Source organism: Gemmatirosa kalamazoonensis (assembly GCF_000522985.1).
GTDB lineage: Bacteria > Gemmatimonadota > Gemmatimonadetes > Gemmatimonadales > Gemmatimonadaceae > Gemmatirosa > Gemmatirosa kalamazoonensis.
This window is the reverse complement of the sequence record NZ_CP007128.1, coordinates 1,430,273-1,545,615: the sequence shown is the minus strand read 5'-3', so window position 1 is coordinate 1,545,615 and position 115,343 is coordinate 1,430,273. Positions and strand designations below refer to the sequence as shown.

Genomic DNA, 115,343 nt, shown 5'->3' with positions numbered 1-115,343 from the left:
CGCGAAGTCGTGCAGCGGCCTCCGGCGGAGCCAGTTCGGTCGGTTCGGGTCCATGCCGTGCGCGAACAGCAGCTCGGCCATCGCGCGCGGCCGCGACACCGTGACACGCGTCGCGAGGTCGGGACGATGGCCCAACAGCAGCCGCACGAACGCCTCGTGCGCGTGCGATGCGGCCTCCCTCAGTGCATCGGGGTCGTCGGCGAGCGACGGGTCGCGGTCGATGAGCGCCGCCGCCGCATCGACGTCGTCGTACATCGCGAGCACCGACATCGAGCGGCGGATGCCGGTGGCGACGATCTGCTCGTACGTCAGCGTGCGATGCTCGCGCACCTCGAACGGGATCTCCCACGTCGCGCCGTGCGACGCGAGCAGCTCCAGCATCCGGAGATCGCCGGCGCGGATGGCGATCCACACCGCGTCGGCCGAGCTCTCGACCGGGGCGTCGGGGTTCGCGCCGTGCTCCAGCAGCAGCGTCGCGATCTCGTGGTGGCCGTTGAACACGGCGGCGTACAACGCGTGCCCGTTGGGCGCGATCCCTTCCTCGGGGAGATTCGGATCCGCGCCGTGCGCGAGGAGCAGCTTCACGATCTCCAGATGCCCACCGGCCGCCGCGTTCGTGAGCGGCGCGCCCGCGCCGGAGTAGCCGGACCAGTACGCGTCCACGCGGCTCACGATCTTCGGGTCGGCGTCGACGAGCGCACGAACGCGTGCGAGATCGCCCTTCGCCGCGGCCATGCCGATGTCGACCGTCGCGCCGCGGGCGACGAGATGGCGATAGACGTCGTCGGGCGTCGTGGTGACGTGATCCGGCACGTCGCGCCACCCACGATGGAAGTAGTCGCCGTTCGTGAGCTGGATCGGCCGCGCGTGGTCCGTGCGTGCCGCGTCGACGTCGGCGCCGCGCGCGAGCAGCTCGTCGATCAGGTCGAGCTGGCGCGTCATCACCGCCCAGTGGATCGGCTGGTTGCCGCGTCCATCACCGGCGTGCAGCAGCTCCGGCGACGCGTCGAGGAGCCGTCGCACCTCCGCCCGGTCGTACGCCCGGATCGCGGCCGCGACGGCCTCGCCCCTCGCATCGGCGCCGTGCCGCGCCAGATCGCGCTCGAGCAGCGCGGCCATCTCCGTGTAGCCGCGGTCGCGCGCCATCTCCAGCGCGTCGCCGAGCAGGATCTGATTCGCACCGTGGTCGAGGAGATACGCCGCGACCTCGAGGCGGTTCTCGCGCACGGCGAACGACAGCGGCGTGCGGTACTCGTAGTGCGCGCGGACGAGCGACGGGTCCCTCGCGACCAGCGCGCGTACGGCGTCGAGATCGCCGCGCATGCAGGCGACGAACATCGCCCACACGTCGACGCCCGCGCCGGGCGACCAGGGCCACGGCTCCGGCCCCTTCAGCGCGTCGGGCTGGATGAGCGTCGTCATCGGCGGCTCCACTCGGTGAGGCCGGAGAACTTACACCGCGGCCCGGGCCGCTCGCGACGATCGCCCGCGGGCCCCATAATGGAGCGCCCTCCACACGGACCGGTTGCCATGCCGCGCCTGTTCCCCGCGCTGCTCGCGCTCGCGCTCCTCCGCCCCGCCGCGCCGACCGAGCGCGCGACGCCGAACGACAACCGCGCGAGCGCGGGCACGCTGCGCTCGGGCGTGCTGACGGTCAACCTGGAGGCGCGCGCGATCGAGTGGCGCCCCGACGGCGACGACGCGCCGGGGATCGCCGTGCGGGTGTTCGCCGAGGCGGGAAAGCCGGCCAGCGTGCCGGGACCGCTGCTGCGCGTGCCGGAGGGGACGGAGATCCGCGCGCTCGTGCACAACGCGCTCGACGCGGCCATCGTCGTGCACGGCCTGTCGACGCGCGGCGTGCCGTTAGGCCCGGCGGACACGATGCGGGTCGGCCCCGGCGAGACGCGCGAGGCGCGGTTCGTCGCGGGCGCACCGGGGACGTATCGCTACTGGGCCGCGACGAGCTCGCCCACGATCGGCGGCCGATCGGGCGCCGACTCGCAGCTCGGCGGCGCGTTCGTCGTCGACCCGCGCGGGACCGCGCCGGCGGCCGACCGCGTGCTCGTCATCACGCTGTGGCAGCAGGACGCGGACGCGGCGGGCATCACCGGACGGTCCGACGTGCTGCGCTTCGCGATCAACGGCCGGTCGTGGCCGAACACCGAGCGGCTCGCGTACACCGAGGGCGACACGGTGCGCTTCCGGCTCGTGAACCTGTCCGCCGCGGTGCATCCGATGCACCTCCACGGCTTCTACTTCGACGTCGAGAGCCGCGGCGACGGCACGCGCGACAGCACCTACGACGCCGCGGGCTCGCCGCACCTCGCCGTGACCGAGCGGCTGCCGCCCGGGCGCACGTTCACCATGCGCTGGGTGCCGGAGCGCGCGGGGAACTGGCTGTTCCACTGCCACGACAACTTCCACGTGCTGCGCAACCGGCCGCTCGACGGCACGCCGCTGCCGCCGGAGCAGGCGGTGCACACGCACGACCACACGCGCGACATGATGGGCGGGCTGGTGATGGGGATCGCGGTCCGCCCGCGGCCCGTCGTCGCGGTGGCGGCATCGGCCGAGGCGTCGCCGCGGCGACGGCTGCGGCTCGTGGCGCGCACCGACTCCGGCGGCACGGACGCGGAGCCGGCATACGGCTACGTGCTGGAGGAGGGTGCGCGCACGGTGCCTAACGGCGGTCCGCTGCTGCCCGGCCCGACGATCCTGTTGAAGCGTGGCGAGCCGGTGAGCATCACGGTCGTGAACCGGCTCCGCGAGCCGACGGCGGTGCACTGGCACGGCATCGAGCTGGAGAGCTACTACGACGGCGTGGCCGACTTCTCCGGCACGCCGGGGCACATCGCGGCGGCGATCGCGCCGAGCGACTCGTTCGAGGCGCGCTTCACGCCGCCGCGCGCGGGGACGTTCATGTATCACCCGCACGCCGACGAGGTGCGGCAGCAGCAGGCCGGCCTCTCCGGTGCGCTGCTCGTCGTCGACGATCCGGCGGCCTACGACGCCGCGCACGACGTGATGGTGCTCATCACCGTGCCGCGCCGCGACGCGGACCGCGACCGGGTGCTGCTGAACGGCAGCCTCGCGCCCTCCGCGCGAGAGCTGCGCGTCGGCGAACGCTACCGGGTGCGCGTCATCAACATCCACCCGTACCGGCCGAGCATGATCGCGCGAGTGCTGCGCGACACCGCAGCAGTGACGTGGCGCGCGGTGGCGAAGGACGGGCGCGACCTGCCGCCGGACCAGGCCACGGTGCGTCCCGCCGTACAGCAGATCGGGAACGGCGAGTCGTACGACTTCGAGCTGGTGCCTAACGAGCCGGGCGACCTGCGCGTCCTCGTCACGACGGGGACCGGCGTGCCGCTCGCGTCGATGCCGATCCACGTGCGTTGATCGAAGGAAAGGACCATGCCCATCGTCGGACACCGCATCCTCGCGCTGACGGCACTCGTCTCGCTCGCCACCGCGTGCCGCGACGCGGCCGCGCCACGGACGCCCTCGGAAGGCGTCGCGCCGACGGTGCCAGCGCCACCGCCCGCCGCGACGACGGCCGATGCGGCGATCTATCTCGCGAGCGCGGACGGCGGAGCGCCCACGCTGCTCACGCGCGGCTACGACCCGGCGTGGGCGCCGGACGGCCGCCGGCTCGCGTTCCACCGCGGCGCAGGCGCCTACGGCTCGGTCTACGTCATCGATGCCGACGGCGGCGGCGAGCGCCGACTCGGCGACGGCTATCAGCCCTCGTGGTCGCCCGACGGCAGCCGCATCGCGGTGACCGGCCCCGAGGGCATCACCGTGCTGCGCGCCGACGGCTCGAGCGTCACGACGATCGTCCGCCACGGGTTCGCGGCGGAGCGGTACCGCGCCGTGAGCACGGCCGTCGGTACGCCGGTGTGGTCGCCCGACGGCCAGCGGATCGCGGTCATGCTGTTCGACGTGGACCACGGGTCGTCGCTCGAGATCCTCGTCGTGAACGCCGACGGATCGGACCTGCGCGTCGCCGTCGTCGCGCGCGCCGAGACGGGCGGCCCGAGCAAGCCCGCGTGGTCGCCGGACGGGACGCGTCTCGCCTACTCGAACTGGGAAGGCGGGGCGGGCCTCACCGTGCACGACCTGCGGGGCGGCGCGGCCGACGTCCGGTTCGCCGATCCCGCCGGCGTCGGATACGTCGACGCCCCCGCCTGGTCCCCCGACGGCGCCACGCTCGCGTTCACCATCCCCGTGCCGTCCGGGGGCCACGAGATCTGGAGCATGCCGGCGGCGGGGGGCAGCGCGCGGCTGCTCATCCGGGATGGCTCGAGCCCCGCGTGGTCGCCGGACGGGGCCCGCATCGCGTTCGTTCGTTAGGCGAGCTCGCGCCCCTGCGTCTCCGGGATCCACACCCACGCGACCGCGCCGAGCAGGAACGCCGCCCCGGCGACGGCGAACGCCGTGCCGAAGCCGCGCGACGCGGCGAGCGTGCCGACGGTGAACGGCGCCGCCGCGCTCGCGACGCGCCCGAGGTTGTACGTGAACCCCTGCGCCGTGGCGCGGATCGCGGTCGGGTAGATCTCCGCCGTGACGGCGCCGAAGCCGCTGTAGTAGCCCGTGCCGAAGAACGCGACGAGCGGGCCTAACAACAGGAGCGCCGGCGGGCTCGCGACGGCGCCGTAGAGCGGCAGCAGCACGCTCGCCGCGAGCAGGTAGGTGACGTAGACGCGCTTGCGCCCGACGGCGTCGGAGACGTAGCCGAACGACACGTAGCCGAGCCACATGCCGACCTGCATGGCGACGACGAACCACGACATGGTGCGCGTGCCGAGCCCCACGCCGCCCTGCGCCGTCGGGAGCGACAGGTAGGCGGGGATCCACGAGTTGAGCCCCCACCAGCCGAACAGCGCGCACGCGTTCATGAACGTGACCGCGGCCGTCAGGCGGCGCATGGGGCCGCGGAACATGTCGGCGAAGCGCGGCCGCACGGCGCCGACGGGCGCGTCGCGCCGCGCGCGCCACACCGCGGGCTCCTCGACGTTGCGCCGCACCCAGAGCGTGAGCAGCGCGGGCGCGACGCCGACGAAGTACACCGTGCGCCACCCCCACCGCGGCAGCACGAGCCCCACGACGACCGCCGCGGCGGCGAAGCCGATGGCCCACGAGCTCTGCATCATGCCTAACGCGCGACCGCGGTGCCGCGCCGGCCACGTCTCGGCGACGAGCGCCGCGCCGCTCGCCCACTCGCCGCCCATGCCGAGTCCCAGCAGCACGCGAAAGAGCGCGAACTGCCAGAGCGTGGTGGAGAGGCCGCACGCCGCGGTGAACACGGAGTAGAGCAGCACGCTCGCCATGAGCGCGCGGGTGCGCCCCCAGCGGTCGGCGACGTGGCCGAAGACGAGGCCCCCGGCCGCGCCGCCGAGCAGCGTGATGGAGCCCAACGCGCCGGCCTGCGCCTTCGTGAGCCCGAGCTCCGCGATGACCGCGGCGAGCGTGAGCGAGAACAGCATGACGTCGAACGCGTCGAGCGCCCAGCCCAACGACGCCGCGACGAGCGCCCGGCGCGCGGCGCGGTCGCCGGCGCGCCACCAGCCGAGCGCGCCCGCGTCGACGACGGGTGCCGGCGCGGCGACGGCTACTTCGGCCATCCGGTCTGCGGCAGCCGACGCGTGATGCGCAGCGCGTTCGCGAAGTAGACCTTCCTCAGCACGGCGTCGGGGAGGTCGATGCCGTAGAGCTTCCAGAACGCGTGGTACGGCCGGTAGTAGTCGAAGTAGTCGTCGCGGGTCTCGAAGACGCGCCAGTAGTACGGGTACTCCTCCGGCTGGAACGAGTCCTTGCCGAACAGGATGCGGTCCTGGTACTTGACGAAGAAGTCGTGCGCGGCGCGCGGCTGGCGGCCGATGTCGTACAGCACGGCGCCGACCTCGGTGTAGACGTTAGGCATCGCGTCGAGCATCTTCGCGAGCCGCGGCAGGTCGTTCGCGTGCCAGCCCATGTGCGCGGCGACGAACGTCGTCTTCGGGTGGCGACGGAACAGGTTGTCGCGCTCCGTCATGAGCTGCTCGAAGCTCGGGAAGCGGTCCTGCGGGTAGCGTCGCTCCGGGAACAGCGACAGCTCGAGCCACCGCTCGTTCGTGTAGTCGATCGGCTGGAAGAACTCCTCCGGATCGGCCGTGTGGATGAAGACGGGGAGGCCGAGCCGCGCGCACGCGTCCCAGATCGGGTCGAGCTCGGGGTCGTCGATCTTGAGACGCGATCCGTCGGGCTTGCGGATGGAGAGGCCGAACGACTTCGAGATCTCGCCGACGCCGACCGCGCCGGCGGCGACGTCGGCCTCGAGCTGCTTGATCGCCCGGTCCGCCCACCCCGGTCCGACGTTGCGGAAGTCGATGCCGGCGAGCACGCGCACGCGATCCTTGTGCGGCGACGCGGCGATCGCGGCGAGCGCGCGCGTGAGCCGATCGCCGCTCATGTTGTCGGCGGCGACCATCATGCGCACGTTCAGGCTGTCGAGCGAGGCCACGAGCTGCGCGACGCCGTCCGCGCTGCCTAACAGTCCCTGCGGGTGGCCGTGGAAGTCGATCGCCGGATACTTCGCGCGCGGCACCAGGTGCGCCGCGGTGACGAGCGTGGAGCGCGGCCGGTAGTCGAGGATGCTCGGCGGCGCGGCCTCGGGGGCCATGCAGTTGTTCGGCCGGATCTCGGTCGTCCCGGGCGGGCACTGCTCGCCGGGCTTGATCGGCGTGCCGCGCCGACCGCCGGGGCCGCGATTGCCGGCAGGCGGTTGGCCAGCCGGCGGTTGGCCGGCAGGCGGCTGCGCGGACGCGGACGTGGCGAGCGTGAGAGCGAGCAGACCGACGATCGAACGGCGCATCGAGGCTCCGGAGGGTGACGGGTGGGATGCGGCAATATGGGGGTGGTACCGGGGACGGGCATCCCTGCCGTGCTTGCCTCGTCAACTGCTTTCTTATCACAGAGGACACGGAGGACACAGAGAAAACCAACTTCTCTTGAAGGGTTCTCCTCCGTGTCCTCTGTGTCCTCTGTGGTTCAAAAAGAAGAGGCAGTCCTCTGCGGCGCTGTGCGTCCTCTGCGGTTCACACACCGCGGAACTCAGCGCACCGGCACCAGCCCGCTCGCGTGCATCGCCCCGCTCGCGTCGGGCGGGCCGTCGATGTCGATCTCGGTGGGATAGTCGAACGTCGGATCGAAGCGCACCGCGCGCAGCGTGCCGGCGCTCGCGGACCGCGCGGCGTCGTCGAACAGCTGGTCCACGGTCGGCCACTGCGTCAGCGGCGCGTCGAGCGGCTGCCCGGTCGACGCGTCGGTCGCGGCCTGCACCACGCCGTCGCGCACCTGGACGCGCACCGGGATGCCGGCGTACCTGATGAAGAACCCCGTCAGCTCGTAGTCGTACCGGTACGACGTGACGGCGTGCGCGGTCCATCGGGCGCGGTGCAGCGCGATCTCGTCGCGCGGGCTCGTGGCGTCGCGGCAGCCGAGGAGCGCCGTGGCGACGAGGGGAAGGCATGCTCGCATCGTTCCGCTCCCGGGTGACGGAGTCGTTCCGGGCATTACCTGCTCCACCGGTGCGGCAGTCACCGCGCGGCGTACAATCCCTCGGGACCGGCGCGCTGTCCATTCCTCGTCCGACAACCGCGAGGGAACATGCTCGACTCGATCCAGGCGCTGTGGCAGGACCTGCGGCACGCCGCGCGCGCGCTGCGGCGCGCCCCGGGGTTCACCACGGCCGTCGCGCTCACGCTCGGACTCGGCGTCGGGGCGAACGCGGCGATGTTCGGCGTCGTCGATCGGCTCATGTTCCGGCCGTTCCCGTACCTGCGCGACGCCGGCACGGTGCACCGCGTGTACCTGCAGACGACCGTCGACGGCCGCACGGTGACGAAGCGCGAGGTGCCGTACACGCGCTGGCTCGACCTGCGCCGCTGGACGACGTCGTTCGCGCAGACGGCCGCCGTCGCGCAGCGGCCGCTCGCGTTAGGCACCGGCGAGGACGCGCGCGAGCGCGAGGTGGCCGGGGTGAGCGCGTCGCTGTTCGCGATGTTCGACGCGCGGCCCGTGCTCGGCCGGTTCTTCGGCGCGTCGGAGGACACCGTGCCGCGCGGCGCGGCGGTCGTCGTGCTGTCGTATCGCTACTGGCGCGAGGCGTTCGGCGGCGCGGACGTGATCGGCCGACCGCTGCAGGTGGGCACCGTGCGCGCGACGATCGTCGGCGTGGCGCCGCCGCGGTTCGTGGGCGTCGCGTCGGAGCGCGCGCCGGCGGCGTTCATCCCCATCACCACGTTCCCGCTCGCCGCCGGCGAGAACAAGGTCGACAGCTACTGGCGCCTCTACAACTGGGACTGGACGAGCATCGTCGTGCGGCGGAAGCCGGGCGTGTCGGTCGCCGCGGCGTCGGCGGACCTGAGCGCGGCGCACGTGCGGAGCCGCGTCGCGCAGCGCGAGCTCGACCCCGGCACGGCGCCGCCGTCGCTGTCGCGGCCGCGCGCGGTGGCGGGTGCGCTGCGCATCGCCGCCGGCCCCGATGCGGGGCTCGAGGCGCGCACGCTGCTGTGGGTGAGCGGCGTCGCGCTCGTCGTGCTGCTGATCGCCGCGGCGAACGTGACGAACCTGCTGCTCGCCCGCGCGCTCCGTCGCGGCCGCGAGACGGCGGTGCGCCTCGCGCTCGGGGTGAGCCGGCGGCGGCTCGCATCGCAGGCGCTGGCCGAGGCGCTGCTGCTCGCCGCGCTCGGCGCGGTGGTCGGCGTGCTCGTCGCGCAATCGGCGGCGGGCGCGCTCCGGCTGCTCGTGCCCGGCGACGAGCCGCTCGACGCGGCCACCGACGTGCGCACGCTCGCCGCAGCGGCCGCGTGCGCGCTCGCCGCCGCGCTGCTCGCCGCGGTGGGGCCCGCGCTGTTAGGCACCCGCGGCGACCTCGCGCATCGCCTGCGCGGGCGCGCGGGCGCGGCGCGCCGGTCGCGCGCTCGGGACGGGCTGCTCGTGGCGCAGGGCGCCCTGTCGGCAGCGCTGCTCGTCGGGGCCGCGCTGTTCGTGCGCAGCCTCGACGCCGTTCGCGCGCTGCCGCTCGGCTACGACGCGGATCGCGTCCTCATGGTGCTGCCCGACTACCGCGGGACGAAGCTCGACAGCGCGGCGCGCGTCGCGTTCCGCCGCCGGCTGCTCGCCACGGCGCAGACGATCCCCGGCGTGCGGTACGCCGCGCGCGTGAACAGCGCTCCGTTCGGCGCGAACGCGCAGCCGCTGTTCGTTCCCGGCGTCGACTCGGTGGCGCGACTCGGGCGGTTCGACTTCCAGCTCGCGACGCCGGACTTCTTCGCGGCGATGGGCACGCGCGTCGTGCGCGGCCGCGCGTTCACCGACGCCGACCGCGAGGGCGCGCCGCCGGTGGCCATCGTGAGCCGCTCGATGGCGCGCGCGCTGTGGCCCGGCCGCGATCCGTTAGGCCGCTGCCTGCGCGTCGGCGCCGACACCGTGCCGTGCGCGACGGTCGTCGGCGTCGCCGAGGACGCCGCGGAGCGCGACCTCACGAGCGCGGAGCGGTTCGTCTACTACCTGCCGCTCGACCAGCGCGACCCGGCGGGCGGCAACCGCATGGTCGTGCGCGTCGCCGGTGCGCACGCCGCCGCGATGGCCGAGGACGTGCGCCGAGCGCTCACGCGCGCGATGCCCGGGCAGGGATATGTCACCGTGGAGCCGCTCGCCGATCTCGTGAGCGCGCAGCGCCGCTCGTGGGAGCTCGGCGCGACGATGTTCGCCGCGTTCGGGCTGCTCGCGCTCGCCGTCGCGGCGGTGGGGCTGTACGGCGTCGTCGCGTACGACGTCGCGCAGCGGTCGCACGAGCTGAGCGTGCGAGTCGCGCTCGGCGCGAGCGCGCGCGCCGTCGCGCGGCTCGTCGTCGGCGAGGGCGTCGCGTTCGCGCTCGCGGGCGCGGGGCTCGGGTCCATCGCGGCGCTCGTCGCCGCGCCGTGGATCCAGCCGCTGCTCTTTCGCACCTCGGCCACCGACCCGCGCGCATATCTCGGGGTCGGCGCCACACTCGTCGCGGTCGCGGCGCTCGCGAGCGCGCTCCCGGCGCGCCGCGCCGCGCGGGCGGACCCGAACGCGGCGCTGCGCGCGGAGTGAGGTCGCTCGTCCGACCGCGCGGCGTCCGCGGCGTGTCGGACGCTGCGTGGATCTCACGCGGAGCCGCGGAGGACGCGGAGAACACCACTGCCTTGGGGTTTCTCCGCGTCCTCCGCGGCTCCGCGTGACATGCCGTCAGCCGCCGCGATTGACCCGGAGGGCGGGCGATTCCTCCGGCGGCAGGTCGTTGACGATCCGACGCAGCCCTTCCTTCATGGTGCCCGCGCCGAAGTTGAGCAGGAGGCCGACCGGCAGGTGCATGAGCCGCAGGTAGGTGAGCACCTGCTTGCCGTGCACGGTCGTCAGGCGCTCCCGTGTCGCGTGAGAGCCCGCCCGAGGATCGCCTCGTACACCGACTCGAGGAGGCCCGGCCCGACGTCGCGGTGGATCCGGAGAGACGTGCCGATGATGGTGGCAGTGACTTCGTCGAGCAGGCGCATGGCGGCCGTGGTGGATGCTCTCACGCGGAGCCGCGGAGAACGCGGAGGAAACCAACAACAGGTGGTGTTCTCCGCGTCCTCCGCGGCTCCGCGTGAGATGTCGTCCCCCCGTCACGCCGCCGTCATCATGCTCCCGGGTCATCCGACCCAGGCCGGCGCGACTGAGCGCCGCGAGCTTCCGGACGAATCCCGACCGGAGCTCCACCCATGTCTGCCTCGACCGCCCGCACCATCGCACGCTGGACGCTGCGCGTGCTCGCCGTCGTCGTCGTGCTCGTGCTCACCGGCGTGGGCGTCGTCTACGGGTTGAGCGAGCGGCGGCTCCGCGCGCGCTTCGCGACGCCCGACCACGCGTTCGCCGCGCGCGACGACGCCGCGGCCGTCGCGCGCGGGAAGCATCTCGTGACGACGCGCGGGTGCATGGACTGCCACGGCGAGAACCTCGCCGGGCGCACCATCATCGACGACCCGATGATCGGGCGGCTCACCGGCGCGAACCTCACGCGCGGCGGGCGCGGTGCGGCGTTAGGCGATCGCGACTGGGAGCTCGCCGTGCGGCACGGGCTGCGCGCCGACGGGTCCGCCTTGCTCGTCATGCCGTCGCAGGAGATGACGGGCATGTCCGACGAGGACCTCGCCGCGATCGTCGCGTATGCGCGGAGCGTCCCGGCGGTCGGCACCGAGCGCACGCCACCGCGCGCCGGGCCGCTCATCCGCGCGCTGTACCTCGGCGGGCAGGTGAAGCTGCTCGCGGCCGAGCAGATCGACCACGCGGCGTCGCACGTGCCGCACGTCGACGTCGCGCCGACCGCCGAGTACGGACGCTACGTCGCGGCGATGTGCACCGGGTGCCATGGGCCCGGCTACTCCGGCGGCAAGATCCCCGGTGCGCCCCCCGACTGGGGGCCGGCGGCGAACATCACGCCCGCCGGCAATCCCGGCCGGTGGTCGGAGGCGGAGTTCGTGCACGCGCTCACCACGGGTACCCGCCCCGACGGGTCGCGCATCGACGGCAAGCTGATGCCGCTGAAGATCATCGCGCAGATGGACACGGTGGAGCTGCGCGCCGTCTACCAGTTCCTGCGCACGCTGCCGCCGCGGCCGTACGGCAACCGTTAGGCGATGCCGAGCATCTCCAGCACCTGCCGCGCGTTCGCCTCGCGCGCCGGCCCCTCGCGCACGCGATAGTCGAACACGAGCGCGAGCCCGCCGCCCGCATCGCGCCGGACGCTCCCCGCGAAGTGCAGCTGCCGCGGCGCGTTCAGCTCTGCCCCCGCGCCGTCGCCCACCTCGCCGACCGCGGGGTCGTGCGTCGTCACCACGCCGGCGGCGCCGGCGCGCGCGAGGCGGCGCAGCACCACGCGCGTGGCGGCGAGACGGTCCGCGGCGTTCGTGCCGTGCAGGATCTCGTCGAACAGGAACAGCACCGGCGCGCCGCCGTCCTCCGCGTCGCGGATCACGTCGCGCAAGCGCGTCGCCTCGGCGAGGAACAGCGACGCGCCGCGACCGAGGTCGTCGTCGACGCGCACGCTCGAGCGTACGCGCGACCGCCGCACCACCATGTCGTCCGCGCACACCGGGCCGCCCGCCTGCGCGAGCAGCACGTTGAGCCCGATCGCGCGCAGGAACGTCGTCTTGCCGGCCATGTTCGCGCCGCTCACGACCGCCACGTCGCCTGGCGCGGCGAGGGCCGCGTCGTTAGGCACCGCGACGTCGGCGGCGAGCAGCGGGTGCGCGAGGCCGCGTGCGTCGAGCGGCGGCGCGGGCTCGTTGCGCACCGCGGGCATCGTCCAGCGCGGGTTCTCGAACGCGAGCGTCGCGAGCGCGACGAGCGCCTCGGCGTCCGCGGCGAGATCGAGCCACGCCGCCGCGCGCGGGCCGGCGTCGCGCCGCCAGCGGGAGAACGCGTGCGCGAGATGCACGTCGAAGCCGCCGGCCGCGTTCAGCGCCCAGTGCGCCATCGGCGAGCGGCGCGTCTCGTTCCACGCCAGCAGCCGCGCGAGCGCGGCGAGCGACGACACCGCGTGCTCCGCGCGCAGCCGGCGCTGGATCCCGCCGAGGCGTCCCGCGACGTCCGTGGCGCGATGGAGCGAGGCGAGCACGCGCACCACGCCCGCGATCTGCGGCAGCGCCGCGTCGACGCGTGGCAGCTCGCGCTGCAGTCGGCGTCGCGCCGCGGCGGCCAGCGCGAGCTGCACGACGAGCAGCGGCGCCGCGACGCGCTCGACCGCGCTCGCGCCGCCGAGCACGAACGCGACGACCGCCGCGAGCACGCAGGCGACGGAGAGCGCGCGGGGCAGCCACGCCACGCGCGACTCGCCCGCCTCGCACCACGCGCGCACCGCGGCGAGCCCGCCCGCCGTCGCCGGCGCGTCGCCGTGGCGCGCGTCGGCCACGATCTCCACGAGCAGCGCCGGGCGCTCGCGCAGCGCGGCGACCGACGCCTGCCGGTCGCGGATCGTCTCCACCGCCGGCGGGTCGCCGAGCAGCCAGTCGAGCAGGCGGCGTCCTCCGACCGCGGGGTGGACGACGTCGACGAGCCGCGTTAGGCACCGACCCGAGGTGACGTCGAGGTCGCGCGCGAGCGCGGCCGGCCACCCGTCGGCGGGGGCGACGGCGCGCACGGCCGGCATCTCCGCCCAGTGCCGCGCGGCGCGCGCGCGCCCGCCCCGCGCCGCGGCCGCACGCCGGCGCGCCACGTCGGCGCGCTCCACGGTGCGCCGGTGCCACCACGCGACGGCGACGAAGCCCGCCGCGGCGACGAGCCCGGGCCACGGAGCCCCGCGCAGTAGCGCCCCGACGGTGGCGGCGGCGAGCGCGAGGCGCAGCCACGACGCGACGCGGGCCGCGCGGTCGGCGCGCGCGGCCTCGGCCCCGCGCGCGCGGGCGACCTCCTCGTAGTACGCGATCGGTTCGACGTTAGGCACGGGCGGGCGTGGTCGACACCATGGATAGTATCGCGCGACACGCTCGCGCCACCGCTACGCGTAGCGTGGCCTCAGAACGCGACGCCCGCCGCGAGGCTCAGCGCGTACCCCCACGTGGGGATCGACGCCGGGACGAAGTTGAGCAGCCGGTCCGGGGTCATGGCCGGCGCGAACCGCACGCGCCCACCGAGCTCCCCATACAGGTGCGTCCCCACGCCGAACGTGTACGCCGCCTGCCCGGCGACGCCGAGCGTACCACCCGTCGTGCGCACGTCGGCGCGCTTCCATGCCGACGCGCCGACGCTGTCCTCCATCGACCGGGTGCGGACCCGCGTGTACGCGAGCCCCGCGCCGACGCGCGCCCCGCCTGCGTGCAGGTTGACGAACGCGTCGTGGTCGGAGAGCGCCACGGTCTGCGAGACGACCGTCTGCGTGCGCGGGTTGAGCGAGCGGTAGCAGCGCGTCACCTCGGTCGGCACCGACACGAGCTCCGCGCCTAACAGCGTGCCGAACCGCCGGTGCAGCGAGAGCTGCAAGCGCACCTGATCGGCGATCGGCGACCACGGTGCGCTCCCCTCGGCGCACGGTGGCGCCGCCGTCTGGCCGTTCTTCGCCGGCGTGCCCCACCCGGCGCGCGCGGCCGCGCGATCGAGCGTGCCCGCCGCGGGCCAGTTCGAGTAGACCGACGCGATGGCGATGCCGGTGCGGCTCGCCCGTCGCTCGACCGCCGCCGCGTCCATGCACGCCACGCCGCGCGGCGCGTGCTCGAACTCCCGCACGTCGCGGACGACGAGGGCGCGTACGGCGGCGCGGCCGTCACGCACCTGCCACGCGATCGCGTAGCCGCCGGACGTCGCGGTCCGCGCGCCCGTCGGGTCGGCCTGGTACCGCGTGTAGACACCGGTCTCGTAGCCGGCGCCGATGCAGTGCTCGGTCTGCCGCGGCAGCAGGACGACGTCGCCGGGTCCGGCGAACGCGGCGAGCCGCGCGAGCAGCGCCTCGCGGCCGCGCGCGATCACCGTGGCCTCGCCGGCGCGCCCGTCGACGCGCATCTCGACCGAGTCGGCGAGCAGCGACGCCGCGGCGGCGCGATCGGCGTCCGCCAGCACGGTGTCGAGTCGCGACCGAGCCGCGGCGATCGCTCGGCGGCTCGCGGCCAGCGCGGGGCGAAGATCGTTCGTCGGCTCGCCCGCGCGCCATCGCCCGCCGCACGCGGCGCTCCCCGCGACCACCACGGCGAGGATCGAGGTCGCGGCGCGCCGCCGCGTGGAGCGCCGGCGCGTCACGGTGTCCACGTGACCCTCGTCGGCGGCGCGCCCGCACGGATCGGGGTGAGCTCGAGCTGGTACGTCCGCCCCGACGCGAGCGGCGCCGGCGGATACACGCCGGTCACGCCGCGCGGCACGACGCCATACTCGATGCCGGGAACGATGAGCCGCGAGTTCGCACTGATCTGCCACTGCGCCGGCGGCGTCGACGGGCTCGGGGCGGCATCCACGATGGTGAGGTCCTTGAAGCCGCATGCCGGCGCCCAGGAGATCCGCTGCGGTGATCCGGGGACGACGGTGACCTGGACGGGCGCGTCGCAGGGGATCGCATCGTCGTGGGTCGTGGTCGACCAGCTGCAGCCGCCTAACGACAGCAGCATCGCCGCGCCGATCGGCGCGTGACGCATTGGCATGGCTCGGGAGGGAGGGAAACGCGGGGCGCGCCGGCGGCCGCATCGCCGCGCATGTCCGCGCCCTGCATCAACTATACTGTCGAGTCCGGTATTGGGGAAAGCGGCGTGCGTCGGCGAAGTCCGGACCCAACGCACCGCCGCGCGCGCTCGTAGTCAGTGCGCGGCCGGACCGCCGCGACCCTTCTCTCATCCCGCCGTCTCGCTCATGCGGATTCCCCTGCTGCTCGCCGTCCTGCTCCTCCCCGCCACGGTTCGGGCCCAGGCCCGCCCGTGCACCACGCCCACCACGCCGTGCGAGCGCTGGATCACCTACGGCGGCGGCCCCGCGCGGTCGATGGTGTACGCGACGTACCCGTTGACCGCGCGCAACACGGCCATCACCCGCGCGCTGATCATGGTCCACGGCGCGGGACGCAACGCCGATCACTACTTCGAGACGTCGACCGCCGCGGGGTTCCTCGCCGGCGCGCTGGAGAACACGATCATCATCGCGCCGCACTTCATCGCGGGGACCGACAAGGCGCAGGCGAACGAGGTCATGTGGCCGGAGCGCGGCGAGAACTGGCGGTCGGGCGGCATGTCGCCGACGAACCCCGCGATCTCCTCGTTCGACTTCCTCGACGAGATCGTCCGCACGCTCGCCGACAAGAAGACGTTCCCGAACCTGCGGCGGATCGTCGTCGCCGGGCACTCGGCGGGCGGCCAGGTGGCGACGCGCTACGAGATGACGAACAAGGTGCATGGCACCCCCGGCGTCTCCATCAGCTACGTCGTCGCGAACCCGTCGAGCTACGCGTGGCCGGCGGCGGTGCGGCCGCTGGCGAGCGGCGACGCCGATCCGGAGAACGCCGCGGGAGCGAAGGAAGCGTTAGGCCCGGAGGGCGAGAAGGTGCACGCGAGCTTCACGTTCGGCCCGTTCGACGCGGCGAAGGCGCCGAACTTCAACCGGTGGCCGTCGGGGCTCGAGAACCGCACGGGCTACGCGGCGGGCATGAGCGACGCGCAGCTCGTGAAGCAGCTCGTCGAGCGCCCCACGACCTATCTGCTGGGCCAGGTCGACGTCCTCCCGTTAGGCGGCTTCGATTCGTCGCCGAACGCGATGGCGCAGGGGCCGACCCGGCGCGCGCGCGGCGAGGCGTTCTACAAGTACGTGACCGAGACGCTCGGCGCGAAGCACCAGGCGATCATCGTGCCGGAGTGCGGGCACAACGACCGATGCATCTTCACGACGAACGTGGTGTTCCCGGTCATCTTCCCGCAGTAGTCGCGCGCGCTAGGCTCCACGTACGAGTTCGTGGGGGACTGAAGCAGGACTGAAGGAGGACTGAAGAAGGACCAACAACACTTTTTTTGTGGTTGGTCCTTCTTCAGTCTCTCTTCAGTCCTGCTTCAGTCCTTCAGAGACTCGTACGTGGAGTCCTGCGAGGCATCGCCGGACCTCACGGCCGCTTCGTGTACGCGCGCCCGTTGTCGCGGAACAGGTACCGTACCCGTCCCGCCGCGTCGCGCACGATGACGTACGGGTGCAGCGCGGAGTCCGTGGGCGCGGGCAGCACCAGCCGCGCGCCGTCGCGCGTGAGCCGGCCGAGGCCCGTCTCGCCGTTCGGCAGCCGCACGACGAGCGCGCCGCCGCTGTCCGCGATCACGATCGGCTGGCGGCCGATGCCGTAGGTGCCCGCCAGCTCCGCGCGCTCGGCCGGCGTGGCGTCGCGCTCGCCACGGTAGACGATCGTCGGCGGCTCGGAGATGCCGGCGATGAGGCGCGCGGCGAGCGGCGTCGCGTGCATCGGCAGGTCGGTCGCGCGGTTCGTCAGGACCACGATCGCGAGCTGCTCGCGCGGCCACATCGTGACCAGCGCGCGGAATCCCGCCACGGTGCCGCTCTTCCGCCACACCGCGCGCCCGCCGACGGTGTCGACGTCCAGGCCGTAGCCGTGCGCCTCGGCGCGCTCGCCGGGGATCGGCACGTACGCGGTCGTCATGGCGCGCACCGCGTCGGCGGCGAGCACGCGCTGCCCGTCGAGCATGCCGCCGCCCATGAGCGCCGCGGCGAGCCGCGACAGCTCCGGCGCGCTCGCGTACAGGAACCCGCTCGGCGCGTCCGCGGCGTTCGCGGGCATGGGGCGCTGCACGCGCGGCGGATCCGCGGGTGCGCCCGCGTGGCCGAGCGCGAAGTCGTAGGTCATCGCCAGCGTCGGCCGCACCGTCGCGCGGCGCATGCCTAACGGCCGCAGCACCGCGCTGTCGACGAGATCCGCGTACCGCCGCCCGGTGGCGCGCTCGGCCACGTAGCCGGCCATCGAGAAGCAGGGGTTGCAGTACGACGCCACCCGTCCCGGGTCGGTCGCCACGATCGTGTCACCGACGGCGCGGAACACGTCGCCTAACGCCGTCTCGTCGAGGCGGCCGAACGGGGTGCCGGCGTCGCTCCAGCCGGACGAGTGCGTGAGGAGGTGGTGCGTGGTCACCGCCCCGGTGCGCCGCCCCGCCAGCTCCGGGACGTAGCGCGACACCGGCGCGTGCAGGTCGACGACGCCCGACGCCGCGAGCTGCGCGAGCAGCGTCGCGGTGACGAGCTTCGTCACCGAGCCGGTGAGGAACAGCGTGCGATCGGTGACGGGCCGCCCCGTCTCGACGTCGGCGACGCCGTAGCCCTTCGCGTACGCGAGGCGTCCGCGCTCCACGACGGCGATCTGCGCCCCCGGCGCGCGCGCGCGGGCGAGCTCGCCCGCCATGAGGGAGTCGATCGCCGCCGCCCACGGCGGCGTCTGCGCGATGACGGCTTTCTGGGCGTCCGCCAGAAGGGCGCGGAACGCGGGCGATCCGGTGTTCGGCTTCGCAGGGCCGCCGCACCACGGCATGCGCTCGACCGGCGCGCAGAGCGGCATCCCCCTCGCGCCGTAGTGCGCCGCCGTACGCGCGTGCATGTGCATGTCGATCACGGGCGCGGTGCGCGCGGCGTGTGCGGTGCGCGCGGTCTGCGCGGCCAGCGGCGACGCGACGAGCGCCGCGGCGGCGATGGCCGCTCGAAGACGGGCGCGCGGCACGCCGGTGCTCACGTCGCTGCTCACGTCGCTGCTCACGTCGCTGCTCACGCCGACGGCACCGGCTCCACGCGCCGCGGCTCGGCCGCGCGCACCGCGCGCACCGTGTCGTGTCCGGGGAGCGCGTCGCGCGCGCGCCAGAAGATCCACGACGTCGCCACCACCGCGAGCGCGAGCGCCGCCCCGAACTCCGTCGTGAGCCACCGCGTGTGTCCGGTGTCCACCGTCACGCGGTCGAAGAAGCCCTGCACGAACAGGTTGTGCGACGCGTGCAGGATCGCCGCCGGCCACACGCTCCCCGAGCGCAGCCGCAGCCACGCGAACGGCACGCCGAGCGACACGACCATCACCGCGAACCAGAGCGCCGAGTACCACGTGGGCGTGCCGCCGTTGTAGTCGGCGAAGAAGATGAGCGGCATGTGCCACGCCGCCCAGATCGCGCCGCTCACGACCGCCGTGCGCCCGAACGTCTGCGTGCGCGCGAGCGTCGGCACCAGGAACCCGCGCCACCCGAGCTCCTCGCCCGTGGCCGAGAGGAGGCTCTGCAGCGAGCCGACGACGACGAACAGCACGACCGGGGTCTTGAACCGCGTGAGGTCGACCGCGCCCTGCCCCGTGAGCCACACGAGGCCGTACGCGACGCCCGCGTACGCCAGCGGCAGCAGGTACGCCAGCACGTTCCACCGCGTGCCGCCCCATCCCCAGCCCTCGCCGCGCACGTCGCGCTGGAACGCGAGCCGCGTGACGAGCGCGCTCACGCCCGGGCACCACATGAGCGCGAGGACGTACAGCCCGCCCTGGGCGCCTAACGATCCGGCGGCGATGATGAGCCACCAGAAGACGGCGCTGAGGCCGAACGTGAGGGCGAGGTACGTGGCCAGCGGCGCGCGCGTGTCGCGGGGCGGCTTCTCCATGGCAATCGCTCCGGTCGTCGGTCGGCTCATCGCTCGATCTTCCCCGTGGCGAGCAGGTTCACCATCTCCGCGATGCGCGCGGAGCGCGTCTCGGGACGCTTCGCGCTCGTGATCCACCGCACGAAGTTCTTGCGGTAGAACGGCGCGATGGAGCGGAACAGCGACCCCGCCTTCGGCGCCGCGTCGAGCGCCGTCGCGATGTCGGCGTCGAGCGATTCCACGAGCGGCCCCTCCGGCACGAGCTCGACGTCGATCGTCGCGCCGGGCACGATGCCGTTGTCGCGGCGCCACGCCGGGCCTAACGGCAGCACGAAGCCGAGCGCGGTGCGATCGAGCACGCCGCGGAAGCGACGGCCGCCGACGTGGCCGGCGACGTAGTGCCGGTCCTTCGGGCCCCACGCGTCGTCGGGGTCGAACGGGAGCTCGACGAACGCGCGGCTGCCGGACTCGGTGAGCGTGCCGGTGAACCGGCGGGGTGCGTTGGTCACCGGGATATCTTGTCGTCGCGGCGCGTGTCGAACCAGAGTCCGCTCGTTCGTCGTGTGGACGGAGGGGAGCCCCGACGACGCACGACCATCACCGGAGAGACCGCATGCGCAAGCTCATCGTGTCGGAGTTCGTGTCGCTGGACGGCGTGATGCAGGCGCCAGGCGGGAAGGACGAGGATCGCGACGGCGGGTTCGAGCACGGCGGCTGGACGTGGCCGTACTGGCACGACGACATCGGCCGGAGCTTCGGCGCGCTCATGGCCGACTGCGACGCCCTGCTGCTCGGCCGCCGCACGTACGAGACGCACGCCGCCGCGTTCGAGCCGATGCCCGCCGGCGACCCGTTCGGCGACATGATGAACGCGCCGCGGAAGTACGTCGTGTCGCGCACGCTGCAGCAGCCGACGTGGCGCAACACGACGATCATCCGCGACGACCCGATGGACGCGGTGCGCGCGTTGAAGGCGGAGCCGGGAAAGAACATCCTCACCGACGGGAGCAGTCAGCTCGTCCACGCGCTGCTCGCGCACGATCTCGTCGACGAGCTGCACCTGCTCCTGTACCCGCTCATGCTCGGCGGCGGCAAGCGTCTGCTGCCGGAGGGCGTGCACGCGACGTTCGGGCTGGTGTCGGCGAGGCCGTATCCGAGCGGGGTCGTGGGACTGCACTACACGCGGCAGCGAGGGTGAGGTCTGCCCGCGCGGCTACCGCCCGATGGCCACCTTGAGCGAGATGGTCCGCACCGTCGCCGCGTTGTACTCCGCCGCGATCCGCGCCTTCGACAGCTGCAGCACCGCGCCCGCCATCGCCTGGCCGCCGCCCACGTGCTCGTCCGACAGCGCCACGACCGCCGACTTCTCGTGCGACGTCGACACGTAGCCGGAGACGCCGACGTACGGCGAGACCGCGACCCATCGCGTCAGCGTGAGCTTCCGGCTCGCGACCAGGTCCATCCCGTACACCGTGAGGTTCGCGTCGGCCGGCCCGTACAGCGACACGAAGCTCCCCCGCGCGGAGGCGGCCCAGCGCCGGTCGGCCCCTCCGAGGAGGCGGCGCTGCACCTGAGCGCCGTAGAAGCCGTAGTTCGCGTTCGGGTTCTTCGTGAAGTACACGCCGACGTCCGTGTTCGCCGACACCCCGACGCGGCCCATGAGGCCGGGGAACTTCAGCCCTTTCCCCTCGGTGAGGTAGTGCGTCGAGTCCGGGTGCACGAACGTGTCGTTCCAGGCGTCGTCCGCGTCGTCGATCCCGGTGTCCCACTGCACCGCCGAGACCTCGAACCGTCCCCTGCCGAGTGGCTCGGCGTCGGCGAGCGGCCGGAAGTAGGCGACCAGCCCGGCTTCCTTCGTGAACTGGCGCCACGCGCCCTGGGTGAGCGACGGGTCCAGCTGGATCGAGCACTCCTTCCACCTCCCGTTGCCGTGCAGGTGGGGCCGGCCGTCGTCGTGGCCGCTGCCGTGGAGCTGCTCCTGCGCGGCGGCCGGGGTGTGGACGACGGCGAACGCGATGGAGATGACCGCCGCGCGTGCGATGAGGTGATGGCGCTTCATATGGGTAACCCCCGTGGGTGAGTCGAGTGACTGCGACGGGGGTGAAGCTCGGCCCGCGGGCCGTCCGGGTCGTCCGGGCCGATCGGATCGGACCACTTCGCCGCGCTGGGGGTGACGGTCAGCCCGAGCGGAGCGAAGGACGCGCCTCCAGCACCTTGCGGTAGGCGGACGGCGTCTGCCCGGTGAGCTTCTTGAACGCCTGGTTGAACGTCGACTTGGACGCGAACCCGGCGTCGAGGCCGAGGGCGAGGATGTTCAGGTGCTTCGTGGCGGGGTCGGCGAGCCGCGCGCGGACCTCGTCGACCCGGTAGGCGTTCACGAAGTCGTAGAACGTCTGCGAGATCTCGCGGTTCAGCACCTCGGACAGCTTGTGCGGCGTGGACTTCAGCCGCTCGGCCAGCGCGGGGAGGGTGAGCTCCGGGTCGCGGTACGGGTGCTCCGTGTCCATCAGCGACAGGAGCGCCGCCTTCAGTCGCCGCGTCTCGAACTCGCCGAGGCCCGAGCGCTCGTAGCGGGCGTCGGTGCGGTCGGCGGGCTGGGCGACGCTCGCGGCCGGCTCGGTCGGCGGCACGGGCGGCGCGTCGGGCGGCGCGTCGGGGACCGGCGCTGGCGCTGGCTCCGGCCGGTCGTACCGGAAGACCTCCGGCTGGCGGAGTCCCTTGTAGCCGATCGCGTAGACGAACGCGGCGACGGCGAGGGAGACGAGGTTGTCGCTGGAGCGCTCGATCGACGGCGGGACCAGGCCGGCGTTCGCCGAGACGACCGCGAGCAGCCAGATGGCCGCGGCGACGGCCGCCAGCGACTGCAGCCACCGGAGGTTGACCCGCTCGGTGTTCGAGTAGCTGTCCTGCACCCGGCGGCGGTGCGCGCGCAGGTACATCACCGTCGCCGCGGAGTACGCGATTCCCGACACGTACTTGGTCGGGTCGAGGAGCCTCAGGACCGTCGGCACGTCGCCGGCCGTCATCCGGTCGAACAGCGCGATCTTCTCGGGTCCGCTCTTCAGATAGATGGGGAGCGTGAGGAGCACGACGCCGACGGCCGGCGCGAGGTGCAGCGCGCCGCGCGCCCCGAAGCGCCACCGCCGGTCGCTCGCCGCCACCGCGTACAGGTACACCAGCGGCCCGAACGTCCACGGCAGCGGATAGGAGATGCCGAAGAAGTGCGGCGCGCTCCGGACCAACCCGGCCGCGTAGTACACCTCCGAGAGCAGCGACACCGTGAACGCCGCCATGAGCGCCGCGAGCAGGCGGTTCGCCGTGCGGTTGGTGCGGTGGGCGGCGAGCGCCACGGCCAGCAGGAGGCCCTGCACGGCGCCCGCGAGCTCGGCGAGGTGGATCCAGTCGATCGTGACTTGCACGGACGGCGCGGGTGGGGCGGACGGGGCAAGGTGCGGCGTCCGCGAGCGGGCGGCCAGGGGGTCGGCGACGAGGCGGCCCCGGCACTCGGTCGTTAGGCGCTGCGCCGCGGCCTAACGCCTCGTCACGCCGGCCCGTACACGATCGCGTACTTCCCGATGCTCCGCGCCTGCTTCCATCGCGACTCGAGATCCGACCGGTGGCACGCCGGCGACTTCGTGTACGTGCACTCGTAGATCTCGCCGTCCAGCAGCAGCGTGTCGTGCGTGATGAAGCCGGTCTTGTCGCAGAACGCGAAGTGGTACAGCTGCCCCGGCTTCGTGTCCGCCTGGATCTCCTCCACCGTCGTGTACAGCCCCGCGCGCGTCGACACGCCGGCCGGCCGCTTCGGCGAGCCCTTGAGCGCCGCGTAGCCGTAGCGGCGGCCGAGCACCTTCGCGTCGTCGGCGCCGCCCGAGGCCTGGCTCGCGTCGTACTGCGCGTTGTGCAGGTTGCCCGCGTGCCAGATGGAGAGCAGCACGTTCGCGAGCGACGTGCAGTTGCTCGACACCGGCACCTTCATGTCGAACAGCGCCGTCATCGACCCGCCGGGCTTCGTGCAGATCGCCCAGCTCACGTCGCCGTTCAGCGCGAGGCCCCACGTCAGCATGGAGCCGTTGCCGTGGTCGGACCAGCCGTACGGGAGCTTCGTCGACTGCGCGGTATCGAAGAACGCGCGCACGCCCGACGCGCCGTTGGCGCCGCCCGGGAGCGGCACGAGCACGCCCGCCGCTTCGGCGAGCGGGAGCAGCTTGCCTTCGGGGTCGTGGCCCTGCACGAACGGGCGCGTCGGGAAGAAGCCGTAGTCCGCCTGATACTGCTGCCACGCCTCGGTGGTCTTCTTTCCCCACCCACCGTCGGGGATGACGCCCTTGTAGCCGGCGAGGTAGAGCAGCTGCTGCACGCGCTTCACCTCGGTGCCGTGCTTCACGCCGCCCTCTCCGGTCTTCTTGGTGACGATGGTGAACGTGCCGGGCATCGTATGACTCCGGTGCTGGGATGACGGTGGCTCGGTTCGCGCGGGCAGACTACGGGAGCTCCGTCGTCACGGCATGGGTCAAAATGCGGATGGGCGATGAGGCACGAGGCGAGGGCAACTGCCACCGGGGATGAACGGATCGCGAAGATCCGTTCGATCCTTTCATCCCCATTGGTCGTTGCCCTCGCGTGAACGCGCCGTTCGCCGACAACGCCCGGCAGGCCGGCCGCGTAAGCGCCGTAGCAGCACGCCACCCGAACCATCGCCCCTCGGATGCCGCTCAACCGCCGCGAGTTCCTCCAGGGCACCGCCGCCGCCGCCGCCGCGCTCTCGGCCCTCGCCCCGCAGCGCGCGCTCGCCGCGCAGGCCTACGCCGCGCCCGCGTTCCCGCCTCCCGACGACGCCGTCGCGCTGGCCCAGCGCGCCGTCGAGGCGGCGAAGGCCGCCGGCGCCAGCTACGCCGACTGCCGCGTCAGCCGCAACCAGACGCAGAACGTGTTCACGCGCGAGCGACGCGTGCAGGGCGCGGTCGACAACGAGACGTCGGGCTTCGGCGTGCGCGTGCTCGTCGACGGCGCGTGGGGCTTCGCCGCGAGCCGCGACGTCACCGCCGACGAGGTCGTGCGCGTTGCGCGACAGGCGATCGCGCAGGCGCGGGCGAACCGCGCGTCGCAGCTGCGTCCCGTCACGCTCGCGCCGAAGGATCCGACGCCGGGCGGCACGTGGAAGAGCCCCATCCGGGTCGACCCGTTCACGGTGCCCATCGAGGAGAAGGTCGCGCTGCTGCTCGCCGCGAACGAGGCCGCGTTGAAGGTCCAGGGCGCGCGCTTCGTTCAGTCGAGCATGTTCTTCCTGCGCGAGGACAAGACGTTCGCGTCGAGCGACGGCACCGTCACGCAGCAGACGATCTACCGCGCGCAGCCGAGCATGACGGTGACGGCGGTGTCGAGCGACTTCAAGGACTTCCAGACGCGCGAGTCCACCGACGTCATGCCGCGCGGGCTCGGCTACGAGCACGTGCTCGACGCGAAGCTCGTCGAGAACGCGCCGCGGTGGGCGCAGGAGGCGGTGGAGAAGCTCTCCGCGAAGCCCGTCGAGGTGGGACGCTACGACCTCGTGCTGCATCCGACGAATCTCTGGCTCACCATCCACGAGACCATCGCGCACCCCACGGAGCTCGATCGCGCGATGGGCTACGAGGCGAACTACGCCGGCACGAGCTTCGTCATGCCGCCGGAGAAGGTGCTCGGCACGCTGCGCTACGGCTCCGACCTGCTGAACATCCAGGGCGACCGCTCGCAGGTCGGGTCGCTCAGCGCGTGCGGCTGGGACGACGAGGGCGTCGTGCCCGACACGTTCATGATCATCCGCAACGGCATCGTCGTCGACTACCACGCCACCACGCGCGACCAGGCGCCGTACCTCGACTGGTGGTACAAGAAGCAGGGCAAGCCGGTGCGCTCGCACGGCTGCTCGTACGCGCAGAGCTGGGGCGACGTGCAGTTCTCGCGCATGCCGAACGTGTCGCTGCTCCCCGGCGCGAAGGAGCAGAGCTTCGAGGATCTCATCGCGGCGACCGACCGCGGCATCGCGATCAAGGGCGACGGCTCGTTCTCCATCGACCAGCAGCGCTACAACGGGCAGTTCGGCGGGCAGCTGTTCTACGAGATCAAGGGCGGCAAGATCGTCGGCATGCTGAAGGACGTCGTGTACCAGTTCCGCACGCCGGAGTTCTGGAAGTCGATGGACATGATCGGCGGCAAGTCGAGCTACTTCCTCGGCGGCGCGTTCGGCGACGCGAAGGGGCAGCCGGTGCAGGCGAACGCGGTGACGCACGGATGCGTGCCGGCGCGGTTCCGCAACGTGAACATCATCAACACCGGGAGGACCGCGTGACGGGCCCGCGTTCGTTGTTCGACCAGCCTAACGCTCCGCGCTATCTCTCCCGCGCCGACGCCGAGGCGCTCGCGAGGAAGGTGCTCGGCTTCGCGACTGCGGACGAGACGCGCGTCGTCATCCAGAGCGGCGCGCGCATGGGCACCCGCTTCGCGAACAACCAGATCACGACGAGCGGCGACCGCTACGACGTCACCGTGCAGGTGCGGAGCGCCGTCGGCAAGCGCAGCGCGACCGCCACGTCGAACGGTCTCGACGACGACTCGCTCCGCCGCGCCGTGGGGAGCGCCGAGCGCCTCGCGCGCCTCATGCCCGAGGACCCCGAGGCGATGCCGGAGCTCGGCCCGCAGCAGTTCGCCGAGTCGCGCGGGTGGAGCGACGCGACGGCGAGCATGGAGCCCGCGGCGCGCGCCACGACGATCGACCGCGTCACCGGCCCCGCGAAGGCGGCGGGGCTCATGAGCACCGGCTACCTCGAGGGGCAGGCGGGCTCGGTGGCCGTCGCGAACTCGAAAGGGCTGTTCGCCTACGCGCGGCAGACGGAGAGCGTGCTGACGACGACGGTGCGCACCGCGGACGGCACCGGCTCCGGCTGGGGCGGCGGCGCGCACTGGGACGTGTCGAAGCTCGACGCCGCCGCGATGGGGCGCACCGCGATGCAGAAGTGCCGCGCGTCGGTGAACCCGGTCGCCATCGAGCCCGGTCGCTACACGACGATCCTCGAGCCGACCGCGGTCGGCAACCTCGTGCAGCTCCTGTTGGGTGCGGCGAACGCGCGCAGCGCCGACGAGGGCCGCTCCTTCTTCACGAAGCCCGGCGGCGGCAACAAGATCGGCATGAAGGTCATGGACGAGCGCGTGACGATCGTCTCCGACCCGATGGACGACGACACCGCGACCGCGCCGTTCACGCTCGAGGGACTCCCCGGCAAGCGCGTCGTGTGGATCGAGAACGGCGTCGTGAAGAACCTCGCCTACGACCGCTACTGGGCGCAGAAGACGGGGCACGAGCCCAACGCCAGCGGCGGCGGTGGCGGGTTCGGCGGGGGCGGCGGCGGTGGTTTCGGCGGCGGCGTCCCCGGTGGCCTGAAGATGTCGGGCGCCGACAAGTCGCTCGAGGATCTCATCGCCGAGACGCAGCGCGGGCTGCTCGTCACGCGCTTCTGGTACATCCGCGCCGTGGACCCGCGCACGGTGCTCTACACCGGCCTCACGCGCGACGGCACGTTCCTCATCGAGAACGGCAAGATCACGAAGGCGGTGAAGAACCTGCGCTTCAACGAGTCGCCGGTGTTCATGCTGAACAACCTCGAGGCGTTAGGCCGGCCGATCCGCGTGAGCGCGAGCGAGGGCGGCGGCCCCGGGCTCGCCGTCGTCATGCCGCCGATCCGCGTGCGCGACTTCAACTTCTCGAGCATCTCCGACGCCGTGTGAGAGCGAGGGCAGGAGGGCAGGAGGGCGCGCGCGAAACGCGCGAGGGCAGGATAGCCACAAGGTCTCCTGCCCTCCCGCCCTCCTGCCCTCCTGCCCTCCTGCCCTCCTGCCCTCCTGCCCTCCTGCCCTCTCCCGTCAGCGCGCCCCGTCGCCCCGCGCGAACGTCACCACGTCCGCGCCGACGTTCATCCCGTGCACCTTGCCGTTGTCGATGTCGCTCCGGTAGTGGATGCCGCCGTACAACCGCGAGATCCCTGCCTCGTCGGCCATCTGCAGGAAGCTCGACGCGCCCTCCGGGAACACGTAGCCCAGCACCGTCGCCGCCGCGGCGGAGAACGTGGAGTGGCCCGACGGGTACGCGGGGAAGTTCGGCAGCCCGATCACCGTCTTGATCGCCGGGTCCATCTGCGTCGGGCGCGGGTTGAAGTAGCGGTACTTCGTCTGCCAGCACGCGACGCCCGCGTCGTGCATCGCGACGTTCAGCAGCGCGAACGTGCGCGCCGCGCGCACCTCGCTCATGTTCGCCTTCGCCACGTACGACGTCGCGATCGCGTTCCAGTGCCCGGGCGGCGTGTAGGTGCCGGCGCCGTCGTTCCACTTCTGCGCGATCGCGAGCTGCGCGCTCGTCAGGTGCGTCACGACGTCCTTCACCTCGGCGAGGTCCGCCTTGAACTTCGCCGACGACGTCGACGGCGGCGGCGCGATCGCCGCGAGCACGGCGGGGCTCGCGACCCACGTGCGGACCTGCCCGAAGTTCGGCAGCATCGGCGGACGCGCCGGCGCTTCCTGGCTCACCCACGCGACCTCGCCCTTGGCCGTCGTCGAGTCGAACAGCGCCTTCCACTGCGCGGGCGTGCCCACGGCGTTGCGCGTGCCGTCGGCGCCCGCACGCGCGACCACGAGCGCGGCGATCGCCTTGCCTAACGCGAGCCCCGCCGCGACGTCGCTCGCCGTGGCGCGTCCCGCGTCGATCGCCGCCTCGCGCTCCTCGGCCGCCTTCTTCGTGATCTCCTCGAGCGCGGCCGGGAAGAGCAGCTTGAGCATCTCCGCCGTCACGCCGGAGAGCACCGCGTCCTCCGAGGGATACGCGGGCAGGTCCGTCGCCGGCAGCAGTGCCCGAACGCTCGCGTCGGCCTTGGCCGGCGACGGGCGGTTGTAGCGGTACTTCCAGTACCACGCGGCCTTCAGCGCCTCGTACTGCGCCACCGCCACGTAGCTGTAGGCGCGCGCGGCGTACGGCGGGTTCGCGAACGGGAACGCCGGGTCGCCGAACGGGTTCTCCGCGTCGGGCGCCGGATACGTGCCGTCGTCGCGCGGCGCGGGCGGCAGGTTGTAGCGGGCCACGAGCTCGCGCTGGATCTGGTTCCACCGCAGCACGCCGCCGCCGGCCCAGTAGTCGATCCCCGCGCGCTGCGCCGCGGTGAGGTGCGACTGGGCCGCCTTCACCGCCTCGACCTCCGTGCGGTACGCGTCGCTCGTCGCGGCGGCGGGCGCGGCGACGGCCACCTGGTCGGGGCCGTTCAGCACGAGCATGCGCCACGTGCCCGCGTCGGCATCGACGTTCGCCGGCCGCAGCGTCGGCAGCACCTCGGTGAGCGTCACCGTGCGGTCGCAGCTCAGCGCGAGCCACACGGTGCCTAACAGGATCGCCGCCGCCGCGCGGCGGCGCGTCTCAGCGCCCGAACGCATACGTCACCCCGCCCATGAGCATCGTGGACTGGCCGACGTTGCGGCCGTCGAGCACGCGCGCGGCACCGATGCCCAACGTGACGGCGGACGGCGCCGGCAGCGTGTACATCGCCTCGGCGTGCACCTTCGTGAAGTTCATGCGGTTCGACACGAACGGCATGTCCTGCCGGCGGATGTCGCCGCCGCCGAGCGTGCGCTGCACCGCGAGCCCGACCGGCACGCACCAGCGCCCGCGCTGGTAGCCCGTCTCCGCGCCGTAGTCGGCGACGTCGGGCATCGCCACCTCGTCGCTGAGGACGAGCTGTCCGTCGGTGTAGTACGCGGGCCGGTTCAGGTGCACCGTGGAGCGCCACACATGGCCTGACGACGCGTTCGCGAACCAGCCCGCGCGGTCGTGCACCTGCACCACGCCGCGCACGAACGCGGCCCGGCTCCCGAGCCCGATCGACAGCGGCAGGAAGTCGGGCGTGTAGTCGCTCGTCGGCACGCTCCCGCCGGCGATCGCGGAGGCGATCAGCGTCGCGCGGCCGGCGAGCGTCGCGCGCAGCAGCCGCACCTTCGCCGCCGCGGTGAGGTCCTGGAACCCGTGCATCGGGCTCAGCACCCCCTCGCTCGCCGTCGTGTGCACGTACGGCAGCGACGCGAACACGCTCAGTCGGCGGCTCACGCCGTACGCGGCGCTCCAGCCGACGCGCTGCGTCGTGAGCGTGCCGATGTTCTCGTTGTCGCGCTTGAGGGATCCCTCCCAGTACCGATCCCACCGGTCGGTGGCGTAGTCCACGCCGAGCCGCAGCTCGCGCGGCTGCACGAAGAACCCGTCGGTGAGCGACTGCGCGTGGGCGTGGACGGCGGGGAGGATCGCGAGGGCGGCGATCGCGAGCGACGGCATGCGCGGCGTCCAGCGGGCACGCGCGTGGGCGGGCGGGACCATGCGGCAGGCTGCGGGGGGAGGTACTCGGGGACGGGCCCGTGGGCCCGGAACGCCAAGGTACGATCCGCCGGTCGGACCGCGCCAGAGCCGGCGCGCCCCGTGTACCTTTCGAGCCACCCCTCACGTCACACTTTCGTATGGCTACCGACGTCGTCGCCCGCAACAACGTGAAGGTGTTCGGACGTGGTACGCAGCCGATGCTGTTCGCGCACGGCTTCGGCTGCGACCAGAACATGTGGCGGTTCGTCACGCCCGCGTTCGAGAATGACTACCGCATCGTCCTGTTCGACTACGTCGGCTCGGGCAAGTCGGACCTCTCGGCCTACGACGCGCGGCGGTATGCGTCGCTCGACGGCTACGCCGACGACGTGCTCGACGTCGTGCACGCGCTCGATCTGCGCGACGTCATCTTCGTCGGCCACTCGGTGAGCGCGATGGTCGGCGTGCTCGCCGCGAACCGCGAGCCGGACCGCTTCGCGCGTCTCGTGCTCATCGGCCCGTCGCCGCGCTACATCGACGACGCGTCGGCCGACTACGTCGGCGGCTTCGAGCGCTCCGACATCGAGGGGCTGCTCGAGACGATGGACAAGAACTACATCGGCTGGGCGAACTTCCTCGCGCCGGCGATCATGAAGAACCCCGATCAACCGGAGCTCGGCCAGGAGCTCACCGAGAGCTTCTGCTCCACCGACCCGGTGATCGCGCGCCGCTTCGCCGAGGCGACGTTCTTCGCCGACAACCGCGCCGACCTCGCGCGCGTGCGCGTGCCGTCGCTCGTCCTCCAGTGCTCCGACGACATCATCGCGCCGCTCGCCGTGGGCGAGTACCTGCGGCGCGAGCTGCCGGGCAGCACGGTGCGCGTGATGCACGCCACCGGGCACTGCCCGCACATGAGCGCGCCCGACGAGACGATCGCGCTCATCGAGGAGTACCTCGCGGCCGAACCGGCGGCGGTGCGTTAGGCACGGCTCGTGGACCCGCTGCTCGACACCCTCCCGTGCGGCTTCGTGTCGTTCGCCGACGACGGCACGGTCCGCGAGACGAACGCGACGCTCCGCGCGCTGCTCGGCTACGCGGAGGGCGAGGTCGAGGGGCGCCACGTGGAGACCCTGCTCACCGTCGCGGGGCGGATCTTCTTCCAGACGCACCTCTTCCCGCTGCTCCGCCTGCACGGCGCGGCGCAGGAGATCTTCCTGCTGCTGCGGCGCAAGGACGGCGGCGAGGTGGGCGCGCTCGTGAACGCCGCGCGCCGCGAGCGTGGCGAGGCCGGCTCCGCCGGCGGGCCGGGCGCGGTGGTGTGCGACTGCGTGCTGCTCGAGGTGCGCGAGCGCCGGAAGTACGAGGACGAGCTGCTGCGCGCGCGCCGCGCCGCGGAGGCCGCGAACGCGCTGCTCGAGGAGCAGGCGGTGGAGCTCGAGCTGCAGCATCAGCAGCTCCAGGAGCAGGCGGCGGAGCTGGAGCAGGCGCGCGACGACGCGGAGCAGGCGAACCGCGCGAAGAGCCAGTTCCTCGCGACGATGAGCCACGAGCTGCGCACGCCGCTGAACGCGATCGGCGGCTACTGTCAGATCCTGGAGCTCGGCATCCACGGCGCCCTCACCGACGCGCAACGCGACGCGCTCGGCCGCATCGCCCGCGCGCAGCAGCACCTGCTGCGGCTCATCAACGAGGTGCTGAACCTCGCGCGCGTCGAGTCGGGACGCGTCGAGTACACGATCGAGCCGATGTCCGTCGCCGACGTCGTCGCGAGCGTGACGCCGCTACTCGAGCCGCAGATCGCCGCGAAGACGCAGACGTTCGCGGTCTCGACGCCCCCTGACCTGCGCGCGCGCGCGGCGACCGCGACAAGGTGCAGCAGATCCTCATCAACCTGCTCACGAACGCGGTGAAGTTCACACCCGCCGGCGGCCGCGTGGCGATCGAGGCGGAGCGCGACGGCGCGGGACGGGTGCTCGTGCGCGTGACGGACACCGGCATCGGCATCGGCGCGAGCGAGCGCGAGCGCATCTTCGAGCCGTTCGTGCAGGCCGAATCGGGCGAGCGCCGTCAGGTGGAAGGGACGGGGCTCGGCCTCGCGATCAGCCGCTCGTGGGCGCGCGGCATGGGCGGCGACCTCACGGTCCAGAGCGCGCTGGGCGGCGGCTCCACGTTCACGCTGGCACTGCCTAACGCCGTCTGATTTTGAACCGCAGAGGGCCGCAGAGAACATCAACAGCAAATACCTGGGGGATGAAAGGATCCCAGGATCCTGAGGATCCTTTCATCCCCAGATCTCTTGCTGTCGAAGAGGCAGTCCTCTGCGGTTCGATGTGGTTCACCGCATCACGCGTCGCGGGTCACGCGCACCCCCGCCAACGCGAACCGGATCGCCCCGTCCACGTACCGCTGCTGATCGATGCGGCGGTCGAGGCGGTCGGCGATGATCGTCGACACCACGCCGTGCAGCGTCGCCCACAGCGCCGTCGCGGCGATGCGCGCGTCGTCGGGGGCCGCGACGCTCTCGGGCACGTACGCGGTCACGAGATCCGCGATGAGATCGAAGTTGCGCCGCGCTCGGCGGAACAGCTCCTTCGGGTACCGCGCCATGCGGTCCGAGTGGAACATGTACATGATCTCGTAGAACTCGCGGTTCGCGAGCCCGAACTCCACGTAGGCGCGGCAGATCGCCTCGAGCTTGTCGCGCGGCGTGCCGTCGGCGTCGGCGATGTCGGTCATGCGCCGGTACCACCGCTCGAAGCCCTCGTCCATGAGCGTGTGGACCAGCTCGTCCTTGCCCGCGAAGTAGAGGTAGATGCTGCTCACCGAGCACCCGACCGCGTTCGCGACGTCGCGCATGCTGAGGTCGCGGTAGCCCTCGCGAACGAGGAGCTGGCGCGCGGCATCGAGGACGGCGGTGCGGAGGTCGGTCTCGCGGCGGACGTGCATCACGCTCGCATCACGCTCGGGTGAACGGTGTTCGGGACGCCCCGAAGGGGATAGTGCCCGGCCCCGGACCGCGCAAGTGACGAGGCGCGGCGTCGCGGTGACGGGCACGAGGCGACGACGCTGTCGGCCGCGCCGCCGACGCTCGCATCTTGGCGCCATGCATCGGTCCTCCACGTGCACCCGCCGCGACTTCGTGCGATTCGGCGCCCTCGGCGCGGCGTCGCTCGCCGGCACGTCGCTCGGCGCGTGCCGACTGTTCGAGCCGAAGACGTCGAGCGGCGACTCGCCCGCCGCGCACCTCGTCTCGCGCCCCGGCGCCGCCACCGGCGCACGCGGGCCGCTCACGCCCGGCCTCGAGCCGCTCGACGTCGACACCTCGCAGGAGGTGCTGCTCTACGTCCCGACCGGCTACACGCCGGACCGACCAGCGCCGCTCGCCGTCGCGCTGCATGGCGCGGGACAGAGCGCGCGCACCGGCATCACGCCGCTCATGGCGCAGGCCGACGCGGTCGGGCTCATCGTCGTCGCGCCGCAGTCGGTGGGGTCGACGTGGGACTTCATCCGGGGCACGTATGGCCCCGACGTCGCGAACATGGACAAGGCGCTCGCGCGCGTCTTCCGCGACGCGAACGTCGACCCGGCGCGCATCGCGCTCACCGGCTTCTCCGACGGCGCGAGCTACGCGCTGTCGTTAGGCCTCACGAACGGCGACCTGTTCACCCGGCTGGTCGCGTTCTCGCCGTGCATCCTTTCGCCGGCCGCCCGCCGCGGCAAGCCGTCGATCTTCGTGTCGCACGGCACGCGCGACGGGGTGCTCCCGATCGACTCGTGCAGCCGCCGCTTCGTGCCGTCGCTGCGCGCCGACGGCTACGCGGTCACCTACCGCGAGTTCGACGGGCCGCACATGGTGCCGTCCGCGATCGCCGCGGAGGCAGCGGCGTTCATCATGCGCGCCTGACGGGACTCCACGTACGCGTTTCAGTAGGACTGAAGTGAGGACTGAAGGAGGACTGAAGAAGGACAACAACAAAGACGTTGTGTTGGTCCTTCTTCAGTCCTCCTTCAGTCCTTCTTCAGTCCAACGAACACTCGTACGTGGAGTCATGCCGCGACCGCGAGACCCTCCACCTCCACGAGAAGCGAACGGTGCATGCAGACCGTGTGCGATCGCCCCGTCTTCTCCGGGTACAGCGACCGATCGGCGCGATCGTACCCGACCGCCTCGAAGAACTCCGAGCTCACGGTGTGCGCGAACAGGCTCGCGTGCCCGCGCGCGAGCGCGAGCCGCTCCACGGCCGCCACCACGAGCCGGCCGAGCCCGCGGCCGTGCGCGTCGCGCGCCACGGCGAGCGACACCAGCTCGGCCAGCGACGGCGAGTACTCCCGCAGCGCGCCGCACGCGAGCACGCGGCCGCGCGCGTCCACCGCGACCACGTAGTCGTCCACCGCGCGCGCCACGTCGGCCGCGGTGCGCGGAAGCAGGATCTCCTCTTCCGCCCACTCCGCGACGAGCGCGGCGATCCCCGGCACGTCGTTAGGCACGGCCCGCCGCACGGCGACGGCACCCGTGAGGACATCGCGCGACGGCGTCACTTCGGCGGCGCTCCGGACGTCAGCACGCCCTCGAGGACGGAGAGGCCGCGCGCGAGATCCTCGCGCGAGATGACGAGCGGCGGCAGGATGCGCAGCGTGTACTCGCCCGCCGTCAGCACGAGCAGCCCGGCCTGGCGCGCGCGCTCCACGATCGCGCCCGCGCTCTCGTGCGTGTCGACGCCCCACATGAGCCCCGCGCCGCGCACCGCGCGGATCTTCCCCGTGCGCTCGCCGAGCGCGCGCAGCTGCTCGCCGAACCAGGCGCCCGTCTCGCGCACGTGCGCGAGCAGCGCCGGGTCGCCGAGGCGCGAGAGCACGTAGTTCGCCACGTGCGCCACGAGCGGCCCGCCGCCGAACGTCGTGCCGTGGTCGCCCGGCTTGATCGCGGCCGCGATCTCCGCGTTCACGAGGATCGCGCCCATCGGCAATCCGCCGGCGAGCGGCTTCGCGAGCGTCACCATGTCCGGCTCCACGCCGGTCGTCTCGTACGCGAACAGCGTCCCGAGCCGACCGAGGCCGCACTGGATCTCGTCGAACACGAGCGCGATGCGGCGCTCCGTCGTCATCGCCCGCAGCTCCTTCAGGAGCCCCGGAGCGACGACGCGCACGCCGCCCTCGCCCTGGATCGGCTCCACGATCACGGCCGCCACGCGCTCGCCGTCGAGCACCACGTCGAGCTCACGGATGTCGCGCTCGGCGATCGTCACGCCGCCGGCGAGCGGGCGGAACGGGGCGCGGTACGCGGGACGGTCGGTGGCCGCGAGCACGCCCAGCGTGCGCCCGTGGAACGCGCCGCGCAGGCTCACGATCTCGTGCTTCGCGCACGCGCCGAACACGCCCAGCTCGTCGCCCGGCGGCGCGGCGATCGCGCGCGCCCACCGGCGCGCGAACTTGAACGCGCCCTCGTTCGCCTCCGCGCCCGAGTTGCAGAAGAACGCCTTGCTCGCGAACGAGCGCTCCACGAGCCACGCCGCGAGCTGCTCGCCGGGCGCGGTGCGGAACAGGTTCGACGCGTGCACGATCCCCGACGCCGCGCCCTCCTGGATGGCGCGCACGAGCCCCGCGTCGCCGTAGCCCAGCGCGTTCACGGCGATGCCGCTCGTGAAGTCGAGGTACGCGTTCCCCTCGGCGTCCCACAGCGTGACGCCCTCGCCGCGCACGAGCTCCATCGGCGCGCGCTTGTACGTGCCTAACAGCGCGTCGGCGGATCCGGCGGCGGTCGTGGGGGAGACGAGAGTGGCCATGGGAGAGACTCGTGTCGCTGTGTGGAATGGGGCCGTTCGTATCTCGCGCGGAGACGCGGAGGACTTCCTTGGCTGTGTGAATGGACCGCAGAGGCCGCAGAGGGCCGCAGAGGACTGCCTCTTTGAATTGAACCACAGAGGACACGGAGGACACGGAGGAGAGCCACTCTTGTTTGGTTTCCTCTGTGTCCTCCGTGTCCGCTGTGGTAAGAAAAGCAGTTGCCGTTCTCTGCGGCTCTCTGCGACCCTCTGCGGTTCAATTCGAAAAGCGTCCTCCGCGTCCCCGCGCGAGAAATCGCCGAGCGTCAGGCCGACGATGTGGCTCGCGTGCCTGCCCGGACGATCGTCGTGCCGGCCGACGCGTCGCCTAACGCGGCGAGGTCGCCGATGCGGACGTGGTCGACGCCGGCGAGCAGCGCGTGGCGCGCGGCCTCGAGCTTCGCCGCCATTCCGCCCGCCGCGGTGCCGTCGGCGACGAGCGACGCGGCGGCGGCGAGGTCCAGCTCGCGCACCAGTGCGCCGTCGCGCAGCACGCCCGGCACGTCGGCCATGAAGAACAGCTCCGCCGCGCCGAGCGCGATCGCGATCGCCGCCGCGGCGTCGTCGCCGTTCACGTTGAGCGCGACACCCGCGCGCTCCGTGCTCGCCGAGACGGGGCTGATCACCGGGCAGTGGCCCGCGCCGAGCAGCAGCTCGAGCAGCGCCGCGTCCACGCGCGCCGGCTCGCCCACGAGGCCCAGCGCCGGGTTCGACGTCGGCGCCGCCTGCAGCAGCGCGCCGTCCTCGCCCGACAGGCCGAGCGCGGGCACGCCGGCCGCGCGGAAGTCGGACACGAGCTGCTTGTTCGCGAGGCCGGAGAGGCCCATGCGAATGATCTGGATGTCCGCCTCGCTCGTGACTCGACGGCCGCCGACGAACACCGGCGCGAGGCCGCGCGCGCGCTGCAGCTCGCTCACGACGTCGCCGCCGCCGTGCACGACCACGAGCCGACCGCCCGTCGCGCGCCACACCGCGGCGACGGCATCGGGCAGCTCGACCGCGCCCTGCGTGCGGCCGCCCAGCTTGACGACGATGGTCGCGTTAGGCGCGCTCACCGCGGCAGCCCCGCGGCCTCGTCGAGGCCGAGCATGAGGTTCGCGTTCTGCAGCGCCTGTCCCGCGGCGCCCTTCACGAGATTGTCGATCGCCGAGAGCACGAGCAGCGTCGGACGCCGCATCCCCTGGAGCGGCATCGCGGCGATGCGCACGACGTTGCGCCGCGTCACGTCGCGCAGCGCCGGCGACACGTTCCCGTCGACGATCTCCACGAACGGCTCGCCCGCGTAGCGCTCGCGCCAGAGCCCGGCCACGTCGTCAGGCAGCTCCGTCACGGGCACGGTCATCGTCGCCAGGATGCCGCGGTGCACGGGGAGCAGGTGCGGCGTGAACACGAGGTCCACGTCGGCGCCGAGCCGCTCCATCGTCGCGCGCATCTCGGGCAGGTGGCGATGCACGTTGCCGGCGCCGTACGCGCGGAAATCCTCCGTCACCTCGCCGAACAGCATGTCGGCCTTCGGCGAGTTGCCGGCCCCCGACACGCCGCTCGCCGCGGCGACGCTCACGACCGCGCCCTCCGGCAGCAGCCCACGCTCGGCCAGCGGCGCGAGACCGAGGAGGACCGACGTCGGATAACAGCCCGGGTTCGCGACCACGTCGGCGCCCCTGACATCGTCGCGGAACAGCTCCGGCAACCCGTAGGGTACCTCCACGCTCTCCGTTCCACGCTCCACGCTCGCTCCGCCGCCCGACATGGCGAGCGTGGAGCGTGGAGCGTGGAGCGCGGAGAGAACCTCCGGCTTGATGTGCCCGGGCCGCAGATCCGACGACAGATCGACCACCTTCGCGCCGGCGGCGCGGGCGCGGGCCGACCAGGTGGCCGACGCGCCGTGCGGCAGCGCGCTGAAGACGAGCGCCGCCTCGTCCAGGCGGGCGTCGTCGGGGGCGACGAACGTGACGTCGATCGGCGCGCCGGTGCCCGCGGCGCGCACGCGCGCGGTCTCGCCACGCCGGGAGTCGGCGCTCGCGAACCGGAGCGAGAGCTGCGGATGGCCGGCCACGAGGCCGCAGAGCTCACGCCCCGCGTAGCCACTCGCGCCCAACACGCCGACCGGGATCTTATGCATGGTGAATGCATAATCTTGCAGCCACCCCGCGTCAACCGCTTGGGCGCCCGATGTTTACCTCGCCCCGCGCCGGAGTCAGTCCGCGCGCAGCGCCTCGGTCGGGTTCACGCGCGTCGCTCGACGCGCCGGCACCAGGCTCGCCGCCGCCGCCACGCCGAGCAGCGAGACGGCCACCGCCGCGATCACCGTGGGCTCGCGTGGCGACGTGTCGAACAACAGGTCGGCCACCCAGCGGGCGCCGACGAGCGCGAGGACGAGCCCCATGCCCACGCCGACGGCCGCGATGCGAAGCCCGTCCCCGACGACGAGCCGCGCCACGGCCGGACGCGCCGCGCCGAGCGCGATGCGCACCCCGATCTCGCGCGTGCGCTGCGCCACCGCGTACGCCACCGCCGCGTACAGCCCGAGCGCGGCGAGCAGCGCGGCGAGCGCGCCGAACGCCGTGAACACCGCCGCCCCGATCCGCCACGGCCGGATCTGTGGGTCGAGCGCGTCGCCCAGCCGGTGCACGTCCACGTACGGCAGCCCCGGGTCGAGCTCCCGCAGCACCCGCTCGACGGTGCGCTCCATCCCGCGCGCCCCCGGCGCGGCGCGCACGAGCAGCACGCGGTCGCCCACGTCGGTCGGGTCGAGCGGCACATAGAGCCACAGCCGCTGGTCCTCGCGGATCTGGAACGTGTGGGCGTTCCGCACCACGCCGACCACCCGGGCGCACGCGTCCGGCGCCCACGTCGGATACACGCACTCCCCGAGCGGCGAGCGCCCCGGCCACGCCACGCGCGCGAGCGCTTCGTTCACCACCACCACCGGCGCCCCGCCGCGATCGGCCGGCAGGAACCCTCGGCCGCTCGCGATGCGCATCCCGCTCGCGTCGAAGAAGCCGTCCGAGACGTAGTTGACGAACGGCACCCCCTTCGACGTGCTCAGCACCTCGCCGGCGGGCTGCAGACGGAAGCTCCCTCCCTGCGCCGTGCGGAGCGGCGCGCTGACCGACACGCTCGCGCTCCGCACGCCGGGCACCGCGCGCAGCCGCTCCAGCGCCCGCTCGTGGAACGCCATCACGTCCGGTCCCGGCCGGCCGGTTCCGGTGAAGTCGATCCGGACGACGAACGAGTGGTCCGGATCGAGCCCGAGGTCCATCGTCGTCACGCGGTGCAGGCTGCGCACGAACAGCCCGGCGCCCACCAGCAGCACGGCGGAGAGCGCGCTCTGCGACACCAGCAGCCCCCGGTACAGTGACGATCGCCGCGTCGCCCCGTGCTGCGCGCCGTCGCGCAGTCCCGCCGCCACGTCGCGCCGGGTCTGCAGCACGGGAACGAGACCGGTCAGCACGGCCGCCGCGACCACCGTCCCCGCGAACAGCGCGACCGTATGCCAGTCCACCCCCGCGCTCTCCGCGATCATCCCGGGCAGCAGCACGCGACGCACCCACGCGCCGCCGACCGCGATCACCATCGCCGCAGCGACGCCGCCCGACAGGGCCAGCGCAGCGCTCTCCACGAACAGGAGCGCGGCGAGTCGGCGCCGGCTCATGCCGAGCGCGAGCCGCACCGCGATCTCGCGGCGACGGCGCAGGGCGCGCAGCAGAAGCAGGCTGGCCACGTTCGCGCACGCGATCGCCAGCAGCACCCCCGCCACGCCGACGAGCCACGCGGCCACGGTCGCCTCCGGGATGCGGCGCCCGTCGAAGCCGGCGGCACCGGTGAGCGGGCCGAGCGACACGTGCGTCCGGAAGTGGCTGCGGTACTGCGACGGGAACGTCCGATCCTCCTCTTCCACGAGGAGTTTTTGGAGGCGCGACAGCTCCGCGGCCACGCGCGCCGGCGGGACGTCGGGGCGCGGACGCACGACGAACTTCAGGTTCGACGAGCTCGCGAACGTGTGCCACGTCGCCGGCCGCCCCTGCCCGTCCGCCTCGGTGAACAGCGGGAGCCACACGTCCGTGTCGGTGAGATCCACGCCACGGAACCCGCGCGGCGCGACGCCGACGACGCGATACGGGAGTCCCTTCACGTGGAGCGTGGTGCCGACCACCGCCGGATCACCGCCGAAGCGCCGCTGCCAGAACGCGTGGCCCAGCACGACCACGCGTGCGCCGGTCGCCGGGTGCGCCTCGTCGTCGGCGATGAAGCGGCCGAGCGCGGGGCGGGTGCCGAGCGTTCGCCAGAACCCGGCCGAGACGAACGTCGCGTGGACCATCCGGGCGTCCGCTCCGACGCCCACCGTGAGCGAGTTCCCCGGCGAGTACGCGGCGACGCCGGCGAGCGTGCGCGCCTCCGTTCGCACACGCTCGTAGAACGGGTAGGAGAGCTGGTCGAACGTGCGGGCGGAGTCGCCCGCGCGCTCGTAGTGGAAGTAGGGTCGCGCCACGCGATCCGCTGCCGCGACGTGCGGCGGCGGCTCGAGCAGCAGCCGGCGCATCGTGCCGTACATCGACGCCGCCGCGCCGATGCCGATGGCGAGCGTGAGCACCACGCCGGCGGTGAACGTCGGCGTGCGGCGCAGGCCGCGCAGCACGTAGCGCAGGTCGGCCAGCAGCTGCCGCCACCACCGCATCCGCTCGCGCCGCCGCTCCACGCGCTCGCCGATCTCGCGCAGCCCTCGGCGGGTCGCCGCCTCGTCGCCGAACTCCTCGTGAGCGATCCGCGTCGCGTCCTGTGCGGAGTGGCCCCGCGCGCGCAGATCCTCGATGCGCTGCTCGAAGTGAAAGCGCAGCTCGTCGTCGATGTCGGCATCGACGTCGGCGCGCCAGAAGCGCAGGAAGTGGCGCCACTTCGGAACGTCGGGCATGGCGATCTCGCGGTCAGGCGGGACGCGGCGCGGTGGTCAGCACGCCGGTCATGCCGGCGGCGTAGCGCTCCCACTGTTCGGCCTGGACGCGCAGCTCGCGCCGGCCGGCGGTCGTGAGCCGATAGAACTTCGCCCGCTTCCCCTGCTCGGTGTGCCCCCACTCGGCCTCGATCGCGCCGCGCTCCTCGAGGCGGTGGAGCGCGGTGTACAGCGCGCCGTCGAGGATGCGGAACGTGTTGCCCGAGGACTCGCGGATCCACCGCGCGATCCCGTAGCCGTGGCTCGGCCCCCACGAGAGGGTCTTCAGCACGAGCACGTCGAGCGTGCCGAGCAGGATGTCGATCGCCGCGTCGTCGGTCATGGCGGCATCATACCCTCAGGCGTTGATACCATCAAGGGTTGAGGGAATCGGCGGGGTTGGCGGGATGCGTTATCGTTGAGCCCATGAACAAGCGCGACCGCCACCGGACCATCCGCGAGATCGTCGCCGCGACCGTCGTCGGCTCGCAGGAGGAGCTGCGGCAACGCCTCGCCGAGCGAGGATGGGACGTCACTCAGTCGACACTGTCGCGCGACCTGCACGAGCTCCGGCTCGCCCGCGTCCCGACCGCCGACGGCATGCGGTACGTCGCGTCGACCGACGCCGAGGCGAGCGAGCGGGGGCGCGTGGCGCTGGAGGCGCTGCTGCCGCAGCTGTTCGCCCGCATCGACGGCGTCGGGGAGCTGATCGTGCTCCACACCGTCCCCGGCGGCGCCCAGCCGATCGCCGCCGCGTTCGACGCCGCGCGATGGCCCGACGTCCTCGGCACCATCGCCGGCGACGACACGATCCTCATCGTCTGCCGGTCGGCACAGGCGCGCGAGCAGCTCATCCGGAAGATCCGGAAGGTGGCCGAGGAGACCTAGGGCAGGAGGGCAGGAGGGCAGGAGGGCGGGAGGGCAGGAGCTTTCGCCTCTCGTGCCCTCCTGCCCTCCTGCCCTCCTGCCCTCGCATTTTTGTCACCTCGTGCGTTCGCGCGGTACGGTCGCGTGACGCGGGGCGGGCATCCTGGGCGCACACCCTTCAGGAGCCCGACCATGCCCGCCCGCGCCACCCGTCCGACCCGCCGCACCGCCCCGTCGACCCCCACGCCCACCCCCGCGGTCGTCGCGGAGCCCGTCCCGACGGCCGTCGAGCCGCCGCCGGCGCCGCCGTTCGCGGGCTACCGCGGCCTCAAGGTCTGGCAGCGCGCCATGGACCTCGGCGCCGCGGTCTACCACGTCTCGCACGTCATGGCGGACGACGTGCTGGCCGAGGAGCTGTGGCGCACCGCGCTGTCGATCCCGGCGCACATCGCCGCGGGGAACTCGCTCTACGTCCGTGCCGAGTACGTGGCGCAGCTGTCCGCGGCGCACGGGCAGGTGGCGCGCCTCGAGTGCCTCCTGCACCTCGCCGACCGGCTGACCGCGCTCTCCGGCACCGACAGCGCGCCGCTCCTCGCGAGCGCCGCCGACATCGGCCGGATGCTGCGCGGGCTCGCGCGGGCGCTGCAGCCGAAGGGCGAGACAGCGGAGGCGGCGGCCTGAGTCGTCTCACGCGGAGACGCGGAGCACGCGGAGAACTGCCTTTGCTTTTGATGTGCTCCGCGTGCTCCGCGTCTCCGCGTGAGAGCCAAAGCCGTTGCCGGGCATTGACTTCGGCGCCGAAATCCGGTTAATTATGCAGCATCGTTGCATATTCAACCGGAGCCGCCATGACCCCGAAGAACCGTCCCGCCCCCAAGACGATCGCGCTCGCCTACTCCGGTGGGCTCGACACGTCGATCATCGTGCCCTGGCTCAAGGAGCACTATCCCGGCGCGCGCGTGGTCTGCGTGGCGGCCGAGATCGGGCAGGGGGACGAGCTCGAGGGGATCAAGCAGAAGGCGATCGCTTCCGGTGCCGACGAGTGCTACGTCGAGGACCTCCGCGAGGAGTTCGTCCGCGACTTCATCTTCCCGACGCTCCGCGCCGGCGCGATCTACAACCGGAAGTACCTCCTCGGCACCTCCATGGCCCGGCCGCTCATCGCGAAGCGGCAGGTGGAGATCGCGCGCATGGTGGGCGCCGACGCGCTCGCCCATGGGTGCACCGGCAAGGGGAACGACCAGGTGCGCTTCGAGCTCACCTACATGACGTTCGCGCCCGACCTCCCGGTCATCGCGCCGTGGCGCGAGTGGGACATCCGCAGCCGCGAGGACGCGCTCGAGTACGCGGCGAAGAAGGGCGTGCCGGTCGCCGCGACGATCACGAAGATCTACTCGCGCGACCGCAACATCTGGCACCTGTCGCACGAGGGGGGCGTGCTCGAGAGCCCGGCGAACGCGCCGCTCGAGGACATGTTCCAGCTCACGACCGATCCGACGACCGCGCCTAACGCGGCCGAGGACGTCGTCATCACGTTCGAGAAGGGCACGCCGGTCGCGATCAACGGCGAGACGCTCGGCCCGGTCGAGCTGCTCACGAAGATCAACGCGCTCGGCGCGAAGCACGGCGTCGGCCGCAGCGACATCGTCGAGGACCGCATGATCGGCATGAAGTCGCGCGGCGTGTACGAGACGCCGGGCGGCACGATCCTCTACGCCGCGCACTCGGAGCTCGAGCAGATGGTGCTCGACCGCCGCACGCTCGCCGCGAAGGACGTCATCGCGCCGCGCTACGCGGACCTCGTGTACGAGGGCCGCTGGTGGACGACGGAGCGCGAGGCGTACGACGCGTTCGTGAACGTCACGCAGGAGCGCATCACGGGCACGGTCACGATGCGCCTGTTCAAGGGGTCGGCGAACGTCGTCGGGCGCGAGTCGATCCACGCGCTGTACGACGAGCGGTTCGTCACGTTCGGCGAGGATGACGTGTACGAGCAGAGCGACGCCGCGGGCTACATCCGCCTGTACGGGCTGTCGCAGCGCGTGCGCGCGATCAAGGACCAGGAGCTCGCCGCCGAGGCGGAGGCGGCGGCCGTCGCCAAGGCGAACGCGCCGGTGCGCGCGTGAACCCGCTGAAGCCGCGCGTCGTCCGCGACGACGACACGGGCGCTCTCATCTCCGAGGGCGCCGGCGAGGCGGCCGGTGCGCCGCACAAGCTCTGGGGGGGCCGCTTCGCCGGCGGCCCCTCGCCCATTCTCGAGGCGATCAACCGCTCCATCGGCGTCGACTTCCGCCTGTGGCCGTTCGACGTCCAGCTGTCGAAGGCCTGGGCCGTCGCGCTGTGGAACGCGGGCGTGCTCACGCTCGAGGAGAGCCGTGAGATCGAGCGCGGCCTCGACGTCGTCGCCGAGCGGCTGAAGGGCGGCACGCAGCCCACGGCCGCCGACGAGGACATCCACACCATGATCGACCGCCTGCTGCACGAGGCGGTCGGCACGGTCGCGTCCAAGCTGCACACGGGGCGAAGCCGCAACGATCAGGTGGCGACCGCCACGCGCCTGTGGACGATGGACGCGTGCGTGCGCCTCGATGCCGCCGTGCGCGAGCTGCAGGGCGTGATCATCGCGCAGGCGGAGCGCGCCCAGGACGTGCTGATGCCCGCGTACACGCACATGCAGCGCGCGCAGCCGGTGTCCGCCGCGCACTGGCTGCTGTCGCACTTCTGGCCGCTGGACCGCGACCGCGCGCGCATCGCCGCCGCGGCGCGCGGCGCGAACGAGCTGCCGTTAGGCAGCGGCGCCGTCGCCGGCTCGGCGTTCCCGGTGTCGCGCGTGCTGCTGAAGGAGTCGCTCGGCTTCCAGGGCGTCATCCGCAACAGCATGGACGCGGTGGGCGACCGCGACTTCATCGCCGAGCTGCTGTTCGCGATCTCGCTCATGGGCGCGCATCTGTCGCGGCTCGCCGAGGATCTCATCCTGTACGGGTCGAGCGAGTTCGGGTTCGTGAAGTTCGGCGACGGCTTCACGACCGGCTCCAGCATGATGCCGCAGAAGCGCAACCCGGACGCGCTGGAGCTCGCGCGCGGGTCGGCGGCGCGCTTCCTCGGCGATCTGGTGTCGCTGTTAGGCGCGCTGAAGGGGCTGCCGAGCGGCTACAACAAGGACCTGCAGGACGACAAGCGCGCGCTGTTCGACGCCGTGGACGCGGCGCTGCTCGTGCTGCCCGCGGTGGCCGGCACGCTGGCCGAGCTCACGCTGCAGGAGAAGCGCATGCAGGCGGCGCTGTCGAGCACGATGATGGCGACCGACCTCGCCGACTACCTCGTGCGCAAGGGCGCCACGTTCCGCGAGTCGCACGGCGCGGTGGGGTCGCTCGTGCGGCAGGCCGAGGAGCGCGGCATCGAGATGACGGAGCTGCCGCTCGACGCGTACAAGGCGGCGCACCCGCTGTTCGGCGACGACGTGATGGACGCGCTGTCGCCGGTCAGCTCGGTGCAGCACCGCGAGGCGGTCGGCGGCACCGGCCCCGAGGCGGTGCGCGCCCAGCTCGAGGCGGCCCGCCAGGCGCTGCACCCCGCGCACGAGCAGCCGCAGCCCACCGCGAGCGCGAACGAGCTGTCGGAGAACGTGGTCCTCAACGTCTGATACTGCGGCGCTGAACGGGCGGCGCTGGGACGGCGGTGCCGGAACCGCAGCGCTGATACGGCGTCGACGGTGCGAGGGAGGCCAGGTATCTTCCGACTGGCCGACGCCGCCGTTCCAGCGCCGCCCGTTCAGAGCCGCCTCACCAGCGCCGCCCCACCAGCGCCGCATCACCAGCCTCATTTCATGGCGAAGATCACCGCGACCGACTGGATCTGGCGCGACGGGGAGTTCATTCCCTGGAACGACGCGCAGGTCCATCTGCTCTCCCACTCGATGCAGTTCGGCTCCTCGGTATTCGAGGGGATCCGCTGCTACAGCACGCCGCGCGGGCCGGCCATCTTCCGGCTGGAGGACCATCTCAAGCGGATGGTCAACTCGTGCAAGATCTACCGGATGGAGGTGAAGTACACGGTCGACGACCTCGTCGCCGCGTGCTGCGAGCTGGTGGAGAAGAACGGCCTCGACGCGTGCTACCTGCGGCCGATGGTGCTGCGCGGCTACGGCGCGACGGGCATGGTGCCGTTCGACAGCCCGGTGGAGGTCTACCTCCCCTGCTGGCCGTGGGGCGCGTACCTCGGCGAGGGCGCGCTGGAGAACGGCGTGGACGCGTGCGTCTCGACGTGGAACCGCGTGGCACCGAACACCATCCCGTCGATGGCGAAGGTGGCGGGGAACTACCTCAGCGGTCAGCTCATCAAGATGGAGGCGCTGACGAACGGCTTCCACGAGGCGATCGCGCTCACGACCGAGGGGATGATCAGCGAGGGCTCGGGGCAGAACGTGTTCCTCGTGAGCGGCGGCACGCTGTACACGGCGCCGATCGACGGCACGCTGCTGCACGGCATCACGCGCGACAGCATCATCACGATCGCGCGCGACCTCGGCCTGCCGGTGCGCGAGCAGCACGTGCCGCGCGAGGCGCTGTACACGGCCGACGAGGTGTTCCTCACCGGCACGGCGAGCGAGGTGACGCCGGTGCGCTCGGTGGACCGCATCGCGGTCGGCGCGGGCAAGCCGGGCCCCATCACCCAGCAGATCCAGCGCCGCTTCCTCGACATCGTGAAGGGCGCGGGCGAGGACACGCACAACTGGCTCACGTACGTCCGCGCGGAGCGAACGGCGAGCGTCTAGTAGATCTCAACCGCAGAGGACGCAGAGGGCGCAGAGGAGCCGTTAGGCAGTCCTCTGCGCCCTCTGCGTCCTCTGCGGTTCAATGCTTCAGGGCTCGGCCGTGAGCGGCTTGTTCGCCGCGAAGTCGTACAGCGTCAATCGCCGCAGCCGGTAGTACCCCAGCCAGTACGAGCGCATCGCCTGCACGAGCGACTGCCGCGCGGCGTCCTTCTCGCTCTGGGCGATGTACAGGTTGTCGATGCCGATCTTGCCGATCACGTAGCGGTTCTTCGCGATCTCGAACCGCTTCGCGCCGACCGAGTCGGCCTTGATCGCGAGGTCGAGCTGCCGGCGGTCGAGCGGGATCTCGAGCGCGGCGAAGCGGGCGTCCTGCTCCAGCGTCGCGCGCTGGTTCTTCGCCACGAACTCGGTGCGCTCGCGATCGGCACGCGCCGCCTCCACCTCGGCGTGGCCGGCGCGCCACTGCACGATCGGCATCTGCACGTTCACGCTCACCCGCTGCTGGTCGAGCAGCGAGTTGTACGCCGTGCCGAACGACGGCGCGGTCTGGTTGAGCCCCGCGGTCGCCGTCACCGTCGCGCCGAAGCGGTTGTTCAGCTGCGCCTCGCGCACCCGGCGGCTCGCCTGCACGTCCTGCAGCTCGAGGTCCACCATCGAGCTCCGGTTGCGCAGCGCCTCGGCCGCCGCCTTGTCCGGGTCGGCGGTGAACTCGGGGAACTGCGCCGGCGGCGCGATGGGGCCTAACGCGTCGGGCGCGATGCCCAGCGTCACGGCGAGCGCCGCCCGCGCGCGCTGGGTCGCGAGCTTCGCCGCGTCGAGCGAGGCGCGGGCGCGGAGCAGCGCGAGCTCGCTCTGCAGCAGGTCGTTCTCGCCGATCTTGCCGACCTCGAGGCGGCCCTTCGACAGCGTGTACAGCGAGTCGTTCACGGCCACGTTCGTCGCCGCGTTCTCCTCGGTGACCTGCGCCGAGTAGACGTCGAAGAACGCGGCCACCGCCTGCGTCGAGACGTCCTCGCGCGCCTCGAGCCAGCGGCGCTCGGCGGCGTCGCTGTTGAGCGACTGCTCGCGCGAGTCCCACGCCAGCCGGTTCGGCCGGAAGATCCCCTGCGTGATGCCGATGATGACGGGCGACGACTGGTACAGCCGCGTCGCGCCCTTGTCGCCGTAGACGTCGAGCCGGCTGAGCCCCGTCGACACGAACAGCGAGCCGCCGGAGAACGGCAGCGGCTGACGCGCCGTGACCGAGAAGCTCGACTCCATCTGCCGCTGCGCGAGGTAGAGCGTCTTCCCGTCCGGCTGCACGACGGGGACGATCGCGCGGTTGAGGTTCGGCGCCACGGCGTCGAGGCTGAGCTGCGGCATGAGCCGCGCGTCGAACGCCTTGTCGCGCCAGCGCGCGGCACGCACCGCCTGCAGCGCGGCGCGCCCGGCGGGGCCGTTCTCGGCGGCGCGCTGCACGGCCTGCTCGAGCGTGAGCGGCGCGCCGTTAGGCGCCGGCTGCGCGAGCGCCGGCGAGGCGCCTAACGCGAGGAGGACGAGGGACTTCGCGGGGTGCATCATTCGTAGCGGAGGCAGACGACGGGGTCCTGGCGCGCGGCACGCCAGGCGGGGACGATGCCGAAGCCGAGTCCCACGGCGAGCGAGACGCCGAAGGCCACGGTCACGGACACCGCCGAGACGATCGTGCGGATGTCGGCGACGTGCTCGATCGCGACGCTGAGCCCCACGCCGACGAGGATGCCGGCGACGCCGCCCGCGGTGCTGATGAGCACCGCCTCGGCGAGGAACTGCGCGAGCACGTCGCGGCGCGTGGCGCCCATCGCGCGGCGCACCCCGATCTCGCGGATGCGCTCGAGCACCGACGCGAGCATGATGTTCATGATCCCGATGCCGCCGACGAGCAGCGAGATCGACGCGATGGCGCCGAGCACGATGTTGAAGATCGCCTTCGTGCGCTGCTCCTGCTTCAGCAGCAGCTCGGGGACGGTCACCTCGTAGTCGACCACCGCGTTGTGTCGCCGCGCCATGAGCCGCCGCACGACGTCGGCCACCTGCGCCACGTAGCGGGCGTCCTCGACGCGGATCACGAGTCGGTCGAGCTGGTTCGGGTTGAGCCGCTCGGCGCGCCGCTGCGGGTCCTCGGCGTCGGCCTGGTTGTTGTTGTCGTCGCTGAACTCCTGCGCCGCCTTCTCCACGTCGCGCGACGTGATCTGCGCGCGGTTGCGGTAGCGCACGAGCGCGGTGGAGAGGGGCACGTAGACGTCCATGTTCGCGTCGCGGATGCCGAGCTTCTCCGCCGTCGACTGGGACGACGGACGCGGCGCGAGCACGCCGACCACGGTGAGCCACACGTCGCCGACCTTGATGCGGCGGCCGATCGGCGGCTCGCTCGTGAAGAACCGCGCCCGGAGCGCGCTGCCGATGATCGCCACCGGCAGCCCGCGCGTGACGTGCAGCGTGCCGAAGCGCGTGCCCTCGGCGATCTGCAGGTTGAACGCGTCGAAGTACGTCGTGTCCACGCCGACGAGCTTCACCGAGCGGCGGTGCCCCTCGCGCGTGGCCATCGAGTTCAGCGCGAGCTCCGCGCTCACCGACTGCACGTGCGGGATGACCGCCGCGATCGCGCGCGCGCGTCGAGCTCCGTGAGCCCGGGCGAGAAGCGCTTCGTCTCCTTCTCCATCTTGTCCTCGGCCTTCTCCTGCTTCTGCTCCACGATCGGCGTGACGAGCACGTTGTTGGAGCCGAGGAGCTTCATCTGCGCGAGCACCTCCTGCTCCGCCCCCTTGCCGATGGCGAGCATCGCGATGACGGACGCGACGCCGAACAGGATGCCCAACGAGGTGAGCGCGGCGCGCAGCGTGTTGTGGCCCACGGCTTCGACCGCGGCCCGCAAGCCGAACACGGCGAGGCGCAGCATCGCCGCGCGCGACGCGCGGTTGCCCATGCCGGGCGGCGCGTACGGGGGCCGTCCGCCCGCCGGCGGTGCGTACGTCGCGCCGACGGGGCTGCTGAGGGTCGCCACGGGCGCCTCAGCGCTTGGCGTTAGGCACCGCGGGCACCGTCGCGTGCGCGGCGGTGTCGCCCGGCTTCCCGGGCGCCGGCGTCTTCGCGCCGCCGGGGAGCGCGACCACGGCGAGCGTCGCGGCGTCGGCGGGCGCCGCGAGCAGCACCTCCTCGTTCGCCCCGAGGCCGCGCGTCACGATCACCTCGTTGTCGTTCATGAGGCCCGTCTCGATCTCCTGCTTCACGACGCGGCTGCCGTCGCGCTTGTACACGAACGTGCGGCCGCCCTCCGCGACGAGCGCCTCGAGCGGGATGAAGCGCGCGTTCTTCACGACCGCCGTCTCCACCGCGTTCGACGTCGTCATGCCGGGGCGCAGCGTGGTGTCGGACTGCATCACCTGCACCTTCACCTCGAACACCTTCGCGTCCGTGTTCGGGCGCTGCTCACCGACGTTCGCCACCGCGGTCACCTTGCCGGTGAGCACCTTCGACGGGTCGGAGTCGAGCGAGAGCCGGACGGGCTGGCCGACGGCCAGCTTGCGGACGTCGATCTCGTTCACGTAGGTGATCGACTCCATGCTCGTGAGGTCGGGGAGCGTCGCCACGGTGGGCTCCCACGGCGACACCTGCGAGCCGACGGTCTTCTTCCGGCCGTTCCACTCCTTCGCGTAGATCACCATGCCGGGGGCCGGCGCCTTGATCGTGAACGCGCCGACGACGTCCTGGATGATCTTGAGGTTGTTCTTCTGGCGCTCGAGCTCCGCGCCGACCTCCGACATCTTCGCCTTCGCCTGCTGCGTCTTCGTCTCGTAGTCGCGCTTGGCCTGGGCGAGGGCGCGCGTCGCCTTCTCCATGTCGATGTCGGCCTGCCGCCGGATGCTCGGCGCCTCGTACTGCGCCTGCTCCTTCGCGAGCCGCTTCTCCTCCATCGCGTACTCCAGCGTGCGCATCTCCTCGCGCGCCTTCGACAGGTTCAGCGTGGAGTCGAGCTGCGCCTGGGTGTACTGCGCGTCGGCCTTCTGCACGTTGAGCGTGATCTCGCTCAGCTTCCCGGCCGCCGCGCCGCGGTCGAGCTCCGCGACGACGTCGCCCGCCTTCACGACGGTCCCCTCGGGGACGAGCGTCGCGATCTTGATCGGCTGGTAGATCTGCGCCTGCGGCAGGTTGCCGGGCCCCTGGACCTGCACCGAGTGGATCGCGCGCAGCTCCCCGGTGGTGGTCACGGTGACGTGGAAGTCGCCGGCCTTCACGCGGGCGACGAGCGGATCGGCGGCGGTCGGCGACGACCCGGCGAAGCGCCAGGCGACGAGGGACAGCGCCACGGCGCCAAGGGCGGCGCCGCCGACGAGCTTCGGGCTGAGACGAGGCATGGGCAGCAGACGGTAGGGGGGGCCCGGCTACGATGCTGCGCCGTTTGACACCTGAACAGGCCGAAACGATGACGGACGGGTTACGAATCGGTGAAGGCCGACCCATCCGTGCACGGTCCGCCCCGCAGCCGCATATTGCCGCTCCCCTCGCTCCACCCCCGTCCCTCCCCGCCCATGGGCCAGAAGGATCCCCGGATCGATGCGTACATCGCGAAGGCGCCCGAGTTCGCGCGGCCGATCCTGACGCACATCCGCGCCGTCGTCCACGAGGGGTGTCCCGACGTCGTGGAGACGATGAAGTGGAGCTCCCCGTTCTTCGACTATGCCGGCGGCCCACTGTGCATGATGGCCGCGTTCAAGGAGCACTGCCGGTTCGGCTTCTGGAAAGGGAAGCTGGTCGTGGGCGACGACCCGTTCGGCGACGCGGAGGGCGATGACCCGAAGGGCCCGTCGCGCTTCGCCGCGGTCGCCGACCTGCCGCCGAAGCGCACGCTCCTCAGATACGTGAAGAAGGCCGCGGCCCTGAACGCCGAGGGCGTGAAGGTGGAGCGGCCGAAGAAGGCGAAGGCGGAGCTGGCGGTGCCCGACGACCTCGCGGCGGCGCTGACGCAGCGCAAGCACGCGAAGGCGCGCGCCGCGTTCGACGCGTTCAGCCCGAGCCACCGCCGCGAGTACGTGGAGTGGATCACGGAGGCGAAGACCGACGCCACGCGGCAGAAGCGGCTGGAGCAGACGCTCGCCCAGCTCGCGGAGGGGAAGTCGCGCCACTGGAAGTACCAGCGCGCGTGACATGACGGACGGCCCCACGTTCCGCTCGAACCGCGAGGTCGCGATCCACGTCCCGGACCTGGAGCGCGCGGAGGCGTTCTACGTCGGCGTGCTGGCGTGCCGCGTCGTCTCCCGCTCGCCCGACCAGCTCGACCTCGACACGGGGCAGCTGCGGCTGTACGTGAACCGCGACCCCGGCGCGCCGCTCGGCTACATCCCGTCGTTCGACGTCGCCGACTACGCGGCGGCGCGGGCGCACCTCGAGCGGGCGGGGTGCGAGACGGTGCCGGTCGAGGGGCACCCGGGGCTGGTGTACTTCCGCGATCCGTACGGGTTCGTCTTCGACATCGTGGAACGGAAGTGACTGCGGACGGCGGGAGGACTGACTGCGGGACGATCTACTGCGGGACGATCTACTGCGGGACGATCAACCGCGGGACGTCCGACGGCGGGCGCGGTACCTAGGTCCCAGGGGGGCTCCCCCCCTTCGCCCAAGGTGCTATGCCGCTGAACGCGCGACTGTACCAATCCGACGCCCAACGGATCCCGCTGAACGCATCCGGATCCCGCCGTTCAGCGTCCCGCCGTCAGGCATCCCGCCGTCAGGCATCCCGCCGTCAGTCGTCCCGCCGTCAGTCGTCCCGCCGTCAGTCATCCCGCCGTCCCCCACTCCGGTGCTCCCTGCGCTGGAACGCGAGGAACTCGGCGATCGCCTTCCGCGCCTCCGGATCCCCGGTGCGGATCCGCAGCTCGCCGCCGCGGGGCAGGTCGCGCGCCTCGTACGTGATCGCCGAGCGCTTCTCGGCCATCACGCGCGTGCCGGGCACCGGGCCGTCGTGCACGAAGCCGGGCGTCGCGAAGTCGCCGCGGGCGAACGCGGCCGCGATGGTGCGGAAGTGCGTGCGGATGGCGGCGACGGCGGCGGAGTCGTCGCGGCCACTCACGAGCGCGATGCGGCCGCCGTCGGCGAGCGTGTCGAAGCGGTGCGACGACGCGTACTGGTCGACGCCCATCGCCGTCTTGCCGCGCGCCTGCATGGACGCGAACGCGGTGTCGGCGTGATGGTGCTGGGCGTGGAGCGGCGCGGCGACGAGGAGCAGGAGGGCGAGCGTGGTGCGCATGGGATGCCGGGGTGAGTGTCCACCGACACGATGTCGACCGCGCGGTGGCTCCGCTGGAACCTGGGTTCCATCGCGCCCGGCGTGGCTCCACGTACGAGTTCGTGCAGGACTGAAGGAGGACTGAAGAAGGACTTAAGAAGGACAACAACAAAGACGGTGTGTTTTGGTCCTTCTTCAGTCCTCCTTCAGTCCTTCTTCAGTCCCCCAGAAACACGTACGTGGAGTCATGATCGACCCGAGCATCCTTCGAGAGCGCATCCCTGCGCTGCGCCCGCTCTCCGACGACGCGCTGGAGCACCTCGCGCGGATCGCGGTGGAGCGGCGCTACGCGACGCGCGCGGTGCTCTATCGCGCGGGCGACGCGGCCGACGCGCTGTATCTCGTGCTCGCGGGGCGCGTGCGCGTCGCGCGGGTGGCCGCCGACGGCCGCAGCCGCCTCCTGCATGCCGAGGGACCGGGTGGGGTGCTCGGCGAGATCCCCGTCTTCGGCGGCGGCGCGTATCCGGCGACGGCGACCGCGACGGAGCCGACGCGCTGCGCGCGGATCGGCGCGGCGGCGCTCGACCGGCTGCTGGCCGAGCGCCCCGAGGTCGCGCGGTTCGCGCTGCGGCGGCTGGCCGAGCGTGCGCGGTCGCTGCTCGCGCGGCTCGACGACGTGCAGGAGCACACGGTGCCGTCGCGCGTCGCCGCGGTGGTGCTCGCGCGCGCCCGCCACGCCCGCGGCCGCGACTTCACGTTGGGCATGTCGCAGGCCGCGCTCGCCGAGGAGCTGGGCACGGCGCGCGAGGTGGTGGTGCGCGCGTTAGGCACCCTGTGCGCGGCGGGCGCCGTCCGGCGAACCGGACGCGCGCGCTACGCGGTGGCGAGCATGGACGTGCTGGACGCGATGAGCGGCTGACGCGTCACTGCTTCTTCGCGGTCGGCGGCAGCAGCCCGTTCAGGCGCATGTAGATCGCGACCTGGCTGTAGTGATCGGCGAAGTCGCCCGTCGTGAGGTTCATGACGTCGGCGCGCGTGCGCGGGCCGCCGAAGAACGGCACCTGCTCGGCGAGCTTCGTGTCGTCGAGGCTCGCGAGCGCGTCGTCGCAGAACGCGAACGTCTCCTTCAGCCGCGCGACGAGCGCGTCCTTCGCGTCGGTCGCGGCGACCTTCGAGCGCTGCGGCGCCGGCGTGCCGGAGATCGCGCCGCAGAGGTAGTCGTTCCCCTGGATGAGGTGCACGACGACGTCGCCGAAGCTCATCTGCGCCGGCGTCGGCTTGAACCCGTACTTGTCCGCCGGCATCGCCTCGGCGGCGGCGGTGAGGTTCTTCGCGAACTGCTTCGTGCTCGCCTTGAACGCGGCCGAGACGGGCGCCGTCGCCGCGGCGGGCGTCCCCTGGGCGGCGGCGTCCTGGACCAGCGGGAGGGCGGCGGCGGCGAGCAGCGCGAGGGCGAGCGTGCGCGTGGACATGAGCGGCTCCGGTGGGTGAGACGTCCACGTTGCGCCCCGCCGTGCGCGCTGTCCAGGGATGCGATGCGCGGCATGTGACGCACGCCCGCGATCTTGCGGGCCCCATGCGCGCGCCCTACGCTAGCCCGTCGCACGCCGCGCCACTCTTCACGGAGAGCGGAAGATGTTCGGATCGCAGATCCTCGAGGTCGCCATCGGGCTGGTGCTCGTGTACCTCGTGCTCGCCCTCATCGCGTCGTCGGTGCGCGAGGGGGCCGAGTCGTTCCTGAAGTCGCGCGCCGTGCAGCTCGAGCGCGGCATCCGCGAGATGCTCCACGACCCCGACGGCCACGGTTTCGCGAAGCGTCTGTTCGAGCACCCGCTGATCTTCGGGCTGTACCGGGGCGACTACGCGCCCTCGCCGCCGGCGATGGAGCGCGTGACGAAGCGCATGACGCAGGCCTGGCAGCCGAACCTCCCGTCGTACATCCCCGCGCGGAGCTTCGCGTCGGCGCTGCTCGACATCGCCGCGCACGGTGACAGCGTGCTGGAGACGCTCGACGCCGCACCGTCGATCCAGGACGTGCGCAAGTCGGTGCAGGTCATGGCCGGCGTGCCGACGCCGGTGCGGCGCGCGATCATCCACGCGATCGACACCGCGGACGGAAGCCTGGAGCAGGCACGGCGCAACCTCGAGGCGTGGTTCGACAGCGGCATGGACCGCGTCTCCGGATGGTACAAGCGCGAGACGCAAGTCATCCTGTTCTTCGTCTCGCTCGGCATCACCGCGCTCGTGAACGCGAACACGCTCGTCATCGCCGAGCAGCTCTACCGGAACGGCGACACGCGGCGCGACGTCGTGGCAGCCGCGATGACGCGCGCGAGCGGCCCGCTCGCGACGCAGCGCGACTCCGCGCTCGACGCCGCGGTGCGCGAGATCGCGAACCTCGAGCTGCCGCTCGGCTGGCCGGTGACGGTGTCGTCGTCGGATCGCTTCAACCGGCCGTTAGGCATGGCCGCCGGCTGGCTGCTCACCGCGTTCGCCATCACGCTCGGCGCGCCGTTCTGGTTCGACGTGCTGAACAAGATCATGGTGATCCGCACCACGGTGAAGCCGCACGAGAAGAGCGGCGAGGAAGGCTCGGAGGACCGGCAGGACAAGGTACCGCGGCTGATCGCCGTGCCGACGATGCCGGCCGCAGCGCCGCAGGCGCCGCCGGTGGAGCTGCCCGCGAGCGCGGCGATCCCCGTCGGCACACCGACGTCGATCGTGAACGCGCGGCCACCGGGCGGCGCGCCGGCGCCGGCCGTCTCGTTCGAGTCGCACGAGTGGGCGTCGGGGAACGACCCGCACGAGGGGATCCTGTGAGCGCGGGCGCCACGCACCCGAGCCTCGTCGCGAGCAGCGATCTCGCGCTGCTCGCGCCGAAGTTCCGGGAAGCGGTGGAGCGCGCGATCGCCGACGCGAACGCGCGCGGCTTCGACGCCATCGTGTACGAGGCGTACCGGTCCCCCGAGCTGCAGGCGGCGTACTACGCGCGCGGCCGCACGGTGGTGCCGCCGGAGGACACGGTGACGAACGCGCCGACGAACCTCTTCAGCTGGCACGGGTACGGTCTCGCCGTCGACGTCGTGTCGCGCAACCACGGGTGGGACCGTCCGCGCGCGTGGTTCGAGGGTGTGGCCGAGTCGTTCAAGCGAGAGGGGTGCAAGTGGGGAGGCGACTGGACGAAGCCGGATCTGCCGCACTTCCAGTGGGGACCCTGCCGCCCGAGCCCGTCGGACCTCGCGCGGCAGCTCGTCGCGTCGGGCGGGACAGAGGCGGTGTGGCGCGTCGTGAACGCCGTCTGACGCTCACGGCGCTCGGCGCCGCGCTGCTGGGATTTCCGTTAGGCGCGGGCGCGCAGCGGGACACGGCGACGTACGCGAGCGAGGCGCTCCGGGCGCTCGTCGCCGCGGCCGCCCGCGACAACCGCGTGCCGGCGTCGCTCGGCTCCTATCGCGCGGCGGTGGAGTCGGAGATGGCGGTCGCGCTGCGCACGGACGACGGCGTGGAGGCCGTGATCTCCATGGAGCAGGTGGCCTCCACGCTGCGCTGGACGCGCACCGGCTTCTACGACCAGCACGTCGTCGGCTACCGCGCGCGCCAGGCGGTGCCGACGACGTCCGCGTTCGCGCTGCTGCCGAGCGGGTGGGTGGTGCCGGTGCTGTACGGCGAGCGACTGTTCCCACCGCGCCCGCCCGCCGACTCGGTGCGCCGCCGCGCACCGCGCCCGCGCCGCTCGCCGAGCTTCGCCGTGCATCCGCTCGCCGGCGACCGTGAGCGATGGTACCGCTTCTCCGGCGGCGACACCGTCGTCACGCTGCGCGTCCCCGACGGTGCGGACGGCACGCGCGCCGTGCCGATCGTGCGCGTGCACGTGGAGCCGCGCGCCGCGCCGCCGCCTAACGGGAGCCTGTTCCTCGGCGACGTGGAGCTCGATGCGGTGCGCCACGTCGTCGTGCGGATGCGCGGCCAGTACCTCGCGGCCGACGAGGCGGCGCCGAAGGGGATCGGCGGCCGGCTGCGCCACGCCGCGATGCAGGGCTACGCGTTCATCGAGTACGAGACGGCGGAGCGTGACGGCCGGTACTGGCTCCCGACGTATCAGCGGCTCGAGTTCCAGATCCTGATCCCCGCGCTCGGCGAGTCGCGCGCGGTGCTGCGCATCGTGTCGCGGCTGCGCGACGTGACGGTGAACGACACGACGCTCCCGCGCACCGCGCCTAACGCCATCGCCGACGCGGACACGGCGCGGCCGGCGCGCTGGTGGCGGCTGACGCGCGCGAAGGGCGACACGCTCGACCGGTTCGACCGATGGCGCGAGGCGCTCGGCACGCTCACCGGCGCCACGCACGCCGACGACTTCGACGACGTGGCGCCCGACGCGTGGCGCCGCGTGGGGCCGCCGCGCGTGGAGCCGTACGTCGCGCGCGGCTCCGACCTGCTGCGCTTCGACCGCGTGCAGGGGCTGTTCACCGGCAGCGGCGTGCGGGTGCGCTTCCGCGACGCGGCGCCGGGGCTCACGCTGCGCGCCGTCGGCGGGTGGGCGTGGGCGGAGAGCACCGCGCGCGGCCGCGTGGAGCTCGAGCGCGAGCTCGGCCTCCGACGCGGCACGGCGCCCGACACGAGCGGCGGCCGGTGGGCGTTAGGCCTGCGCGTCGCCCGCTCGCTCGACATCACGAACGACTTCCGCAACCCGCTCGACTCCGGATCGAGCGCCGGCGCGCTGCTCGGCTCCGAGGATCTCTACGACTACGTGGACCGGCGCACGGCGACGGCGTTCGTGCGGCGCACGTTCGCCGGGCGCGCCGCGGTCGCGCGGCTCGAGGTCGGCGCGGCGAGCGACCGTGGCGCGGCGACGCACGTGCGGCAGGGGATCGTCGCCGCGTCCGCGCCGTTCCGCCCCAATCGCGGCGTCGACGCGGGGAACTACGCGCGCACGGCGCTCACGCTCGACCTGCACCCCGACGTGTCGGCGGAGTTCGTGCGCCCGGGGGTCGGCGCGCGGCTGTCGTACGAGCGCGGCGACGGTGGGCTCACCTACCAGCGCGCGGAGCTGCGCGTGGTGGGACGCGCGGAGCTCGACGCGCCGTGGGGCCGCGCCTTGCGCGGCAGCACGCTCACGCTCATCGGCCGCGGCGAGGGAGGCGTGGTGGTCGCCGGCGAGCCACCGCCGCAGCAGCTGTTCGAGGTCGGCGGCGACATGAGCCTGCAGGCGTACGACTACAAGACGTTCGCCGGCGACCGCGCGGGCGTCGTGCGCGGCGTGCTGCAGTACGGCAGCCCGTGGTGGCACCGGCCGCTGCACCTCGGCCCGGTCGTGCTGCCGGGCGTGTCGCCGGGGCTCTCGGCGGGACTCGAGGCGGGTGCCGTCGCGGCATCGACGGCCGGCGCGCGGCGCGCGATCGAGCGACTCGGCCCGCGGGACGACGCCGGCGCCCTGTCGCGGCCGAGCGATGGGGTGCGCACGACGATGGACCTCGGCATGCGCTTCTTCGGCGGCGCGCTGTTCGTCGGCGCGTCGCGCGCGCTCGACGCACATCGGGACCGGCCGCGCGGGTGGCAGCGGGTAATCGCCGTCGGCGCGGAGATGTAGGAAGTCGTGGAACGGCGGGACGATCGACGGCGGGACGATCGACGGCGGGACGATCTACGGCGGGACGATCTATGGCGGGACGATTCACTGCGGGCTTCACTGCGCGTCCCTAGGTCCCAGCGGGGCTCCCCCCCCTTCGCCCAAGGTGCTATCGCGCGCGCCGGCCAGCGGTACCATTCCAACGCTCGACCCATTCGCCGAGCGCACCCGGGACACACATGCGCCTCGCCGTCCGCCTGACGTCGCTCGCCGCACTTGCTCTCGGCACCGCGGCCCCGGCACGCGAGCGGACATACGACCTCGTGATCCTCCACGGCCGCGTGATGGATCCGGAGTCCGGGCTCGACGCGGTGCGCGCCGTGGCGATCGCCGGCGGGGTGATACGCGCGTTGGGCGGCGCGCCGCGCGCCCGCGACACGATCGATGCCGCGGGGCTCGTCGTCGCGCCGGGGTTCATCGACCTGCACCAGCACGCGCAGACGCCGGAGGCGTACGCCGTCGAGGCCACCGGCGGCGTCACGAGCGCGTTCGAGCTGGAGGACGGCACCGGCGACGTCGACGCGTGGTACGACGAGCGCGCCGGCCGGGCGGCGATCAACTACGGCGTCGCGATCGGCGAGGGGCACGTGCGCATGATCGTCATGCACGACACCGTCGGCCGCACGGAGCCGGTGGGCGACGCCGCGACGCGCGCCCCCACGCCCGACGAGTACTCGGCCATCATCGCCGGCGTCGAGCGCGGGCTGCGGCGCGGCGCGGTCGCCGTCGGCTTCCCGATCGCGTACACGCCGGGCGCGTCGCCGCGCGAGATCCTCGACGAGTTCCGCGTCGCCGCGCGGTACCACGCGTCGTGTCACGTGCATCTGCGCGACGTCGAGAGCGACGACGACCTGCGCGACGTGCAGGAGGTCGTGACCGACGCACTGGTGACCGGCGCACCGCTGCAGGTCGTGCACCTGAGCGCGAGCGTGCACGAGCTCACGCCGCTCTACCTCGGCATCCTCACCGCGGCGCGGGCGCGCGGGGTCGACGTGACGACCGAGATGTATCCGTTCACCGCGAGCATCCAGGAGATCGAGGGCGCCGCGCTCGACGGCTGGGAGAAGCGCCCCGACGCGTGGTTCGCGCAGCTCGAGTGGCCGCCGACCGGCGAGCGGCTCACGCGCGAGTCGTTCGCCCGCTACCGCGCGCAGAAAGGGTTCGTCGTCCACCACGCGCCGGACGAGGCCAGGGCCGAGGCGTGGGTGCGCGCCGCCGTGCGCGACTCGCTGCCGATGTTCGCGAGCGACGGCATCCTCGATGGTCCGTTCGGCCACCCGCGCGTCGTCGGCACGTTCGCGCGCGTCCTCGGCCACTACGTCCGCGACACGCGCGACCTCGGGCTCATGGACGCGCTGCGCCGCATGACGCTGGCCCCCGCGCGACGGCTCGAGCGGCGCGTGCCGGCGATGCGCGACAAGGGACGCGTGCGCGTCGGCGCCGACGCGGATCTCACGCTGTTCGACCCCGCGCGCGTGATCGACCGCGCCACGTACCGCGAGCCGACGCTCGCGCCGGCGGGGATCCCGTTCGTGCTCGTGCGCGGCGTGCCGGTGGTGCGCGACGGGAAGCCGCAGGCGGGGGCGCTGCCGGGACGGGCGATCCGGGCGGCGATCCGGTGAGGGCGCGAGGTCGAAGGCGAGTACTCCTGGGGATCCGACGGCGATCTTGCGGATCTTCGGATGGGCTCGAGCCGGCGGACGTGCGCCCATCGTAGATCGTTTCGATCGCTCTGGGATCCCCACGAGTACTCGCCTCGTCCCTCATAGCCGTGTGACCCTCGCGTCTCCTCGCGAGTAATGTTGCACGACCATGCACGCGATCACCTTCCCCGTCCCGTGAGCGACGCGATGCCCCCTGGCAGCGCCTCGCTCCGTGTCGTCCGCGGCGCCGACCGGCTGCACGCCGGCAGCGCGACGCCGGCGGGCGAGCTCGTCGCGCTGTCGCGCGACGGCGACCCGATCGCGTTCCGGTTGCTCGTCGAGCGCTACTACCCGCGCATGCTCCGCTTCGCGGCGAACATGGGGCTCGGCAAGGAGGACGCGGAGGAGGCGGTGCAGGACGCGCTCGTGCGGGCGCACGGTGCGCTCGACCGGTTCGACGCGTCGGCGCCGTTCGAGCCGTGGCTGTTCCGCATCCTCGCGAACTGCTGCCGCACCGCGCACGGGCGCGGCCGGTGGTGGCGCCGCCTGCGCGTCGAGGCGCCGATCGAGCGCACGCCGATGCGCGACACCACCGGCGACGCGGAATGGAGCGAGGAGATCCGCCGAGCGCTCGACACTCTGCCCCGCGAGCAGCGCGAGGCGTTCCTGCTGCGACACGTCGAAGGGATGGACTACGAAGCGATGATGACCGTGACCGGCGCCGGCCTCTCGGCGCTCAAGATGCGCGTGAAGCGCGCGTGCGACGCGCTCCGCGCCCAGCTCGGAGCGCTCGCATGACCGGGCCCTCCTCGTTCGACGACGGCACGGGGCTCGAGCGCGTGACCGACGCGCTCCGCCGCCTCCCGCCCGCCGACCCGCGGGCGGTCGACCGCGTGGTCTCCGCCGCGCTCGCCCGCCGCCAGACGCGCGCCCGGCAGCGGACGTGGCTCGCCCGCGCGGCGGGGCTCGCGCTCGCCGTGGGACTGGCCGGCGGCGGCGTGTGGTTCGGGCGGCGCGAGGCCGCGTCCGGCACGACGACGGCGACGGCGAGCACCGCGACGACGGATACGGCGGCGCTGCCTCCCACGACGCCGGCAGCCGCGACGGGGAACCTGCGGCTCGCGACGGCGGGGCGGAGCGACGACACGCCGGTGGCGGTGGCGTTCGCGCTGCGTCGTCCGGGCGCGCGCCGAGTCTCGCTCGTCGGCGATTTCGACGAGTGGAGCCCGGCCGCGGTGCCGATGCGCCGCGCCGCCGACGGCACGTGGACGACGACGGTCACGCTCGCGCCCGGACGCCACGCGTACGCGTTCGTCGTCGACGACAGCGTGTGGGTGACCGACCCGAGCGCGCTCGTCGTGCGCGACCCCGACTACGGACGCGACCACTCGGTCATCGTCGTGGGGCAGCCGTGACGGTGCGCCGCACGCTCGCCGCGGCCGTCGTCGCGTCGGCTCTCGCGCTGGGCGGCTGGGTCGCCCCGCTCCGCGCGCAGGACGCACGGCTGTCCGCGATCCCCGACGCCGACGCGCGCGCCGCCGTCGGGGCCATCATCGTGGAGGCCGAGGGGCGCGGGCTGCCGCGCGAGCCGCTCGTGACGAAGGCGCTGGAGGGGGTGCAGAAGGGCGCGCCCGGCGAGCGCATCGAGGCCGCCGTGCGGGCGATGGTGGGGCGGCTGCTCGTCGCGCGCGACGCGCTCGCTCCCACCGCCTCGCCGGCCGAGCTGGACGCCGCAGCGGGGGCGCTCGCCGCCGGCGTCACCGCCGACGCGATCCGCGTCGTGCGCCTCGCCGCGCCGAGCCGCTCGATCACCGTGGCGCTCGGCGTGCTCGCGCAGCTCACGGTGCGCGGGGTCCCGGCGGCGCGCGCCGCGCAGGCGGTGGCGACGCTCGTCCAGCGCGGCGCGAGCCACGCGCAGCTGCTGTCGATGCAGCGCGAGGTGCAGGACGATCTCGCCGCCGGCGTCCCGCCGTCGACCGCGCTCGACCTCCGCTTCCGCGCCGTGATCGCCGCGCTCCCGCCGCCGGCCCCGGCGCCGATCGGCCGTACCGCAGTCCCCACGTCCAAGCCCTAAGTTGAGGGCGTGCACCGCCGAAGACGACGACCGACACGCCCCTCCAATCGCCTCCACGCCGCTCGATGGCTCTGCCTCCTCGCCGCTCCGCTCGGAGCGCGCGCGGGGTGGGGCCAGTCGGCGTTCCATGGCCAGGGCACGGTCGACGTCGGCGCGGCGACGCTGCGGCAGCCGGCGGAGCCCACGGTGACGGCGCCCACGCTGGCCGGCGAGCTGCGGCTGGACGGCGCGCGCACCGCGCTGCGCGCCGCGGCCGGGGCGACGCTCGGCGGGAGCGATCGGTGGTCGGCGCAGGGGGACCTCGCGGCGTCGTGGCTGTCGTCGGTCGCGACGCGCGGGGCGTGGGAGCTCGGCGCGACGGCGTCGGCGCTCCAGTTCAACGGCGAGCCGGCAGGGGCGAGCGGGGTCGCGCTCGCGCGACGGCACCTGGCCCTCGGCGCGGGCGGCCTGTGGCTCGGCGCGAGTGGCGGGGTGCTCGGCCGGCGTCGCGGCGACGTCGCGCCAGTGGGGAGCGTGGAGACGGGCGGGTGGCTTCGGCACGACCGGCTGCGGGCATCGATCACGCTCGCGGCGCTCCGCACCCGGCTCGACACGACGGTCGTGCTGGTCGACGACCAGGGGGTCGTCGTCACGACGCTGCCGCGCGAGCCGTCGCACCCGTTCGTCGCGCTCGACGCGACCGCGGCCGCGGAGTGGCGCGCGCCGGTGGTGGAGCTCGGCGGCACCGCCGTGCTGCGCCGCGCGCCGCGCCAGGACAGCGAGACGCTCCACTCCGTGTACGTGACCGGAGCGTGGTGGGTGCTGCCGCGCGCCGCGCTCACCGCGTCGGCCGGCGATCTCGCGGCGGATCCGCTGCGGGGCTTTCCGGCGCGCCGCGTGGCCGCGGTGGGGCTCCGCTGGCGACTCGGCGGCGCCCCGGCGCGCGCGCCGCGCGGGTCGAGCCTCGGCGGTGCGACGCCGGCGGCCGAGGTGGTCGTGCGCGGCGCGCGGCGCGTGCTGCGCGTGCGTGCGCCCGGCGCATCGCGCGTGGAGGTGCGCGGCGACTTCACCGGCTGGCGCGCCGCCGATCTCGCGCGCGTCGGCGATCTGTGGGAGATCGCGCTGAGCGCGGAGCCCAGCACCGTGCGCCTAACGATTCGATTGGATGGCGGCGCGTGGCGTCCGCCGGCGAACCTTCCGAGCGTGGAGGACGACTTCGGCGAGCGGAGCGGCTTGCTCGTCGTGCCGTGACGCACGACGCGCGAGGCGTGACCGACGCGGGGCACGCTCGGTAATGCCCCTCGAGCGCGCACGGAGGCGCGCCGCAGTCCACGAGAGCTCGACCGATCGACCGAGAGAGGAACAGATGGCACGGATGACGTCATACGCGCGCGGCGTGGCGGCCGCGCTCGCGCTCGCATCGCTCACCGCGCTCGCCGCGTGCGGCGACGACGCGGTGTCCACGGAGCCGACGCCGCAGGCGGGGGGGCAGGCGCTCATCGTCGGCCACTTCGACGTGTCGACCGGCCAGGGCGCCGGCCGGCAGCCGGGCGACACGGCGCGGCAGCGGCAGGTGATCGCCGACGCGGCGACGTGGTCCAAGTTCTGGGCGTCGCTCGCGCCCGACCCGAACGCGGGAGGCGCGCCGCCCGCGGTGGACTTCACGCGCGACATGGTGATCGCCGTCGCGACGCCGGTGCGCCCGTCGAGCGGCTACGGCATCAAGATCGAGAGCGTCACGGAGTGGGCCGACCATCTCGACGTGCAGGTCGTCGAGACCTCGCCGGCGTCGGACTGCGTCACGCTCGGCGTGCTCACGCGGCCGTTCGACGTCGTGCAGCTGCCGCGGCGCGACAACAAGCCGGTGCGGTTCGTCGAGCGGACGGCCGTGACGGCGTGCAACCCGGCCGCACGCTACGACACGGTGCGCGTCGCGTTCGGCAAGACGGTGGACACGCACGGCGTGCGCGTGACGCTGCAGCACGTGCTGAACGACAGCCGGTGCCCCATCAACGCGCTGTGCATCTGGGAGGGCGACGCCGCGGTCGCGCTGCGGTTCGAGAGTGGCGCGCAGACGAGCGACGTGACGCTGCACACGAGCGCGAAGATCGGCCTCGTGGGCACGACGGTCGGCGGCGCGGAGTTCCGCCTCGTCGGGCTGTCGCCGTTCAAGGTGATCGGCGCCGATCGGCCCGAGCCCGTCGAGTCGGATTACACGGCGATCCTGGTGGTGCGTTAGGCGCGGCGGTCAGAGCCCGTCGAGCAGATCCGGCGCCGGCCTGACGGTCGGCGCCTGGCCCCACGCCAGCCGGAACGTCTCCGTCGAGAGGATCGCGTCGGACTCGGCGTGGGCGAACCAGTGCCGATCGACGCTGAGGTGCTGGGTGCGGTGGGCGCGGAGCGCGGCGGCCTTCGCCTCACGCGCGCGCGACACGTCGACCATGAAGTCGACGCCGGGGAGCGTCCCGATCACCTCGGGACGCCACTCCTCCCACGGCACCACGGGGGCCGGCCACACGACGCGCGCCACCCGGTGCGCGGGGCCCGCGTCGGGGAACCACCGGTCGTCGGCGGCGGCGGTCACCGCGTCGAGCGTGAAGCCCGAGATCGCGACGTGGTCGGTGTGTCCGGTGACGCCGTGCGGATCGAACGTGACGACGACGCGCGGCCGCTCGCGACGGATCGCGCGCACGAGCGCGAGGCGGATCGTGTCGATGGGCGCCGCGGCGAGCTTCTGGTCGTGGTAGTCGAGCAGCTCCACGTGGGCGACGCCGAGTATCGCGCACGCCGCGCGCAGCTCGCGCTCGCGGAGCGCCGGCAGCGCGTCGCGCGTGGCGAGCGGCGGATCGCCCACCGAGCCGAGCTCCCCGCGCGTCGCGCACACGAGCGCCACGCGCACGCCGCGGTCGGCGAGCAGCCGCGCCGTGCCGGCGATCATGAACGACTCGTCGTCGGGGTGCGCGAGGATCAGGAGGAGGCCGTCAGACACGTCGGATCGTGTTGGCTTGTCGCAGCGAGGCCTCAGTGTGATGCCGTGGCGCTGATGTTACCGCGTTGCCGCGGCCCCGACAGGGTCACACGTACCCCATCGCGACGAGCGCCTCGTAGCGCCGGATCGGCGACGTGGGGAAGTCGGTGCCCGCGCCGTCGATGCGGAACGCGCGGCCCGGGAACGTCACGCGGCGCGCGTTCGCGAGGCACGCCTCCCACGCGGTCGGGATCGTGTAGCCGAAGCCCATCGCGATCGCCACGTTGTCCGCGTAGCCGGCGGTGAGCAGCAGGTCGTTCTCGCGGTAGACGTCGTAGAGATACAGCTGCGACTCCCCGCCGGGCGGGATGCCGATCGCCTTGCCGGGGCGCGGATGGTCCATGTACAGCGACACCGACGCGCCGAACCCCGGCGAGAAGCGCGGCGCGAACGTGCCGTCGACGAGCGACGCGAGGGTGGTGCCTAACGGATCGAGGTTCAGGTTCCAGAGCAGGTTCGGGTGCGCGTTGTAGCCGAACCGCTCGCACTTCTCGAAGAACCACACGCCGTCGCGCGCGGCGATGAAGTTCGCGTCGCCGAAGCCGGTGTAGCGCATCTCGCGGTACGTGTCGAACATGCGCCCCACCGTCTCGCGCACCGCGCGGCTGTCCACCGGGATGCGGAACGTGAAGTCGAACGCGCAGCCCACGAGATCCCCGAGGTCGCCGGTGAGCTTCCGCTTGCTCTCCAGGCACATGAACGCGAACCTCGGCTCCCCGTCGACGAACCACACCTCGACGTTCGTCTCCACGCCGTCCTTGCGCTCCTGCAGGATGAACGGCGTGGTCGCGCGCAGCGACGCGAGATGCGCGCGCAGCTCGAGGTTCGCGTCGGCCGCCTTCTCCGACTCGGGCAGCCACGTCTCGAAGTTCTCCCCCTCGTCGGGCTTGAACACGTACGCGGTGTGCGGGTGCGCTTCCACGAACGCGCGCGCGTCGCCGGGCGAGTCGAACCGATGCGACGGCGGGGCCTCGAGCCCGTGCGCGCCGACGAACCGCAGACACTCGGCGCGGTCGTGCTCCATCGTGTTCGCGTACGTGCCGCCGCCGAACACGCGGAACCCCTCGCGCCGCAGCGTCTCGTTCTCCTCGACGGAATGGTTCTCGTCCCAGATCCAGCACGCGTCGCGCAGCGCCGCGCGGTCGGCCATCACGTCGGCGAGCGGTCGCCGATCGATCATCCCGCGGCCGACGAGATCGTAGCTCGCGAGCTTGCGCTGGTCGTCGATGCCGACGACGGCGACGACGACGTCGTGCCCTTCCTCCCGCAGCCGCAGCGCGAAGCCGAGGCCCGTGAACCACTTCGTGACGAGGACGAATCGCATGCGGCTCGTCATGGCAGGTCGTGGACCAGCCTGGCCGATGTAATCATCCCAGAAAGGCAGAGCGGGGCGACCGATCGCTCGGCCGCCCCGCTCCGTTCGTGCCGGAACCCGTTTAGCGGGCGCCAGCGCGCGTCACGTTCTCCGCCGCCGGACCCTTCTGGCCCTGCACGATGTCGAACTCCACCGAGTCACCCTCGGCGAGGCTCTTGAAGCCCTGGCCCTGGATGGCGCTGTAGTGGACGAAGCAGTCCTTCGTGCCGTTGTCGGGCGTGATGAAGCCGAAGCCCTTCGCGTCGTTGAACCACTTCACTTTGCCGGTCGTACGCATGTCCTACTCCTCGTGGTTGTCGCTTTGTGCAGGGGAGCGGAACACGCCGTACCCCGACAAACGCTACGCGGGACCTGGATCCCCCGCGATGGATCATCCCGCCGACCCTCCGGAAGGACGCGGGAATATACGGATGGTGTGGAGACGGGACAACGGCCCCGTTTTAGAACCGGACGCCGACGACGATCGGCACGAACGCGGTGTTGCCGCCGTCGGTGAACACGATGTGGTAGCGCGCCTCGGCGAACGCGGCGATCCCGCTCAGTGGCAGGTCGAGCCCCGCGCCCACGTTGAGGCCGAACTTCGTGTCGGACGACGAGACCGTGCTGTTCGCAACCTTGGCCTCGGCCTTCACGTTGTAGATCCCCGCGCCACCGATGAAGTACGGGCGGATCGACCCCGGCGTCGCCGGTGTGCCGATGATCAGGTTTCCGGTCACGCCGAAGATGTTCGCGTGCACGTCGGCGCTGCCGCCGCCCTTCGCGCCGAAGCGGTTGAACGCGCCCTCGGCGCGCACCCCGAAGGCCTGCCCCGACGGGCGGAACCCGACGTGCGCGGCGATGTCGTAGCCGCTGTTGAAGCCGTCCCCGAAGTCGCCGAGGGGGAGCGCGATGCCCCCCGAGATCCCGAACGTGGGACGCGACGACGCGGGCGCGGCCTGCGCGGCGAGCGTGGACGACGCGAGCGTGACGCCGGCGAGCGCCACGGCGACGCGGAACGTGCGGAGAGTGAGAGCGTGCACGACGAGCTCCTTGCGAGTGGAGAGTGGGTGGTCGGACGCGCCGACCCCACCGCAGGACACGTTCCCGCTCAGGAGCCCGCCTTCCGCACGCCCGTGACGTAGTACTCGGTCTCGCCGAAGCACTTCGTCGGCACGCCCTTGTGCTGCTCGTACTGCAGCGTCACCCGCTCCCCCGCCGCGGCCTCGATCGCCTGCGCCACGGAGTCGCTGCGCACCGAGTACATGAAGAGCTGCGGCGCCTGGCCGGGCACGTTGCTCTGCGCCAGCTCGCCCTCCCACGTCTTACACAGCCACCCCTTCTTCGAGAGCTTCTGGTTGTAGCCCGTGCGCTCGCCGGACGAGTAGCTGTAGGCGAGCGTCGCGGTGAGCCACACCGCCATCACCGCGGCAGGGACGAGCACGATCAGCGACAGCAGCAGCCCCTTCCAGTGACGGCGGGCGAAGCCGCGCTTCTTCTCCGGGCGGACGTCCGGCCGGGCGATGGGTTCGGTGATCTCGGGCTCGGTCATGGGGTTTCACTCGGAGCAGGGTCACGGCACCATTAGCTTTCGGCAGCACCCTCAGCATTGAAGATGCCTTCTCCGTTCGGTTCCCGCCGCCCCACCGTCACCGCCCGCGTCCGCGACGTCCCCGTCGGGTCGTCGCACCCGGTGGTCGTGCAGTCCATGACGAACACCGACACCGCCGACCCGGCGAGCACCGCCGAGCAGGTGGCGGCGCTGTCCCGGGCGGGGTCGCAGCTCGTGCGCATCACGGTGAACAACGACGACGCGGCGGCGGCCGTCCCCGAGATCCGTGCGCGCCTCGACGACATGGGGCTCGACGTCCCGCTCGTCGGCGACTTCCACTACAACGGGCACCTGCTGCTCACGAAGTACCCCGACTGCGCGCGGACGCTCGACAAGTACCGCATCAACCCCGGCAACGTCGGCTCGCGGCATCGCGACGCGAACTTCACGACGATCGTGCGCGTCGCGATCGAGCACGACAAGCCGGTCCGCATCGGCGTGAACTGGGGCTCGCTCGACCAGGATCTGCTGACGTCGATGATGGACGCGAACGCGGCGAGCGAGAGCCCGCGCGATTTCAAGGACGTCTACGTCGACGCGATGCTGGAGAGCGCGCTCCGCTCCGCCGCGCTGGCCGAGGAGACGGGGCTCGGCCATGACCGCATCCTCATCTCGGCCAAGGTGTCGCAGGTGGCGGATCTCGTGACCGTCTACCGCCGCCTCGCCGCGCGCTGCGACTACCCGCTGCACCTCGGCCTAACGGAAGCGGGGCTCGGCACGAAGGGCGTCGTGGCGAGCACCGCCGGCCTCGCGATCCTGCTCGCCGAGGGGATCGGCGACACGATCCGCGTGTCGCTCACGCCGCGCCCGGGCGGCGACCGCACGGAGGAGGTGCTCGTCGCGCAGCAGATCCTGCAGTCGTTGGGCATGCGCTCGTTCGCGCCGCAGGTGACGTCGTGCCCCGGCTGCGGCCGCACGACGTCGACGTTCTTCCAGCGCATGGCGGAGGACATCACCGGCTACATCCGCGAGCAGATGCCGGTGTGGCGCTCGCGGCACCCGGGCGTCGAGGAGATGACGGTCGCGGTGATGGGCTGCGTCGTGAACGGCCCCGGCGAGAGCAAGCACGCGAACCTCGGCATCTCGCTCCCCGGCACGTTCGAGGAGCCGAAGGCGCCCGTCTACGTGGACGGGAAGCTCATGACGACGCTCAAGGGCGACCGCATCGTCGAGGAGTTCCTCGTCATCCTCGAGGACTACGTCGCGCGCACGTACCCGGCGTTGGAGCCGGCGGGCGCCTAACGCCGTCTCAGGACTCCCTCCGAGGAGCCTCTCCTACGGCTTTCGGGCCGCGGCGCGCGCGTCCTCCCGCATCGCGCGGCGCGCCTCCTCGGCGGCGTGGCGCTGCTCCTCGGCGGCGCGCCGCATCTCCTCGGCGGTGCGCCGCGCCTGCTCGGCCTCGAGCCGCGCCTGCTCCCTGATCATCTCGTCGAACGCCTGCTGCGTCTCCACGTCGGGCGGCATGGTCGCGGCCATGCCCACGTTGGGCGGGCCGGCCGGCAGCAGGCAGCTCTCCCCCGGCAGCAGCGAGCCCTCGTTGTCGTACTGCGCCACCGCGTGCTCCGCGCGCTGCAGCATCTCGCGCGGGCCGCTGATCGTCAGCATGTGCGGGCCCATCCCCTTGACGGCGACGGTCCCCTCCCGGCCCACGATCGGCATGACGAGCGTGGTCGCCTGCTCGGGACCGAGGCAGCGGAGCGGGAGATGCAGCTCGGGGTAGTGCCGCATTCCGCTCCGGCTCACGAAGACCGCGAACCCCGCCGCGGCCACCATCGCGGCCGCGGTCGGATAGAGGAACGCGCGCCGGCGCCGACGCTGCTGCCGCTCGAGCGCCGCCTGCGCGGCCGCGCGGCGCGCGACGAGCGCCGCGGGCATGCCGGGCCCGATCCCGTCGAGCAGATCGGCCACGCGGCGCGCCGAGTCGCGCACCTCGGTCACGACGCCGGCGCACGTCTCGCACGTGCGGCAGTGCGCCGCCACGGCGTCCATGTCGCCCCAGTCGGTGAGGTCGGCGACCGCGATGATCTCGCGGCACTGGTCGCACGTCATGGCCATCATCGTTCCACCTCCGCGACGCCCGGGTGCCGGGCGATGAGATGCGCACGCACCGCCGCGCGCGCCTTGAACAGGTTGGCGCGCACCGTCGCCGGCTTGATCCCCGTCATGAGCGCGACCTCGATCGGGTCGTAGCCCTGGAGGTCGACGAGGTCGACGATCTCGCGCTGACGAGCGGGCAGCGCGGCGAAGAACGCGCGCACCTTCATCAGGAGCTGCTGCCGGTCGACGCGCGCACCGGGGTCGGTGACGTAGACGTCGCGCTCCGGCAGCGCGCGCGGCAGCGCGGCCAGGCGGGCGCGCCGCCGCGCCCTGCGCCGCCGCTGCCCCGCCGCGCGTCGCACGATGCCGTACAGCCACGCCTCGAGCGGTGCCTCGCCGCGGAACTGCGCGAGCCGGAGATGCATCTGCACGAACGCGTCCTGGGTGATGTCGTCCGCGTCGTCCACGTCGTCGGCGAGGACGAGCGCCCAGCGATACACCAGCGGCAGCAGCCGCGCGACGAGCGTCGCGAACGCGTCGCCGTCGCCGCCGGAGGCCCGGGCCACCAGCGCGCTCTCGGACGCGCCCGCCGCCGCATGGAGCGCAGCGGCGGGCTGGATCGACACGACGGCGGTAGTGGCGGACGGTCGGGACATGAGTCGGTGCGGGCGCCCACCATGTAGATGCCGCGAGCGGCTCCGGCGTTTACTCGTCGCTCGACACGGGTCCTGGCCATGTGAGTGAACCGCAGAGGGCCGCCGAGGGCCGCGGAGGCCTTTGGCATCGAACCACAGAGGACAGGAGGACACAGAGAAAACCAACTTCTCTTGAAGGGTTCTCCTCTGTGTCCTCCGCGTCCTCTGTGGTTGAGAAAGCAGTTGCCGTTCTCTGCGGCCCTCGGCGGCCCTCGGCGGTTCGATACGAAGAGCCAGTCCTCCCGTCACTGCACCGTGAGCGCGTACCCGGCGAGGCTGGTGCGCTGCGCGTAGCGGCCGCTCGCGCGGGCGGCGACCTGCTGGATCTGCGCCGTGTACTGGGCCGGCGTCGCGCTGCCGGCGATGTCGAGCTGGGCGACCACGCCGCTGGCGAGCGCGCCGCGGAGGAGCATGCGCGAGCGCGGCGCGCCGGCCACGGTGTCGCGCACCTCCTTGATCTCGAGCCCCGCGCTCGGCCGGATGGCGAGCAGGCTCGGGCCGGTGAGCGTGAGCAGCACCGCGCCGTCGTCGGCGTTCGGCGTCTGCAGCGAGAGCGTCACCTGCTTCACCGCGGGGCGGAAGCCGGCGGCGAGCGCGACGTTCGTGGACACGACGACGGTGCACGGATTCGTCGTGCCGGTGCACGGCCCCGACGTCCAGCCCGCGAACTGGTCGGTGCCCGACGGCGTCGCGGTGAGCGAGACGCTCGCGCCGGAGTTGAACGAGGCCGAGCACGTGCCGCCGCCGCCGGCGCCGAGTCGGCAGTCGATCTTCCCGTCGGCGGACGTCACGCGTCCGCTGCCGACGTCGGATCCCGTCACCGAGAGCGCGAACGTCACCGGCGGGGGCGGCGGCGTGACCGGCGCGATGCCGCCGCCGCCCCCGCCGCAGCCGCCGAGCAGGGTGCCTAACGCGGCGCCGAGCGCGCCGCGCGCGGAGATGCGTCGCGTCCTCACGGCGTCCTCCGCGCGCTCGGCGGCGATGGTGGCAGCGCGAGCAATCGCTCCAGCGTGCGCACGCTGAGCCGCTGCCCCGTGCGGTCGAGCAGCGACAGCACGTCGCCGAGGTTGAACGTGCCGTCGGCGTTGCCGAGCGCATCGAGCACCGAGCGCTCCGCGGCGGTGAGCGAGCGGCCGTCGAACAGATCGTTCACCGCGGCGGTGACGTTGGGCAGCACGGCGAACGTCGCGGTCACGTTCGCCGCCGCGGCGAGCCGGATCTGACACGGCGCCGTGCCGGTGCACGCGCCGCTCCACCCGGCGAACCCGCTTCCCGGCTGCGCCGTCGCCGTGAGCGTGACCGTGGCGCCTAACGGGAACAGGATGTTGCACGCGCCGCTCGCCGCGCCGTTGGTCACGCCGCAGTCGATCCCCGCCGGCGCGCTCGTCACACGCCCGCCGCCGTTGCCGGCGCCGGCGACGACGATCGCCGCGTTCGTGCTCAGAACGAACGTGGCCGACACCGTCGCGGTGCCGCCCGCGGCGGGCATCGTCACCACGCAGTTCGCGGTGCCGACGCACGCGCCGCTCCAGCCGGTGAAGCTGCCGCTCGCCGATCCCGTCGGCACGAGCGTCACGACGCTGCCCGCGGCGAAGCTCGCCGAGCAGGTACCGCTCGCGACCCCCGCCGCGATCGTGCACGAGATCCCCGACGGGACGCTCGCCACGGTTCCGGAGCCGGTACCCGCGCCGGTGACGGTGAGCGTCGACGTCGTGCCGCCGGTCGCGCGGTTGAACGTCGCGGTGACGCTCGCGTTCGCGGTGAGCTGGATCTGACACGTCGCCGCGCCGCTGCACGCGCCCGCCCAGCCGCCGAACGCGCTGCCCGACGCCGCCGCGGCGGTGAGCGTCACCGGCCCGCCTAACGGGAACAGGATGTTGCAGGCGCCGCTCGCGACGCCGTTCGTCACGGTGCAGTCGATGCCGGCGGGCACGCTCGTCACGCGACCGCTGCCCGTGCCCGCGCCGGCGACCGCGACCGCCGCGTTCGTGCTCGCGGCGAACGTCGCGACGACGCTCACCGACCCCGGTGTCGTGGGGAGCGTCAGCGTGCAGTTCGCGTTGCCCGAGCAGCCGCCGCTCCATCCGGTGAAGCTGCCGGATGCGGAGCCGGTGGGGATGAGCGTCACCACCGTCCCTTCGGCGAAGCTCGCCGAGCACGTGCCGGTCGCGGTGCCGGCCGAGATGCGGCAGTCGATGCCGGACGGGTTGCTGGCGATCGTGCCCGTCCCTGCGCCGGCGCCGGTCACCGTGACGGTCACCGCGAGTCGTGACGGCGCGGCCTGCGCGGCTGGAGCGGCGCCGAGCACCGCGAGCAGCGCGAACGACAGCAGCGCCACGTGAAGACGGAAGGACCGAAAGGCTGGCTGCACCGGAGTCGGATGGGCGACGAGTGCCGTACGCGTCCGGGAGCATACGCCACGGTGCGGGGGCGCGCGAGATCCGCGCGTCCCCGCACGCGGCCTGTCCCGATCAGAAGAAGATGCCGACCGTCGCCCGCACGCCGGTGGTCTGCACCAGCCAGCCGTGCGTCTTCACGGTGCTGACCTGCGAGTTGAGCAGATTCTGCAGCTGCGCGCCGTCCTGGTGCTGCACCGTGAGGCCGTAGGTTCCGTTCAGCGTGAGCCGGGGCAGCACGAAGTAGCTCAGGCCGACCTCACCGAACGCGCCGACGTCGGTCTCGTGGCCGCGGATGTCGCCGGGGTTCGCGTGGCTGGACTGCCGGCTGAGCGCCGCGCCCACCGTGAACAGCGCGCCGATGCTGCGGGCCACGGGCGAGTAATGCCGGACGCCGAGGGTGGCGGTGACGAACGTGTTCGAGAACTCGCTGACGGGCACGCTCGCGAGCTGCGGGTCGGTCGTGCGCGTGTTGTAGTTGACGGCGAGGTTCGCGGCGAGCGCGGTCGCGCGCGAGAGGAACTTCAGCGCGCCGACGCTCCCGCCGCCGCCGACACCGGCCTCGATGCCCCACTGGCCAGGGCTGAACGGAAGCGAGTCCGGGGCCGCGCGCTGCGCGCGGGCGGCGACGGGGACGAGCAGCAGGGCGGCGGCGGGGAGGCGGAGTGCGTGCATCGGCGGGAGTCGCTCGGGTGGACGGCGCGGGCGCGCGGAGCAGCGCCCGCCGCGACCGCCGATGGCAAGTCGCCTGCCGCCCGCCGACGTGGCGTTAGTCGCCGCGCCGCAAGCAGTTAGGCACCCGCGCGCGCGACGCGGCGCGGCGCGCGGTGTCCGGCCGCGGACAACGGTGTCCGCTCCCGGACACGGCCCGTCACGATTGACGAAGCACGGACGTCGCATCCGCGCGGGCGGCACGCCGCGCCGGCAGCCAGCTCGCGACCAGCGCGACGGTGCCTAACAGCGTCGCCGACGCGACGATCGTCGCCGGGTCGTGCGGCCCCACGCCGTACAGCGCGGCGGCGAGCAGTCGTCCGCCGGCGAGGAACAGCGCGAGCCCCGCGCCGAGGCCGGCGAGCGTGAGCGTCGCGCCCTGCCGCACGACGAGGCGCACGATGTCGCCGCGCTGCGCGCCGATGGCGAGACGGATTCCCAGCTCGTGCGCGCGCTGGCTCACGGTGTAGCTGAGCACTCCCGTGATGCCGAGCAGCGCGAGCGTGAGCGCGAGCGCCGCGAACGCGCCGAGCACCCACACCGCGAGCCGCCGAGCGCCTAACGACTCGTCGACGCGCTCGCGCATCGGGCGCACGTCGTACACCGGCACCTGGCGGTCCTGCTCCGCGACGATCGCGCGCAGCGCACCGGCGAACGACGCCGGCGGCAGCACGCCGCGCACCGCCACGCCGAACGACGGCGTCATCGTCTGGCGGTACGTGTAGTAGATCGTCGCGTGCCGCTCCTGGCCGAGCTCCTTCGGCGTCACGTCGCCGACGACGCCGACGATCGTGAGGTCCCCGTCGCCGACGCCGCCGAGCTGGCGCAGGTGCTTGCCGATCGCGCTCTCACCGGGGAAGAACTGCCGCGCGAGCTGCTCGTCGACGACCACGACCGGCGGCGCGCCCTTGGCGTCGGTGGCGGCGAACGCGCGGCCGGCCTTCAGCGTCATCCCCATCGCGCGGAAGTAGTCGTCGCTCACCATGTTGAAGTTCGCGTGCGGCTTCTCGCCGCTCGCGTCCGGCGCGCGGCCGACGACCTCGAACGGCGAGCTGCTCGCGGTGCCGCTGCCGACGAACGGCAGCGACGCGGCGATGCCCACCGCCTGCACGCCCGGCACCGCGCGCAGCCGCTCGAGCAGGCGGTCGACGAACGGCGCGACCGCCGCCTGCTGGTAGACGCGCGGCGGCAGCGCCACCTGCGCGGTCAGCACGCGCTCGGCGCGGAATCCGGGATCGGTGGCGATGAGACGGGACAGGCTGCGGATCATCAGCCCCGACGAGAGCAGCAGCGCGAGCGCGAGCGCGACCTGCATGACCACCGCGCCCTGCAGGAAGCGGTGCCGCTCCGCTCCAGCGGACGTGCCGCGCGCCGAGGCGCGGAGCGCGTCCTGCGGGTCCACGCGCGATGCGCGCACGGCGGGCGCGACACCGAACAGCAGCGCCGACGCGGCGGCGAGCGCGAACGCGAACAGCAGCACGAGCGGGTCGAGGCGCGCGTCGCGGAGCATCGGGTACTGCGCCGGTCCCCAGCGCGCGAGCGCCGCGACGGCGACCGCGCCACCGGCCGCGCCGAGCGCGCCACCGATCGCGGCGACGGCGGCGCTCTCCGCGACGAGCGGGCGCACGAGGCGCGCCGAGCCGGCGCCCAACGCGGCGCGCACCGCGAGCTCGCGCACGCGGCCGGTCGCGCGCACGAGCTGCAGGCACGCGACGTTCGCGCACGCAATGAGCAGCACGAGCCCGACGGCGCCGGCGAGCAGGAGCACGATCGGCCGCAGCTCGCCGGCGAGGAACGCGGTGAGCGGCACGGGACGGATGACGAGCGACCGGGCGAAGTCGTTCCCGCCGCCGTTGCCGGCCAGCGCCTCGCCCCACGCGCGCCCCTGTCGCGCGAGCGCGTCGCGCAGCCGCTCCGCGGAGACGTCGGCGCGCCGCTTCGCGACGACCTTCATCACCAGCACGCCGTGCTGGGACTGCGTCGTGGAGTCCACCGGATACGGCATCCACACCTCGGCCGCGCGCGGGTAGCGCAGCTCGGGGCCGGCGACGCCGATCACCTCGTACGGCGTGCCGCTGAGATGGAGCGTGCGGCCGACGATTGCGCGGTCGCCGCCGAACCGGTCGCGCCAGAACCCGTACGACAGCACGACGACGCGGTGGCGCCCGTCGCGCGACTGGTCGGCCGCGTACAGCCGCCCGACGACGGGATGCGCGTCGAGGAGCTGGAAGTAGTCGCCGAGCGTGCGCGCCGCGCCGACGCGCGCCGGCTCCGCGGCGTCGGTCGTGAGGTTCACGCGCGTCTCGGCCACGCCGGCCGCGCGCTCGAACAGGTCGCCGCGCGTCGCGAGCTCCAGGGTGCTCGGCGGGTCCAGCTCCGCGTCGAGCAGGTCGAGCTTCGGCAGGTCCTCGCGGATCACGACCATGCGGTCGAGATCGCGCACCGGCAGCGGCCGCAGGAGCACCGCGTCGACGACGCTGAAGATCGCGGTGTTCGCGCCGATGCCGAGCGCGATGCACAGCACCGCGGCGAGCGCGAACGCCGGCGCCTTCGCGAGCGCGCGCACGGCGAGTCGGAGATCGTCGAGCATGACCCAAGCCCTCTCGTGATGGTCGCCGCTTTGATAGCGTCCGGCCCACGAGGGTTGCAAGGGTCGGAAGACCCAGGGCAGGAGGGCAGGAGGGCAGGAGGGCAAGAGGGCAGGAGGGCAGGAGCGCCATAAGGTCTCCTGCCCTCCTGCCCTCTTGCCCTCCTGCCCTCGGCCGTTAGGCCTTCCGGTCGATGCAGCCCTTGAAGTTCGGGTTCGTCTTCTCGGCGTCCGGCACCGGGAGGTTCACGTCGTCGCCGAACTTGAACGGCGTCTTGTGGAAGCCGTCCTCGGGGAACGTGCTGTCCTCGGTGCGGCCGTACTGCCGGATGAGACGACGGAGATCGCCGAGGCGCATGCCGCGGCCGAACTGCCAGAACGCCTTCTCGCGGAACAGCAGGTCGATCGCGGCCTCCTTGCTGGCGGGCGTCGCGAGCGGCGCCATCACGGGGACGGAGAACGCGCCGAGCGTCTGCGCGCTGGTGCGCAGCGCGTTCAGCGTCGTCATCATCCCGGTGATGTCGTTGTTGTTCAGCTTCGCCTCGGCCTCGATCAGACGCGCGTCGATGCCCGACGCGAGCACGACCGGCGCCTCGCGCGTCGACCAGATGAGCTGTCCGACCCACGGCGTCTGGCCGTCGAAGCCGGTCCGCGTGTTGTCCTTGTACGAGCCCGTGGTCGGCACGCGCGGGTCCTTCGCGGAGCCGAACGGGATCGCGTTGCGGATGCGGACCTCGACGCCGTTGGCGAGCGTCACGCTGTCGCCGACCGCGACGCGGGCGGACGACGGGTTCGACGCGTTGACCGTCCAGATCGTGTTGCTCTGGGTGGTCTGGGAGAACGTGAGCGTGTACTGGTAGCTCGTCGGGACGTTCGCGACCGTCTGCGCGGCGGCCGAGAACTGGGCGAGGTCCACCTGCGCGCGCGCCTTCGCGATCGTGGCGGCGGTGCGCACCTTCACCGACAGCGCGTTCGTGCCCGACGCGAGCGCGATCGCCGAGTCGAGGTGCGCGATGGCGAGCTGGAAGCCCTCCGCGTTCGTGATCGGCTTCGTGTAGGTGATGACGCCGTTGACGACCTCACCGAACGGGATGCCGTTGCAGAAGTCCTCGGAGACCGTGAGCTCCTCGAGGCCCATGGCGAAGTACATCTCGCCCTGCTTCTCCGGCTCGTTCGGGATGAGCGCCTTCAGCGAGTTGAGCGCCTCGCGGAACCGGCCGCGCGACTGCTGCGCGACGTTGTAGGCGCCGGTGACCTCGGCGTCGAGGTTGGCGATCTGGCGCCGGTCCATGTCGATCCGCTGCGTGAAGGTGTCGGTCACCTTCCACACGTCGGTCACGAGGTCCGAGTAGATCCAGAGGTTCTGGCTGTTGCCGTTGCCGCCGCCGCCGGTCCAGCTCTGGAGGGCGCCTAACGCGCCGACGTAGAGCGCCTGGGCGCCGGTGGCGCCGGCGGCCTGCACGGCCTCCGGCGTGATGAGGCCGGGCTGCTGCGGCTCGAGCAGCTGGTCCTGCACGCCGCAGCCGGCGAGGCCCGCCGCGGCGCCGAGCGCCAGCAGCGTCTTCGTGGTGAGTCTATCGCGCGACATCAGAAGTACAGGTTGAGGCGGGCGGTGTAGTACGAGCGCGGCGCCGAGGCCATGAAGCCGGTCTGCACGTCACCCGTCGAGTAGTTGGCTTCCGGATCCTGGCCGCGGTACTTCGTGAACACGGCGAGGTTGCGCGCGCCGAGGCTCAGGTTCGCGTTGCTCGCGTGCACGAGGCGGAGGTAGCGGTTCGGCACCCCGATCGTGGCCGAGAGCTCGCGGAAGCGGATGAACGCGCCGTTCTCGATGTAGCCCGACGACGTGGTCGGCACCGTGACGCGCTGCGCGAGGCAGTCCGCCTGATCGCGGAGCGGGGCGTTCGGGTTCGAGCGCGCCGCCACGGCCGCGTTGTTCGCGCAGAGGAACTGGGCGTTGTCGTTGAAGACGTAGAAGCCGCCCTTGTAGTCGAACATCGCGCGGACGCGCAGCTTCCTGTTCAGGAAGTCGAAGCCGTTCGTCAGCGACGCGGTGTACGTCGGCTGCGAGGCGCCGAGGAAGTGGTACGCCGTGTCGACCGAGATCTCGTCGACCGTGAGGATGTTGTCGCCGTTCGCGTCCGACCACTTCCGGTCGCGCACGAACCACGCGTTGATCGGGTAGCCGACCGCGTTGCGCTGCGTGCCCGTGCCGATGTCCGGCACGGGGACGCCGTTCTCGGTGCCGAGCGTGCGGATCTTGTTCGTGTTGTGCGCGCCGATGACGCCGAGGTCCCAGCCGAAGTTGCGCGTGCTGGCGAGCGTCGCGTTCACCGAGAGCTCGAGCCCCTGATTGCCGATGGAGCCGAGGTTCTGCAGCACGCTCAGCGTCGAGGCACCCGACGACGACGCGATCGGCCGCGAGATGAGCGCGTCCTGCGAGCGGCGCGTGTAGTACGTGAAGTCGACGCTGACGCGGTTGAAGAGCTGGCTCTCGAAGCCCGCCTCGACCTCGGTCGCCGACTCCGGCCGGAGGTTCGGGTTACCGACGGCCGCGGCGCGGAGGCCCGGCGTGTCGGTGCCCGACTGGCCGTTCGACGAGGAGACGACGTTCACGACGCGCGACGAGTACGTGTACAGCGCCGCCGTGGCGCCGGGGTTCTGCCCCGCCTTGCCGTACGCGCTGCGCAGCCGGAGGCTGTTCAGCCACGAGTAGTGCGGGAAGAACGGCTCGTCGGAGATGACCCACGCGAGCTGCGCCTTCGGGTAGATCGCGTTCTTGTAGTTCACGCCGAACGCGCTGTTCTTGTCGGAGCGCGCGGCGAGCGTGACGAACATGCGGTCGCGCAGCGAGATCTGCTCCTGCACGTAGTAGCCGAGCGTCTTCGTGGCGGACGGCAGCCCGTTGCCGCCGAACTGCACCGCGCCCGCGCCGACCGTCTGCGCGCCCGGCGGCAGCTGCTGGCTGGAGCTGTTCGTGTTCTCGCCCTCGATGTTCGTGTAGTCCGCGCCGACCGTCGTCTTCAGGTTGGCCCAGTCGCGCGCCGACCACGTCGCCGTGGCGGCGAGCTTCGCCGAGAGGTTGCGGTCGTTCGAGTGCTGGCTCGTGGCGTAGCCGAGGCGCGTGGTGCCCGACGGCGGGCACTCGTTGAAGCGGCACACCTCGCCGTCGCGGCGGTCGGAGAGGTCCACGCCGATGTTCCCATCGGCCTGCAGCCACGAGAACGGGCGGTAGTTGCCGTTCACGCTGCCCAGCATGCGCTGGATGTCCTCGACGACGACGTCCTGGAAGATGTCGCCGTAGACGTAGCTCGCGTTGCCGTTCAGGTCACGGCCCAGCGCGTCCTTGTTCGTACGGCTCGGCCCCGCGCCGTTGAAGCCGGGGTTCATCGCCGCCTGGTAGAAGATCGACCAGGAGTTGTTGTCCGTCTGCGTGAGCCGCTGGTTCGTCTTGATGTACGACGACTGCACGCTGAGGTCGAACTTGTCGTTCACCGCCGCGTTGATGTTGCCGCGGACGTTCGTGCGGCCGAGCATCTCGGGCTTCTTCCACTCCTCGCGGATCGGCGTGTTCGCGGACTGCAGGCGCGCGAGCTCCGAGTCGGGGAGGCGCACCGGGCCCTCCTCCACCTCCCAGCCGCCGCTCGAGAAGTAGCGGACCTTCTCCGTGCCGCCGCTCACCTGGCCGCCGAACTGCTTGCGGTTGCCGGTCTGGATCGGCGAGTACGCCGCGACGTTCAGCGGGTTGAACGTCGTGATGCTGTCCTGGATGCAGGTCTTCGCCGAGATCTGCGTGAGCTCGCAGCGGCGCTGCACCGTGGTCGCGGTGGGCGAGTGGCCCCAGATCATGTACGAGAGCGGGTAGTCCGCCTTGTCCTTGATGGCGCCCGTCTCGCCGAACCAGTTCCACTGCGCGCCGCCGGCGCGGCCCTTCTTGGTGGTGACGATGATGACGCCGTTCACCGCGTCCGTGCCGTACAGCGTGGCCGCCGACGGGCCCTTCACGATCTCGATGTTGTCGATGTCGTCCGGCGCGAGGCTCGAGAGGAGCGTCGTGCGCTGGCCGCCCGTCGGCACACCCACCGAGCCCGCGTTGAAGCGCACGCCGTCGACGATCCAGATCGGCGCGTTGCTCAGCGAGATCGAGTTGAGCCCGCGGAGGCGGATCGTGCCCGCCGTGCCGGTCATCGAGCCGGGGAGGACGTTCACGCCGGCCACCTTGCCGACGAGCAGGTCGCTCACGTTGTGCGTCGGGACCTCGGCGACGTGCTCGCCGACGTTCGGCAGCGAGGCGACCGAGTTGCCGAGCTCCACGCGGCGCTGCGGGCCGGTGGCGGTGGTGACGATCTCCGACAGCTGCACGACGGAGGGCGACAGCGAGAAGTCGACGGTCAGCGACTGGCCGGCGGACACGGCGACGGGCTTCTTCTGCTCCGTGTAGCCGACGCGGATGACGCGGACCTGGGCCTGGCCCGCGGGGACGCCGCGGATCGAGTAGCGGCCCTCGGCGTTCGTCGTCGCGATCAGCGTGGTGCCGACGACGTAGACGCGGCTGTCGGGGAGGGGCTGGGCGGTGCCGGCGGCAGTCACCTGGCCGCTGATGGTCGCCTGCTGGGCACCGGCGACGCCGGCACCTCCGACGAGCAGGACGGCGGCGAACCCGCTACGGAGCAGCGGGCGCCGGAGAATGGAACCTCTCATGGACGTTGGCAAACCTCTGACGGGATGAACACCCGCCGTCACGGAAGGGAACGGCGACGGCGGCGGGTTGGGGCGCCGTGACTCCGACGCCCGGGACTCGGGGACTCGCCGGTTTACGGGCTCGTCCGACGGGTTGTTGGGAGACCTGACAATCAAACCACCCGGCACGAACATGTAAACGAATGGTTTACAAGTCGGGAGCGCACTCGGAGGACTGCGGAGCCGCCGGATGCGCAACGGCGCCCGCCAGGAGAGCTGGCGGGCGCCGCGGACGAGTCGGGTCGAGCCGTCGGGTCAGCGCACGGCGCGGACGCCGTCGACGGCGAACGGCTCGAGGGCGTCGGCGACGGAGCGGAGCTCGGCGGCGATGGCGCCGGTGAAGCCGGCCGCCTCGAGCCGGTCGCTCACCTGCCGGTACCAGCGCACCTTGGTCTCCCGCCCCTCGGCGAAGCGGTGCCAGACGGCGTCGGGGAACGCGGTGCGCCGGAGGTCGGTGAGCAGCGTGCTCCCCTCGTGCACCTGGTGCGCGGCGAGCACCCAGCGGCTCCGATCGGACGCGGAAGCGAGTCGGTCGAGGTGGTCGAGCTTCTGCTCCTCATGCGACAGCTCGACGCCATCATCGTCCAAGCGGCGGCGCACCGCGCCAAGCGCCGCGGTCAGGACGTCGGGGCCGAACTTGTCCTCGAGGCGGTGCCGGACGGCGTCCTCGCTCAGACCATCGCGGAGGTAGTCCTCCACCGCCTCGTGCAGGATCGCGGCGACCACGGTCACGTCGTCCTGCCCATAGCGGGTCAGGATGACGGCGGCGTTCGCGGGCGCGGTGAAGTACGGCAGGCGGGTCCCCTTGCGGACCTCCTGGTCGTGGTGCTTCGCCGCGAACGCGAGCGCGTGGTTGATGCGGTCCGAGTATCCGGTCGTCATGGGTGCACCGAAAGAGCGGAAACTACGAGAAACGGCGGACGGGGACAGAGTCGCGTAATCAGACCCCCACGGCCATCCGTAGTTTCCGGCCGTTCCCGACGTTTCCGTGTACGCCGGGGGACTGGCCCGCGCCCGGGAGCCGTCACCGCGCGAACCAGCCGAGCAGCCGCTCCAGCCCCGCGCGGTCGTCGTCGTCGAACGCGCCGGGGTACTCGGAGTCGACGTCGAAGACCGCGACGAGCGTCCCGCTCCGGTCGACGACGGGGACCACGATCTCGCTGCGCGACCGGGCGTCGCAGGTGATGTGGCCGGGAAACTCGTTCACGTCCTCGACGACGACGGTGCGCCGCTCCGCCGCCGCGGTGCCGCAGACGCCCCGGCCGAACGCGATGTCGAGGCAGCCGAGCGTCCCCTGGTACGGGCCGACCCGGAGCAGCCGGTCGGGCTCCACCACGCGATAGAAGCCGGTCCACAGGTGGCCGAACGCGTGGTGCACGAGGCAGCTCACGGTGGCCATGGCGGCGATGGGATCGTCGACCCCGGCGAGGACGGCGTCGATCTGCTCGGCCAGCTCGTCGTAGGCGGCCGGCTTCGGGAGGTGGCGGAGGTCGAGGGTCTGTTCGGCCATGAGAGGGAGGAGGGGAACGGCGGGACGACTTGCTGCGGGACGATCGACGGCGGGACGTCTACGGCGGGACGATCGACGGCGGGACGTCTACGGCGGGACGTCTACGGCGGGACGTCGAACGGCGGCATGGTGATGCGTTCAGCGGGATCCGGTCCGCGTCGGATTGGTACTCGTGCGCAAGCCGCGCATGGCACCTTGGGCGAAGGGGGGGAGCCCCCCCTGGGACCTAGGTACGCGCCGCCGGTGTTCCCGCCGTCGATCGTCCCGCCGTCGATCGTCCCGCCGTCGATCGTCCCGCCGTCGATCGTCCCGCAGCAAGTCGTCCCGCAGCAAGTCGTCCCGCCGTAGACGTCCCGCCGTAGACGTCCCGCCGTAGACGTCCCGCCGTAGACGTCCCGCCGTCGATCGTCCCGCCGTAGACGTCCCGCCGTCGATCGTCCCGCACGAGATCGTCCCGCCGTGCCGCCCGCAGTATACCCTCACACGCTCGCGCCGATCTGCCCGATCACCACGAGGTCGATCGCCGCGAGCGCGAGCCCCTGGACCGCGACGCCGAGCCCCGCACCCACGGCGCCGAGCCGCCGGCCGAGGAGCCAGCCGGCGAGGGCGAGCGTCGCGCCGACCGCCACGCCGCCGAGGTCGATGCCGAGCGACCACCAGACGAAGCGGTCGAATCGCGTCGCCGCGGCATAGTCGGGGAGACGGAGCTGCCGAAGCGCGAGCAGGGCGAGCGCGACGTCGACGGCGCCCCAGCCGGCGGTCTGGAGTGCGAAGTGGCGCACGAGCGGCACCCGCTGCCGCCGCGCGACGGCGAGCGCGAGCAGCGCCGTGCCGACGACGACGCACGCCGCGCCCCACACGACGATGCGATAGAAGTGCGCGCGCTCGAGCGAGAGGAAGGTGTCGGACCACATGTCGGGGACATTCTAACGGGCGGACGCGGCTACGGCGGACTCGAACCTGCGGAGTGGACGGCCCGCATCATCCGCCGCCGTTCTCGCTTCCGCCGCACCCGGCTTCATGCTCGTCACCCGGACCCCTCACGGCCTGTACCTGCCCGCGGCCGGCCTGCACCTCGATGCGCGCACGGCGCCGGGTACGGTATTCGTGTCGCACGCGCACAGCGATCACTGCACCGCGGCCGAGCGCATCCTGTGCACGCCGGAGACGGCGGCGCTGCACGAGGCGCGGCGCGGGGCGCGCGAGGCGGTGCGGCTCCCGTACGGCGAGTCGTTAGGCATCGGCGAGGCGCGGGTGACGCTGACGCCGGCGGGGCACGCGCTCGGCAGCGCGATGATCGTGAGCGAGTCGGCGGAGGGCCGCGCGGCGTACACGGGGGACTTCAAGCTCCGCGCGAACCCGTTCTCGCCGCCGGCCGAGATCCCGCGCGTCGACGAGCTGGTGATGGAGTGCACGTTCGGCGAGCCACGCTACCGGTTCCCGCCCGACGAGGAGCTGATCGCGCGGCTGTACGCGTTCGTCGACGCGGCGTTCGCGGAGGGGGCGGTGCCGGTGGTGCTCGCGTACGCGTTGGGCAAGGGACAGGAGGCGCTGTGGCACCTCGTGCGCGCGGGCTACGACGTCGCCGTGCACGGCGCGATCGCGAACCTGTGCGACCTGCACGTCGCGCTCGGCCACCCGTTCCCGGGCCCGGGCTCGTGGTCGCGCTATCGACGCGCCGAGCTCCAGGTGCCTAACGCGCGCCGCGTGCTGCTGACGACGCCGAACACGCGCAAGGCGCCGATGGTGCAGAAGCTCCCGGCGAAGCGCACGTGCCTGCTCACCGGATGGGCGCTGCATCCGGGGGCGTGGAACATCTACAAGGACCTCGACCTCGTGCTGCCGCTCTCCGATCACGCGGACTTCGACGAGCTGGTACGGACGGCGACGGAGAGCGGGGCGCGGAAGGTCTACACGGTGCACGGCTTGCACAAGTTCGCCGAGCACCTGCGATCGTTAGGCATCGACGCCGAGCACCTCGCCGATCATCCGCAGACGGACGAGCTCGCGCCGACGACGGAGCCGGACGAGGGACAGCTCGGCCTCGCGCTCTGAAGCCACGGCCCGGCTCGTCGGCGCCTGCGTTCGTGCGTACGCGGGTGCGCGCGTGTGACACGAGTCACGCCGCGGTCGCGAAACGTTTTCGTGCGACGTACTCGGCCGCGCTACCTTGCAGGCCCGACGTGGCACCGGCCGTTCCTTCACACCCCTCCGCGCGGTGGAGGCTCGATGCAGAAGCGAACCTTGGCGGTCGCAGTCCTCGGCAGTCTCCTGACGAGCGTCGCTTCGGCGCAGTCGAGCTCGTTCAACAACGGCAGCGACGGGTGGCGCATCGGTGAGCTGTACGGGACGGGCGGCGGCAACCGCGCCGCGACGTTCCTCTCGGACGGGTTCGTGCAGACGTCCGACGCATACGGCTGGAACGCGTACTGGGCGCCGGAGGAGTACCTCGGCGACAAGTCGAGCTACTACGGCGGCAGCCTGTCGCTCGACCTGCGCGTGTCCGACGCGAACGACGTGCTCCACCCCACGCTCCTCATCTCCGACGGCACGACGCGCCTGCAGTACCGCTTCGACGCGCCGGAGACGTGGTGGGACACGTACGTCGTCCCGCTCTCCGAGGACGGCTGGGAGATGGCGCGGTTCGACGGCAGCGCGGGCGCGCCGGTGTCGCACGCGCTGTTCATGCAGGTGCTGTCGCACCTCGCGTTCATCCACGTCGACGCCGACTGGAAGTCGTCGGGCGGCCACGTGGATCTCGACAACGTGCGCATGGGCACGAACGCCCTCGCCGTCGTCACGCCGGAGCCCGTACCGCTGGCGCTGCTCGCGAGCGCGGCGCTCGGCCTCGGGCTCGTGGCGACCCGCCGGCGCGACTGACCGGCGGGCCGTCTCCCACGCCGCCTAACGGCGCCGCCTAACGGCGCCGCCTAACGGATCGGGACCACGATCGCGAACTGGTGCACCGACGCGCGCCCGCCATCGAACCGCAGCGGGGCGCTCGGCGCGACGATGACGCCGCCGGTGCTCGGCGCGGCGACGGTGACGTCGTCGCCCTGCGGCAGCGGCAGGCAGTCCCCCGCTCCCTGACAGGTGACGCGGAACGAGTAGCGCAGGTCGAACTCGCGGCGACGCCACTGGAGCGCGAACGTCGGCGTCCACTCGACCCACTGCTCGTGCTGCCGGCGGAACGTGCCGCGCACGTGGTCGGTCTGCCGCAGCACGTAGTCGATGGCGTACAGGCCGAGCCCGAGCTCGTAGCCGAACGACGAGCCGCTGTCGCGCGGCGCCGCGGCGCGTCCCACGCCGAGCCGCAGGTGCGTGTTGCCGAAGCGGAACCGGTTGTCGACGGTCCGCTCGCCGGTCCGCACGATCGGCCGTCCGGCGCCGCCCGTCGTGTCGTGCGCCGCCGTCGCCCACGTCGCGCTCGTCATCGGCTCGTACACGACGTCGACCCCGAACGACGACCGCCCGACGAGGCGCGCGAGCCCGAGCCCCACGTCCCCGGCGTAGGTGGTCCCGGGATCGCGCGGGATGTTCATGACGGTGTAGTTCGGGATCTTCGGGTGCGACAGCCGGTTCACCGTGAGCTGCGTGCCGACGCGCCACCCGTCGACGCCGAACGGCTGCACGAAGCGCCCGTGCGCGCCCCAGATGTGGGTGCGGTCGACGTTGTGCTCCCCGCGCTCGGCGCGGTCCTGCGTGCGCGTCGCGGCGTTCCACGTGAACGTCGTGTAGTGCACGTCGTGCGTGACGTCCGTGCGGTTGTGGACGAGCACGAGGTCGAGCGCGCGCCCGTCCTGCCACTGCCGCGTGGCGCCGAGCCGGACGTCGAGCAGGCTGCCGTCCTGCTCGATGCGGTCGCTGCCGGCGTAGAGCTGGTCCACGCCGTCGACCGCGCCGAGGCTCGCGGCGAACGCGCCGCCGCCGAACGACCACGCCCCGGCGCGCCGCGCGAGCGCACCGGCGGCGTAGCGGTTGATCGCCGTACGCTCGCTCGTCGGCAGGTTCCACGTCGGGCCGGCGCGGTCGAGCTGCTGGAACGCGACCGCCCCCGCGGCGCCCCAGTGGCCCCGAGCCCCGGCGGCGCCGAGCGGCATCGTGCGTCCGCCGCCACCGCGCGACAGCGAGTGGAAGAACGGCGCGCCGAAGATGACGGGCGCGCCGACCCACGTCGCCCGCGCGGGGTTCGCGAACGGGTCGGCGAGCGTGTCGTCGAGCGCGAGGCGGACGCCGGCCATGCCGGCGCGAGCGGCCGGGAAGATCTCGAACTGCTCGCCCTGGCGGACCGGCACCGTCTTCGGCGTCACGAGCTGGGCGCCGGCGGCGAACGGGGCGAGGACGAGCGGGACGATCGCGGATCGGACGAGGCATGGTCTCATAAGCGCACCGGGAAAAGGGTGATTCTTGCATGACCCGTCGGCCGGCATCGCGCGTCACATTCGCCGGAGACGGCGCGCGCCCGGCCGCCTAACGCGAACGGCCGCGGAGGCAATGCCCCCGCGGCCGTCCGTACGTCGGTCGACGGTCGCCCTACCGCACGACCACGTCGCCGCCGCCGATCGTCTGCTCGACGGTCTTCGTGCCGTTCCAGTTGCTCGCGAACCACAGCCCGCCGCTCTTGTTGAACACGGCGATGCCGAGCGAGTCATTCGAACCGGGCGACCCGCGGTCGGTGAGCGTCACCTGGAGGGTGGCGTTGCCGTCCACGGCGATCACGTTGGTCGGATCGGTGATGTCCTGGATGCTCGCCTTGGCCGCGAACTGCGCCGTGTACGGCGTGTTCACCGCGTCCGTCGCGAGCGACGTCATCGAGTTGGCCTTGATCTGGTACGTGCGACCGCCGTTGCGGACGATGACGTTGAGGCTCCCCTGCAGGTTCGTGAGCTGCTTGTTGTACTTCACGTTGAACCCGTAGTTCGTCTTCAGCCCGGCCTGTCCGGCGTACTGGCCGCCCGACGCCGAGTTCACGAGGAAGCCGCCGCCGCTGATCATGCCGCCGATCGGCAGAGCGACGGTCACCACGGTGTTGTCGTCCGCGCTGTTGCGCGCGTAGAAGCCATCGACGACGACGCCGACGGTCCAGGTGGCACTCTCCTGGCTGCCGAGGCTCGCCGACCAGTTGCACGACACGGTGCCGGTCTTGGTGTCCGCGGACGACACGAGTCCCACGGGGGCCGAGCACAGCGTCGCGCCGCTCGCGCGATCGACGAAGCGCACGCTCGCGTTGCGCACGTCGCCGGCGCTCGCGTCGTACGCCGGGTCGCCGGCGGCGGCGGTGGCGTCCATGATGGTCGCGCTGAGCGTCACCGCGGCAGTCGTGCTGTTCACGCCGGCCGTGGACGCGTAGGTGGCGCCCGTGTACGTGACGCGGGCGTCCTCCGGCGCGACGGTGAACGACGTGGAAGCCGAGTTCACGGTGAAGTTCGCATTCACGCCGGTGAAGTCGGCGGTCACCGCCTTCACGCCGGGCGGAAGCGACGTGCCTAACGTGACGACGAGCGTGCCCACCAGCCCGCCCGCCGCGGGCGCGAGCGTCGCGGTGCCGACGGTCTGCCCGGCGATCTTGAACGTCACGCCGGTGGCCGGCGCGACGGTTCCGAGCGCGGCCGGCGAGAGCTTCGCCGTCAGCGTCACCTGGTCGCTGTACTGCTGGGAGCTCGGCGAGACGGTGAGCGACGCGGTGGTGGCCGCGGCGGTGATGGCGAAGCCGCCCGCGCCCGCGCTCCCATCGTGGTTCGCGTCGCCCGCGAACGCGGCGCTCGCCTTCGCCGCGCCGACGTTCGTGTTGTTCGCGTACGTCAGCGGCGACACGGCGACGTCGAGCCCGCCCGCACCGGTGGCGCGCGCGGCGCACGGCGTCCGCGCCGTGCCGTCGAACGTGAGCGTGGCCGGCGTGCAGGTGACGGTCACCGTGGACGGGGCCTTCGCGATGGTGAACCCGCCGGTGCCCGCGCTGCCGTCGTGGTTCGCGTCACCCGGATAGCTCGCGCTCACCGACGCCGACCCCGCGTTCGTGTTCGCGGCGTACGTGAGCGCCGCCGCGCCCGTGACGGTGCCCGGTCCGCTCACCGCCGCCGTGCACGGCGCGAGCGCACCGCCGGTGTAGACGACCGACGCGGGGCAGCTCACGGCCACGCTCGACGCGGCCTTGCCGATCGTGAACGTCGCGCTGCCGCTCGCCGGATCGTGGTTCGCGTCACCGGCGAAGGCGGCACCGGCGCTCGCCGTGCCGGCGTTCGTGTTGGCGGTGTAGGTCACGGGGGTCACGGCCGCGCTCAGCCCGCCCGCGCCAGTGACCGTCGCGGCGCACGGCGTCTTCGGTGTGCCGTCGTAGGTCTGCGTCGCCGACGCGCACGTCACGGTCACCGCGGCGGGCGCCTTGGCGATCGAGAACGTGGCGCTCCCGGTGGCAGCGTCGTGGTTCGCGTCGCCGTCGAAGGCGGCGGTCGCCGTCGCGGCGCCGACGTTCGTGTTGCCCGAGTAGGCGGGCGTGAGCGACCGGCTCAGGCCACCGGCGCCGGCGACGTTCGCGGTGCACGGCGTCTGCGCGCTGCCATCGTACGTGAGCGGCGCGGTCGGGCACGAGACCGTGACCGCAGCCGGCGCCTTCGTGATGCCGAACGTCGCGCTGCCGCTGCTGCCGACGTGGTTGGCGTCGCCCGCGAATGCCGCGCTCGCGGTGGCGGTGCCGACGTTCGTGTTCGCGGCGTACGTCGGCGCGAGCGACGCGGCGAGACCACCGACCCCGTTCGCCGCCGCGGTGCACGGCGCCAGCGCGGCCCCGGTGAACACCGCGGTCGCCGGGCAACTCACCACGACCGCGGACGCGGCCTTCTCGATCGCGAACGTAGCGCTGCCGGAGCTCGCCTCGTGGTTCGCGTCGCCGGCGTAGCTCACGCTCGCCGTGGCCGTCCCGGCGTTCGTGTTGTTCGCGTACGTCGGGGCGGGCGTCGCCGAGAAGTTGCCGGCACCGGTGACGGTCGCCGAGCAGGGCGTGCGCGCGGTGCCGTCGTAGGTCACCGACGCCGGGCAGGTCACGGTCGCCACGGACGGCGCCTTGCGCACGTCGATCGTGACCGTCGCCGTGGCGGTGGTGTAGTTCGCGGCGTCGGTCGGCGTGAACGTGACCGACAGCGACTGCGCGTCGCCCGCGTTAGGCAGCGCGCCCGCCGCCGGCGAGTACACGAACGAACCCGGCACGCTCGCCGTGGCGTTCAGCTGCGCGGCGCCTAACGCCGCGCCATACGTGATCGCCGCCGGCGCGTTCCAGGCGATCGCCGGCGTCGCCTTCGTGATGGTGAACGTCGCGGTGCTCGTGCTGCCGAGGTGGTTCGCTTCACCCGCGAACGTGCCGGTCGCCGTCGCCGTGCCGACGTTCGTGTTGGCCGCGTACGTCGGCGTGAGCGACTGGCTCAGGCCGCCCGCGCCCGCGACCGACGCGGTGCACGGCGTCTTCGGGGTACCGTCGTAGCCGACCGACGCCGGGCTGCACGTCACGGTGACGGTCGACGATGCCTTCCCGATCTCCAGCGTGCCGGTGGCGTTCGTCGCCTGGTAGTTCGGGTTCGCGAGCGTCGCGACGACGGCGTAGCTCCCCGCGCCCGAGGGTGCCGCCGAAGCCCCGTCGTACGTGACGGCGACGCCGGTGAGCCCGGCCGGCGAGGTCGTGACGGCGGCCGCCTTCGCCGCGCCGTCGTACGTCGCGCTCAGCGCGCCGAGCGTCAGCGTCGCCGTCGCCTTGCCGATGACGAGCGTGCCGGTCGCGTTGGGCGCCTGGTAGTTCGCGTCGGTGAGCGTGGCCACCACGGCGTAGCTGCCGGCGGCCGTCGGCGCGGCGGCCGCGCCGTCGTAGGTGATCGCGATGCCGGCCGCCCCGAGCTCCGGCGTCGAGGCCGTCGCGGCGTGCGCGGCACCGTCGTAGGTCGCGGCGGACGCGTCGAGCGTGATCGCGGTCGTCTTGCGCGCGGCCGTCGTGGTGAGCGTGACGGGCGCCGCGGCGGCGTAGCTCGCGTTGCCGGCCTGCGTCGCGGTGAGCGTACACGTGCCGGTGCCGGCGCTCATGGTCACCGTGGGGCCGCTCGCGGTGCACGCGCCGCTCGCCTGCACGGCCACCGGCAGCTGCGACGACGCCGACGCGGTGACGTCGAACGTGGCGCCGTACACCGCACTCGCGGGCGCGCCGGCGAACGTGATGGTCTGCGTCGCCTGCGCCACGTCGATGGTGACGGTCTTCGTGACCGTCTCGTAGCTCGTGGTGTTCGTCGGCGTGAACGTGACGGTGAGCGGCTGGTCCTCGCCGACGCCGAGCGTGGTGCCGGCGGCGGGGCTGTACGTGAACGTGCCGGGGACCGACGCGGTCGCGTTCAGCTGCGTGCCGGAGAGCGCGGTGCCGTAGGTGATCGCGGCGGGCGCGCTCCACGTCACGATCGGCGTGGCCTTGCCGACGGTGTACGTGATGCTCTGCGACGTGCTGCCCGCGGTGCCGGTCTGCGCGTAGGTGGCGTCGCCCAGGTAGTAGATGCTGACGGTGTGCACGCCGCTGGACATGCCGGCGTAGGACAGCGTCGCGCTGCCGTTCACGAGCGGCTGCGCCACCACGTAGCTGTTGTCCACCTTGAGGTAGACGGTGCCGGTCGGCGTGCCGCCGGCGCCGGTCACCGTGGTCGAGAACGCGACCGTCTGGCCGAACGCCGAGCCGTTCGCCGGGTTCGCACCGATGCTCGCCGTCGTGGCGGTGCGTGGGTACAGATAGAAGTAGGTCCACTCGCCCGCGTAGGTGTCGTCGTCGCGGGTACGCGCCTCGAAGATGTACGTGTGCGTCGTGTTCGCCGGGATCGCGTACGAGTAGGTGAGCTTCCCCGTCGCGTCGGTGTTGACGGTGGTCTGGCCGACGTACTGCCAGGTGGTGCACGTGTAGTAGTAGTAGCCGTTCCAGCACGAGCCGTTCGGCACCTCCTCGTACACGTACACCAGCGTCGGGCTGCTCGCCATCGGCGCGTTCGCGAGCTCGTCGAGCGCGACGGCGCTCACCGTGTGCGTCGCCCCGGCGGTCACGTAGGTCGACGTGGTCGGGGCGCCGTCGATCTGCTGCGACTGCCAGCGCGCGCCGCGCCTGACGATCAGGGACATCGTCGTGCTGCTCGCCTGGTAGTCGCAGCCGACCGCGGCCGGCTGGAACGCCGCACGCAGCGTGTACGTGCCGAGCGGATAGAGCGTGGACGAGATGTACGGCGCCTGCGACGGCGCGTAGAACCACGGACTGCCGCTCGACGCGTAGAGCGCGGTGCCGGTGGCGACTGCGGCGCCGCTGGCGGCGTCCGTGAACGCCATGCTGCCGCAGGTCACGTAGTTGGAGCCGGTATTGATCGTGCCGGTGAAGGCGTAGGCGTAGAGCTGATACGTGCCGCGCCCGTACGTCACGTACTGCGCGTAGCTGTACGTGGTCGTCCCGACGCCCGCCAGCAGATTGGCCGCTCCGAACGCGCCGATCGCGCGCGACGCCGACACGCCGGCGACCGCCGCGGGCACGTACGTTACGAGCACCGCCTTCGAGCCGTCGGCGCCGCGGGCGGCGACCTCCTCACCCGCCGGTGCGCCGGCGCCTAACGTGAGGCCGTAGCTGGCCATGTTGTCGTACGCGAGCGTCGGGGCGCCCGACCCGACGACGGCCTCGCCGGCCGCCGTCAGGCCGGTCACGCTCGCGTGCGACGCGAGCGCCGCGTCGGCGCCGACCACCGCGGCCGAGATGCCGGCGAGCCAGCCGTAGCGCGTGGTGGCGTCGTCGGAAAGATCCTGCAGCGCGACGAGTCCGGTCGTGCCGCGCGTCTCGAACGTCGCCGCCGCCCACCGGGCGAGGCCGACGAGGAGCCGGTCCTTGGACGGCCGGTCGCTGGCGCCGAGGTCGGGCGTGCCGGACCAGACGGCGACGCGCCCGGTCACACCGTCCTTCAGCCGGGCGGCGATGGCGGTCGAGCGCAGGAGGTCGTACGGCCGAGCGGCGCCGCCATCGGCGAGCGACGGGATCACGAAGAGCGCGTACCGCGACAGATCCGCGGACGCGAGATCGACGGTGCCGGCGCTGCCGTCGTATCCGCGCTCCACGCCGACGGGGAAGGTGCCGCTCAGCGCGGCGACGATCGCGCCGCACCCCGTGGCGTCCGACGGGGGGCAGTAGACGAGCGCCTTGCCCGTGCTCGCTGCCGGCGCGGTCTCGATGGGCGAGCTCGGAGTGGACGTCCCGGCAGCTAGTCGCACGGAGTCCGCCGGAGGCGGACCCTTGGGACGACCGTCGTGCGGCGGGGGCGGGAGGTGCGACGTATCGGGTGCCTGCGACGGGGCCGGCAGCGCGGGGGACGCGGGCTGCGCGGGCTGCGGCGGCTCGACCTGCTGGCCGGCGACCGGCGCGCCGTACACGACGACGGCGGTCAGGACCGAGAGCAGGCGGCTAAGAGAGAAGCGCATGCGACGCGGCCCTCTCACTCGCAGGTGGTGCGAATCATCGACGCGATCGCCGTCGCCTGGCGCGACAGCTCGGCGTCCTTCGGCGCCTTCGCCAGCTCGGCGGCGACGCGGGCCTGCTCGCGCTGGTAGCCGCGGCAGACCGACGCGACGCGCTCGCCGATCGCGGTGGCGACGTTCGGACTGGCCGAGAGCGCGGGGGTGGAGACGGGCGCGGTCGGCGCTGCGGCGTCCTTCTTGGAGTCGCAGGCGGCGAGGGCGCCGAGGACGCCGACCGCGAGGAACGCGGCCGACACGACGAGACGGCGGTGCTGCATGAGGGGCTCTCCAGACGAGCACGTGAGACGGGGCCGCGGCGCCGGCTGGTCCGGCAGGTGGGGCCGCGGCGGGAATCCGGAGCCGTCGGCTACGGCCGAGTGGCCGCGCGCTTGCTGGAGCGTCGCTTGCGCCCCAGGACGGCGGCCGACACAGTAGCCGCCCGGCGTTAGAGCTCTGTTACCATCGCGTTAACTGCCGCTCCATGCTGCGCTTACGCACCCTCGGGGGCCTCTCGCTCGACCGAGACGGCGTGCCGGTGCACGCCGGCATGCAGCGCCGCGTGCTCGCCCTCCTGGCCGTTCTCGCCGCCGCCGGGGAGGATGGGATCTCGCGAGACCGGCTCGTGACGCTCTTCTGGCCGGACGCCGGCGAGGAGCAGGGGCGCAACTCGCTCCGGCAGGCGCTGTTTCGTCTGCGCCGCGACGTCCGCGTGGAGGAGCCGACGCTCGGCTCGATCGACCTGCGACTCAACCCGACGGCGATCTCGAGCGACCTGGCGGAGTTCCGGGCGGCGGTGCACGGCCACCGCCCCGAGCACGCCGTCACGCTCTACCGCGGCCCGTTCCTCGATGGCTTCGCGCTGAGCGGCGCGCCACAGTTCGAGCGATGGGTGGAGGAGGAACGCGCCCGGATCCGGCGCCGCGTCCTCGACACGCTGGACGTCCTGGCGACCGAGGCCGAGGCGCGCGGCGACTGCGAGGTCGCCGCCGGCTGGTGGCGCCGGCTGTCGGTGCTCGACCCGCTCGGCGCGCGGGCGGCGCTCGGGCTCATGCGCACCCTGGCGAGCGCCGGCGACATCCCGGCCGCCTTGCAGCACGCTCGGGTGCACGACGCGTTGATGCGCCAGGAGCTGGACATCTCGCCCGACCCCGCCGTCGCCGCGCTCGCCGAACGGCTCCGACAGCGCGAGGGAGAGACGACGCCGGCGCGGCGCGAGACCCCGCCGCGAGCCACGACGGCCGCGCCCCCAGTTCCGGCGCTGCCGCCTGTGTCGGTCGACGCTTCCCTGCCAGCTCCGATCGGCTCCGCGACATCCGCCCGGCGGAGGCTGCTCGTGCCGGCGGCGGTCGTGGGCGCGGTGGCGCTGGCGTTGACCGGAAGCTCCGCGGCTCGTCTCATCGCCCCGTCGCTCGGCGGTCCGGTCGATCAGGCCACGGTGGTGGTGGCGCCGTTCCAGGTGCTCGACCCCCACCTCGGCTACTGGCGCGAGGGGATGGTCGACGTCCTGTCGCGCAACCTCGACGGTGCCGGGCCGCTGCGCACCGTGTCGCCATCGGTCGCGATCGGACGGCTCCCGGACCGACCGGAGCGCGCATCGGTCACCGCGCTCGGCCGCGCCACCGGAGCGGGTTTCGCCGTGTTCGGAGATCTCATCCGCTCGGGCGCCGACTCGGTGCGCGTGCGCGCGGTGGTGCTCGACGTGAGCCGCTCGCGCGTCGTGGCCGAGGTCACCCGCCGGGACGCGATCACGCGGATGGACCGGCTGACGGACTCGCTCACGGTCGCGGTGCTGCGCGTGCTCTCCACCCGCGTGGCGCTCGCCGCCGCGCGTGAGGGGTCGCTCGGGCAGTTCCGCTCGCTCGATGCGCTGAAGGCCTTTCTGCTCGGCGAGCAGCACTTCCGTCGGACGCGATGGGATTCGGCCCGGGTGCACTACGAGGCCGCGGTCGCCGCCGACTCCACGTTCGCGCTGCCGCTGCGCCGTCTGGGACAGGTGCTCGCCTGGCAGCGGGTGAGCACCGATCCCGCGTCCGCGCAGTATCTGCTCCGCGCCGGGGCGTTGAACCACGGGCTGAGCCCGCACGACAGCCTGCTGGTGCTCGCCGACTCCCTGAGCGCGGCGGCCACCTCGACCGCCGACGCGCTCACGGCGTGGCGCGCGACGCGGCGGCTGTTCGCGACGCTCGACTCGGCGGTGGCGCGCTATCCCGGCGACCCGGAGGCGTGGTTCCAGCTCGGCGAGGCCGGCTACCACTTCGGCTTCGGTCCGGAGGTCGGGCAGCCCGAGCAGCGGGTGCTGTCCCACTTCGACCGCGCGATCCTGCTCGACTCGGCCTTCGCGCCCGCGTACATCCATCCGGTGGAGCTCGCGCTGAACCTGCACGGGCCCGACAGCGCGGAGGGCTACGCGACGCGCTACCTCGCGCTCAACCCCATGGAGGCGGCGCACCGGGGGGTCCGGCTCGTCATCCGCCTGCTCGACCCGCAGGCCGCGGCGGCCGAGGAGACGACCCGGCTGCTCGATACCGCCGCGACCGACGCGCTCGTCTCGGCCCGGACCACGCTGCGCCGGTGGCCGGATCCGGCGGAGACCGCGACGCGCGTGGGGCGCCTGCTCGCGGCCGGGCGTCCGAGCGACTATCCGCTGTTCGCGGACGTGCGGTTCATGCGTCAGCGACTCGCCGAACAGCTCGCGTTTCGCGGGCACCTCGCCGAGGCGGTGACCACGCTCGGCCCCCGGGACGCCCTGATCTTCGCGGAGCTCGCGTACCTCGGCGCCGTGCCGTCGACCGCAGCGCGGGCGCGCTTCGCGGCGTGGACGCGGAGTCGCCCCGACCTGGCTCGGCACGCGCTGGCGTGGTGGTCGGCGAACGCCGACACGGCGTCGATCGACGCGTTCGAGCGGGCGGCCCGTGGGTCGGCGCTCGCCGCGTACGACGAGCCCGCGGCGCGCGCACACCGGTCGCTCGCCCGCGGCGACAGCGCGCTGGCGCTCCGCGAGCTCACGATGCTGCCGGACACGCTCTGCGCGACCTGCTACCTCGACCGGCTGACGCGGGCGCGGCTGCTCGCCGCCGCGGGACGGGCGCGCGACGCGCTCCCGGTGCTGCGCGAGCCGCTGGCGGCGTTCCTCACGCCGATGGAGGTCGTGTTCGCGATCGAGCGCGCGCGGGTCGCCCGACTCGCCGGTGCGACGACCGAGGCGGAGTCCGCGTGCAGCTTCGCGCGTGCCGCGTGGGCGTCCGCGGACCCCGCGCCGCGTCGGCTCCTCGACGAGGCGTGCGGCAGCGCGGCGATCGCGGCGCGCCCCGCGCGCGCCGGCTCGTGACCACCGAGCGCGAGGTGCCAGTGCAGCCGGACGGGTTTCACGCGTGGACCGCCGCTGCCGATGCGGTGCGGGCGACGACGAAGCGGCTCGAGAAGCGCGCGGCGCTCGCCGCGTACCTCGCGACGCTCGATGGCGACGCGCTCGCCGTCGCGGCGCGGTTCCTGTCGGGGCTCGTGTTCCCGCGCCACGACATGCGCACGACGCAGGTGGGCGGCCGCGCGGTGTTCGATGCCCTCGTCGCGCTCTCCGGGCTCGACGCCGACGCGCTGCACGCGCGCGCGGTCGACGCCGGGGAGCTCGGCGACCTCGCGCGCGAGCTGTTCGCCGACCAGCCCTCGAGCGGCGTGTCGCTGACGTGGGTGGCCGACGAGTTCGCGCGCATCGCGGCGACGTCGGGGAGCACGGCGAAGCGCGCGCTCGTGCGCGAGCTGCTCGCGTCGCTCGGCGGCGCGGAGGCGCAGTACGCCGTGAAGCTGCTGTTAGGCAGCGGCGAGCTGCGGATCGGGCTGAAGGAGGCGCAGGTGGAGGAGGCCGTCGCCGCCGCGTTCGGGCAGCCGCTGGAGCTCGTGCGCCACGCGAACCTGCTGCGGGGCGACGTCGGCGAGGTGGCGGTGCTCGCGCGCGAGGGACGGCTGGCCGACGCGCGGCTGTCGCTGTTCCATCCGTTAGGCTTCATGCTCGCCTCGCCGCTCGCGACCGCGGAGGAGATCACGGACGCGCTGCCGACGCCGTTCGCGGTGGAGGACAAGTACGACGGCATCCGCTGCCAGGCGCACATCGGCCCCGGGCCGGAGGGCTCCGTGCGCGTCGCGCTCTACTCGCGCACGCTCGACGACATCACGCGCGGCTACCCGGAGGTCGTGGCGGCTCTCTCGGCGCTCCACGCTCCACGCTCCACGCTCGCCGCCTCGTCCGACGGAGCGAGCGTGGAGCGTGGAGCGTGGAGCGTGGAGGACGGCGGTCTGATTCTCGACGGCGAGCTCCTGGCGTACGACCCGGCGGATCCGGCGCGCGCGCTGCCGTTCAAGGCGCTGCAGCGGCGGCTCGGGCGCAAGGCGCCGGACGACGCGGTGCTGGCCGAGGTGCCCGTGCAATTCGTGGCGTACGACGCGCTCGCGTGGGACGGCGCGCTCGTCATCGACGAGCCGTACGCGCGGCGGCGCGAGCGGCTCGCGTCGCTCGACTGGCCCGGACCGCACGCGCGGCTGGCGCCCAACGCGCTCGTGTCGACGGCCGATGCGCTGGAGGCCGCGTTCGCGGGTGCGCGCGCCGCGGGGAACGAGGGGATCATCGCGAAGTCGCTCGCGTCGCCGTACACGCCGGGGCGGCGCGGCAAGCTGTGGGTGAAGCTGAAGAAGGCGCTCGCGACGTTGGACGTGGTGATCACCGGCGCGGAGCGCGGCCACGGACGGCGCGCGAAGGTCCTCTCGGACTACACGTTCGCGGTGCGCGCATCGGAGACGGACCCGACGCTGCTCAACGTCGGCAAGGCGTACGGCGGGCTGACCGACGTGGAGATCGCGTCGCTGAGCGAGCGGCTGCACGCGCTGACGGTGCAGAAGTTCGGTCGCTTCCACCTCGTGCGGCCCGAGGTCGTGCTCGAGGTGACGTTCGACATCGTGCAGCCGTCGACGCGGCACAAGGCCGGCTACGCGTTGCGCTTCCCGCGCATCGTGCGCATCCGCGACGACAAGCCGGTGGACGAGATCGACACGCTCGAAGCCGTCCGCGCGCTCGCCGGGGGCTGATTCAACGGCGCTGACCGGCGCCGTGCTGCGTGGTTAGGCGGTGCTCGCGATGCGAGCGCACCATCGCGCCGTATCGTCAGCGCCGTATCGCCCGCGCCGTCGTAGTTGCCCTACTCGTCGAGCGACGGCCGCTCGTCGTCCCACAGCACGAGGCCGCGCACGCGCGCGCCGGCCTGCTGCAGCCGCTCGACCTCGCGCGCGAGGCCGGCGAGCGGCGTGTGGCCCGCGCGCGCGCACACGACGACGTCGGGGGCGATGCGGAAGCCGCGCGCGTCGGCCTCGGCCTCGCTCGGCGGCATGCCCAACACGGCGAAGTCGTAGCGGCGCGTGAGGCGGCCGAGGTCGAGCCGCAGCGCGTCGAGCACCGAGCTGACGACGGGCACCGGCGTGCTCGCGGTCGTCGCGGCCACGTGCGGCGGCGGCGGCGCGACGCCGGCGGGGACGACGTCGATGGTGAGGCCGCGCCCCACCGTCACCGGCACGATCGCCTCGGCGAGCGGGAGGTTCGAGCGCGCGAGGTCGGAGAGCCCCGTCCGATTGCGCACGCCCAACGCGGTGGAGAGCAGCCCGCGCCCCATGTCCTCGTCGACGACGAGCGTGCTGCGGCCGTCCTCCGCGGCGACGGCGGCGACGTTCGCGGCGACGGTCGCGGCGATCGCGGGATCGTCGCCGGTGACCGCGACGACGGGGATCGCCGCGCCGGTCGCCGCGAGGCTGAGGTACAGCATGCGGTAGCTCTCGATCGACGAGTCGATGAGCCCCCCGATCTCGACGTCGGCGGCCCGGCGCGCGCGGTCGGAGATCGACGACTCCGGGCGCACGACGGCGAGCACCCGCGTGCGCGAGACGCGCTCCGCCTCGCGCGCATCGGCGACGCGCGGCCGCTTCACCTCGGCGCCGAGCATCACCGCGAAGCCGATGACGAGGGCGAGCGCGAACGCGGCGACGAGCATCGCCGACGGCGGCGCGTCGACGTTCGCGCGCGCGCGTGCCGCCTCGACGCGTCGGTCGACGGCGAGGTTCTTCGCGCGGGCCGCGGTGAGCTTCGCCTCCACGGAGTCGCGACGGAGCTGTGTCGCCTGCGTGGCGGCGATCTCCGCTGCCGTGTCGATCGCGACGGGCGCCCGCGCCGCGAGCGCGGCGGAATCGGCCGGGAGCGCCTCCGACGGCAGCACCTGCGTCGGTGTCGGCGCGGCGGACGGATCGCCGAGCGCCGCGAGCTGGTCGTGGAGCGCGGTGCGGCGCGCGTCGGCGATCGCCATGATGCCGCGGCCGAAGCGGTTGATCGCGTTCGTGAGCTGTACGTACACCGGGTCGACGCCGCTCACGACGCCGAACGCCTCGCGCTCGCGCTCGATGTCGTCGAGCGAGTCGACGAGGACGCGCGTGCGCGGATCCTCGCGCACACCCGGCGCCTCGGCGAGCGCGCGATACGACGTGGGAAGCGGCGACGTCTGGGCACGCGCCACGAGCCGGTCGAGGTCGGCCACGGCGGCGGACAGCGAGTCGCGCCGCGCGACGCCGCCGGCGGCGAGCGCTTCGGCGGCGCGCCGGGCCTGGATCGCGGCGATCTCCGCGGCGCGCGCGCGGGCCGCGGCGCCGCGCTTCGCCTGGAGCGCGGAGTCGGCGGTCGTGAACGCCGCCCGCGCCGCCGCGGCGTCGGCCGCGAGGGCGAGCGTGTCGACCTTCTCGCCGGGGCGCGGCAGCGCGAGGTTCGCGAGCCGCGCGGCCTGCCGCGGAAGCAACGTGATGGTGACGAGCGAGAGCACGAGCGCGGCCGCGCACGCGGACGTGAGTGGCCAGCGGCGTCGGAGCGCGTTGCGGGCGCGGGCGGCGGCCCACATCGCGCTGAGCTGCGTGCGCGACGCGCCGCTCCCAAGCTCCTCGCGCGGGACGCGGAACGAGCCGGTGTGGCGGACCGGCGTCGGGTACGTGGGGGCGGACATCGGGGGGAAGGTATAGCGAAGTTCGTTCCGCTCGCACCTGATGCGGCGGCGCTGATACCTCGGCGCTGATGCGGCGGCGATGATACGGCGGCGCTGGTAACGCGGGGTATCAGCGCCGCGGTCCCAGCGCCGCCGTATCAGCGCCGCCGCATCAGCGCCGCAGCCGTTCCATAAGATCCAGCACCGCCCGCTCCTTCGCCTTCGCCTCCACGTCGACCGTGAGGGTCAGGTCCCGCCACGCGTCCGGCACGTCCGCCGGGTCGATGTAGTCCGCGTGCGGGCGCGGGTTCGGCGCGCCCCAGCCGTCGCGCGGCGACGAGATGTGGAACCATGGCTCGTGCGCGTGCGGGCCGAGCGCGGCGTCGCGCACCGCCCACGTCGCGGCGGCGCGGTCCGTGGCCTCGTCGACGGTGAGCGCGTCGGGGTTGCAGCGGTGGTGGTGCGCGTCGTAGACGAGCGGAACCCCGGTACGCACGCATATCGGCAGCAGGTCCTCGACCGTGAAGATCCGGTCGTCGTTCTCGAGCGCGAGGCGCGCGCGGGCGCGGTCGGACAGCGTGTCGATCGTGCGCGTGAGGCGGTCGAGCGCGGCGGGCTTGCCGCCGGCACCGCCGCCCGCGTGGAGCGTGACCGTATCCGCGCCGACGACCTCCGCGACCTCGCACTGGAACTCCAGCTCGCGCGCCGACGCGTCGCGCACGCTCTCGCGCTCCGAGTTCAGCACGACGAACTGGTCGGGGTGGAAGCTCAGGCGCACGTCGAGCGCGCGGGCGAGCGGCCTAACGGTCTCGAACGCGCGGCCGATCGTCGCGCCGTCGTCGAGCGACGCGACGGTGTAGCCGGAGATCGGATGCGTGGCGAGCGGCAGGATGCCGCTCGTGATGCGGAACGCGCCGATGCCGAGGGCGTGGCACCGCTCCACGGCGCGCCGCAGCGCGTCCGCATTCGCGCGCGCCGCGCCGGACAGGTACGCGCGCCCGCCGTCGGGGCCGAGCGTGGCGACGTGCTTGTGCGTCGCCGTGCGGAACTGGATCGGCGCATCGACGAAGAGGCAGCAGAGTCCGAGGCGGAGCATGCAGCACAGGCGGGCGCGGCGTGGACGGAGACGACGAGAGCGCCGGAACCCGCGTGGGCTCCGGCGCTCGGCGTTCGTGCAGTCGTGCGATCGATCGTGGTCCGGCGGTCTTACTGGACCGTGATCGTGCCCTTCATCCCCATCGCGAGGTGCGGCGTGCAGTGATAGTTGTACGTGCCCGCCGGGACGTTCGCGAACGAGACGGTGATCGCATCACCGGGGTTCGTCTTCATGTTGCTCGACAGCTCGGCCATCTTGTCGGACATGTTGGCGTCGAGCTGCGCGTCGGCGCCGGCGGGGATGCCCGCGGGGTCGAAGGCGACGTTGTGCGGGCCGCCCGAGACCATCGTGAACTTCACGCCGTCGCCCTTCTTGATCGTGACGTTCGCGGGGTCGAAGCGATACCCCTGCGCGTCGCCGATCATCTTCACCTCGACGGTGTTGCCCGTGATGGGCGCCGCCGTGGCCGTGCCAGCCGCCGTCGTGGACGTCGCGGGCGCGGCGGTCGCAGCCGCCGTCGTGTCGGGCGTCGCCGCCGGAGCCGCCGCGGCGGACGTGTCCGCGGCCTTGTTGTCACCACCGCCGCACGCCCCGAGCACGAGGGCGCTGGCAGCAAACGCATACGCGTAGAAACGCATCGAGAGGCCTCCTAAGCCGTACTCTTCCGGACCCACACCGTGCAGGCCCTCAGGTCGCTGGGCGTCCCCAGCAGGGGGGAATCCTAATCGGCTCGGGGACGCCAAAGCAATCGGGGGCAGTTCACGCAGCGTGCCAGCGCGCGCTCACTTGCCGCCCTTGACGGTCCCCTTCAGCGTCGCGCCGGCCCGGAACGCGGGCACCTTGCTCGCCTTCGCCTTCACGGGGGCGCCGGTCTGGGGGTTGCGGAACGTCCGCGCGCCGCGCTTGCGCTGCTCGAACGTGCCGAAGCCGGTGAGCGTGACGACCTCGCCCTTCTTGATGCTCTTCGCGATGACGCCGCTCGTGGGATCGAACAGGAGGTTCACGATCGAGGCGGCCTTCACGCGCGACAGCTCGGCCTCGTCGGCGACGTACTGGATGAGCTCCGACTTGTTCATGGGACGGTAGAGAGACTCGAGATGAGATGATGTGCTCGAACGAGCGCGGCAGTCTCACAAGAGCGACCGCTCTTCCGCAAGGCCGAGCCCGCGCTTATGTTGCGAGCCATGTCGATCGTCCGCGCGCACCACCATCATCACGTGCATCATCGTCACGGCCCGGCGGGCCGCGGCGACGCGCGTGCGCGTGGGTGACCGACGACGAGTCACCCGAGCGTCCGAGCTCGTTCGCAGCGGCCCGCCGATCTCCATCGGCGGGCTTTTTCGTTTTTCGTGATCCATGCTACGCATCGCACTGCCTAACAAAGGGCGCCTCGCCGACGACGCCCGCGAGCTGTTCAACGACGCCGGGCTCGAGGTACGCGTCCGCGGCGACCGCGCGCTCACCGCGTCGCTCGGCGGCGAGTTCGAGGCCATCTTCGTGCGCGCCGCCGACATCCCCGAGTTCGTCGCCGACGGCGCGGCGGACGCCGGCGTCACGGGGTGGGACCTCGTGTGCGAGAGCGAGCGGCCGCTCGACGCGCTGCTCGACCTCGGCTTCGGCCGCTGCCGCATCGTCGTCGCGGCGCGCGAGGACAGTGCGGTGCACACGGCCGACGACCTCGGCGTGCACGACGGGCGGGCGGTGCGCGTGGCGACGGTGTTCCCGCGCGTGACGACGCGCTTCTTCGCGTCGCTCGGACGCGAGGCGACGGTCGTACCGATCTCCGGCGCGGTGGAGATCGCCCCGCACCTCGGCATCGCCGACGTCATCGTCGACCTCACGTCGACCGGCTCGACGCTGAAGGTGAACGGGCTGCGCGAGGTCGCGACGGTGCTCGAGTCGAGCGCGCGGCTCATCGCGACGCCGGGCACGATGCCCGCCGCGGGCGAGACGGCGAGCGACAAGGCGCGCGCGCTCGACGAGCTGGTCGCGGCGCTCGCGTCGGTGCTCCGCGCGCGCGACCGCCGGTACGTGATGGCGAACGTGCCGCGCGCGGCGCTCGACCGCGTGAAGGAGGTGCTCCCCGGCATCTCGGGCCCCACCGTGATCGACATCATGAACGGCGGCACGCACGTGGCGGTGCACGCGGTGGTCGCCGCGGCGACGATCTACCGCACCATCGCCCAACTGAAGGCCCTCGGCGGCGAGGGGATCTTGGTGACGCGCATCGAGAGGCTGATGCCATGAGAGAGCGCGACACGACGTCCGGGACTCGGGACTCGGGACTCGGGACTCGGGATGACGACGCGAGGTTCGTGTCCGCCGGCGTCGACGCCGACCTGCACGCGGCCGACGCGGAGTCGGGCGTGCCGCTGTCTTCCGACGGCTCCCCCGAGTCCCGAGTCCCGAGTCCCGAGTCCCGACTGCGCTTCACGGGCCGCGTCGATTCGTTAGGCGCCGAGGATCGCCGCCGGCTCACGGACCGCAGCACGTCGAGCGACGACGCGGTGCGCGCGCGCACGGCGGAGATCGTGCAGCGCGTGCGGCGCGACGGCGACGCGGCGCTCGTCGCGCTCGCGCGGGAGCTCGACCGCGCGACGCTGCCCTCGATCGAGGTGCCGCGCGAGGAGTGGCGCGCCGCGCTGGAAGGGATGGACGCCGGGCTGCGGCGCGCCATGGAGCGCACGATCCGCAACATCTCGACGGTCCACGCCGCGTTCCGGCCGAAGGCGACCGAGGTCGAGCCGGAGCGCGGCATCGTCGTCGGACGCCGCCCGGATCCGCTGAAGCGGGTCGGCGTGTACGCGCCGGGCGGACGCGCGGCGTATCCGAGCTCCGTGTTCATGGGCGTGGTGCCGGCGCGCGTCGCGGGCGTCGAGCAGATCGTCCTCTGCTCGCCGCCGAGCGAGGACGGGCTGCCGTCGAGCGTGGTGCTCGCCGCCGCCGCGCTGGCCGAGGTGGATCGGGTGTTCGCGTTAGGCGGCGCGGGCGCGATCGCGGCGATGGCCTACGGCACGGCGACGGTGCCGCGCGTCGATCGCATCGTGGGGCCGGGGAACGCGTACGTCGCCGAGGCGAAGCTGCAGGTGGCCGGCGTGTGCGCGATCGACTCGCCCGCGGGCCCCAGCGAGCTGCTCGTCCTCGCCGACCACACCGCCGACCCGGCGCTCGTCGCGCGCGAGATGATCGCCCAGGCGGAGCACGACCCGATGACCGCCGTCGTGTGCGTCGCGATCGGCGACGAGACCGCCGAGCAGGTGACCGCCGCGCTGACCGAGCAGGTGCCCGACGCGGAGCGCCGCGCGATCGTGGAGCGCGCGCTCGCCGGCCAGGGGGGCGTGCTCGTGGCGCAGACGTACGACGAGGCGGTGGCGTTCGCGAACGAGTACGCGCCCGAGCATCTGCTGCTCACCATCGGCGAGCCGGAGATCTCGATGGTGCTCGCCCGGCTCCGCAACGCGGGTACGGTGTTCCTCGGCGAGACGAGCTCGGTGGCGTACGGCGATTACATGACGGGCGCGAACCACGTGCTGCCGACGGGCGGGCTCGCGCGCTCGTACTCGGGGCTGTCGACGCTGGACTTCGTGCGGTGGACGACGTACCAGCGCGTGTCGCCGCGCGCCGCCGACCGGCTCGCGTACGACGTGGGCCGCCTCGCCGACGCCGAAGGCCTGCCGGGACACGCCGCCGCGGCGCGGGCGTGGCTCAAACCGAAGCACGCGCACATGAAGCGGCACGCCCTCAACTCCGCGGCCAAACGCATCCGGAACGCCGAGCCGAGCGTGGAGCGAGGAGCGGAGAGCGTGGAGGACAATTCATGATGGACAAGGCGACACTCGACGCTCCACGCTCCACGCTCCACGCTCAGGGTGGGTTACCGACACGCCCCGGCTACGAGCAGATCCCTCTCTACGCGCCCGGCACGTCGCCGTGCGCCGTCGACGTGAGCGACACGGTGAACCTGTGGGGCGCGCCACCGGCGGCGCTCGACGCGCTGCGCGCGGCCGCGCTCACCGCGACGGTGGCGCACTACCCCGCCCTGTACAACGCCGAGCTGAAGGCGCCGCTCGCGGAGTATGCGGGCGTGCGTCCCGAGGAGATCGTCACCGGGTGCGGGTCGGACGACGTGCTCGATTGCGCGGTGCGCGCGTTCGCGCAGCCGAACGGCGTGCTCGCGCATGCCGCGCCGACGTTCTCGATGGTGCCGGTGTACGCCCGCGCGAACGGCCTCACGCCGGTGGGCGTGCCGCTCGCCGGCGACGACTACGCGGTGGACGCCGACGCGCTGCTCGCGACCGACGCGTGCATCATCTACCTCTGCTCGCCGAACAACCCGACCGCGACGCCGGTCGCGCGCGACGCGGTGCGGCGCGTGGTGGAGCGTGCGCGCGGCCTCGTCATCCTCGACGAGGCGTACGCCGAGTTCGTGCTCGCCGATCCGGCCGCGCGCGCCGAGGTGTTCACGCCCGAAGCGCCGGGGTGGGAGCGGGTGCTCGTGCTGCGCACGATGAGCAAGGCGTTCGGGCTCGCTGGATTGCGCGTCGGCTACGGCGTGGGCGACGCGGCGGTCGTGCGCGAGGTGGAGAAGGCGCGCGGCCCGTTCAAGGTGACGTACCCCGCGGAGAAGGCGGCGCTCGCCGCGCTGGACGCCGGGCTGCCGTGGGTGCGCGCGCGCGCGCCGCGGAGGCGGTGGCGCAGCGCGAGCGACTGCAGGCGGGGCTCCGCGCGTTGGGGCTGTCGCCGTCGCCGTCGGTCGCGAACTTCACGTTCGTGCCGGTGCGCGACGCCGCGGCGGTCGCGGCGCGGCTGCGCGCGCGCGGTGTCGGCGCGCGGGTGTTCCGCGGGCTGCCGCGCGTGGTGCCCGCGCTCGCGGCGAGCGGCGGCGACGCGCTGCGCCTCGCGGTCGGGCCGGAGCCGGTGCAGCGTGCGCTGCTCGACGCGCTGGCCGATGCGCTTCGGGAGGCGCCATGACGACGCGCGTGACGCTCTTCGACTACGGCGCCGGCAACCTGCACTCGCTCGCGAAGGCGCTCGAGGCAGCGGGCGCCGAGGTGCGCGTGGAGACCGACGCGGCGCGCGCCGTCGAGAACACCGATGCGCTGATCCTGCCGGGCGTCGGCGCGTTCCAGGCCGCGGCGCAGCGGCTGGCGCCGGGACGCGACGCGGTGCGCGACGCGTTAGGCGCCGGCCTGCCCGCGCTCGGCATCTGCCTCGGGATGCAGCTGCTGTTCGACGCGAGCGACGAGGGCCCCGGCGCGGGGCTCGGCGTCATCCCCGGCCGCGTGACGCGACTCGACGCGGCGCGCGTGCCGCAGATCGGGTGGAACGCGATCGACGACGCGCGCGACCCGCTGTTCGCGGCGTCGGGGCTCGGCGTGGCGTACTACGCGAACAGCTTCGTGTGTCGCCCGGACGACGACGCGCCGGTGACGGCGTGGAGCGAGCACGAGGGCGACCGCTTCCCCGCCGCGGTCAGGCAAGGCAACGTGGTCGGCGTGCAGTTCCACCCGGAGAAGAGCAGCGCGCCGGGACTGGCGTTCGTGAAGGCGTTCGTGGAGAGCGTTCGGGACTCGGGACTCGGGACTCGGGACTCGTCGTCGCGCTCGAGTCCCGAGTCCCGAGTCCCGAGTCCCGATTGAGCATGTTAGTCATCCCGGCGGTCGACCTGCGCGACGGTGCGTGCGTGCAGCTCGTGGGCGGCGAGTACGCGGACGAGCGCGTGCGACTCGACGATCCGCTCGCGGTGGCGCGCGAGTGGTCGCGGCTGGGCTTCCATCGCCTGCACGTCGTGGATCTCGACGCGGCCACGGGACGCGGCTCCAACGCGTCGGTCGTGGAGGAGATCCTGCGGCACGGCGGCGTCGACGAGGTGCAGGTCGGCGGCGGCGTGCGCGACGAGGACGCGGTGGACCGCATCCTCGGCTACGGCGCGACCGCGGTGGTGGTCGGGACGCGCGGCGTGGAGGACCCCGACTGGCTCGGCGAGCTCGCGGCGCGCTACCCGGGACAGATCGTTCTCGCGGCCGACGTGCGCGAGCGGCGCGTGGTGACGCGCGGCTGGCAGCACACGCTGCCGCGCAACGTGATCGACCTCGTCGAGGAGCTGCACGGCGTGCCGCTCGCCGGGCTGCTCGTCACCGCGGTGCACCGCGAGGGGCAGATGTTGGGCACCGACCTGCCGCTCATGGAGGACGTGGTGGACGCGTCGGACGTGCCGGTGATCGCGTCCGGGGGCGTGGGCTCGATGAACGACCTGCGCGCGCTCGACGACCGCGGCGTGTGGGGCGCGGTGGTGGGCATGGCACTGTACACGGGCGCGATCGATCCCCGCGCGGTGCTCGACGAATACAACGACGAGTGACGACATGACGACGATCGTGCGCGAGACGCGCGAGACACAGATCCGCGTCGAGCTGACGCGCGGCACCGGCGCCGCGACGGTGGACACGAGCGTGCCGTTCCTCGACCACATGCTCGTGACGCTGGCGCGCTATGCGGGCGTGGACCTCACGGTGCGGGCGCGCGGGGATCTCAGGCACCACCTCATCGAGGACGTCGGCATCGCGTTCGGCGCCGCGCTGGCCGAGTTCGCGCCGGCGACGGCGGCGCGCTACGGCGACCGCACGATCCCGATGGACGACGCGCTCGTGCACGTGTCGATCGACATCGGCGGTCGCCCGTGGTACGAGGGGCCGCTGCCCAGCGGGCTGTACGACCACTGGATGCGGTCGTTCGCCGACAACGCGCGCGCGACGCTGCACGTGCGCGTGCTGCGCGGCAGGGACCGTCACCACATTGTCGAGGCGGCGTTCAAGGCGTTGGGCCTCGCGCTCCGTGACGCGCTCGTGGAGAGCGGGGCGGTGTTCTCCACCAAGGGCTCGGTGTCACTCAGGCAGAGCGTGGAGCGTGGAGCGCAGAGCGTGGAGCACTCCGCCGATGCATGACTCCTCTCCACGCTCCCCGCTCCACGCTCCACGCTCATGCTGACCCGGCGGCTCATCGTCTGCCTCGACGTGAAGGGCGGGCGCGTCGTGAAGGGCACGCAGTTCGTGAACCTGCGCGACGTCGGTGATCCGGTGGAGCTCGCGGCGCGCTACGAGGCCGAGGGCGCCGACGAGGTCACGTTCCTCGACATCTCGGCGAGCGCCGAGGAGCGCGCCACGCTGCTCGACGTCGCGCGGCGCACGGCGGAGCGGCTGTTCGTGCCGCTCACCATCGGCGGCGGCGTGCGCTCGGCGGACGACGTCGCGCGCGCGCTGCGGGCGGGCGCGGACAAGGTGAGCATCAACTCCGCCGCGGTGGATCGCCCGGCCGTGCTCACCGAGAGCGCCGACCGGTTCGGCGCGCAGTGCGTCGTGGCGAGCATCGACGCGAAGTGGGACGACGCGGCGCGCATGTTCCGCGTGTACGTGAAGGGCGGCCGGCAGCCGACGGAGCTCGAGGCCGTGAGCTGGGCGGCGGAGTGCGTGCGCCGCGGCGCCGGCGAGATCCTGCTCACGAGCATCGACCGCGACGGCGCGCGCACGGGCTACGACCTCCCGCTCACGCGCGCCGTCGCCGACGCGGTGGACGTGCCGGTGATCGCGTCCGGCGGCGCCGGCGACGCGACGCACGTACGCGACGCGATCGTCGACGGCCACGCCGACGCGGCGCTCGTCGCCGGCATCCTGCACGACGGGCTGACGACCGTGGCGGCGCTGAAGGACACGATGCGCGATGCGGGCCTTCCGGTTCGCATGGCGAGCGTGGAGCGGGGAGCGTAGAGCGTGGAGCACCGTCGCGCGCTCCACGCTCCACGCTCCCCGCTCCACGCTCCACGCTCACTCTCCCATGCGTGACTTCCCCTCCGAGTCGTTGATGTACGCGGCGGCCGACGTCGCGCGCGTCGCCGGCGACGTGGCGCTGCGCCACTTCCGCTCCGCGCTGCGCGTGGAGACGAAGGGCGACGGCTCGCCGGTGACGATCGCCGACCGCGCGGCGGAGGCGGCGGCGCGCGCGTGGCTCGCCGAGCGCTTTCCGGACGACGGGATACTCGGCGAGGAGGAAGGGATCACGCGGGCGGATGCGGCGCGCCGGTGGGTGATCGATCCGATCGACGGCACGAAGACGTTCGTGCGCGGCGTGCCGCTGTGGGGGACGCTCGTCGCCGTCGCGGCGGGGGACGACGTGCTCGCCGGCGCCGCATACTTCCCCGCGGTGCGCGAGCTGGTGGCCGCGGCGCCGGGCGCGGGCTGCTGGTGGAACGGCGCCCGGTGCCGCGTGTCGGACGTCGCGTCGTTAGGCACGGCGACGGTGCTGACGACGGACGAGAAGTTCACGCACCGCCCCGACCGCCGCGACGCGTGGCGCCGCCTGTCCGACGCCGCCGGGCTCGCGCGCTCGTGGGGCGACTGCTACGGCTACCTGCTCGTCGCCACGGGTCGCGCCGAGGCGATGCTCGACGCGGTCGTCGGCGACTGGGACACGGCGTGCTTCCTTCCGATCGTGGAGGAAGCGGGGGGCGCGTTCACCGACTGGGAGGGGCGGCGCACGGCGTTCGGCAGGAGCGCGATCGCCACGAACGCGGCGCTGGCGGCGGAGGTGCGCGCGCGGCTCGGCGCATAGACCGGCGCGCCGACGCAACGATACGCCTGCGCACACTGTCGAACGGCGGACCTCATCCCCTGCCCCATGCGCACGCTCCTCGCCGATCTCCGCTTCGCCGTGCGGTCGCTCCGCCGCCGGCGCACGTTCACGGCCGTCGCGCTCGCGACCATCGCGCTCGCCATCGGCGCCGCCACGGCGATCTACGGCGTGGTCGACGCGGTGCTCTTCCGGTCGCTGCCGTACCGCGACGGTGGGCGCATCCTCTCCGTCTGGCAGACCGACGCGACGCGGAAGACGAGCATGCTGCTGGCCGCGTCATGGGACCAGATGACGCTCGACTACACCGACTTCATCGCGTGGCGCGCACAACAGACGTCGTTCACCGCGGTGGGCGCGTGGTCGGGGTTCCGGCGCGTGCTCACCACGACGAGCGGCTTCGAAGAGATCGTGGGGACGCGCGTGAGCCCGGGTCTCTTCGAGCTGCTCGGCGTGCGGCCGGTGCTCGGCCGCACGTTCCTGCCGGGCGAGGACGTGCCGAACGGGCCGCACGTCGCGATGCTGAGCTACGACGCGTGGCAGGCGCGCTTCGGCGGGCGCCGCGACGTGATCGGGCGCGCGCTCCAGTTCGACGACGGGCCCTACGAGATCGTCGGCGTGCTGCCGCCGGGGACCACGCTCGCGCGCGGCAAGCCGGGCGCGCCGTTCTGGATTCCGGCCGGCCAGCAGCTGGGCGACGTCGGGAAGCACAACCACAGCTTCTTCGCCCTCGGCCGGCTGCGCCCGGGCGTCACGGAAGCGCAGGCGGCGCTCGAGGCGGAGCGGCTGTTAGGCGCCGGCGACCCCGAGGCGCACCGCGGGGCGCGCGTGACCGACTTCGTGCGCGACGAGACGCGCGCGGTGCGGGCGCCGCTGCTGCTCCTGTTAGGCGCCGTCGGGCTGCTGCTGCTCGTTGCGTGCGTGAACGTCGCGACGCTGCTGCTCGGCGAGGCGGCGAGCCGCGGCGCGGAGATGAGCGCCCGCACGGCGCTCGGCGCGAGCCGCGCACGGCTCGTCAGACAGCTGCTCACGGAGAGCGCGCTGCTCTCGGCCGGGGGCGCGGCGCTCGGCGCGCTGCTCGCGCTCTGGGGCACGAGAGTGATCGTCGCGCTCGCGCCGCCGCGCATCCCGGGGCTCGGCGCCGTGCACGTGGACGCGCGGGTGTTGGGCGTCTCGTTCCTCGCCGCGGCGGCGGCGGCGCTGCTGTTCGGCATCGTGCCGGCGCTCACGCTCGCCGACGCGGGGCCGGCGGCGCTGCTGCGCGCCGGGCACGTGGCCGACGGGCGCGGGCGGCTGCAGCGCGTGCTCATCGCCGCGGAGCTCGCGCTGTCGATGGTGCTGCTCGTCGGCGCGGGGCTGCTGTCACGCTCGCTGCAGGCGCTGTCGAGCGTCGACCCGGGATTCCGCGCGGAAGGCGTGCTGACCGTTCCGGTGATGATGCGCGGCAAGTACTGGGAGGACTCGCTCCGGCTGCGCGCGTTCCAGGCGCGCGTGGTGCCGCGCGTGCGCGCGATCCCGGGCGTGACCGCCGTGTCGATGGCGACGTCGCCCCCGTTCTCGGGCCGGTCGAGCAGCAGTCCCGTCCTGCTGCCGGGCGAGAGCGACGCCGAGCGCGGGGCGCACAAGCACGAGCTGGAGCAGCGCACGGTGACGCCGAACTACTTCGCGACGTTGGGCATCCCGGTGCTCACCGGCCGCTCGCTCGGCGACGCCGACCGCGTGGGCGCGCCGCTCGTCGCGGTGATCAGCGAGTCGGCCGCGCGCCGCGACTTCCCGACGGAGAGCGCGTTGGGCAAGCAGGTGAAATGGCAGGGCGCGTGGCGCACGATCGTCGGCGTGGTGGCCGACGTGAAGGTGAGCACGCTCGCCGGCGAGGCACGGCCGTCGATCTACGTGCCGCTCGCGCAGGACATCGACGTGCCCGATCTCGTGCTGCGCACGCGCGGCGACCCGGCGTCGGTGGCCGCGGCCGTGCGCGCCGCGGTGCGCGAGGTGGACCCGGCGTTCCTCGTCGGCGACGCGGAGTCGATGGAGGCGCGCGTGCGCCGCTCGTTCGCCGAGGAGCGATTCCGCACCGCGCTCGTGGTGCTGTTCGGCGCGATGGCGCTCGTGCTCTCGGCCGTGGGCACGTACGGCGTGGCCGCGCGCGCGGTGAATCGCCGCACGCGCGAGGTAGGGATCCGCCTCGCCGTCGGCGCACCGGCGCGCTCGGTCGTCGCGCTCGTGGTGAACGGCACGCTGCGCGGCGTCGTGGTGGGCGTCGCCGTCGGCACGGCGGGGGCGCTGGCGGCGAGCCGACTGCTCGCGCCGTACCTGTATGCCGTCACGCCGCACGATCCGGCGACGTACGCGGCGATCGTCGGCTTCCTCGCCGCGGTGAGCGTGCTGGCGAGCTGGATCCCGGCGCGGCGAGCCGGCCGCGTGGCGCCGGCGAGCGTGCTGCGCGGGAATTGACTCCATGGTCGAGCGGCGGTGGGTGCCGAGGAAGTGCCTCGCTTCTTGAACCACAGAGGGCACGGAGGACACAGAGGAGAACCGCTTCTTGTTGGTTTCCTCCGTGTCCTCTGTGTCCTCCGTGGTTCAACACGAAGAGGCACTCCTCCGCGTCCTCTGCGGTTCGATCGGCGAGCGTCTAGATTGGCCGCATGCTGGACATCGACTCGCTGAACTTCGAGAAAGGCGGCGGCGTGGTGACCGTCGTGACGCAGGACGCACGCACCGGCGTCGTGCTGATGGTGGCGCACGCCGACCGCGAGGCCCTCGATCGCACGCTCGCGACGGGCGAGATGCACTACCGCTCGCGCTCGCGCGGGCTATGGCACAAGGGCGCGACGAGCGGCAACGTGCAGCGCGTGGTGTCGCTCGCCGCGGACTGCGATGGCGACGCGGTGCTCGCGCGCGTGGCGCCCGCCGGGCCGGCGTGCCACACGGGCACGACGTCGTGCTTCGGCGATCCGGCGCTCGGCGCCGACGTCCTCGGCGCGCTCGACGCGACGATCGCGGCGCGCGCGGGATCAGGTACCAGGGGGGGCTCCCCCCCCTTCGCCCATGGTTCCGCCGAGTCGACCGGGGCGCCTAACCATTCGGACGCGGAGCGGCCCAGCTACACGCAGCGGCTGCTCGCGGACCGGAACCTCCGCCTCAAGAAGGTGGGCGAGGAGGCGGCCGAGCTGGTGGTGGCCTGCGCCGACGGCGACGCGCCGCGCGCGGCGGAGGAGGCCGCCGACCTCGTGTACCACACGCTCGTCGCGTTGCGCGCGCTCGGCCTGTCGCTCGACGACGTGCGCGCCGTGCTCGCGCAGCGGCAGCGCTGACGGCAGCGCTGACGGCAGCACCGACGACGTCGTCGGTGCTGCCCGCGCTCCGGTCAGCCCTCGCCGGCCGGTTCGGCGGCCGTGGCGCCGCGGCGCTGCGACGGTGGGACGACGGCGCTCCGCATGCCGGCGCGCTTCTTCCCCGTCTCGGCGATGGCCTCGTCGTAAAGGCGCTTCGCCTCGATCATGACCGCGTCGTCGGGGGCGTGCGCGCGGCGTGCCTTCTCGGCCCGGTAGAGCGCCTCCGGCGAGCCGTGCAGCAGCGGCGGGTGCGGGACGAGATCGACCGCCCGGGTCCGTCGGCGTCCGCCGCGACCGCGGGCCGGCGCCCGGCGCGTCGCCCGCCCCGCCGCGTCGCCCGGCACCGGATGAGGGACTGTATTCTGTCGAGAGCGCATGCAGCCTCCGCGTGTACGTCGTTTGGGAGGGTGCCTTAGTGCAGGACGCGTGCGCTCGCGTCGCGGGGCCGCCGGAGGTCGCGCCTGGTCCGGACGGTCAGAACGCGGAGCCCGGCAGCGCGTTCGGATCCACGTGCTCGACGGTGACCGACCGCCCCGCGTCGGCGAACCGGAGCACGTTGCCCGACGGCTCGACCCCGTCGACGGCGAGGTCGCCGTACACCACGAGCCGGTCGCCGACGCAGTACAGCGGTCGCTCCGTCGTGTACGCGACGGTCCGTACCGGTCGCCGCGCGCCGTCGAGCACCACGATCCGGTTGACGCCGCGCGGCGTCGTGGCGCCGCGCACGAGCTCCATCACGTCGGCGACCGGGTAGCGTGCGCCGCCGATCACGAGGTCGCAGACGTGGGTGAGATGCACGAGCTGCCGCGCGGAGTCGAGCACGCCCGCCGCGCGCAGCGCGTCGTGCAGCGCTGCCCGGTCGCCCGCTCCGGGCTCGCCGGCGCCGGCCGGCGTCCTCGAGCCGCCGGTGCACGCGGCGCACGCCGCGGACGCGGCGACGAGCACGGCCGCGAGGCGCCGCCCGCTGCCTAACGGCATCACGGTACGACCGCGGCGTTCTTGCGCACCAGCTTGGGGAAGAGCTCGTCCTTGACGTACGTCAGCTTCTCGGCGTACGCGGCGTCGCCGCCGCCGTTGTAGCGCGCCGCGATCTCTCCCGCGGTCGCGGGGCGCCAGCCGACGATCACGAGCTTCTTGGCCGCCTTGCGGTACTTGAGCACCTGCTTGGGCTTGATGCCGCCGCGCGCCGCCGGGTTGCTGTCCTGCAGCTCCTCCTGGGTCGTGCCCAGCCGGCGCGCGATCGACCACAGCGTGTCGCCGGGGGCGACGGTGTACTCGCGCACCGTCTTGTCGGTGGGATCGAGCACGGACTGCTCGGCGAACTTGGCGAGGCGGGTGAAGAGGTACGCGACGGCCGCGCGGACGTTGATCGCGGGCTCGTTGATCCGCCCGGCCTTCAGGGCCTGGAACAGATCGGCCTCCATGACCTCCGTCGACCCTTCGGCGCCGGTCTGCAGCACCCGGAACGCAGGGTCGCCGGCGTTGCCGATCTGCAGTGGGCGGGTCTTCCACGACTCGTTCGTCGGGCCGCCGCTCTCGGTCCAGAGCATGGCCTTGACCCACCGCCAGTCGACCGCCTGGAACTGGGCCGTGCCGGCGAACTTCTGGTTGTACGTGGCGACCGCGCTCTGGATGGTCTGGTCGTACTCGTCCCACGCGGCGTCGGTGATGCCGCCGTCGACGGTGGCCTGCCACTTCTTGTCGATGGACACGGTCGGAGCTCCGCGTGGGTCGTCGTCCGCGGGCGCCCCGTCCCTCCGTGGGGCGGCCGCCCGGCGGCGGGCACGAATCTACCCGCCGGCGGGCCGAGCAGAAGACGACCCCGACTCAGAAGCCCGCGACGACGCTGCGATCCAGCTTGCTGGGATCCCCCACGTACACGAACCGCACGTTCTTGATGTACGTGCGCAGCACTCGGCGCACGTCGTCGGGGGTGACCTGGCGCAGCTCGTCGGCGAACTGCACGGCGTGGCGCCAGTCGCCCTGGTAGAGCTGGGCGCGCGCGAGCTGGTTCGCCTGGTCGGCGTTCGTCTCGTTCTTCAGGAAGTACTCGGTGATGAACTGCTGCACGACCTGCTCGAGCCCGCGCGGCGTGACCCAGCCGTTCTGCAGCTCCGCGATCTGCTGGCGCATCACGCGCAGCGTCGTGTTCGGATCCACCGTCGTGACGTAGAGCCCGCCCGCCGTCTGCGCGCGGTCGATGAACGGCGCGTCCACGGCGTAGGTGAGGTTGCGCTTCGCGCGGATCTCGCTGAACAACCGACCGGTGAGCACCGCCGTCGCGATGCGCAGCGCGTGGTAGTCGCGTCCCGTGGCCGGCGGCCCGGCGTAGTAGCCGAGGATGTAGTTCGTCGGCAGCGAGCGCGTCTCGGTGACGAGCGTCGGCGTGAACGCCGCGGGCGGCGGCGGCGGCGCCCACCGGAAGTCGCCGCGCGGCAGCTTCGCGAGCGTCGCGCCGACGAGCCGCTCCACCTGCGGCCGACTGACGTTGCCGACGACGACGAGCAGCATGCGCGACGTCACCATGCGCTCGCGCTGGAACTGGCGCAGGTCGGCGAGCGTGATGCGCGCGATGGACTGCTCGGTGCCGTTCGGCTCCACGCCGTACGGGTGGCCGGCGTACGCGACCGAGTCGGCGAGGTACTCGAGCAGCGCGTCGGGGTCGTCGCGGCGCTGCCTAACGCCGTTCAGCA

100 protein-coding genes and 2 pseudogenes (2 of these 102 running past the window's edge) are annotated in these 115,343 nt (G+C 73.0%); 45 read left to right on the top strand and 57 right to left on the bottom strand.

From position 1 onward, the window contains the following. Positions 1-1,422: the 5' portion of an ankyrin repeat domain-containing protein gene (locus J421_RS06795; protein ID WP_025410421.1), read on the bottom strand. 570 nt of this gene lie to the left of the window's left edge; 1,422 of the gene's 1,992 nt are visible here — the first part of the coding sequence; the start codon lies at positions 1,420-1,422; its stop codon lies beyond the left edge, outside the window. A gap of 108 nt (positions 1,423-1,530) precedes the next feature. On the opposite strand from J421_RS06795, the gene J421_RS06790 reads away from it, so the two are divergent. After that, positions 1,531-3,399, top strand: coding sequence for a multicopper oxidase domain-containing protein (locus J421_RS06790; protein ID WP_025410420.1), 1,869 nt, complete (start codon positions 1,531-1,533; stop codon positions 3,397-3,399). A 15-nt stretch (positions 3,400-3,414) separates the two neighbouring features. Next, positions 3,415-4,353 carry a PD40 domain-containing protein gene (locus J421_RS06785; RefSeq protein WP_025410419.1) on the top strand — a complete coding sequence of 313 codons (939 nt, stop codon included), beginning with the start codon at positions 3,415-3,417 and terminating at the stop codon, positions 4,351-4,353. On the opposite strand, the gene J421_RS06780 is transcribed toward J421_RS06785, so the two are convergent. From J421_RS06780 to J421_RS06770, 3 genes are all read right to left on the bottom strand, one after another. Then, positions 4,350-5,624, bottom strand: a complete 1,275-nt coding sequence (locus J421_RS06780; protein WP_025410418.1) for an MFS transporter — start codon at positions 5,622-5,624, stop codon at positions 4,350-4,352. The two genes, J421_RS06785 and J421_RS06780, sit on opposite strands and share 4 nt — an antisense overlap. Beyond that, on the bottom strand, positions 5,612-6,853 hold the full coding sequence (locus tag J421_RS06775; protein ID WP_025410417.1) for an amidohydrolase family protein: 1,242 nt from the start codon (positions 6,851-6,853) through the stop codon (positions 5,612-5,614). Before J421_RS06775 ends, J421_RS06780 begins: the two co-directional genes overlap by 13 nt. Before the next feature lie 239 nt (positions 6,854-7,092). After that, positions 7,093-7,518, bottom strand: a complete 426-nt coding sequence (locus J421_RS06770; protein WP_025410416.1) for a DUF6174 domain-containing protein — start codon at positions 7,516-7,518, stop codon at positions 7,093-7,095. A 129-nt stretch (positions 7,519-7,647) separates the two neighbouring features. Here J421_RS06770 and J421_RS06765 point away from each other — a divergent pair, with 129 nt between their 5' ends. Continuing rightward, complete coding sequence (locus J421_RS06765; RefSeq protein ID WP_025410415.1) at positions 7,648-10,122, top strand: ADOP family duplicated permease; 2,475 nt, start codon at positions 7,648-7,650, stop codon at positions 10,120-10,122. A gap of 135 nt (positions 10,123-10,257) precedes the next feature. Here J421_RS06765 and J421_RS33865 read toward each other — a convergent pair. Then, positions 10,258-10,562, bottom strand: a pseudogene (locus J421_RS33865) (GxxExxY protein). A 207-nt stretch (positions 10,563-10,769) separates the two neighbouring features. Between J421_RS33865 and J421_RS06755 the strand changes: the two are divergent. Next, positions 10,770-11,681, top strand: coding sequence for a c-type cytochrome (locus J421_RS06755; protein ID WP_201773111.1), 912 nt, complete (start codon positions 10,770-10,772; stop codon positions 11,679-11,681). Here J421_RS06755 and J421_RS06750 read toward each other — a convergent pair. From J421_RS06750 to J421_RS06740, 3 genes are all read right to left on the bottom strand, one after another. Beyond that, the gene (locus tag J421_RS06750; RefSeq protein ID WP_025410413.1) at positions 11,678-13,489 is read right to left on the bottom strand and encodes a MutS-related protein; all 1,812 of its coding nucleotides are present in this window, start codon (positions 13,487-13,489) and stop codon (positions 11,678-11,680) included. The genes J421_RS06755 and J421_RS06750 overlap by 4 nt on opposite strands. Positions 13,490-13,560: 71 nt before the next feature. Further along, positions 13,561-14,784: a hypothetical protein gene (locus J421_RS06745; RefSeq protein ID WP_025410412.1), complete on the bottom strand. Its 1,224-nt coding sequence runs from the start codon at positions 14,782-14,784 to the stop codon at positions 13,561-13,563. Then, the gene (locus tag J421_RS06740) at positions 14,772-15,170 is read right to left on the bottom strand and encodes a hypothetical protein (protein WP_148306188.1); all 399 of its coding nucleotides are present in this window, start codon (positions 15,168-15,170) and stop codon (positions 14,772-14,774) included. The genes J421_RS06745 and J421_RS06740 overlap by 13 nt, the downstream gene beginning before the upstream one ends. A 205-nt stretch (positions 15,171-15,375) precedes the next feature. On the opposite strand from J421_RS06740, the gene J421_RS06735 reads away from it, so the two are divergent. Then, positions 15,376-16,434, top strand: a complete 1,059-nt coding sequence (locus tag J421_RS06735) for an alpha/beta fold hydrolase (protein ID WP_025410410.1) — start codon at positions 15,376-15,378, stop codon at positions 16,432-16,434. 175 nt (positions 16,435-16,609) lie between these two features. Here the strand turns inward: J421_RS06735 and J421_RS06730 are convergent, their stop codons facing one another. From J421_RS06730 to J421_RS06720, 3 genes are read right to left on the bottom strand one after another with little or no spacing between them, the layout of a single operon-like run. After that, on the bottom strand, positions 16,610-18,265 hold the full coding sequence (locus tag J421_RS06730) for a serine hydrolase domain-containing protein (RefSeq protein ID WP_025410409.1): 1,656 nt from the start codon (positions 18,263-18,265) through the stop codon (positions 16,610-16,612). Beyond that, a complete protein-coding gene (locus J421_RS06725) occupies positions 18,262-19,128 on the bottom strand; it encodes a CPBP family intramembrane glutamic endopeptidase (RefSeq protein ID WP_025410408.1) in 867 nt (288 codons plus the stop codon). The genes J421_RS06730 and J421_RS06725 overlap by 4 nt, the downstream gene beginning before the upstream one ends. 26 nt (positions 19,129-19,154) lie before the next feature. Further along, on the bottom strand, positions 19,155-19,616 hold the full coding sequence (locus J421_RS06720) for a YdeI/OmpD-associated family protein (protein WP_025410407.1): 462 nt from the start codon (positions 19,614-19,616) through the stop codon (positions 19,155-19,157). 104 nt (positions 19,617-19,720) lie between these two features. On the opposite strand from J421_RS06720, the gene J421_RS06715 reads away from it, so the two are divergent. Further along, positions 19,721-20,305 (top strand): dihydrofolate reductase family protein, encoded by a 585-nt coding sequence (locus J421_RS06715; protein WP_025410406.1) that lies wholly within the window; start codon positions 19,721-19,723, stop codon positions 20,303-20,305. Positions 20,306-20,320: 15 nt separating this feature from the next. Here the strand turns inward: J421_RS06715 and J421_RS06710 are convergent, their stop codons facing one another. From J421_RS06710 to J421_RS06700, 3 genes are all read right to left on the bottom strand, one after another. Further along, the gene (locus J421_RS06710; protein WP_025410405.1) at positions 20,321-21,166 is read right to left on the bottom strand and encodes a hypothetical protein; all 846 of its coding nucleotides are present in this window, start codon (positions 21,164-21,166) and stop codon (positions 20,321-20,323) included. Between the two features lie 118 nt (positions 21,167-21,284). Next, positions 21,285-22,526 (bottom strand): helix-turn-helix domain-containing protein, encoded by a 1,242-nt coding sequence (locus J421_RS06705; protein WP_025410404.1) that lies wholly within the window; start codon positions 22,524-22,526, stop codon positions 21,285-21,287. 122 nt (positions 22,527-22,648) lie between these two features. Continuing rightward, complete coding sequence (locus J421_RS06700; RefSeq protein ID WP_025410403.1) at positions 22,649-23,542, bottom strand: peptidoglycan-binding domain-containing protein; 894 nt, start codon at positions 23,540-23,542, stop codon at positions 22,649-22,651. Between the two features lie 273 nt (positions 23,543-23,815). Between J421_RS06700 and J421_RS06695 the strand changes: the two genes are divergently transcribed. After that, complete coding sequence (locus J421_RS06695; protein WP_025410402.1) at positions 23,816-25,438, top strand: TldD/PmbA family protein; 1,623 nt, start codon at positions 23,816-23,818, stop codon at positions 25,436-25,438. Further along, the gene (locus J421_RS06690; RefSeq protein WP_025410401.1) at positions 25,435-26,871 is read left to right on the top strand and encodes a TldD/PmbA family protein; all 1,437 of its coding nucleotides are present in this window, start codon (positions 25,435-25,437) and stop codon (positions 26,869-26,871) included. The genes J421_RS06695 and J421_RS06690 overlap by 4 nt, the downstream gene beginning before the upstream one ends. A gap of 135 nt (positions 26,872-27,006) precedes the next feature. On the opposite strand, the gene J421_RS06685 is transcribed toward J421_RS06690, so the two are convergent. Together J421_RS06685 and J421_RS06680 are read right to left on the bottom strand one after the other, a co-directional pair. After that, positions 27,007-28,560, bottom strand: coding sequence for a phosphatase PAP2 family protein (locus J421_RS06685; protein ID WP_025410400.1), 1,554 nt, complete (start codon positions 28,558-28,560; stop codon positions 27,007-27,009). Then, a complete protein-coding gene (locus tag J421_RS06680; RefSeq protein WP_025410399.1) occupies positions 28,544-29,491 on the bottom strand; it encodes a hypothetical protein in 948 nt (315 codons plus the stop codon). Before J421_RS06680 ends, J421_RS06685 begins: the two co-directional genes overlap by 17 nt. 137 nt (positions 29,492-29,628) lie before the next feature. Here J421_RS06680 and J421_RS06675 point away from each other — a divergent pair, with 137 nt between their 5' ends. Genes J421_RS06675 through J421_RS06665 form a run of 3 tightly spaced genes read left to right on the top strand, consistent with a single transcriptional unit; the run spans position 29,629 to position 31,670 of the window. Further along, entirely contained in the window at positions 29,629-30,453 is an 825-nt protein-coding gene (locus J421_RS06675) for an alpha/beta fold hydrolase (protein ID WP_025410398.1), read from the top strand. Positions 30,454-30,462: 9 nt separating this feature from the next. Continuing rightward, complete coding sequence (locus J421_RS06670; RefSeq protein WP_025410397.1) at positions 30,463-31,380, top strand: sensor histidine kinase; 918 nt, start codon at positions 30,463-30,465, stop codon at positions 31,378-31,380. Beyond that, the gene (locus tag J421_RS06665) at positions 31,341-31,670 is read left to right on the top strand and encodes an ATP-binding protein (protein ID WP_025410396.1); all 330 of its coding nucleotides are present in this window, start codon (positions 31,341-31,343) and stop codon (positions 31,668-31,670) included. Before J421_RS06670 ends, J421_RS06665 begins: the two co-directional genes overlap by 40 nt. A gap of 143 nt (positions 31,671-31,813) precedes the next feature. Here J421_RS06665 and J421_RS06660 read toward each other — a convergent pair whose 3' ends face one another. Next, on the bottom strand, positions 31,814-32,416 hold the full coding sequence (locus J421_RS06660; protein ID WP_025410395.1) for a TetR/AcrR family transcriptional regulator: 603 nt from the start codon (positions 32,414-32,416) through the stop codon (positions 31,814-31,816). A 157-nt stretch (positions 32,417-32,573) separates the two neighbouring features. On the opposite strand from J421_RS06660, the gene J421_RS06655 reads away from it, so the two are divergent. Then, on the top strand, positions 32,574-33,374 hold the full coding sequence (locus tag J421_RS06655; RefSeq protein ID WP_025410394.1) for an alpha/beta hydrolase: 801 nt from the start codon (positions 32,574-32,576) through the stop codon (positions 33,372-33,374). Between the two features lie 143 nt (positions 33,375-33,517). Here the strand turns inward: J421_RS06655 and J421_RS06650 are convergent, their stop codons facing one another. The 6 genes from J421_RS06650 to J421_RS06625 form a co-directional block, all read right to left on the bottom strand. Further along, positions 33,518-34,009, bottom strand: coding sequence for a GNAT family N-acetyltransferase (locus tag J421_RS06650; RefSeq protein WP_025410393.1), 492 nt, complete (start codon positions 34,007-34,009; stop codon positions 33,518-33,520). After that, positions 34,006-35,253: an aspartate aminotransferase family protein gene (locus J421_RS06645; protein WP_025410392.1), complete on the bottom strand. Its 1,248-nt coding sequence runs from the start codon at positions 35,251-35,253 to the stop codon at positions 34,006-34,008. The genes J421_RS06650 and J421_RS06645 overlap by 4 nt, the downstream gene beginning before the upstream one ends. A gap of 305 nt (positions 35,254-35,558) precedes the next feature. After that, positions 35,559-36,347: an acetylglutamate kinase gene (argB, locus tag J421_RS06640; RefSeq protein ID WP_025410391.1), complete on the bottom strand. Its 789-nt coding sequence runs from the start codon at positions 36,345-36,347 to the stop codon at positions 35,559-35,561. Next, positions 36,344-37,414 (bottom strand): N-acetyl-gamma-glutamyl-phosphate reductase, encoded by a 1,071-nt coding sequence (locus tag J421_RS06635; RefSeq protein WP_104022338.1) that lies wholly within the window; start codon positions 37,412-37,414, stop codon positions 36,344-36,346. Before J421_RS06635 ends, argB begins: the two co-directional genes overlap by 4 nt. Positions 37,415-37,489: 75 nt before the next feature. Beyond that, positions 37,490-40,204, bottom strand: a complete 2,715-nt coding sequence (locus J421_RS06630) for an ADOP family duplicated permease (RefSeq protein WP_025410389.1) — start codon at positions 40,202-40,204, stop codon at positions 37,490-37,492. A gap of 13 nt (positions 40,205-40,217) precedes the next feature. After that, the gene (locus J421_RS06625) at positions 40,218-40,565 is read right to left on the bottom strand and encodes a PadR family transcriptional regulator (RefSeq protein WP_025410388.1); all 348 of its coding nucleotides are present in this window, start codon (positions 40,563-40,565) and stop codon (positions 40,218-40,220) included. Between the two features lie 83 nt (positions 40,566-40,648). On the opposite strand from J421_RS06625, the gene argR reads away from it, so the two are divergent. The 5 genes from argR to J421_RS06600 all read left to right on the top strand — a co-directional run bounded on the left by argR (position 40,649) and on the right by J421_RS06600 (position 45,863). Beyond that, positions 40,649-41,110 (top strand): arginine repressor, encoded by a 462-nt coding sequence (gene argR, locus J421_RS06620; protein ID WP_025410387.1) that lies wholly within the window; start codon positions 40,649-40,651, stop codon positions 41,108-41,110. A gap of 171 nt (positions 41,111-41,281) precedes the next feature. Beyond that, entirely contained in the window at positions 41,282-41,770 is a 489-nt protein-coding gene (locus J421_RS06615; RefSeq protein ID WP_025410386.1) for a four helix bundle protein, read from the top strand. A 167-nt stretch (positions 41,771-41,937) separates the two neighbouring features. Continuing rightward, complete coding sequence (locus tag J421_RS06610) at positions 41,938-43,215, top strand: argininosuccinate synthase (protein WP_025410385.1); 1,278 nt, start codon at positions 41,938-41,940, stop codon at positions 43,213-43,215. Continuing rightward, positions 43,212-44,732 carry an argininosuccinate lyase gene (gene argH / locus J421_RS06605; protein ID WP_025410384.1) on the top strand — a complete coding sequence of 507 codons (1,521 nt, stop codon included), beginning with the start codon at positions 43,212-43,214 and terminating at the stop codon, positions 44,730-44,732. Before J421_RS06610 ends, argH begins: the two co-directional genes overlap by 4 nt. Before the next feature lie 183 nt (positions 44,733-44,915). Then, entirely contained in the window at positions 44,916-45,863 is a 948-nt protein-coding gene (locus J421_RS06600; RefSeq protein ID WP_104022337.1) for a branched-chain amino acid transaminase, read from the top strand. Between the two features lie 87 nt (positions 45,864-45,950). On the opposite strand, the gene J421_RS06595 is transcribed toward J421_RS06600, so the two are convergent. From J421_RS06595 to J421_RS06580, 4 genes are read right to left on the bottom strand one after another with little or no spacing between them, the layout of a single operon-like run. After that, the gene (locus tag J421_RS06595; RefSeq protein WP_025410382.1) at positions 45,951-47,423 is read right to left on the bottom strand and encodes a TolC family protein; all 1,473 of its coding nucleotides are present in this window, start codon (positions 47,421-47,423) and stop codon (positions 45,951-45,953) included. After that, positions 47,420-48,454, bottom strand: a complete 1,035-nt coding sequence (locus J421_RS34300) for an ABC transporter permease (protein ID WP_158508668.1) — start codon at positions 48,452-48,454, stop codon at positions 47,420-47,422. Before J421_RS34300 ends, J421_RS06595 begins: the two co-directional genes overlap by 4 nt. Continuing rightward, positions 48,451-48,885 carry an ABC transporter permease gene (locus J421_RS34295; protein WP_201773109.1) on the bottom strand — a complete coding sequence of 145 codons (435 nt, stop codon included), beginning with the start codon at positions 48,883-48,885 and terminating at the stop codon, positions 48,451-48,453. Before J421_RS34295 ends, J421_RS34300 begins: the two co-directional genes overlap by 4 nt. Before the next feature lie 7 nt (positions 48,886-48,892). Then, positions 48,893-50,236 (bottom strand): efflux RND transporter periplasmic adaptor subunit, encoded by a 1,344-nt coding sequence (locus J421_RS06580; protein WP_025410381.1) that lies wholly within the window; start codon positions 50,234-50,236, stop codon positions 48,893-48,895. A 174-nt stretch (positions 50,237-50,410) separates the two neighbouring features. Here J421_RS06580 and J421_RS06575 point away from each other — a divergent pair, with 174 nt between their 5' ends. Together J421_RS06575 and J421_RS06570 are read left to right on the top strand one after the other, a co-directional pair. Beyond that, a complete protein-coding gene (locus tag J421_RS06575) occupies positions 50,411-51,025 on the top strand; it encodes a YdeI/OmpD-associated family protein (RefSeq protein ID WP_025410380.1) in 615 nt (204 codons plus the stop codon). Between the two features lies 1 nt (position 51,026). After that, on the top strand, positions 51,027-51,368 hold the full coding sequence (locus J421_RS06570) for a VOC family protein (protein ID WP_025410379.1): 342 nt from the start codon (positions 51,027-51,029) through the stop codon (positions 51,366-51,368). Positions 51,369-51,651: 283 nt separating this feature from the next. Here J421_RS06570 and J421_RS32010 read toward each other — a convergent pair whose 3' ends face one another. Next, a complete protein-coding gene (locus tag J421_RS32010; RefSeq protein WP_025410378.1) occupies positions 51,652-52,125 on the bottom strand; it encodes a hypothetical protein in 474 nt (157 codons plus the stop codon). Positions 52,126-52,351: 226 nt separating this feature from the next. Between J421_RS32010 and J421_RS06560 the strand changes: the two genes are divergently transcribed. Then, positions 52,352-53,023 (top strand): Crp/Fnr family transcriptional regulator, encoded by a 672-nt coding sequence (locus tag J421_RS06560; protein ID WP_025410377.1) that lies wholly within the window; start codon positions 52,352-52,354, stop codon positions 53,021-53,023. A gap of 4 nt (positions 53,024-53,027) precedes the next feature. Here J421_RS06560 and J421_RS06555 read toward each other — a convergent pair whose 3' ends face one another. Beyond that, positions 53,028-53,576 (bottom strand): DinB family protein, encoded by a 549-nt coding sequence (locus J421_RS06555; protein WP_025410376.1) that lies wholly within the window; start codon positions 53,574-53,576, stop codon positions 53,028-53,030. Positions 53,577-53,739: 163 nt separating this feature from the next. Between J421_RS06555 and J421_RS06550 the strand changes: the two genes are divergently transcribed. From J421_RS06550 to J421_RS06510, 9 genes are all read left to right on the top strand, one after another. Further along, positions 53,740-54,924: a hypothetical protein gene (locus J421_RS06550; RefSeq protein ID WP_025410375.1), complete on the top strand. Its 1,185-nt coding sequence runs from the start codon at positions 53,740-53,742 to the stop codon at positions 54,922-54,924. Further along, positions 54,921-55,406: a M15 family metallopeptidase gene (locus tag J421_RS06545; RefSeq protein WP_025410374.1), complete on the top strand. Its 486-nt coding sequence runs from the start codon at positions 54,921-54,923 to the stop codon at positions 55,404-55,406. Before J421_RS06550 ends, J421_RS06545 begins: the two co-directional genes overlap by 4 nt. After that, positions 55,382-57,694, top strand: coding sequence for a hypothetical protein (locus J421_RS06540; protein WP_025410373.1), 2,313 nt, complete (start codon positions 55,382-55,384; stop codon positions 57,692-57,694). Before J421_RS06545 ends, J421_RS06540 begins: the two co-directional genes overlap by 25 nt. Before the next feature lie 218 nt (positions 57,695-57,912). Beyond that, the gene (locus J421_RS06535; RefSeq protein WP_025410372.1) at positions 57,913-59,355 is read left to right on the top strand and encodes an amidohydrolase family protein; all 1,443 of its coding nucleotides are present in this window, start codon (positions 57,913-57,915) and stop codon (positions 59,353-59,355) included. A 216-nt stretch (positions 59,356-59,571) separates the two neighbouring features. Then, positions 59,572-60,174, top strand: coding sequence for an RNA polymerase sigma factor (locus J421_RS06530; protein WP_025410371.1), 603 nt, complete (start codon positions 59,572-59,574; stop codon positions 60,172-60,174). Continuing rightward, complete coding sequence (locus J421_RS06525; protein WP_025410370.1) at positions 60,171-60,791, top strand: isoamylase early set domain-containing protein; 621 nt, start codon at positions 60,171-60,173, stop codon at positions 60,789-60,791. Before J421_RS06530 ends, J421_RS06525 begins: the two co-directional genes overlap by 4 nt. Then, entirely contained in the window at positions 60,788-61,450 is a 663-nt protein-coding gene (locus tag J421_RS06520) for a hypothetical protein (protein WP_025410369.1), read from the top strand. The genes J421_RS06525 and J421_RS06520 overlap by 4 nt, the downstream gene beginning before the upstream one ends. 9 nt (positions 61,451-61,459) lie before the next feature. Continuing rightward, on the top strand, positions 61,460-62,680 hold the full coding sequence (locus J421_RS06515; RefSeq protein WP_148306187.1) for a glycogen-binding domain-containing protein: 1,221 nt from the start codon (positions 61,460-61,462) through the stop codon (positions 62,678-62,680). Positions 62,681-62,804: 124 nt separating this feature from the next. Then, positions 62,805-63,668 carry a protease complex subunit PrcB family protein gene (locus J421_RS06510; RefSeq protein WP_025410367.1) on the top strand — a complete coding sequence of 288 codons (864 nt, stop codon included), beginning with the start codon at positions 62,805-62,807 and terminating at the stop codon, positions 63,666-63,668. Positions 63,669-63,677: 9 nt separating this feature from the next. Here J421_RS06510 and J421_RS06505 read toward each other — a convergent pair whose 3' ends face one another. The 5 genes from J421_RS06505 to J421_RS06485 form a co-directional block, all read right to left on the bottom strand. Then, positions 63,678-64,418: a PIG-L deacetylase family protein gene (locus J421_RS06505; RefSeq protein WP_025410366.1), complete on the bottom strand. Its 741-nt coding sequence runs from the start codon at positions 64,416-64,418 to the stop codon at positions 63,678-63,680. 85 nt (positions 64,419-64,503) lie between these two features. Continuing rightward, entirely contained in the window at positions 64,504-65,781 is a 1,278-nt protein-coding gene (locus tag J421_RS06500) for an ATP-grasp domain-containing protein (RefSeq protein ID WP_148306186.1), read from the bottom strand. Positions 65,782-65,893: 112 nt separating this feature from the next. Next, positions 65,894-66,109: a cold shock domain-containing protein gene (locus J421_RS06495; protein ID WP_025410364.1), complete on the bottom strand. Its 216-nt coding sequence runs from the start codon at positions 66,107-66,109 to the stop codon at positions 65,894-65,896. Between the two features lie 163 nt (positions 66,110-66,272). After that, entirely contained in the window at positions 66,273-66,851 is a 579-nt protein-coding gene (locus tag J421_RS06490) for an outer membrane beta-barrel protein (protein ID WP_025410363.1), read from the bottom strand. Between the two features lie 68 nt (positions 66,852-66,919). Then, positions 66,920-67,360 (bottom strand): hypothetical protein, encoded by a 441-nt coding sequence (locus J421_RS06485; RefSeq protein ID WP_025410362.1) that lies wholly within the window; start codon positions 67,358-67,360, stop codon positions 66,920-66,922. Between the two features lie 63 nt (positions 67,361-67,423). On the opposite strand from J421_RS06485, the gene ispG reads away from it, so the two are divergent. Beyond that, positions 67,424-68,662 carry a flavodoxin-dependent (E)-4-hydroxy-3-methylbut-2-enyl-diphosphate synthase gene (gene ispG, locus J421_RS06480; RefSeq protein WP_025410361.1) on the top strand — a complete coding sequence of 413 codons (1,239 nt, stop codon included), beginning with the start codon at positions 67,424-67,426 and terminating at the stop codon, positions 68,660-68,662. Positions 68,663-68,695: 33 nt separating this feature from the next. Here ispG and J421_RS06475 read toward each other — a convergent pair whose 3' ends face one another. From J421_RS06475 to J421_RS06420, 11 genes are all read right to left on the bottom strand, one after another. Beyond that, positions 68,696-69,478: a hypothetical protein gene (locus J421_RS06475; RefSeq protein ID WP_148306185.1), complete on the bottom strand. Its 783-nt coding sequence runs from the start codon at positions 69,476-69,478 to the stop codon at positions 68,696-68,698. Beyond that, complete coding sequence (locus J421_RS06470; RefSeq protein ID WP_104022330.1) at positions 69,475-70,113, bottom strand: RNA polymerase sigma factor; 639 nt, start codon at positions 70,111-70,113, stop codon at positions 69,475-69,477. The genes J421_RS06475 and J421_RS06470 overlap by 4 nt, the downstream gene beginning before the upstream one ends. Before the next feature lie 284 nt (positions 70,114-70,397). Next, positions 70,398-71,108 carry an InlB B-repeat-containing protein gene (locus J421_RS06465; RefSeq protein ID WP_025410358.1) on the bottom strand — a complete coding sequence of 237 codons (711 nt, stop codon included), beginning with the start codon at positions 71,106-71,108 and terminating at the stop codon, positions 70,398-70,400. Beyond that, complete coding sequence (locus J421_RS32625) at positions 71,105-72,490, bottom strand: InlB B-repeat-containing protein (protein ID WP_158508667.1); 1,386 nt, start codon at positions 72,488-72,490, stop codon at positions 71,105-71,107. Before J421_RS32625 ends, J421_RS06465 begins: the two co-directional genes overlap by 4 nt. A 133-nt stretch (positions 72,491-72,623) precedes the next feature. Continuing rightward, positions 72,624-73,223: a class III extradiol ring-cleavage dioxygenase family protein gene (locus tag J421_RS06450; protein ID WP_025410355.1), complete on the bottom strand. Its 600-nt coding sequence runs from the start codon at positions 73,221-73,223 to the stop codon at positions 72,624-72,626. A gap of 196 nt (positions 73,224-73,419) precedes the next feature. Beyond that, entirely contained in the window at positions 73,420-75,849 is a 2,430-nt protein-coding gene (locus J421_RS06445) for an ABC transporter permease (protein WP_025410354.1), read from the bottom strand. Between the two features lie 175 nt (positions 75,850-76,024). Next, positions 76,025-77,434, bottom strand: a complete 1,410-nt coding sequence (locus J421_RS06440; RefSeq protein WP_025410353.1) for a RagB/SusD family nutrient uptake outer membrane protein — start codon at positions 77,432-77,434, stop codon at positions 76,025-76,027. Then, entirely contained in the window at positions 77,434-80,547 is a 3,114-nt protein-coding gene (locus J421_RS06435; RefSeq protein ID WP_025410352.1) for a SusC/RagA family TonB-linked outer membrane protein, read from the bottom strand. The genes J421_RS06440 and J421_RS06435 overlap by 1 nt, the downstream gene beginning before the upstream one ends. A gap of 294 nt (positions 80,548-80,841) precedes the next feature. Continuing rightward, a complete protein-coding gene (locus tag J421_RS06430) occupies positions 80,842-81,468 on the bottom strand; it encodes an HD domain-containing protein (protein WP_025410351.1) in 627 nt (208 codons plus the stop codon). A 142-nt stretch (positions 81,469-81,610) separates the two neighbouring features. Continuing rightward, positions 81,611-82,096 carry a GAF domain-containing protein gene (locus tag J421_RS06425; RefSeq protein ID WP_025410350.1) on the bottom strand — a complete coding sequence of 162 codons (486 nt, stop codon included), beginning with the start codon at positions 82,094-82,096 and terminating at the stop codon, positions 81,611-81,613. Between the two features lie 479 nt (positions 82,097-82,575). Continuing rightward, a complete protein-coding gene (locus tag J421_RS06420) occupies positions 82,576-83,010 on the bottom strand; it encodes a DUF6992 family protein (protein WP_025410349.1) in 435 nt (144 codons plus the stop codon). 106 nt (positions 83,011-83,116) lie between these two features. Here J421_RS06420 and J421_RS06415 point away from each other — a divergent pair, with 106 nt between their 5' ends. Further along, a complete protein-coding gene (locus J421_RS06415) occupies positions 83,117-84,151 on the top strand; it encodes an MBL fold metallo-hydrolase (RefSeq protein ID WP_025410348.1) in 1,035 nt (344 codons plus the stop codon). A 174-nt stretch (positions 84,152-84,325) separates the two neighbouring features. Continuing rightward, complete coding sequence (locus J421_RS06410; RefSeq protein ID WP_104022328.1) at positions 84,326-84,976, top strand: laminin B domain-containing protein; 651 nt, start codon at positions 84,326-84,328, stop codon at positions 84,974-84,976. A 50-nt stretch (positions 84,977-85,026) separates the two neighbouring features. On the opposite strand, the gene J421_RS06405 is transcribed toward J421_RS06410, so the two are convergent. From J421_RS06405 to J421_RS06395, 3 genes are all read right to left on the bottom strand, one after another. Then, complete coding sequence (locus J421_RS06405) at positions 85,027-86,478, bottom strand: hypothetical protein (protein WP_025410346.1); 1,452 nt, start codon at positions 86,476-86,478, stop codon at positions 85,027-85,029. A 151-nt stretch (positions 86,479-86,629) separates the two neighbouring features. Beyond that, entirely contained in the window at positions 86,630-92,560 is a 5,931-nt protein-coding gene (locus J421_RS06400) for an MBG domain-containing protein (protein ID WP_025410345.1), read from the bottom strand. Between the two features lie 14 nt (positions 92,561-92,574). Then, a complete protein-coding gene (locus J421_RS06395; RefSeq protein ID WP_025410344.1) occupies positions 92,575-92,874 on the bottom strand; it encodes a hypothetical protein in 300 nt (99 codons plus the stop codon). 203 nt (positions 92,875-93,077) lie between these two features. Here J421_RS06395 and J421_RS06390 point away from each other — a divergent pair, with 203 nt between their 5' ends. Together J421_RS06390 and J421_RS32620 are read left to right on the top strand one after the other, a co-directional pair. Continuing rightward, a complete protein-coding gene (locus tag J421_RS06390; RefSeq protein WP_025410343.1) occupies positions 93,078-95,924 on the top strand; it encodes an AfsR/SARP family transcriptional regulator in 2,847 nt (948 codons plus the stop codon). Further along, on the top strand, positions 95,921-97,672 hold the full coding sequence (locus J421_RS32620) for an ATP-dependent DNA ligase (RefSeq protein ID WP_158508666.1): 1,752 nt from the start codon (positions 95,921-95,923) through the stop codon (positions 97,670-97,672). The genes J421_RS06390 and J421_RS32620 overlap by 4 nt, the downstream gene beginning before the upstream one ends. A gap of 110 nt (positions 97,673-97,782) precedes the next feature. Here the strand turns inward: J421_RS32620 and J421_RS06380 are convergent, their stop codons facing one another. From J421_RS06380 to J421_RS06360, 5 genes are all read right to left on the bottom strand, one after another. Next, entirely contained in the window at positions 97,783-99,618 is a 1,836-nt protein-coding gene (locus J421_RS06380; protein WP_025410341.1) for a P-loop NTPase family protein, read from the bottom strand. Between the two features lie 151 nt (positions 99,619-99,769). Continuing rightward, positions 99,770-100,693 carry a UV DNA damage repair endonuclease UvsE gene (gene uvsE, locus J421_RS06375; protein WP_025410340.1) on the bottom strand — a complete coding sequence of 308 codons (924 nt, stop codon included), beginning with the start codon at positions 100,691-100,693 and terminating at the stop codon, positions 99,770-99,772. A gap of 110 nt (positions 100,694-100,803) precedes the next feature. Continuing rightward, entirely contained in the window at positions 100,804-101,331 is a 528-nt protein-coding gene (locus J421_RS06370) for a plastocyanin/azurin family copper-binding protein (protein WP_148306183.1), read from the bottom strand. A gap of 144 nt (positions 101,332-101,475) precedes the next feature. Beyond that, entirely contained in the window at positions 101,476-101,769 is a 294-nt protein-coding gene (locus tag J421_RS06365; protein WP_025410338.1) for an HU family DNA-binding protein, read from the bottom strand. A 54-nt stretch (positions 101,770-101,823) separates the two neighbouring features. Further along, the gene (locus J421_RS06360) at positions 101,824-102,051 is read right to left on the bottom strand and encodes a hypothetical protein (RefSeq protein WP_148306182.1); all 228 of its coding nucleotides are present in this window, start codon (positions 102,049-102,051) and stop codon (positions 101,824-101,826) included. On the opposite strand from J421_RS06360, the gene hisG reads away from it, so the two are divergent. The 11 genes and pseudogenes from hisG to hisIE all read left to right on the top strand — a co-directional run bounded on the left by hisG (position 102,050) and on the right by hisIE (position 112,629). After that, positions 102,050-102,940 (top strand): ATP phosphoribosyltransferase, encoded by an 891-nt coding sequence (gene hisG / locus J421_RS06355; protein WP_025410336.1) that lies wholly within the window; start codon positions 102,050-102,052, stop codon positions 102,938-102,940. The genes J421_RS06360 and hisG overlap by 2 nt on opposite strands. After that, positions 102,937-104,514, top strand: coding sequence for a histidinol dehydrogenase (hisD, locus tag J421_RS06350; protein ID WP_104022326.1), 1,578 nt, complete (start codon positions 102,937-102,939; stop codon positions 104,512-104,514). The genes hisG and hisD overlap by 4 nt, the downstream gene beginning before the upstream one ends. Next, positions 104,511-105,290, top strand: a pseudogene (locus tag J421_RS34580) (pyridoxal phosphate-dependent aminotransferase); the annotation flags it as partial. The gene hisD and the pseudogene J421_RS34580, both read left to right, overlap by 4 nt. A gap of 62 nt (positions 105,291-105,352) precedes the next feature. Further along, complete coding sequence (locus tag J421_RS33560) at positions 105,353-105,664, top strand: hypothetical protein (RefSeq protein WP_025410332.1); 312 nt, start codon at positions 105,353-105,355, stop codon at positions 105,662-105,664. After that, positions 105,661-106,332 (top strand): imidazole glycerol phosphate synthase subunit HisH, encoded by a 672-nt coding sequence (hisH, locus tag J421_RS06340; RefSeq protein WP_025410331.1) that lies wholly within the window; start codon positions 105,661-105,663, stop codon positions 106,330-106,332. The genes J421_RS33560 and hisH overlap by 4 nt, the downstream gene beginning before the upstream one ends. Before the next feature lie 2 nt (positions 106,333-106,334). After that, positions 106,335-107,054, top strand: coding sequence for a 1-(5-phosphoribosyl)-5-[(5-phosphoribosylamino)methylideneamino]imidazole-4-carboxamide isomerase (locus J421_RS06335; protein ID WP_025410330.1), 720 nt, complete (start codon positions 106,335-106,337; stop codon positions 107,052-107,054). Between the two features lie 4 nt (positions 107,055-107,058). Beyond that, positions 107,059-107,637, top strand: coding sequence for an imidazoleglycerol-phosphate dehydratase (locus J421_RS06330; protein WP_025410329.1), 579 nt, complete (start codon positions 107,059-107,061; stop codon positions 107,635-107,637). Between the two features lie 36 nt (positions 107,638-107,673). Further along, entirely contained in the window at positions 107,674-108,456 is a 783-nt protein-coding gene (hisF, locus tag J421_RS06325; protein ID WP_025410328.1) for an imidazole glycerol phosphate synthase subunit HisF, read from the top strand. Between the two features lie 67 nt (positions 108,457-108,523). Next, positions 108,524-109,297, top strand: coding sequence for a histidinol-phosphatase (gene hisN / locus J421_RS06320; RefSeq protein ID WP_104022325.1), 774 nt, complete (start codon positions 108,524-108,526; stop codon positions 109,295-109,297). 66 nt (positions 109,298-109,363) lie between these two features. Next, on the top strand, positions 109,364-111,769 hold the full coding sequence (locus J421_RS06315) for an ABC transporter permease (protein WP_104022324.1): 2,406 nt from the start codon (positions 109,364-109,366) through the stop codon (positions 111,767-111,769). Between the two features lie 191 nt (positions 111,770-111,960). Beyond that, on the top strand, positions 111,961-112,629 hold the full coding sequence (hisIE, locus tag J421_RS06310; RefSeq protein ID WP_025410327.1) for a bifunctional phosphoribosyl-AMP cyclohydrolase/phosphoribosyl-ATP diphosphatase HisIE: 669 nt from the start codon (positions 111,961-111,963) through the stop codon (positions 112,627-112,629). A 53-nt stretch (positions 112,630-112,682) separates the two neighbouring features. Here hisIE and J421_RS06305 read toward each other — a convergent pair whose 3' ends face one another. The 4 genes from J421_RS06305 to J421_RS06290 form a co-directional block, all read right to left on the bottom strand. Beyond that, a complete protein-coding gene (locus J421_RS06305) occupies positions 112,683-113,027 on the bottom strand; it encodes a hypothetical protein (RefSeq protein ID WP_148306181.1) in 345 nt (114 codons plus the stop codon). A gap of 97 nt (positions 113,028-113,124) precedes the next feature. After that, a complete protein-coding gene (locus J421_RS06300; RefSeq protein ID WP_025410325.1) occupies positions 113,125-113,628 on the bottom strand; it encodes a hypothetical protein in 504 nt (167 codons plus the stop codon). Beyond that, complete coding sequence (locus J421_RS06295) at positions 113,628-114,362, bottom strand: LysM peptidoglycan-binding domain-containing protein (RefSeq protein ID WP_025410324.1); 735 nt, start codon at positions 114,360-114,362, stop codon at positions 113,628-113,630. The genes J421_RS06300 and J421_RS06295 overlap by 1 nt, the downstream gene beginning before the upstream one ends. Positions 114,363-114,477: 115 nt before the next feature. Further along, positions 114,478-115,343: the 3' portion of a M16 family metallopeptidase gene (locus J421_RS06290; RefSeq protein ID WP_025410323.1), read on the bottom strand. The gene runs 520 nt beyond the window's last position; the window shows 866 of its 1,386 coding nt (coding positions 521-1,386); the start codon falls outside the window, past its right edge; it ends in the stop codon at positions 114,478-114,480.

Coding starts and splice junctions, on each gene's coding strand:
- J421_RS06790 (WP_025410420.1), top strand. CDS start 1,531: ATGCCGCGCCTGTTCCCCGCGCTGCTCGCGCTCGCGCTCCTCCGCCCC.
- J421_RS06785 (WP_025410419.1), top strand. CDS start 3,415: ATGCCCATCGTCGGACACCGCATCCTCGCGCTGACGGCACTCGTCTCG.
- J421_RS06780 (WP_025410418.1), bottom strand. CDS start 5,624: ATGGCCGAAGTAGCCGTCGCCGCGCCGGCACCCGTCGTCGACGCGGGC.
- J421_RS06775 (WP_025410417.1), bottom strand. CDS start 6,853: ATGCGCCGTTCGATCGTCGGTCTGCTCGCTCTCACGCTCGCCACGTCC.
- J421_RS06770 (WP_025410416.1), bottom strand. CDS start 7,518: ATGCGAGCATGCCTTCCCCTCGTCGCCACGGCGCTCCTCGGCTGCCGC.
- J421_RS06765 (WP_025410415.1), top strand. CDS start 7,648: ATGCTCGACTCGATCCAGGCGCTGTGGCAGGACCTGCGGCACGCCGCG.
- J421_RS06755 (WP_201773111.1), top strand. CDS start 10,770: ATGTCTGCCTCGACCGCCCGCACCATCGCACGCTGGACGCTGCGCGTG.
- J421_RS06740 (WP_148306188.1), bottom strand. CDS start 15,170: ATGCCAATGCGTCACGCGCCGATCGGCGCGGCGATGCTGCTGTCGTTA.
- J421_RS06735 (WP_025410410.1), top strand. CDS start 15,376: ATGCGGATTCCCCTGCTGCTCGCCGTCCTGCTCCTCCCCGCCACGGTT.
- J421_RS06725 (WP_025410408.1), bottom strand. CDS start 19,128: ATGGAGAAGCCGCCCCGCGACACGCGCGCGCCGCTGGCCACGTACCTC.
- J421_RS06715 (WP_025410406.1), top strand. CDS start 19,721: ATGCGCAAGCTCATCGTGTCGGAGTTCGTGTCGCTGGACGGCGTGATG.
- J421_RS06710 (WP_025410405.1), bottom strand. CDS start 21,166: ATGAAGCGCCATCACCTCATCGCACGCGCGGCGGTCATCTCCATCGCG.
- J421_RS06700 (WP_025410403.1), bottom strand. CDS start 23,542: ATGCCCGGCACGTTCACCATCGTCACCAAGAAGACCGGAGAGGGCGGC.
- J421_RS06695 (WP_025410402.1), top strand. CDS start 23,816: ATGCCGCTCAACCGCCGCGAGTTCCTCCAGGGCACCGCCGCCGCCGCC.
- J421_RS06685 (WP_025410400.1), bottom strand. CDS start 28,560: ATGCGTTCGGGCGCTGAGACGCGCCGCCGCGCGGCGGCGGCGATCCTG.
- J421_RS06680 (WP_025410399.1), bottom strand. CDS start 29,491: ATGGTCCCGCCCGCCCACGCGCGTGCCCGCTGGACGCCGCGCATGCCG.
- J421_RS06675 (WP_025410398.1), top strand. CDS start 29,629: ATGGCTACCGACGTCGTCGCCCGCAACAACGTGAAGGTGTTCGGACGT.
- J421_RS06660 (WP_025410395.1), bottom strand. CDS start 32,416: ATGCACGTCCGCCGCGAGACCGACCTCCGCACCGCCGTCCTCGATGCC.
- J421_RS06655 (WP_025410394.1), top strand. CDS start 32,574: ATGCATCGGTCCTCCACGTGCACCCGCCGCGACTTCGTGCGATTCGGC.
- J421_RS06645 (WP_025410392.1), bottom strand. CDS start 35,253: ATGGCCACTCTCGTCTCCCCCACGACCGCCGCCGGATCCGCCGACGCG.
- J421_RS06635 (WP_104022338.1), bottom strand. CDS start 37,414: ATGCATAAGATCCCGGTCGGCGTGTTGGGCGCGAGTGGCTACGCGGGG.
- J421_RS06630 (WP_025410389.1), bottom strand. CDS start 40,204: ATGCCCGACGTTCCGAAGTGGCGCCACTTCCTGCGCTTCTGGCGCGCC.
- J421_RS06625 (WP_025410388.1), bottom strand. CDS start 40,565: ATGACCGACGACGCGGCGATCGACATCCTGCTCGGCACGCTCGACGTG.
- argR (WP_025410387.1), top strand. CDS start 40,649: ATGAACAAGCGCGACCGCCACCGGACCATCCGCGAGATCGTCGCCGCG.
- J421_RS06615 (WP_025410386.1), top strand. CDS start 41,282: ATGCCCGCCCGCGCCACCCGTCCGACCCGCCGCACCGCCCCGTCGACC.
- J421_RS06610 (WP_025410385.1), top strand. CDS start 41,938: ATGACCCCGAAGAACCGTCCCGCCCCCAAGACGATCGCGCTCGCCTAC.
- J421_RS06600 (WP_104022337.1), top strand. CDS start 44,916: ATGGCGAAGATCACCGCGACCGACTGGATCTGGCGCGACGGGGAGTTC.
- J421_RS06595 (WP_025410382.1), bottom strand. CDS start 47,423: ATGATGCACCCCGCGAAGTCCCTCGTCCTCCTCGCGTTAGGCGCCTCG.
- J421_RS06580 (WP_025410381.1), bottom strand. CDS start 50,236: ATGCCTCGTCTCAGCCCGAAGCTCGTCGGCGGCGCCGCCCTTGGCGCC.
- J421_RS06575 (WP_025410380.1), top strand. CDS start 50,411: ATGGGCCAGAAGGATCCCCGGATCGATGCGTACATCGCGAAGGCGCCC.
- J421_RS06570 (WP_025410379.1), top strand. CDS start 51,027: ATGACGGACGGCCCCACGTTCCGCTCGAACCGCGAGGTCGCGATCCAC.
- J421_RS32010 (WP_025410378.1), bottom strand. CDS start 52,125: ATGCGCACCACGCTCGCCCTCCTGCTCCTCGTCGCCGCGCCGCTCCAC.
- J421_RS06560 (WP_025410377.1), top strand. CDS start 52,352: ATGATCGACCCGAGCATCCTTCGAGAGCGCATCCCTGCGCTGCGCCCG.
- J421_RS06555 (WP_025410376.1), bottom strand. CDS start 53,576: ATGTCCACGCGCACGCTCGCCCTCGCGCTGCTCGCCGCCGCCGCCCTC.
- J421_RS06550 (WP_025410375.1), top strand. CDS start 53,740: ATGTTCGGATCGCAGATCCTCGAGGTCGCCATCGGGCTGGTGCTCGTG.
- J421_RS06535 (WP_025410372.1), top strand. CDS start 57,913: ATGCGCCTCGCCGTCCGCCTGACGTCGCTCGCCGCACTTGCTCTCGGC.
- J421_RS06525 (WP_025410370.1), top strand. CDS start 60,171: ATGACCGGGCCCTCCTCGTTCGACGACGGCACGGGGCTCGAGCGCGTG.
- J421_RS06510 (WP_025410367.1), top strand. CDS start 62,805: ATGACGTCATACGCGCGCGGCGTGGCGGCCGCGCTCGCGCTCGCATCG.
- J421_RS06500 (WP_148306186.1), bottom strand. CDS start 65,781: ATGCGATTCGTCCTCGTCACGAAGTGGTTCACGGGCCTCGGCTTCGCG.
- J421_RS06495 (WP_025410364.1), bottom strand. CDS start 66,109: ATGCGTACGACCGGCAAAGTGAAGTGGTTCAACGACGCGAAGGGCTTC.
- J421_RS06485 (WP_025410362.1), bottom strand. CDS start 67,360: ATGACCGAGCCCGAGATCACCGAACCCATCGCCCGGCCGGACGTCCGC.
- ispG (WP_025410361.1), top strand. CDS start 67,424: ATGCCTTCTCCGTTCGGTTCCCGCCGCCCCACCGTCACCGCCCGCGTC.
- J421_RS06475 (WP_148306185.1), bottom strand. CDS start 69,478: ATGATGGCCATGACGTGCGACCAGTGCCGCGAGATCATCGCGGTCGCC.
- J421_RS06470 (WP_104022330.1), bottom strand. CDS start 70,113: ATGTCCCGACCGTCCGCCACTACCGCCGTCGTGTCGATCCAGCCCGCC.
- J421_RS06450 (WP_025410355.1), bottom strand. CDS start 73,223: ATGCACGCACTCCGCCTCCCCGCCGCCGCCCTGCTGCTCGTCCCCGTC.
- J421_RS06445 (WP_025410354.1), bottom strand. CDS start 75,849: ATGCTCGACGATCTCCGACTCGCCGTGCGCGCGCTCGCGAAGGCGCCG.
- J421_RS06440 (WP_025410353.1), bottom strand. CDS start 77,434: ATGTCGCGCGATAGACTCACCACGAAGACGCTGCTGGCGCTCGGCGCC.
- J421_RS06435 (WP_025410352.1), bottom strand. CDS start 80,547: ATGAGAGGTTCCATTCTCCGGCGCCCGCTGCTCCGTAGCGGGTTCGCC.
- J421_RS06430 (WP_025410351.1), bottom strand. CDS start 81,468: ATGACGACCGGATACTCGGACCGCATCAACCACGCGCTCGCGTTCGCG.
- J421_RS06425 (WP_025410350.1), bottom strand. CDS start 82,096: ATGGCCGAACAGACCCTCGACCTCCGCCACCTCCCGAAGCCGGCCGCC.
- J421_RS06420 (WP_025410349.1), bottom strand. CDS start 83,010: ATGTGGTCCGACACCTTCCTCTCGCTCGAGCGCGCGCACTTCTATCGC.
- J421_RS06415 (WP_025410348.1), top strand. CDS start 83,117: ATGCTCGTCACCCGGACCCCTCACGGCCTGTACCTGCCCGCGGCCGGC.
- J421_RS06410 (WP_104022328.1), top strand. CDS start 84,326: ATGCAGAAGCGAACCTTGGCGGTCGCAGTCCTCGGCAGTCTCCTGACG.
- J421_RS06405 (WP_025410346.1), bottom strand. CDS start 86,478: ATGAGACCATGCCTCGTCCGATCCGCGATCGTCCCGCTCGTCCTCGCC.
- J421_RS06400 (WP_025410345.1), bottom strand. CDS start 92,560: ATGCGCTTCTCTCTTAGCCGCCTGCTCTCGGTCCTGACCGCCGTCGTC.
- J421_RS06395 (WP_025410344.1), bottom strand. CDS start 92,874: ATGCAGCACCGCCGTCTCGTCGTGTCGGCCGCGTTCCTCGCGGTCGGC.
- J421_RS06390 (WP_025410343.1), top strand. CDS start 93,078: ATGCTGCGCTTACGCACCCTCGGGGGCCTCTCGCTCGACCGAGACGGC.
- J421_RS06380 (WP_025410341.1), bottom strand. CDS start 99,618: ATGTCCGCCCCCACGTACCCGACGCCGGTCCGCCACACCGGCTCGTTC.
- uvsE (WP_025410340.1), bottom strand. CDS start 100,693: ATGCTCCGCCTCGGACTCTGCTGCCTCTTCGTCGATGCGCCGATCCAG.
- J421_RS06370 (WP_148306183.1), bottom strand. CDS start 101,331: ATGCGTTTCTACGCGTATGCGTTTGCTGCCAGCGCCCTCGTGCTCGGG.
- J421_RS06365 (WP_025410338.1), bottom strand. CDS start 101,769: ATGAACAAGTCGGAGCTCATCCAGTACGTCGCCGACGAGGCCGAGCTG.
- hisG (WP_025410336.1), top strand. CDS start 102,050: ATGCTACGCATCGCACTGCCTAACAAAGGGCGCCTCGCCGACGACGCC.
- J421_RS06360 (WP_148306182.1), bottom strand. CDS start 102,051: ATGGATCACGAAAAACGAAAAAGCCCGCCGATGGAGATCGGCGGGCCG.
- hisD (WP_104022326.1), top strand. CDS start 102,937: ATGAGAGAGCGCGACACGACGTCCGGGACTCGGGACTCGGGACTCGGG.
- hisH (WP_025410331.1), top strand. CDS start 105,661: ATGACGACGCGCGTGACGCTCTTCGACTACGGCGCCGGCAACCTGCAC.
- J421_RS06335 (WP_025410330.1), top strand. CDS start 106,335: ATGTTAGTCATCCCGGCGGTCGACCTGCGCGACGGTGCGTGCGTGCAG.
- J421_RS06330 (WP_025410329.1), top strand. CDS start 107,059: ATGACGACGATCGTGCGCGAGACGCGCGAGACACAGATCCGCGTCGAG.
- hisF (WP_025410328.1), top strand. CDS start 107,674: ATGCTGACCCGGCGGCTCATCGTCTGCCTCGACGTGAAGGGCGGGCGC.
- hisN (WP_104022325.1), top strand. CDS start 108,524: ATGCGTGACTTCCCCTCCGAGTCGTTGATGTACGCGGCGGCCGACGTC.
- J421_RS06315 (WP_104022324.1), top strand. CDS start 109,364: ATGCGCACGCTCCTCGCCGATCTCCGCTTCGCCGTGCGGTCGCTCCGC.
- hisIE (WP_025410327.1), top strand. CDS start 111,961: ATGCTGGACATCGACTCGCTGAACTTCGAGAAAGGCGGCGGCGTGGTG.
- J421_RS06305 (WP_148306181.1), bottom strand. CDS start 113,027: ATGCGCTCTCGACAGAATACAGTCCCTCATCCGGTGCCGGGCGACGCG.
- J421_RS06300 (WP_025410325.1), bottom strand. CDS start 113,628: ATGCCGTTAGGCAGCGGGCGGCGCCTCGCGGCCGTGCTCGTCGCCGCG.